This window comes from Variovorax sp. GW822-FHT04A09, assembly GCF_058801005.1.
On the sequence record NZ_JBXAMV010000002.1, the window covers coordinates 998873 to 1114215 of the forward strand.

A 115343-nucleotide genomic window follows, 5' to 3' on the forward strand; every position below is an offset into this window, starting at 1 on the left:
CGTTGACGTTGGCAATACCGCCATCGATGTCCTGCTCCGTCAGGATCTGGTCGTAAGTGCTCATGCCCCACTGGATGTGCACCGTATCGCCGGCCTTCGCGCCTGTGCCTTCCAGCGACACCTGGACTTGCGAGCCGCCTTGCGCCTTCGCAGCGGTGTAGACGCCTTCCGCTTCTGGAATGCGCACGATGGACGGTGCCTCGGGGGCGTCAACCAACGTGACCTCGCGCTCAACCACCGCACCGCTGTGGCCCTGAGCGTCGCAGACGCGGACCTGAACGCTCCAGTCGCTGCCGTGCGCCTGGGTGTCCACGAAGGCCCAGTTCTTGCCGTTGACCACGGCGTCCTGCCAGGTCTTGCCGCCGTCGACAGACACCTGCACCTTCATGCCGCTGGCCAGTGCGCCGCTCAGGCTGCCAGTGACCACGCGCCCTGCACCGCTGTCGGCGGTGACGAAGTCGGTGGCGACGCCGCTGTCCTTGCCCAGTTCATCGATCGTGACCGACGTGCCGATGCCGAGCTTCATCTCAATGCCTTGCTGGACGAGCACTTCTGCCATTAGGCCCGAATGCTGGTAGACGTCGTAAGCAACGCCGCTCAGGGTGAGCTGCCCGCTCTTGCTCCAGTAGCCCAGGTGGTCGTTGCTCAGGAGGTCGCCCAGGTCGACGAGGTCGCCGCTGTTGCCCAGCACCTTCATCTGTACGCGACCGTCTTCAACGAACAGATTTTTGCCGCCGTTCTCCAGCACCTCGGCCAGCGACAGCTTGAGGGTGTTGTTGCCCGTGCCGGTGAGGTCGATCACTTCGATCGAACTGACCTTGTGGCCGAGTGTCGTCAGGTCCAACGTCTGGCCGGTGCCGGTCAGCTTGAGCGTATCCACTCCAGCATTCCCTGATACTGCGGAATCGACGAAAGAACTGATGTTGGCAACGGTGAACTCGGTGGGATCTGATCCGCCATGCAGTGTTCCGGCAGAGCTCGAACCAAGGACTTGTACTTGATCTGGATTGGTCAGTTGGCCGGATGTACCGAGGTACTGCGACACGTTACCGGCAGGATCAACGATCGCAGCAACGGCCTGAGTCACCGCCTTGCCGAGAGCCACATTGTCGATAACATGGCCGTTGCCATCGCCAGGTGATGACGACACGGTGAAATGCCCCACGATCACTCCAGCCGGAGGGGTGAAGGTGATTGCCTGAGTGTGCGTTCCAGAAATGTATTGATTCCCAAGCCATTTCCCGTCGAGTCCGAAGAATGCAACGGTGCCCATGCCCTCATGCGCACCGACACTGAACGAGACAAAGTCGGTACCACCGTCGATGGTGTAGGTCGTAAGGCTGTGTGTGATGCCGGCCCCAATCCAAAGAGATGCGCCGCTTCCGCCATACGTTGAGCCGAACCGTGTTGTCCACTGTATCCCCTCGGCGGACTCCACGGTGAGTGCACCAAAGGTCATCTTGGTCGCCCAAGTGGTTGCCGGCTCATTTTCGAACTGCTCGATCATTGGTGGTTTTGGGTCGGCAATGAACGCTTTTCCTATCGCGATATCAGTGGCCGTTAGGGTGTAGTCAAGGTAGTCACCACGCACGATCAAGCTGATCTTGTGGCCTACGGCCACTTCCGCCGGGTTGAATCGAACTTCCACGCCGCCGGCGACCGCCGCCACCTCGGTCGGCGTCGCAGGGGCGACGGTGTCCAGCGCCATCGCCTGCGATTGCACCGGGCCTGCATTGCCGACCTCGTTCACGGTGCGCATCTGTACGGTCCAGTTGTCGGCATGGCTGTTGTCATCCTGGGCGCTCCACCGGTCGCCGATTACGAAGGCAACCTTCCAGGTTGTACCGCCGTCCGTCGACACCTGGAGGGTGTCGCCGGTGCCCAGCGGCCCTGACAGCTTGCCCTGCAAAAGCCGCCCGGCGCTGCCATCGTTGGTCAGGTAGTCGTCGGCGTCGAAGCCGCTGTCCTTGCCGATGTTGGTGACGGTGGCGGTCTGCGTCGGGGCGGAGGCGTTGACCACGAAGTTCCAGGCGCTGCTGGCCTCGCTGGTCTGGCCCACGGGGTTGGTGGAGGTGGCGGTGAGGCCGTGCGCGCCATCAGCCAGGTTGGCTTGCGGCGTGAAACTCCAGTGGCCGCTTTCATCGGCCACGGCTTCGCCGAGGTAGGTGGAACCGTCGTAGAACTTGACGGTGTGATTGGCTTGCGCAGTGCCCGCAAGCGTCGGCCGCGCGTCGTTCGTGGCTTCACCCGGCTGCAGCATGTGCGCCTCGCCCACGTCGTCGAACACGCTGTCGATGACAGGCGCGTTCGGCTTGTCGGTGTTGACGGTCACCTTGTAGCGCCCGGTCGGCATGGTCTCGTTGCCGGCGGCATCGCGCTCCACGAGCATGAAGGTGTTCAGGCCTGCGGCCAGCGGGGTGTCGACCTGGAAGGTCCACCGGCCGTTCTCGCCGATGATGGCCTGGCCCAGCTCATGGGTGCCGGTGGCGTCTTTCACCATCACGGTGACGGTGTGGCCGGGCGTACCGTTGCTGATGCCGCTGAGCAGCGGGCGCGTTTCATCGGTGGTGCCGCCCGAGATCACGTTGCCCGTGACCCCGCCCACGTTGTCCGTGAAGCCGCTGACGTTCAGCCGGCTGGCGTCGGGCGGGGTGACGTCGATCTCGAAGTTGAAGGCGGGGGAGGGCGTACCTTCGTTACCGCTGCTGTCGCGCGCAACGACAGTGATGGCGTGCTGGCCTTCGAGCAGGTCGGTCGACGGCGTGAAGGTCCACGTGCCGTCTTCGCTGACTTCGGTGGTTCCGATCTCGGTGCCGTTGTCGCGGATGACGATGGTGTCGCCCGGCGTGCCCTGGCCGTGGAAGCCGGGCTGGCGGTCGTCGGTCATACCGCCGGGGGCGATGGGGCTCTGGATATCGCCGGCGTCGTCGAGGGCGCCGCCCACGATGGCGGGAGGGGCTGCGAAGGTGCTGCTCGGGTGGTCGATGGTGACCTGAGTTTTCTCGGAGGGCATGGAATTCTCTGTTCTGAAAAGGAAAGAAAAGACCGCATCGGCGCGCAAATGAACGCAGCGCAATCAAACGGTCTGGGGGAATGGAGCACTCTAGGAAGAACGGCTCTGCGAGACCATCGGACGAGTCCGAAACCTAAGCTCGAAGGAATAAGTCGGTGCTCAAAGCGCGCACAAAGTCGTGCGGGAAGGCACATCACGGCGTGGTCGCTCACAACTGGGCATCGCGACGCAGCAGAAACAAAAAACGCGACAGTCGCTGATGGCGGCTGTCGCGTTGTCGGCTGCACCGGCGCGGGTTGCGCCGGTGAGTGGGGTGGCTTACATGAGGGTCACGTGGACCTTGTCTTCAACCAGCAGTTCTGCGGTGCCGGCGAGGTTGGTGTAGACGCTGTAGGTCACGCCGCCGACGGCGGTGTTGCCACCCTGGCTCCAGCCATCGTCACCCGCGCTGCCGCCCAGCAGGTCGACCTCGCCGTTGGCACCGTTGACCAGCATCTGCACCTTGTCGTCGGCCGTGACCATGTCACGCATGCCACCGGCCAGCAGGTCGCTGGTGTGCAGGGCCAGCGTGTTGCCACCCGCACCCAGGTCGAACTTCTCGAAGCCTTGCAGCTTCAGGCCGAAGGCGGCCAGGTCGATGCGCATGGCGGTGCCGTCCATGACGAGGGTGTCGATGCCCAGGCCGCCGTCGGCGCGCTCGAAGTCGCCGCTGAGCACGTGGATGACGTCGTCGCCCGCACCGCCATGCACCACGTCGCCCGTGCCGACCTTCGTGAAGGTGTCGTTGCCGGTGCCGCCTTCGAGGCGGTCGGCAAAGCCGAGCCTGGCGATGAGCGTGTCGTCGCCTTGGGTCCAGGCCTGCGTCGCGTGGTCGAGTGCATCGTCCGTTACGAGATCGAGGCTGAAGGCCTTGAGCGCGACGTTGCTGAGCTTGACGGTCACGCCTTGCTGCACCAGCAGCTCGGCGGCGAGCGACGAATGCTGGTAGCCGTCGTACACCACACCGCCCAGCGTGACGACGCCGACCTTCTTCACCCAGTCGCCCTGATCGACGCCGGGCGCCAGCAGGTCGCTCAGGTTCACGGTGTCGCCGGCATTGCCCTTGACCATCATCTGCACGCGGCTCTTGTCGCCCGTGTAGAACAGGTCGACGCCGCCGTTGTTCAGCACCTCGGCCAGCGACAGGGTCAGCGTGTTGTAGTTGGTGCCCGTGATGTCGATGATTTCCATCGAGCTCAGCTTGGTGCCGACCTTGGTCAGGTCGAGCACGTGCGCGTAGCCCATGAGCTTGAGCGTGTCGATGCCGCGGCCGCCGTGGATGGCCGCGGTGGCCTGGTTGAAGTAGCTCGCGGCGCTCACCTGCAGCGACACCACGTCGTCTGCGGCGCTGCCGTAGAAGGTCTCGGGTGCGTAGTCGATCAGGGTCGGGTCGCGCGTTTCCGCCACGTGGTTCACCACCTTCTGGCTGAATGCATCCAGCGTGACGCTCGTGCTCAGCGAGATCACCTTGAACGAGCCGATGTCCACCAGCTCCGCCGAGGTGTAGGCGAACACCTTGGTGTGGCGCGCATCGGTGCCGCCGATGAAGTTCTCGGTATGAATCAGGTTGCCCTTGACGTCGAACACCTGGATCTGCGCGCCCATGGCATTGTCGATGCCGGTCAGGCGCAGCGTGAAGTAGTTCGCCGGCTTGTCCAGGGTGAACAGGGCATTGGCCTGCGTGGTGTCGTTCAGCGTGAGGCCGGCCAGTGCCTTCGTGTTCACGACCGTCTTGGCCAGGGTGCCGGTGGTCGTGACCTTGAAGCCGGTGCCGGTGTACACGTCGCCCACCGGCGCCTTCTGCAAGGTGTCGCCCACGGCCGTCAGGGTGGCCGTGCCCACCACCTCGTAGGGCTTGGACACTGCGCCGAGCGCGCCGTCCTTGCCGACGATCTGCGCGGTGACCGCGAAGTCCTTGGCCGCACCCTGGTAGGAGTACGTGACTGTCGAGGGCAGGTTGATCGTGGCCAGGCCGGTGTTGATGTCCAGCTGCGTCAGCATCTGGTCGTAGGTACTCATGCCCCACTGGATGTGCACGGTGTCGCCGGCCTTGGCGCCCGTGCCGGTGAGCGACAGCACCACCTGCGAGCCGTCCTGGGCCTTCGCCGTGGTGTAGGTGCCTTCGGCGTCCGCAATGCGCAGGATGGCGGGCGCCGCCGCCGGGGCCGTCCACGTCATGTCCTGGCTGGTCAGCACGCCGCTGGTGCGGCCCTTGTCGTCGACGATGCGGGTCTGGATCTTCCAGTCGCCCGCGTGCGCCTGCATGTCGACGAAAGCCCAGTGGCCGCCGTTCAGCGTCGCGTTGTGCCAGCTGGCGCCACCGTCGGTCGACACCTGCAGCGACAGGCCGCTGCCCAGCGGGGCCTTGAGGGTGCCGGCAATGAGGCGGCCGGCGCTGTCGTCCGCGGTGACGTGGTTGCCGGCCACCCCTTCGTCCTTGCCGACCAGGGTCACGGTGACCGCGTCGGCGCCGAGCGCCGGCGCCTTGTCGGTGATGTACAGCTTCGACGTCTGGCTCTCGCCCTTGCTGTTGACGGCGGTGTAGCCATAGACGTACTCGATGTCGTCCACGAGCTGCAGCGTGTCGGTGGTGGCGTACTTGCGGAAGATGTATTCGCCCGCGGCATGGCCACTTGCTGTCTTCATGTACACGGTGAGTTGCCCTGCCTCGGTGCGCAGCGTCAGCACACCGGACGCCGCGTCGTAGAGCGCGGTGACCTTGCCGCTGGGGTTGTCCACCACCAGCTTGTCCGCGGCGGTGATGCGGAACACCTCGTTGCCGATGGTGAACTGGCTGATTTTCGACTGGGCATCCATGACCACCTGCGTGTCGTTCTCCAGCAGGCTGCCGTAGGCCCAGGCCACGAACATCTGGTCGATCACCGTGTCCTTCAGCTTGGCCGGATCGGCGACGGCCACCGTCGTTCCGCTGGTCGACACCTGGTTCAGGGCGGCCAGGCCGGCGTCCGAGCCGATGGCCACGGTGGTGACGGCGATCTGGTTCGCAGTGGCCGTCTTTCCGTCCGGGTCGCTCATCAAGGCCTGCCATTGCTTCAGCGTTGCGGCGCTGGTGGCGTAGGGGTAGGGGTGGCCGTCCGACAGGAAGAACACCTGTTTCGTCTTGAACGGGTTGTTGCCCGCAGCCGCGTACTCCGCCTTGATGACTTGGCTTGCCAGGGTCAGCGCAGCATCGAAGTTGGTGGATTCGTTGCGCGATACCGTCGAGTCGATGGCTGCGAGCAGCTTGATGTAGTTCGGGTCTTTCTCGCCGGTGAAGGTGAAGGTTCCCTTGTGGGTCGCGCTGGTCCCGAACGCGATCAGGCTGAACGTGGCCGGCACGTTCATCTTGGCATACGCCTCGGCCAGCGCGCGCATGGACTGGACCTGGTTCGCGCTCTTGGCCCCCGCCATGCTGCCGGAAACGTCCGCAACGAAGGTCACGCTGATCGACTTCTTGCTTTCGAGCAGGCTGGCGTAGTCGTCGCCGCTGTTGTCCACGCTGAAATCGATCGCCTTGGAGGGCGCGCTGCTGTTGCCCGCCGCGTCGACGACCGTGTGGCTGAAGCTGTGTGGGCCGATGTCCAGCGGCACGGAAGGCGTGAATGTCCAGTCGCCTGTGTCGTTGGTCTGCGTGTGGCCGATTTCCTTGCCGTGGTCGTAGATGAAGACGGTGGTGTTCGGCTCGGCCTTGCCCGAATACGTCGGCGTGATGTCATCGGTGACGGAGCCATGGGAAATGGGGCCTTGAATCGCCCCGGCGTCGTCAGTCAGTACAGCGTCCGACGCTGAAGGCGCCGTGTAGTCGGTGCTCAGCACGAACTCGCTGGAAGGCGCGCTCACGTTGCCTGCCTTGTCGGTGGCCGTGACCGTGAACTTGTGTTCACCCTCGGCCTGCGGCGACGTCGGCGTGTAGTTCCAGTTGCCGCTGCCGTCGGCCACCACCGTGCCGAGCTTGGCAGCACCGTCGTACACCGTCACGGTGCTGCCGGGCTCGGCCTTGCCCGCCAGCGTGGGCGAGGGGTCGTCGGTCACGCCGCCGTTGGGCAGCAGGCCCTGCTTGCTGCCCACGTCGTCGACCGCCGTGTCGATGGTCGGCGTGTTCGGTGCCACGGTGTCGATCGTGAAGCCGAAGACCGGGGTCGGGTTGCTCACGTTGCCCGCCAGGTCGGTGGCCGTGGCGGTGATGTTGTGCCGGCCCTGGGCCATGTCGGCAGAAGGCGTGAAGCTCCAGGTGCCATCGGGCTGCACGATGGTGCTGCCCAGGAAGTACCCGCTGGCATACACCTTGATGGTGGTGCCGGCCTTGCCTGATCCCTGGATCTCGGGGCGCGGGTCGTCGGTCAGGCCGTCGGCCGCGATCGGGCCCTTGACGCTGCCCTGATCGTCCATGACCCGGTCGATCGACACCGGCACACCCTTGGTGTCGATGACGATGTTCAGGGACTCGCCCTGGCCGCTGCTGTTGCCTGCAGGGTCCACCACCTCGGTGGTCAGCGCGTGCGGGCCGTCCGCCAGCGGCGTGATGGGCGTGAACGTCCAGTCGCCGTGGGCGTCGACCGGTGCCTCGCCGATCTTCACGCCGTTGTCGTACACGTTGACCGTCGCACCAGGCTCCGCCTTGCCGTTGAGGGTGGGCTTGTTGTCGTCGGTGGTGTCGCCGTTCGAAAGGGGGCCGGTCTTGCTGCCCACGTCGTCGATCACCTCCAGGCCCGTGACCTGGCCGGGGGGCTGCGTGTCCACCGAGAAGTTCCAGATGCCGGTCGCATCGCTGGTCTGGCCCAGCGCGTTGGTCGCGGTGGCGGTGATGTCGTGCGGGCCATCGGCCAGCGGGACGTCGGGCGTGAAGTGCCAGGTGCCGGTGGGGTCGGTCACGGTCTCGCCCAGGTAGGTGCCGTGGTCGTAGACCTTGACCGTGGTGCCGGCCTGCGCCGTGCCGATGATGGTGGGCCTGGCGTCGTCGGTCACTTCGCCCTTTTGCAGCATGTGCACCTCGCCCACGTCGTCCTTGACGTTCTGGATCGACGGAACCTCCGGACGCCCTGTCTCCACATTCACCTGGTAGCGCCCGGTGGGCGCGGTCTCGTTGCCGGCGGCGTCGCGTTCCACGAGCATGAAGGTGTTCCGGCCGGCAGCCAGAGGGGCCTCGACCTGGAAGGTCCACTGGCCGTTCTCGCCGATGGTGGCCTGGCCCAGTTCACGGGTGCCGGTGGCGTCCCGGACCATCACGGTGACGGTGTGGCCGGGCACGCCGGTGCTGATGCCGCTGAGCAGCGGGCGTGCATCGTCGGTGGTGCCGCCCGAGGCCACGTTGCCGGTGACGCCACCCACGGCGTCGGCGACGCCGGTGACGGCCAGCCGGCTGGCGTCGGGCGGGGTCACGTCGATCTCGAAGTTGAACGCGGCGGAGGGCTCGCTCTCTTCGCCGGCCGCGTTGCGTGCGACAACGGTGATGGCGTGGTGGCCTTCGAGCAGGTCGGTCGACGGCGTGAACTCCCACAGGCCGTTCTCGGCGACCGTGGTCCTGCCGATTTCGAAGCCGTTGTCGCGGATGACGATGGTGTCGCCCGGCGTGCCCTGGCCGCGGAAGTCGGGCTGGCGGTCGTCGGTGATGCCGCCGTGGGCGATGGTGCCCTGGATATCGCCTGCGTTGTCGGCGGTGTTGCCGAGGGTGGGAGGTGCCAGTGCGAAGGTCGATGCGTCGGTGCCAGTTGCGGGACCGATGTTCTGGTGAGGCATGAAATTCCTGTGTTCTGAGATGGAAAAAAACGGATCGGCGCGCGAACACATGCGGCGCGATCAACGCGGATTGGGGGAGCGAGCACTCTAGGAACAGCCCCCGTGCGCGGCCATCGGACGAATCTGAAAGCCAGGCGCCAAGGAATCAGTCGATGCTGAAAATGCGGGCAACGCTGTCAGCCAATGGCTCAACGCTGAGAGACAGAAATGAAAAACGCGACAGCCGCACGGGGCAGCTGTCGCGTTGAAGGCGGCGCCGATGTGGCACCGCATGGCCTGTCTGCGGGCTTAGAGGAGGGTCACATGGACCTTGTCCTCGACCAGCAGCTCGGCGGTACCTGCGAGGTTGGTATAGACGCTGTAGGTCACGCCGCCGACGGTGGTATTGCCGCCCTGGCTCCAGCCATCATCCCCCGCGCTGCCGCCCAGCAGGTTCACATCGCCATTGGCGCCGTTGACCAGCATCTGCACCTTGCCGTCGGCCGTGACCATGTCACGCATGCCACCGGCCAGCAGGTCGCTGGTGTGCAGGGCCAGCGTGTTGCCGCCAGCGCCCAGGTCGAACTGCTCGAAGCCTTGCAGCTTCAGGCCGAAGGCCGCCAGGTCGATGCGCATGGCGGTGCCGTCCATGACGAGGGTGTCGATGCCCAGGCCGCCGTCGGCGCGTTCGAAGTCGCCGCTGAGCACGTGGATGACGTCGTTGCCCGCGCCGCCATGCACCACATCGCCCGTGCCGACGTTGGTGAAGGTGTCGTTGCCGGCGCCGCCTTCGAGGCGGTCGGCAAAGCCGAGCCTGGCGATGAGCGTGTCGTCGCCTTGGGTCCAGGCCTGCGTCGCGTGATCGAGCGCATCGTCCGATGCGAGGTCGAGGCTGAAGGCCTTGAGCGCGACGTTGCTGAGCTTGACGGTCACGCCTTGCTGCACCAGCAACTCGGCGGCGAGCGTGGAGAACTGGTACACGTCGTACGCCACGCCCTGCACGGTGACGCTGCCCTTCTTGATCCAGTCGCCCTGGTCGTTCTTGTTGGGCAGCAGGTCGCTCAGGTTCACGGTGTCGCCGGCATTGCCCTTGACCATCATCTGCACGCGGCTCTTGTCGCCCTGGTGGAACAGGTCGACGCCGCCGTTGTTCAGCACCTCGGCCAGCGACAGGGTCAGCGTGTTGTAGTTGGTGCCCGTGATGTCGATGATTTCCATCGAGCTCAACTTGGTGCCGACCTTGGTCAGGTCGAGCACGTGTGCGTAGCCCATGAGCTTGAGCGTGTCGATGCCGCTGCCGCCGTGGATGGCCGCGGTGGCCTGGTTGAAGTAGCTCGCGGCGCTCACCTGCAGCGACACCACGTCGTCTCCCGCGCTGCCGTAGAAGGTCTCGGGTGCGTACTCGATCAGGTTCGGGTCGCGCGTTTCTGCCACGTGGTTCACCACGCGCTGGCTGAACGCGTCGAGCGTCACGCTCGGGCTGAGCGCCGTGACCTGGAACGAGCCGATGTCCACCAGCGCGGCCGAGGTGTAGGCGAACACCTTGGTGTGACGGGCATCCGTGCCGCCGATGAAGTTCTCGGTATGGATGAGATTGCCCTTCACGTCGAACACCTGGATCTGCGCACCCGTGGCGTTGTCGATGCCGGTCAGGCGCAGCGTGAAGTAGTTCGCCGGCTTGTCCAGGGTGAACAGGGCATTGGCCTGCGTGGTGTCGTTCAGCGTGAGGCCGGCCAGTGCCTTCGTGTTCACGACCGTCTTGGCCAGGGTGCCGGTGGTCGTGACCTTGAAGCCGGTGCCGGTGTACACGTCGCCCACCGGCGCCTTCTGCAAGGTGTCGCCCACCACCGTCAGCGCGGCCGTGCCCACCACCTCGTAGGGCTGGGACACCGCGCCCAGCGCGCCGTCCTTGCCGACGATCTGCACGGTGACCGCGAAGTCCTTCGCCGCGCCCTGGTACGAGTAGGTCACGGTCGCCGGCACCTTGAGGGTGGCGGTGCCGTTGGTGATGTCGGCCTGGGTCAGCACCTGGTCGTAGGTGCTCATGCCCCACTGCACATGCACCTTGTCGCCGGCCTTGGCGCCGGTGCCGGCGAGCGACACGTTCACCAGCGAGCCGTCTTGCGCCTTCGTCGTGGTGTAGATGCCTTCGGCTTCCGCAATGCGCGTGATGACGGGAGCCCCGGGCGCATCGAGCAGCGTGACCTCGCGCTCGACCACCGGGCTGCTGTGGCCCTGGCCGTCGCTCACGCGGGCCTGCACGCGCCAGTCGCCGCCGTGCGCCTGGGTGTCCACGAAGGCCCAGGCCTTGCCGTTGACTGCGGCGTCGTGCCAGGTCTGGCCGCCGTCGACCGACACCTGGACCTTCAGGCCGTAGGGCAGGGCGCCGCTGAGACTGCCCGTGACCACGCGACCCGCGCTGCCGTCGGCCGTCACGAAGTCGGTGGTGGTGGTGCCGCTGTCCTTGCCCAGGCTGTCGATGGTGAGCGTCGTGCCCACGCCCAGCGTGACCGTCACGCCCTGCTGCACCAGCAGGTCGGCGCCGAAGACCGAGTGCGCGTACACGGTGTAGACCACGCCGTCGAGGGTGACGGTGCCGTTCTCGACCCAGTCGCCCGGGAAGGTGCCGTCGGGCAGCAGGCCGCTCAGCGCGACCGCGTCGCCGGCATTGCCCTTGACCAGCATCTGCACGCGGCCGTTGGCCACGAATTGGTCGACCGCGCCGTTCTCCATCACGTTCGCCAGCGACAGGTTGAGCGTGTTGTTGCCCGTGCCGGTGAGGTCGACGACCTCGACCGAGCTGAGCTTCGCGCCGAGCGCGACCAGGTCCAGCGTCTGGTTGGCGCCGGTCAGGTTCAGGGTGTCGAGCCCGCCGTTGCCGGCAATGCCCGAGTCGCTGAAGTCGGCCACGGCCCCTACCTTGAAGACGTTGTTGCCCGCATCGCCGTTCAGCACGGCTGCGCTGTCGGCCGTGAGCGTGAACACGCCCGTCGTGGCGACCTTGCCGCTGCTGGAGATCTGGATGTTGTCGATCCACAGCTGGTCGTTGCCCCGCTGCCCCGCGTTGTAGTAAGTGACGATCTCGAACCTGGAGAACGACTTGCCGGTCGACGCGACATCGATGTTGATGGTGCCGTTCAGGGGCGCCATGCTGGCGCTGTGCAGCAGGCTGCCGTCCTTGGCGTACAGCCGGATGGTGGCGTAGTTGTTGTTGTCGCCGATGTAGAAGCTGAGCTTGTCGCCCACCAGGCCGCCGTCGAGCGACACGCGGATGCTGCCGGCGACCCAGAGCGCGTTCGAGTACGGCTTCTGGTGCATGTAGGGGGTGTAGTAGCTGGAATACAGGCCTTGCGGATAGGTCATGCCGTTGACCGAGCCGCCGCTGGAGGACAGGCTGTAGAAAGTCAGGCTTCCGAGCTTGTAGGAGGCACCCGTCGGCAGGCTGATCGCGCCGGTGACGGCGTTGAAGTTCTCCAGGTACACCGATTCGCGCAGCGACTCGGCCGACACGTTGCCGGCCTTGTCCACCAGGCCGGCGGTGGTCTGGCTGCCCAGTGCGAAGGGCGCGTTGATGACGACGCGCCCGGCCGCCACGTCCGCGGCCGTCAGCACGTGGTCGTAGCGCTTGTCGCCTTGGGTCAGGGTGATGCGGCCACCGACTTCCGCGTTGGCCTTGTCGAACGCCACCGTGGCCTGCGAGCCGTTGATCGTCATCGCGGTCGGGGCTGCGGGTGCGGTGGTGTCCAGGGCCACGGTGTGCGAGTTCGTGGCGCCGGTGTTGCCCGCCGCGTCGACCACGCGTGTGTGCACCGTCCACCCGCTGGTGTGGGCGTGGTCGTCCTGCGCGCTCCACTTGTCGCCGGTGACGATGGCCGGCTTCCAGGTGGTGCCGCCGTCGGTCGACACCTGCAGGGTCTCGCCCGCGCCCAGGGGCGCCGACAGGCTGCCGCGCATCAGGCGGCCCGCGCTGCCGTCGTTGGTGAGGAAGTCGCTGTCGCTCGTGCCGCTGTCCTTGCCGAGGGCGGTGAGCGTGGCGGTCTGCGTCGGCGCCGTCGTGTCCACGGTGATGCCGAACGGGTCGGACGGTGCGCTGGTGTTGCCCGCCCGGTCGATGGCGGCCACCGTGATGCGGTGCGGGCCTTCGTTCAGCGCCGTGGTCGGCGTGAACGTCCAGTGGCCCGAGGCGTCGGCCGGCACGCGGCCGATCTCCACGCCGTCGTCGTACACGACGACGGTGCTGTTCGCCTCGGCCGTGCCGGTGAAGGCGGGGCGTGTGTCGTCGGTGGTCGCGCCGTCGGCCATGTTCGGGGTGACGATGCTGCCCACGTCGTCGGCCACCGACACGATGACCGGCGCCTGCGGCGCGGTGGTGTCGACCACGAAGTCCCAGGCGTTGCTGGCGTCGCTGGTCTGGCCCAGCGGGCTGGTCGAGGTGGCGGTGATGTGGCGCGGCCCGTCGGGCAGCGCGGCCGTGGGCGTGAACGTCCAGCGGCCGTTGGCGTCGGCCACCACTTCGCCCAGGAAGGTCGCACCGTCGTAGAGCCTGACCGTGTGGTGGGCCTGCGCCGTGCCGGCCAGGGCCGGCCGCGCGTCGTCGGTCACTTCGCCCTGCTGGAGCATGTGCGGCGTGCCCACGTCGTCGTACACGCTCTCGATCACGGGCGGCGAGGGCGCGTCGGTGTTGACCGTCACGCGGTACGGCGCCGTGAGTGCGGTCTCGTTGCCCGCCGCGTCCTTCTCGTAGACACGGATCACGTTCAGGCCCGGAGCCAGCGGCGGGTCGACCTGCAGCGTCCAGCGGCCACCTTCGCCGATGGTGGCGTGGCCCAGCTCGCGCTCGCCATTCGCGTCCTTCACCATCACGATGACGGTGTGGCCGGGTACGCCGGAGCTGGCGCCGCTGATCACCGGGCGGGCGTCGTCGGTGGTGCCGCCCGAGGCCACGTTGCCGGTGACGCTGCCCACGGCGTCCATGACACCGGTGATGGCCAGCTGGCTGGCGTCGGGCGGGGTCACGTCGATCTCGAAGTTGAAAGCAGCGGAGGGCTCGCTCTCTTCGCCGGCCGCGTTGCGTGCGACGACCGTGATGGCGTGCAGGCCTTCGAGCAGGTCGGTCGACGGCGTGAATTCCCACTGGCCGTTCTCGGCGACTTCGGTGATGCCGATCAGCACGCCGTTGTCGCGGATGAGGATGGTGTCGCCCGGCGTGCCCTGGCCGTGAAAGTCGGGCTGGCGGTCGTCGGTGACGCCGCCGTGGGCAATCGGGTCCTGGATGTCGCCTGCGTTGTCGAGGGCGCCGTCGATCACGGGACGGGTCGGCGCGCTGCGGCTGGTGTCGGCTTCGAATGGTGCGCGTTCGTCAGCGGGCATCGGCGACGAGGCCGTGGTCCATCCGTCTGCACTCACCGTGCGGTCGATGTTCTTGTTGGTGTCGTCGAGGGCGACGTTTGTTCTCGGGGAGGCCATGCAGTTCCTGTGTTCTCAAAGGGGGGCGACCAGATCGGCGTGCTCATGCGCGCGCTTTGATCACGGTCTGGGGGAGCGGGCACTCTAGGGAGGCGCAGCGGGCAAGGCCATGGGACGAGTCTGAAAGACAGGCACGAAGGCATAGGCCGGCGCCGAAGCGCGAACAAAGTCGCGGGCGAAGGCACAAGGGCGAACGGGGCTGCTGTCCGGAAAGAAAAAACGCGACAGTCGCACGGGGCAACTGTCGCGTCGGGGGCGGCGCCGATGGGGCGCCGCGTGGCCTTTCTGCAGGCTTAGAGGATGGTCACGTGGACCTTGTCCTCGACCAGCAGTTCGGCGGTGCCAGCGAGGTTGGTGTAGACGCTGTAGGTCACGTCGCCCACTGTGGTGTTGCCGCCTTGGGTCCAGCTGTCGTTGCCGCCGAGCAGGTTCACATCACCGTTGGCGCCGTTGACCAACATCTGCACCTTGCCATCGGCCATGACCATGTCGCGCATGCCACCGGCGAGCACGTCGCTGGCGTGCAGTGCCAGCGTGTTGCCGCCGGCGCCCAGGTCGAACTTCTCGAAGCCCTGGATCTTCAGGCCGAAGGCCGTCAGGTCGATGTGCATGGCCTTGCCGTCCATCACCAGGGTATCGATGCCCAGGCCGCCTTCAACGCGCGCGAAGTCGCCGCTGTTGATGCGGATGGTGTCGTCGCCTGCGCCGCCGTGCACCACGTCGCCCGTACCGACGTTGGTGAAGGTGTCGTTGCCGGCGCCGCCGCTCAGGCGGTCCGCGAAGCCGAGCTTGGCGATGAGCGTGTCGTCGCCATGGGTGTAGCCCTGGGTTGAGTGACTCAGCACCTCGTCATCGGGGAGGGCGTCCGGCATGGCATCCGACGGTGCTTCGAACGTGCCGACCACGCCGACCAGCGTCGAGTTGGTGACCTTGACGGTCACGCCTTGCTGCACCAGCAGCTCGGCGGCGAGCGACGAGTGCTGATAGCCGTCGTACACCACACCGCCCAGCGTGATCACGCCGACCTTCTTTACCCAGTCGCCCTGGTCGATGCCGCCGGAGAGCAGGTCGCTCAGGTTCACGATGTCGTCGGAACTGCCCTTGATCATCATCTGCACGCGGCTCTTGTCGCCCTTGTAGAACAGGTCGACGCCGCCGTTGTTCAGCACCTCGGCCAGCGACAGCGTCAGCGTGTTGTAGTAGCTGCCCGTGATGTCGATGACCTCGATGGAGCTGAGTTTGCCTCCCACCTTGGTCAGGTCGAGCACGTGTCCGTAGTTCTCGAGCTTCAGCGTGTCGATGCCGCTGCCGCCGTGGATACCCGCCGTGGCCTGGTTGAAGTAGGTCGTCGCGCTGACCGACAGCGACACCACGTCATCTCCAGTGCCGCCGTAGAAGGTCTCGGGGGCGTACTCGATCAGGTTCGGGTCGCGCGTTTCCGCCACGTGGTTCACCACCTGCTGGCTGAACGCGTCCAGCGTCACGCTCGGGCTCAGCGAGATGACCTTGAACGAGCCGATGTCCACCAGTTCCGCCGAGGTGTAGGTGAACACCTTGGTGTGGCGCGCATCCGTGCCACCGATGAAGTTCTCGGTGTGGATGAGGTTGCCCTTCACGTCGAACACCTGGATCTGTGCGCCCATGGCGTTGTCGATGCCGGTCAGGCGCAGCGTGAAGTAGTTGGCTGGCTTGTCCAGGGTGAACAGCGCGTTGGCCTGCGTGGCGTCGTTCAGCGTGAGGCCGGCCAGCGTCGTTGCCGTAGCGGCCTTGTAGCTGAGGCTGCCGGTGGTTGTGACCTTGAAGCCGGTGCCGGTGTACACGTCGCCCACCGGTGTCTTCTGCAGGGTGTCGCTCAACCCCGTCAGTGCGGCCGTGACCACCACCTCGTAGGGCTTGGACACCGCGCCCAGCGCGCCGTTCTTGCTGATGATCTGCGCGGTGACCGCGAAGTCCTTGGCATAGCCCTGGTACGAGTAGGTCGCAGTCGAAGGCACGTTGACGGTGGCGATGCCGCTGTTGATGTCCAGCTGTGTCAGCACCTGGTCGTAGGTGGTCGAGCCCCACTGGATGTGCACCGTGTCGCCGGCCTTGGCACCCGTGCCGGCGAGCGACAGCAGCACCTGCGAGCCGTCGGATGCCTTGGTGTATGTGTAGAAGCCTTCGGCGTCCGGAATGCGCATGATGGCCGGTGCCTCTGGCACATCAACCAGAGTGACTTCCTGGGACAACACATCGGCCCCATGCTTGACCCCATCGCTGATGCGCACCTGGTACGCCCAGTCGCTGGTGTGCGCCGAAAGGTCTACGAAGGCCCAGGCCTTTCCGTTGACCACGGCGTCTTGCCAGGTCGTGCCGCCATCGACGGACACCTGAACCTTGAGGCCCGCAGCCAGAGGCACCGACAGCGTGCCGGTGATCGCGCGCCCGGCAGAACCGTCAGCCGTGACCGAGTCGCCCGCGACGCCCGTGTCCTTGCCCAGGCTCGAGATCTTCAACAGCTCGCTGGGGGAAGGCTGCTGGATGCCGATATGCAGCTTGGACGTTTGCGAGGTCTCTTTGCCGTCGACCACGGTGTAGCCGTAGACCTCCTTCACCGAGCTTTCCAGGTTGTAGAGGGTGGCGAACTTGGCTGCGTACGAGTAGTCCCCGGCCTTTTGACCGGTGGAGTTCTGCATGTAGACCTTCAGCCAGCCGTTGGCGGTGGCGATGGTCAGCAGGCCGCTGCTGGCGTCGTAGGCCGCGGAAATGACCTTGCCACTGGCGTTTTCCACGACCAGCTTGTTGTCGCTGGTGACGCGGAACACACCGCCCTCGAACGTGATCTGGCTCAGGCGTTCCTTGCCGTCCACCGTGATCTTCACGTCGTTGCCCAGCAGGTTTCCTGAGATGCTGTCTGCAACTGCGGAGCCCAGCAAGATTTCGGGCAGCATCTCGGGCGTCGGCATGCCGATCGCCTTGTCGCTGGCCAGCCACTCGAACGAATAGACGTAGTAGCCGCCCAGTGGGACGAAGGATATCGGTGTCGACACGATGGGCGTCGTCAACGGGTTGCCGTCACCATCGGGGTCTTTCAGCATGGCTTGCCACTTGTCAGCTGTCTCACGCGAAAGAGAGTTCGCTGTATCGCCAAGGATGAAAACCTGGCTCGGCCCCTTCCCCGCAAGATGGTCGGCCTTGATGCTGTTCATGGCCGCCAGTACGGTTGCCTCGTAAGAAATCATGCCGCTGGGTCCCAGCGCGTTCACTGCAGTGATGTACTTCAAATAATCTGCATCGGCTGCGCTGGTGAAGGTGTACTTCACTGGTGTGTTCGAAGTCATGCTCAGAAGCGTCAAGGTCACGGACTCCCCGACTTCGAGGTAGGCCGTTGCCAGATCCTTCAGGGTCTGCTGGACCGATGCGAGCGGTGCGCCACTCATGCTGCCCGACGTATCAACCAGCAGGGTGGCGTTGAAGCTTCCTTTGCCTTCAAGCAACTGGCGCGGATGGTCGTCGCCCGTGCTCAGGTCCTTGTCCAGCACGAGGTTGAAGTCATTGGACGGCACGCTGATGTTGCCCGCTGCATCGACGGCCTTCGCGGTCAGCTTGTAGGCACCGTTTTCCAAGGGCGGGTTGGGCTCGAAGGTCCACCGGCCTGCGCCGTCGACCGGGGCACGGCCCAGTTCCACGCCGTTGCCATAGACGATGACCGTGCTGTTCGGTTCGGCCCTGCCGCTGATCGCAGGCGTGGCGTCGTCGGTGACGCTGCCAGAAACCACGGTGCCGTGGTCCGGGCCCTCGTTGTCGAAGACGCTTTCGATGGAGGGCGCGAGCGGTGCCTTGGCGTCCACCGTGAAATCGAACGCTTCGGAAGGCGCGCCGGCAATGCCATCCTTGCCCACGGCGGTGGCGGTCAGGCTGTGAGCACCGTCCGCCAGAAGCATCGGTGACTTGAACGTCCAGTGGCCCGATGCGTCAGCCTCTGTCTGGCCGATCACCACGCCGTGGTCCTTGATGAGGACGGTGCTGTTGGCCTCGGACGTGCCGCTGATGTCGGGCTGGTTGTCGTCCGTCACGGCGCCCGGAAGCAGGTCGCCCGTGATGCTGCCTTGGTCGTCGTACACCTTGTCGATGGTCGTGCCGGCGGTCGGCGTGCGTGCCGGCGAGACGTTGCCTGCGGGATCGATGATCACCGCTTTCGATGGCTGCCCTGCGTCGGCCAGGGAAACCTTGCCGGCGGTGATGTCGGCCCCGGTCAGCACGTGATCGACTTGCCTGTCGCCGAAGAACACGCGCACCGTGTCGCCGGCCTTCGCGTCGGTGGCGTCGAAGTACACATCCACATTGGCACCGTCGGCGAGAAGCTTGATCGGCGTCTTGGGGGCAACGGTGTCCACCACGAAATTCCAGGTGTTGCTCGCGCCGCTGGTCTGGCCCTTGGGGCTGGTGGACGTGGCGGTGATGCCGTGCATGCCATCGGTCAGACCGACCGTGGGCGTGAAGCTCCAGTTGCCCGAAGCGTCGGCGACGGCCTGGCCCAGATACGTAGAACCGTCGTAGAACTTGACGGTGTGGTCGGCCTGGGCCGTGCCCGCCAGCGTCGGCCTGGCGTCGTTGGTGGCTTCACCTTGCTGCAGCATGTGAGGCTCGCCCACGTCGTCGAACACGCTGTCGATCACAGGCGCGTTCGGCTTGTCGGTGTTGACGGTGACCTTGTAGCGCCCGGTCGGCATCGTTTCATTGCCGGCGGCGTCGCGCTCCACGAGCATGAAGGTGTTCAGGCCTGCGGCCAGCGGGGTGTCGACCTGGAAGGTCCACCGGCCGTTTTCTCCAATCGTGGCCAGGCCCAGCTCATGGGTGCCGGTGGTGTCTTTCACCATCACGGTGACGGTGTGGCCGGGCGTGCCGTTGCTGATGCCGCTGAGCAGCGGGCGCGTTTCATCGGTGGTGCCGCCCGAGATCACGTTGCCCGTGACCCCGCCCACGTTGTCCGTGAAGCCGCTGACGTTCAGCCGGCTGGCGTCGGGCGGGGTGACGTCGATCTCGAAGTTGAAGGCGGGGGAGGGCGTACCTTCGTTACCGCTGCTGTCGCGCGCAACGACAGTGATGGCGTGCTGGCCTTCGAGCAGGTCGGTCGACGGCGTGAAGGTCCACGTGCCGTCTTCGCTGACTTCGGTGGTTCCGATCTCGGTGCCGTTGTCGCGGATGACGATGGTGTCGCCCGGTGTGCCCCGGCCGCCAAATTCGGGCTGGCGGTCGTCGGTGACGCCGCCGTGGGCGATGCTGCCCAGGATGTCGCCGGCGTCGTCGGCGGCGCTGCCCACATGAAGAGGCGGGGGCGCAAAGGTCGATGCGAGGTCGGTGTTCTGGGAAAGGGCGACGCTGTTCGTCTGCTCGGAGGCCATGGAATTCCTGTGCTCTGAAATGAAGAAACCAGACCGCATCGGCATGCGAGCGAACGCAATCCGATCGTGGGGTCTGGTGGGGTAGGGCACTCTAGAAAGAAGCCCTGTGCAAGGCCATCGGACGAATCTGAAAGCCGAGCGCAAAGGAATAAGCCGGTCCCGAAAGCGCGCACAAAGTCGTGCAGGACGGCACAAGGCGATGTGTTGCCAGGCAGAAATGAAAAAACGCGACAGCTGCACGGGGCGGCTGTCGCGTTGTCGGCTGCACGCGGCGCGGGGTGCGCCAGCGAGTGGGGGGCCTACAGGATCGTCACGTGGACCTTGTCCTCGACCAGCAGCGCGGCGCCGGCGAGGTTGGAGTAGATGTGGTCGGCGGTGCCGCTCACCGTGGCATCGCTGCCCTGGACCCCGCCGCCGTCGCCGGGCAGGTCGACCTCGCCGTGGGTGCCGGTGGCCTGCATCTGCACCGTGCCGTCGGAGGACACCGGGTTCTCCGTGCCCTGCGCCGTCTTCAGGTCGAGGGCCGACAGGTCGATGTGCATGGCCTTGCCGTCCATCACGAGGGTGCCGACGCCCAGGCCGCCAGCGACACGCCCGAAGTCGCCTTCGCCATGGAGGCGGACGGTGCCGTCACCCGCGCCGTCCTCCAACCGGTCTGCATAACCGAACCGGGCGATGTGTGTTTCGTCGCTGTCGGTGAGCGTTGGTGTTGCCCCGGGTCCGGCATCGCTGAACGTGTCGGAGGTGTTTTGCAGGCTGACCGTCACGCCCTGCTGCACCAGCAGTGCGGCATCGAAGCCCGAGTGTGCGTACTCCTCGTAGACCACGCCGTCGATGGTCACGTTGGCGCCCTTCACCCAGTCGCCGGGGTCGGTGCCGTTGGGCAGCGCGTCCGACAGCGTCACCGCGTCGCCGGCGTCGCCCTTGACCAGCATCTGCACGCGGCCGTTGGCAACGAACTGATCGACCGCGCCGTTCTCCAACACGTCGGCCAGCGAGAGCTTCAAGGTGTTGTCGCCCGTGCCGGTGAGGTCGATGACTTCGACGCCGCTGAGCTTGCCCGTGACCGTGGTCAGGTCGAGTGTCTGGTCCGCGCCGGTCAGGGTGAGGGTGTCCAGGCCCTGGTTGCCGATGACCTTCGCATGGCTGCCTTTGAAGTACGACACGTCGGGGACCAGGAACACGTCGTCTCCCGCTCCGCCGTAGTGGACGTCGGAGCCCGCCTGGATTTCCTGCAGGGTGGGGACGTCCACCAGTTCAGGGTGCGGGTACAGCACGGCGAGGGACAGGTTGTCGACCTCGATCCAGTCGGTTTCGATGCCATCGACGAGCCCGGTCCGGATGTCGAAGGAGGCAAAGGAAAGCCCGTCGGGCATGATGAATTTCGCGTGTCCGTCGGCCGGAAGGCTGTGACTTTCTCCGAAGCTGCCTTCGAAGATGACCTTGCCCGATGCATCGTAGAAGGTGACCGACTGCGTGGCTTGGGAGTGCCGCCAGTCGAACTCGATGGCGTTGTAGTGGTTGCCCTTCAGTGAAGCGTTGGTCGTGCCGCTGATGTGCCATGCCTGCCCGTGGTCGGGCGAGGCGCTGTCGAAAACGCCGTTGTTCGAAGAAGCGTCGGCCGCCGCGTCTTTTCTTGTCAGGAGCAGCATGCCGGCATCGGCTGTTTGCCCCGGCGCAAGTTCGACGGTCTCACCGGCATCGAAATCTTCCTGTTCGGTGTTCGACCGGATCACCAGGTAGAGGGAATGATTGCCCGTTGCGCTGACCACCGACGCGGCCAGGTTCAGCGAGACGTCGGTCACCGCAACGGTGGCCTGGCCTGCCGCCATGTCTGCCGCCGTCAGCACGTAGTCCACGTTCTGCTTGCCGTTGAGCAGGTGAATCCGGTCGCCCGGCGACACCGCGGCCTTGTCGAAGCTCACGGTCACTTGCCCGTTGCCCAGCACGACCGCAGTGGGCGCGTGGGGCGTGGTGGTGTCCAGGGTCACCGTCTGCGAGTTCACCGGTCCCACATTGCCGGCCGGGTCCACCACGCGCGTCTGCACCGTCCAGTCGCCCGCATGGCTGTGGTCGTCCTGGGCGCTCCATTCGGTGCCGCTCACGAAGGCGGTCTTCCAGGTCTGGCCGCCGTCGGTGGACACCTGCAAGGTCTCGCCGGCGGCGAGCGATGCGCTCAGGCGGCCCGTCATCAGGCGCCCCGCGCTGCCGTCGTTGGTGGCGTGGTCGTCGGCGTTCATGCCGCTGTCCTTGCCGATGCCCGAGACGGTGGGGGTCTGCGTGGGCGCCAGGGTGTCGACCTCGAAGTGCCAGCCGTTGCTCGCGTCGCCGGTCTGGCCCACCGGGCCGGTGGCCGTGGCGGTGATGTGGTGCGCACCCTCGCTCAGGTTGTCTTTGGGCGTGAACGCCCAGGTGCCGTCGGCGCCGGTCTGGGTGCTGCCCAGGAAGGTGGTGCCGTCGTGGAACGACACGGTATGGCCGGGCTGGGCCGTGCCGTGCAGGGTCGGCCGGGCGTCGTTGGTGACCTCGCCGGGGGCCAGCATGTGGGGCACGCCCACGTCGTCGTAGACGTGCTCGATCACCGGGGGCGTCGGCTTGCTGGTGTCGATGGTCACCTGGTAGCGCCCCGTCGGCGCTGTCTCGTTGCCCGCCGCGTCCTTCTCCACGAGCGTGAAGGTGTTCAGGCCCGCGGCCAGTGGCGCCATGACCTGCAGCGACCACTGGCCGTCGTCGCCGACGACGGCGTCGCCCAGCGCGTGGGTGCCGGTGCTGTCCCTGACCATCACCGTGACGGTGTGGCCGGGCTGTCCGGTGCTCGTGCCGGTGAGCAGCGGGCGGGTGTCGTCGGTGGTCTTGCCGGCGGCCACGTTGCCGGTGATGCCGCCTGCGGTGTCGAGGACGCCGGTGATGGACAGCTTGCTGGCGTTGGGTGGCGTGACGTCGATCTCGAAATTGAACGGGCCCGAAGGCTCGCTCTCGTTGCCGGCGGGGTCGCGCGCCACGATGGTGATGGCGTGATGGCCTTCAGCCATGTCGGTCGATGGCGTGAAGGCCCATTGGCCGTCTTCGTCCACGACGGTCTGGCCGATCTCGACGCCGTGGTTCCTGATGAGGATGGTGTCGCCCGGCGTGCCCTGGCCCTGGAACTCGGGTTGGCGGTCGTCGGTGACGCCGCCGGAGGCGAGGGTGCCCATGATGTCGCCTGCGTCGTCGATGACGCTGTCCATGGAGGGCGGCTGTGGTGCGAAGACCCGTGCGCTTGCTGTCTGATCGACGCTCTGGTTGTCGATGAAGACGTTTGCCTTTTTGGATGCCATGCAGTTCCTGTGCTCTGAAAGGGGAAGAAAGATCGGATCGGGCAGCGAATTCACGCTGTTCGATCCGGCGGCCCGGGCGTCAGGAACTCTAGGAAGAACAGGGGAGCGGAACCATCGGACGGGTCCGATAAAAACCAGGGCGCGCGATGCGGACGCGAGCGCGCCCCTCGCGCATCGGCGAAGCGGTAGGTCTTTGGTGGTGAATGCCGCCGCGCGAGAACCGGCGGCGGAGGGGCTCAGCGCGCGGCGCGGATCGCCGACTTGGGCCGGAAGGCCTTGCAGACCGTGTCGTCGGTCTCGAGGTAGGGCCCGCCGATCAGGTCGATGCAGTAGGGCACGGCGGCGAAGATGCCGGGCACGAGCTGCGTGCCGTCGGCGTCCTTCAGCCCTTCGAGCGTCTCGGCGATCGACTTGGGCTGGCCCGGCAGGTTGATGACGAGACTCTGGTCGCGGATGACAGCCACCTGCCGCGAGAGGATGGCGGTCGGCACGAAGCGCAGGCTGATCTGGCGCATCTGTTCGCCGAAGCCGGGCATTTCCTTGTGGGCCACGGCCAGCGTGGCCTCGGGCGTCACGTCGCGCAGCGCGGGGCCGGTGCCGCCGGTGGTGAGCACGAGCGAGCAGCCGGCATCGACCAGCTCGATGAGCGTGGCGCTGATGCGCGCAGTCTCGTCGGGGATCAGGCGGGCTTCGAATTCGAGGGGGTTCTTCAGCGCGCGGCCCAGCCATTCCTTGAGCGCGGGCAGGCCCTTGTCTTCGTAGGTGCCGCTGGAGGCGCGGTCGCTGATGGAGACGATGCCGATGCGGACCGAATCGAAGCCTTCGCTCATGCGTCTTCTTCCCGGTCTTGCGCCGCAGCCGCTTCGGCGTGGTCGTCGCCGCCGTGCACCGCGAGTTGCGCGCGCACGAGCTGGAAAATCTCGCGGTAGGCCTTGCCCTGGCGCGGTGCTTCGCCGGCGGGGCCGGACTTCAGGTCCTTGCGGGCCTGGCGCACGAGGGCGCGCAGCTGCTGGGAGTCGGTGGCGGGGTGGGTTTCGATCCAGCCGCCGAGGGCGTCGTCGTCGGCGATCAGGCGTTCGCGCCAGCGTTCGGCCTCGTGCAGCGCAGCGGCTTCGGCGGCCGGCACGGTGTTCTGCTCGGTCAGCGCCTGCTTCACGGCCTCGAGCACCTCGGGGTCGAGGGCGCGCATGAGCTTGCCGATGAACTGCATCTGGCGGCGCTTGCCCTCGAAATTGGTGATGCGCTTCGCCTCGGCGATGGCATCGACCAGTTTCTCGCTCAGCGGGAGGGCGTCGAACAGGCCGGCACGCAGGGTGAGCAATTCTTCGCCCAGTTTCTGCAGTTCGGCGCTCTCGCGCTTGAGTTCGGTGCGGCTGGCTTCGTCGGTGCCGCCCTTGAGCTCGCGCTTGAGCTCCAGGTCGAGTTCGCTGCCTTCGGCAACGAAGTGGCCACGGACGAAATAGCCTTTTTTGGGTTTGCGGGACATGGGGTGGATTCTGGGCCGCGCCGTGCGGCGCTGCAACGCGCACAGGGGGCGCGGAAGGGAAAACGTGAAACAGGGGGCGCAAGTATCATAGCCACCACATGACGACATCCTCCTCGCGCGCCGATTCTGGCTTCGCCTACAGCCGTTCCTTCTTCGAAAACCTGGTCGATTCGGCCCTGGCCCACGCCAAAAAGCTCGGGGCCACCGACGCCGGCGCCGAGGCCTCCGAGGGCTGCGGCCTGAGCGTCTCGGTGCGCAAGGGCGAACTCGAGAACGTCGAGCGCAACCGCGACAAGTCGCTGGGCATCACGGTCTACGTGGGCCACCGCCGCGGCAACGCCAGCACCTCCGACTTTTCCGAGGCGGCCATCGCCCGCACGGTGCAGGCGGCCTACGACATCGCCCGCTTCACGGCCGAAGACCCGGTGAGCGGCCTGCCCGACGAGGAAGACATCGCCAAGGTGCAGCCCGAGCTCGACCTGTTCCACCCCTGGGACGTGACGAGCGAGCAGGCCGCCAAGCTGGCGCTGGAGTGCGAGGCGGCGGCGCTGTCGACCGACAAGCGCATCACCAACAGCGAAGGCGCGGGCGTCTCGGCGCAGCAGAGCCACTTCTTCAGCGCCCACACGCACGGCTTTCGCGGCGGCTATGCCAGCTCGCGGCACTCGATTTCGGTGGCGCCCATCGCCGGCAAGGGCGACGACATGCAGCGCGACGCCTGGTACAGCTCGATGCGCTCGGCCGACGAACTGGCCAGCCCGCAGGCCGTGGGCCGCTACGCCGCCGAGCGTGCGCTCAGCCGCCTGAAGTCGCGCAAGATCAAGACCACCGAATGCCCGGTGCTGTTCGAGTCGCCGCTGGCCGTGGGCCTGCTGGGCGGGCTGGTGCAGGCCGTGAGCGGCGGGGCGCTGTACCGCAAGAGCACCTTCCTGCTCGACTCGCTGGGCAAGCCGGTGCTGCCCAAGCACGTCGACGTGGCCGAAGACCCGCACGTGCTGCGCGGCAAGGGCAGCTCGCCCTTCGACGACGAAGGCGTGATCACCCGCGCCCGCAAGGTGGTCGATGCCGGCCGCCTCGAAGGCTACTTTCTCTCGACCTACTCGGCGCGCAAGCTGGGCATGAAGACCACCGGCAACGCCGGCGGCTCGCACAACCTGACGCTGAGCTCGCGCCTCACGAAGCACGGCGACGACCTCGACGCCATGCTCGCCAAGCTCGGCACCGGCCTGTTCGTGATCGAGCTGATGGGCCAGGGCGTCAACTACGTGACGGGCGACTATTCGCGCGGCGCCAGCGGTTTCTGGGTGGAAAACGGCCGCATCGCCTATCCGGTGCAGGAAATCACGATTGCCGGCAATTTGCGTCAGATGTTGATGGGAATTGAAGCGATTGGCGCAGATGCTTACACTTTCGGCGCAAAAACCACGGGGTCGATCCTGGTCAACCGCATGAAGGTGGCGGGCGCCTGACAGGCGCTGCCGCTCGCAACGGCGCTGGCTCGACGACCCCTCCATTCAAGGACAGGGGGACAGGACATGAGCAAACACAGCGCCGTACGCAAGCCGGCCCTCGAACACGAGCTGCTGCGTGACCCGCGCCTGGGCTTCGAGCCGGCGGGCAGCAGCTCGGTGCGCTGCCTGCAGCACGGCGTGCCCTGGCCCTTCGACTGCTGGCACTACCACGACGAGTACGAGCTGCAGTGCATCAACCGCACCAGCGGCGACGCCTTCGTCGGCAACCACATCGGCCGCTTCGAGCCCGGCTATGTCGCCCTGGTGGGCGCGCGGCTGCCCCACACCTGGATCTCGCACGACGTGCCGCCCGAGGGCGTGGCCGACCGCAGCATGGTGATCCACTTCCGCGACGCCCCCCTGCGCCAGGGCGTCGACCTGTTCCCCGAGCTGGAAACCGTGCTGCCGATGCTCGACCGCGCCAAGCTGGGCATCGAGTTCTTCGGCATCGGCGACCTCGTGCGCGAGCGCTTCGTGCGCGTGCAGAAGCAAAAGGGCATGGCCCGGCTGTCGGAGTTCATCGGCCTGCTGCACGAGCTCGCGAGCTGGAGCGACTGGCGCCAGATCTCGAGCAACGCCGACCCGAGCGACGAAGACCCCACGGCCAACACCCGCATGCGCCGCGTGCTCGACTACCTGCACGCGCACCTGGCCGAAGAGCTCTCGCTGCCCACCGTGTGCGGCGTCGCCAACATGGCCGAGAGCAGCTTCTCGCGCTACTTCCACAAGCACATGGGCAGCACCTTCACCGACTTCGTCACGCGGCTGCGCATCACCAAGGCCTGCGAGATGCTGCAGGTGTCCGACCGGCTGGTGAGCGACATCTGCTACGAGGTCGGCTTCTCGAACCTCGCGAACTTCAACCGCCGCTTCCTGCAGCTCAAGGGCATGACGCCCTCGGCCTACCGGCAGCAGGCGCAGGAGCGTTTCGGCCTGCGCAGCGCGCAGCACACGCCCCTGGCTGCCTGATTGCCGACTGATACGTACTTGCCTCTTGGGCTAAACCCCGAGACGGCTTGGCAGCAAAGTATCAGGTGCCCGGTGGGCGTGTAGGAGGCCCCGCGGATCGGCCTCCTAACCTTCGTCTCGTTGCATTTGCCGACATTTCGCCGGCAATTTGCACGAACAACGAAGGAGACAAGCATGCCGATTCCGCATTCCCACCGTCTGGCCGGCCTCGCGCTCGCGCTGGCCACGCTGGCGCCCACCGCGCTGGCGCAGGTCTGCAAGGAGGACGTGCGCGTCCTGTCGCAGCCGCGCGAAGGCCTGACGTTGCTCGAAAAATCCAAGGACGAGTTCAAGCGCCTCAGCGGCGCCTCGTTCAGCATCGACAACCTCAACGAGAACGACCGCCGCGCCAAGTCGCGCGCCGATGCGTCCACGGTCGGCAAGTACCACGTGTACTACGTCGACGAGGCCAACGTCGCCCAGTTCGTGCAGTCCAAGTGGATCGTGCCGCTCACGCCGTACTACCCGGCCAGCTACGACTACGCCGACTTCGACGCCGGTCGCCAGAAGGTCGCGACCTTCGCCGGCCAGACCTGGTTTGCGCCGCTGACCGGCGGCGGCGACCTCATGGTCTACCGCAAGGACCTGCTCGAGAAGGCGGGCATCAAGCCGCCGGCCACGCTCGACGAGTTCGTGGCGGCCGTGAAGAAGCTCAACGACCCGGCCAACGGCGTCTACGGCGTGGCGCTGCGCGGCCAGCGCGGCTCGGGCGCCAACGTGTGGCGCTGGATGCCGTTCTTCCGCGGCTACGGCGGCCAGTGGTTCGACGGCGACAAGCCGGTCTTCAACTCGCCCGCCGCCGTGAAGGCGACCCAGACCTACCTCGATCTCTTCAAGTACTCCGCGCCCGGCACCAAGACGGGGGGGTGGGACGAATCCACCGGCGCCTTCCTGGCCGGCAAGGTCGCGATCCTGGTCGAGTCGACGCCGCTGGCCGGCAACGCGCTCGACCCGAAGATGTCGACCGTGGTCGGAAAGATCGCCTACGCCGTGCCGCCCACGCCGCTCACCGGCGGCGGCTACGGCCACGGCCTGGCCATCGGCGCGCGCGCCAACAAGACCGAAGAGGCGAAGAAGTGCGCGGGCCTGTTCATCGCCTGGGCCACCTCCAAGGAGAACGAGCAGCGCCGCCTCGCGCAAGGCCAGTTCGGCGAGCTCAACCGCACCAGCGTGCTCGGCAGCCCCGAGTTCGCCAAGCGCTACGGCGCCGACCTGGGCAAGGCGCTGGCCGACACCGGCAAGGTCACGACCGTGAACTTCTGGCAAGACCCGGCCTGGCCCGACCTGGGCGACCGTTGGGGGATCATTCTCGAAGAGCTGATCACCGGTTCGCGCACCGACATCCAGGGCGGGCTCGACGAACTCGACGCCTACGCCAAGCAGCTGATCGCGCGTCGCAAGAAGTGAGCATGCGTTCCCACACCACACGGCTGCCGGCCGTGTTCATCGGGCCGGGGCTGCTCGTATTGGCGGTACTGGCGCTGGTGCCGACGGTGTTCGCCATCGCCATCTCGCTGCAGGACCGCGAGCTGGGCCAGGCCGACACCGGCTGGGTCTGGTTCAGCAACTACGTGCAGCTGTTCTCCGACCGGCGCTTCCTGAACTCGGTGCGCGTGTCGCTGGTGTGGGAGGTGCTGACCGTCAGCGCCACCATGGCCCTGGCCGTGCTCATGGGCACGCTGATGCACCGCTGCGCCACGCCGCGCTGGCGCCAAGTGCTGTCGATGCTGTTCATCGTGCCGGTGCTGCTGCCGCGCGTGTCGGCGGCCTTCGTCTGGAAGTTCGCCTTCCATCCGCTGTTCGGCCTCATCACGTGGCCGTACAAGGCGATCACCGGCGAGCCGCTGGACCTGTTCGCCGACCCGGTGCTCGCGTTGCTCACGGTGGCCTTCGTCGACGTGTGGCAGTGGGGGCTGTTCTTCGGCGTCATCGTGCTGAAGCTGCTCGAAACCCTGCCGCCGCAGCCCTTCGAGGCCGCGCGTCTCGATCACGCGAAGACCTGGGAGGTGTATGCCTACGTGGCATTGCCGATGCTGAAGGCGCCGCTCATCAGTCTGGCCTTCGTGAAGATGGTGGAGTCGCTGCGCGCCTTCGACCTCATCTACGTGATGACGCGCGGCGGCCCCGGCATCTCGACCGAGACGCTCGACATGTACGCCTTCTCGCAAGGCTTCATCGAGTCGGGCCGCATCTCGTACGCGTCGAGCATGGCGGTGCTGATGATGGTCGCCTCGACGGTCGCGTTCACCTACATCTGGAAATGGACCAGGCCATCATGAAGAAGCTTGCCATCGGAACGCTGCTGGCGCGGCTGGCGCTCATCGCGGCCGGGCTCTCGGCCCTCGTGCCCGTGCTGTGGACCTTTCTCAACTCGTTCAAGAACCGGGTCGACATCGTCTCGGCCGTGCCGAAGTTCTTCTTCACGCCCACGCTGGACAACTACCTGTACGTGCTGAACCGCGAAGCGGTGGCTGCGGGGCTGGTCAACTCGATCGTGGTGGCGGGCGCGGCGGTGATCATCGGCGCGGTGCTGGGCCTGCCGGCCGCCTATGCGCTGGCGCGCTACCCGCTGCGTTGGGGCAACGACATCCAGTTCTTCGTGCTGTCGATGCGCTTCCTGCCGCCGGTGGCGGTGGCCATTCCGCTCATGGTGATCTGGCTGCAGCTGGAGCTGTACGACTCGCGCATCGCGCTCATCGCCACCTACACGCTGCTCACGCTATCGACCGTGATCTGGCTCGCCATTCCGGCCTTCAAGGCGGTGCCGAAGGAGGTGGAAGAGGCCGGCCGCGTCGACGGCTACGGGCCCTACGCGATCTTCTTTCGCATCGCGCTGCCGATCGCCGCGCGCTCGCTGGTGGGCGCCATCGCCTTCGGCTTCGTGCTGGTGTGGAACGAGTTCCTCATCGCGCTGATGCTCACGACCTCCGAGGCCAAGACGCTGCCCATCGTGGCGTCGGAGCTCAGCCAGCTCGGGCGCGACGTGCCGTGGGGCATTTTGAATGCCTCGGTCATCCTGCTGTCGCTGCCGCCGCTGCTCATGGTGGGCGTGCTCAGCGGTTTTCTCAATGCCGCGTTCAAGCGCAAGCGGGAGGCCGCATGAGCCCCGCCGCTTCCCTTTCTCCAGAACAAAAAATGTCTGCCATCCGCTGTCATCACCTCATCAAGCGCTACGGGGAAACGCAGGTCGTCCACGCCTTCGATCTCGACGTGGCCGACAACGAGTTCGTCGTGTTCCTCGGCCCCTCGGGCTGCGGCAAGTCGACCATCCTGCGCATGCTCGCGGGCCTGGAAGACATCAGCGGCGGCGACCTGCACATCGGCGGCCAACGCGTGAACGACCTGCCGCCGCAGGAGCGCGGCATCGCGATGGTGTTCCAGAACTACGCGCTGTACCCGCACATGACGGTGCGCGACAACATCGCGTTCGGGCTCAAGCGCCTGAAGGTGCCCAAGGCCGAGATCGACAGCCGCATCAAGGAGGTGTCGGACACGCTGGGCCTGGAGCGCTACCTGCAGCGCAAGCCCACCGAGCTGTCGGGCGGCCAGCAGCAGCGCGTGGCGATTGCGCGCGCCATGATCAAGACGCCGAAGGTGTTCCTGTTCGACGAGCCGCTGTCGAACCTGGACGCCAAGCTGCGCAACCACATGCGCATCGAGATCGCGAAGCTGCACCAGACGCTGAAGACCACCACGGTGTACGTCACGCACGACCAGCACGAGGCCATGACGCTGGCCGACCGCATCGTGCTGCTGCGCGACGGGCGCATCGAGCAGGTCGGCACGCCACAGGAAATCTTCGAGCGCCCGCGCTCGGCCTTCGTGGCCGGCTTCATCGGCACGCCGCCGATGAACCTGATGGAGATGACGGTGCACGGCCTGGACGGCGGGCAGTGCGAGCTGCGCGGGGGCGGCGGCTCGGTGCGCGTCGATGCGCGCCGCTTCGCGCTCGAAGGCCGCGCGCGCGTGACGCTGGGCGTGCGCCCCGCGCACCTGCACCTCGACACCGCCAAGGCGAGCAGCGAAGGCTTTTCCGGCGAGGTCCAGCTTATCGAATACCTCGGCAATGAAGTGCTGGTGAGCGTGGGGCAGGGCGGCGAAGAGATCGCCGTGCTCCTGCCGTCCGCGGCGGGCCCCCGGCTCGGCGAGCCGTTGCGCTTCGTGGCCGATGCGCAGCAGGTGCACCTGTTCGACGTCGCGACGGGCGCTTCGCTGCTGCGTCCGGACGCCGTGCTGCACTGAGTGGCAGCCCCGTTTCACCAACCTCTCAGAAAGATTCAATGAAAGCACTGGTTCTGGAAAAGGCGCACGAGATCACGTTGCGCGATGTCGAGCTGCCGCTGCACGTCGGCCCGCGCGACGTGAAGATCCGCATGCACACCGTGGGCGTGTGCGGCAGCGATGTTCATTACTACCAGCACGGCGGCATCGGCCCCTACGTCGTCGATGCGCCCATGATCCTCGGCCACGAGGCTTCGGGCGTGGTGGCCGAGGTGGGCGCCGAAGTCACCCACCTGAAGCCCGGCGACCGCGTCTGCATGGAGCCCGGCATTCCCGACATGGACTCGCGCGCCGTGCGCGAAGGCTTCTACAACCTCGACCCTGCCGTGCGCTTCTGGGCCACGCCGCCGATCCACGGCTGCCTCACGCCCTACGTGGTGCACCCGGCGGCCTTCACTTTCCGCCTGCCCGACAACGTGAGCTTCGGCGAAGGCGCCATCGTCGAGCCGCTGGCCATCGGCCTGCAGGCCGCGAAGAAGGCGGCGCTGAAGCCGGGCGACGTGGCGGTGGTCATCGGCGCCGGCACCATCGGTGCGATGACGGCGCTGGCCGCGCTCGCGGGCGGCGCGGCGCGCGTGATCCTGGCCGACCTCGTGCCCGAGAAGCTGGCGCTGTTCGCCCACAACCCGGCGGTGACGACGGTCGACGTGCGCAGCACGAGCCTCGCCGACACCGTGCAGGCCCTCACCGACGGCTGGGGCGCGAACGTGGTCTTCGAAGCCAGCGGCAGCGCGCGCGCTTTCGACAACGTGTTCGACCTGCTGTGCCCCGGCGGCTGCCTCGTGCTGGTGGGCATACCCGCCGCGAAGGTGCCTTTCGACATCGTCGCAATCCAGGCGAAAGAAGCGCGCATCGAGTCGGTGTTCCGCTACGCCAACATCTTCCCGCGTGCGCTGGCGCTCATCGCCTCGGGGCAGGTCGACGTGAAGCCCTTCATCTCGCGCACCTTCGCGTTCGAAGACGGCATCGCCGCCTTCGAGGAGGCCGCGGCCGGGCGCGTCACGGATGTGAAGATCCAGATCGAATTCCCTGCCGCCGAAGCCGCCTGAACGCCCCGCAAGGGCGCGGGACAAGGGGAAACGCTGGGGAGTGCGCTGGCAGGGCGCGGCTACAGTGGCTGCGTTTTGCCACTCGCCGCCCTGCGCGCTTCCCTGCCCATGCTCTTGCCGTTTCGCAATGTCGTTCTTACCGGTGCCTGCGGCGGCCTCGGGCAGGCGCTGGCGCGTGCGCTGATCGATGGCGGTGCGCGCGTGGCGCTGGTGGGGCTCGACACCGAACGCCTCGCCGCGCTCGCTGCCCAAGGTGACGGGCGCTGCAAGGCCTACACGCCCGACGTGTCCGACAGCTCCGCCATGCAGGCGATGGCGGCCGACTGGATGCAGCGCTTCGGCCCGCCTGACCTCGTGATCGCCAACGCGGGCGTGGCCGGCGGCTTCGACACCGCCGAGGCCGACGACCTGGCCGTGTTCCGCCGCATGCTCGAGATCAACCTGCTCGGCGCGGCCACCACCTTCCAGCCCTTCGTGCAGCCGATGCGCGCAGAGGGCCGCGGCGCGCTCGTCGGCGTGGCCAGCATCGCGGGCTGGCACGGCATGCCGGGCAACGGCGCCTACTGTGCAAGCAAAGGCGGCCTGATCCGCTATCTCGAAAGCCTGCGCGCCGAGCTGCGCGGCACGGGGCTCACGGTGCACACGGTGAGCCCGGGCTACATCCGCACCGCGCTCACGGCCGGCAACCGCTTCGCGATGCCGGGGCTGCTCGAAGCCGACGCGGCGGCGCGCCAGCTGCTGGCGGGCCTGGCGGCCCGGCGCGAAAAGATCGTGCTGCCGCGGCGCATCGGCTGGCTGTCGAAAGCACTGGGCCTGTTGCCCGCGCCGCTGCACGACCGCCTGCTGCGCGGCCAGCCGCGCAAGCCGCGCGTGGGCGAGGCGGGCGCCACCGCCATCCCCGGCCTGAACTCTCCGAAGGAACCTCCTCGCCGATGACGTCTTCCGCTGCCGCCGCCACCGTTCCCACGCACGAACAGATCGCCCTCATCGGCGCCGGCCCCTCGGGCCTGGCGGGCGCCCGCAATCTGCAGAAGCTCGGCGTTCCGTTCCAGGGCTTCGAAGCACACAGCGACGTGGGCGGCCTCTGGGACATCGACAACCCGCGCTCCACGGTCTACCACTCGGCGCACCTGATCTCGAGCAAGCGCACCACCGAGTTCGCCGAGTTCCCGATGGCCGACACCGTGGCCGACTACCCGAGTCACCGCGAGCTGCGCCGCTACTTCAGCGACTTTGCCGACCGCTTCGGCCTGCGCGCGCACTTCCGCTTCGGCACGCGCGTGCTGCGCGTGGAGCCGGTGAGCGACGCGCCCGACACGCGCTGGCGCGTGAGCGTCGAGGCGCCCGATGGCACCGTGGAAACCGACGAATACAAGGGCGTGGTGATCGCCAACGGCACGTTGTCGGAGCCCAAGCACCCGCAGTTCGAAGGCCACTTCGACGGCGAGCTGCTGCACACCAGCCGCTACAAGCACGCGGAACTTTTCAAGGACAAGCGCGTGCTGATCGTCGGCGCCGGCAACTCGGGCTGCGACATCGCTGTCGATGCGGTGCACTACGCGCAGAGCGTCGACATCTCGGTGCGGCGCGGCTACTACTTCGTGCCCAAGTACGTGTTCGGCAAGCCGGCCGACACGCTGGGCGGCAAGCGCCCGCTGCCGCCGTGGCTCAAGCAGAAGGTCGACGCCACCGTGCTGCAGTGGTTCACGGGCGACCCGGTGCGCTTCGGCTTTCCCAAGCCCGACTACAAGATGTACGAGTCGCACCCGGTGGTGAACTCGCTGGTGCTGCACCACGTGGGCCACGGCGACATCGGCGTGCGCGCCGACATCGCGCGGCTCGCCGGGCGCACCGTGCATTTCAAGGACGGCAGCGCGCGCGACTACGACCTGATCCTCACGGCCACGGGCTATGCGCTGCACTACCCGTTCATCGACCGCGAGCTGCTCAACTGGCAGGGCATGGCGCCGCGCCTGTACCTGAACATCTTCTCGCCGCGCTTCGAGACGCTGGGCGTGCTCGGCATGATCGAGGCCAGCGGCATCGGCTGGCAGGGACGCTACGAGCAGGCCGAGCTGCTGGCGCGCTACTTCCGCGCGCAAGCCGCGGGCTCGCCCAAGGCAACGGCGCTGCGCACGGCAGTGCAGGGGCCGCCGCCCGACCTGTCGGGCGGCTTCAAATACCTGCAGCTGGAGCGCATGGCCTACTACGTGCACAAGGACACCTACCGCGCGGCCGTGCGCCAGGCCGCTGCCGCACTGGCTGACTGACCGACCGATCCCTTCTTCACAAGGTTCCGCGCATGCTGCCTGTCGACGAGATCCGCCTGCACTTCAATCCGGCCTCGCTGGTGCTGCTCAACGTGGTGCTGGGCTTCCTGATGTTCGGCATTGCGCTGGACACGCGTATCGACGACTTCAGGCGCGTGGCGCGCATGCCCGGCGCGATGGCGGTGGGCATCGGCGCGCAGTTCGTGGTGCTGCCGGCCGTGACCTTCGTGCTCACGCTGATCCTGCAGCCGGGCCCGAGCATCGCGCTGGGCATGATCCTCGTGGCCTGCTGCCCGCCGGGCAACATCTCGCAGATCCTCACGCACCGCGCGGGCGGCAACGTGGCGCTGTCGGTGTCGATGACGGCCATCTCGAACGCGCTGTCGATCGTGGTGATGCCGCTGAACTTCGCGTTCTGGGGCGGCCTGCATCCCACGGCCTCGGTGCTGCTCAAGACCATCGCGCTCGACCCCTTCGACATGCTGGGCCACATCGTGATGATCATCGGCATTCCCTTCGTGCTGGGCGTGGCCTGTGCGCACAAGCTGCCGGGGCTCACGGCGCGCATCAAGAAGCCGGCGCGCATCCTGAGCTTCCTGGCGCTGATCGCCTTCATCGTCGGCGCCATCGCGGGCAACTGGCGCTACTTCCTCGACTACGTGGGGCTGGTGCTGATGGCCGTGGTGATCCACGACGCGCTGGCCTTCGGCACCGGCTACCTGTGCGCGCGGCTCTCGGGGCTGGGCGACTACGACCGGCGCGCGGTGTCCATCGAGGTGGGCATCCGCAACGCGGGGCTCGGGCTGGTGCTGATCTTCAGCTTCTTCGGCGGGCTCGGCGGCATGGCCGTGGTGGCCGGCGTGTGGGGCTTCTGGGACATCATCGCGGGCCTGGCACTGGCGAGCTGGTGGGGGCGCAAGCCTGCGACGCCATGAGCGAAGCCTGGAAGGCGTCCGCGCGGCGCGTGCTGGTGACGGGCGGTGACGGATTCCTGGGGCGCAGCGTGCTCGCGGCATTGACCGCACAGGGCACCTTTGAAACGCTGGTGGCGCTCGACGTGCGCGAGGTGCCCGCCGAGCGGCGGCTGCCCGGCGTGATCTACCTGCAGCAGGACGTGCGCGACGACGGCATCGCCGACGTGCTCGCCGAACACGCGATCGACACGGTGGTGCACCTCGCGTCGATCGTCACACCCGGCAGGGACTCGAACCGCGCCTTCGAGCATTCGGTCGACGTGGGCGGCACGCGCAACGTGCTCGACGCCTGCGTGGCACGTGGCGTGGGGCACATCGTGGTGTCGTCGAGTGGCGCGGCCTACGGCTACCACGCGGACAACCCGGCCTGGATCACCGAGTCGCAGCCGCTGCGCGGCAACCCGGTGTTCGCCTACGCCGACCACAAGCGGCAGGTGGAAGAGATGCTGGCCGACTGCCGCGTGCAGCATCCCGCGCTGGCGCAGACGGTGCTGCGCATCGGCACCATCCTCGGCGAGCGCGTCGACAACCAGATCACCGCGCTGTTCGAGAAAAAGAGGCTGATCGCCATCCGCGGCAGCGACAGCCCCTTCGTGTTCGTGTGGGACGAGGACGTGACCGGCGCCATCGCCCACGCGCTCGGCGGTGCGCCGCCCGGCTGCTACAACCTCGCGGGCGACGGCGCGCTCACCATCCACGAGATCGCCGCGCGCCTGGGCAAGCGCGCCATCGCCTGGCCGGCCGGCGTGCTGCAGGCGGCGTTGGCCGCGGGCTCGGCATTGGGCGTGAGCCGCTACGGGCCCGAGCAGCTCGACTTCCTGCGCTACCGGCCGGTGCTGTTGAACACCGCGCTGAAGACCCAGTTCGGCTATGTGCCGCGCAAGACCAGCCGCGAAGCCTTCGAGGCCTTCATCGCGGCGCGTGCGCAGCAGGCGCGGCCGGTCACTTGCGCGTAGCCTCCGCCGCCGGCGGCGGCGCGGTCAGGTAGTCGAGCATGCGCCGCGCATTGAGCGGCAGGTCCTGCGACGAGCGCACGCAGGCCATCAGCGTGCGCTCGGCCCACGGATCGGCCAGCGAGGCGCGCGCGATCTTCATCGAGCGGGCGCAGCGCTCGGCCGCGGTCTGCGGCACGATGCCCACGCCGATGCCGTACTCGACCATGCGGCACACGGCCTCGAAGTTGCGCACGCGCACGCGGTAGGCCAGGTGCCTGGCGAGCGCGCGCACATGCCCGGTGATCAGCTGCTGCAGCGCGCTGTCGGCGGGCAGGCCGACGAACTCGCTGTCGACCACCTCGGCCAAGTGCACGCGGCGCCGGCTGGCCAGCGCGTGGCCGCGCGGCATCACCAGCACGAGGTCGTCGCGGCGGAAGGGGTGGCATTCGAGGCCGTCGCTGTCGATGGCGTCGGAGACGATGCCGATGTCGCACAGGCCGCTGCGCAGGGCCTCCACGGTGTCGGGGCTGGCGCGCTCCTCGAGGTCGACCGAGATGCGCGGATGCTCGGCCAGGAAGCGGCTCAGCACCTCGGGCAGGTGCTCGGTGAGCGCCGAGGTGCCGCACATGAAGCGCACGTGGCCCTTGAGGCCCTGGCCGTACTCGCCGAGTTCGCCGCGCAGCCGCTCCATCTGCTGCAGCACGACGCGCGCATGGTGCAGCAGCGTGCGGCCGGCCTCGGTGGGGCGCACGCCTTGCGCGTGGCGCGTGAGCAGCGGGGTGCCGAGCGCGTCTTCCATGCCGCGTACACGCTGGCTGGCCGAGGCCAGCGTCATGTGCGAGCGGCCGGCGCCGGCCGTGAGGCTGCCGGCTTCGACGACGTGGAGAAAGAGCCGCAGGTCGGTCAGATCGAATCGCATGATGGGCCGCAAGGTAGCACGCCAGCCTCAGCCTGTGCCTGAGGCTGGCTGCGCGAAAGCCGCATTTCCAGCCGGTGCGCCGGTCGGCAGACTCCGCGGCGATGACGATCTCCAACGAAGCGATGGGCCTGTGGGCCGCAGCGGCCGCTGTGTTCCTGCTGGCCGGCCTGATCAAGGGCGTGATCGGCCTGGGGCTGCCGACCGTGGCGATGGCGCTGCTCGCGCTGTGGATGTCGCCCGCACAGGCGGCGGCGCTGCTGATCGTGCCCTCGCTGGTCACCAACCTCTGGCAGACCGGGCCGCGCGCGAGCTTCGGCGCCGTGTTCCGCCGCATCGGTCGCATGCAGGCCGGCGTCGTGGTGGGCACGCTCGCCGGGGCGTGGTGGCTGGGCGTACCGGCCGGGGCCTGGGCTTCGCTGGCGCTCGGCGTGGCGTTGGTGATCTATGCGCTGTGGGGACTGACGGGGCGGCAGCTGCACGTGAGCGACGCACAGGCGCGCTGGCTGGGGCCCGTGGTGGGCGCCGCGACGGGGCTGGTGACGTCCGTGACCGGCGTGTTCGCGGTGCCGGCCGTGCCGTACCTGCAGGCGCTGGGCTTCCAGCGCGATGCGCTGATCCAGGCCATGGGCATCTCGTTCACTACCTCGACCGTGGTGCTGGCCCTGGGGCTGGCGGCCAACGGAAGCTACCCGGCGGCGGTGCTGGGCGGGTCGTTGGCGATGCTGGTGCCGGCGGTCGGCGGCATGGTGCTGGGCACCTGGCTGCGGCAGCGGTTGCCGGTGGCCGTGTTCCGGCGCTGCTTCTTGATCGGGCTGGCGCTGCTGGGGGCGTACATGGCGCTGCGCGCCGTCATGTCCGCCTGATCCCGTGATCGGTCAGCTGGCGGCCAGCAGGGCCGCGCGCACGCGCTCGATGGTCTGGCGGTAGGGCAGGGCGAAGTCCTCGATGGGGGCGTCGGCCTCGAGCCAGTAGAACGAGAACACCAGGCCTTCTTCTTCCGGGCTGCCCGTGGCCATGTGCTCGAAGGTCTCGGGCAGGGCGCGGTGGTCGCGCATCAGGAAGATGTGCCAGCGCTGCGGATGGCGGTGCGTGTTGCCTTCGACGCCGGCTTCGCATTCGCGCTCCAGCGTGCCCAGCGATTCGAGCCGGCCGGCGAACACCAGGCCCGACTCTTCGAGCAGCTCGCGCCGCACGGCCGCCTCGGGCGACTCGCCGGGCTCGATGGTGCCCTTGGGCAGCTGCATGTTGCCGTCTTCGGGATGACGGAACACCAGCAGCCGGCCCTGCGCATCGACCAGGCAGGCGCAGGCCTTCGGGATCGTTGCGACGGGCGCGGCGCCGAGCGGGCTGCTGCTGCCGTTCTTCATGGCGGTGGCCGCCTCAGGCGCCCGTGAGGGCGGCCTTGACCGCGGCGCTGACCTGGCCCATGTCGGCCTTGCCGGCCAGGCGCGTCTTGACCACGCCCATCACCTTGCCCATGTCGCCGGGGCCCGAGGCGCCCAGTTCGGCCACGATGGCCTTCACCGCGGCGGCCGTTTCGTCGGCGCTCATGCGCTGGGGCAGGTAGACCTCGAGCACCTTGATCTCGGCGGCTTCCTTGTCGGCCAGGTCGGCGCGGCCACCCGTGGTGAACGCGGCGATCGAGTCCTTGCGCTGCTTGACCATCTTGTCGACGATGGCCACGACCATGGCGTCGTCGAGCTCCACGCGCTCGTCGACTTCCTTTTGCTTCATGGCGGCGAGCAGCAGGCGGATGGTGGCCAGGCGCTCCGAGTCCTTGGCGCGCATCGCCGTCTTCATGTCTTCGGTGATTTGTTCTTTGAGAGTCATTCTTCGCAACCTTTCGGAAAAAACAAAAGCCGCGGCAGGTTTCCCTGGCGCGGCTGGTGCAACGGGGCGCTGGCGGGGACTTTCGTCGGGGCCAGCTGCCCTGGGCGTTGCTTAGTACAGCTTCTTGGGGAGCTGCATGCTGCGCACGCGCTTGTAGTGGCGCTTGACCGCAGCTGCCTTCTTGCGCTTGCGCTCGGCCGTCGGCTTCTCGTAGAACTCGCGGGCGCGCAGGTCGGTCAGCAGGCCGAGCTTTTCGATGGTGCGCTTGAAGCGGCGCAGGGCGACGTCGAAGGGCTCGTTTTCTTTAACGCGGATGGTGGTCATTGATGAATCGTTGAAATGGATTTGGCCGGGGGAGATCGAGGCCCCAAGCCGGGGTTCCTCAACTGAACAATTTTGTGGCCGTTGAGGGAAGGCCAAAAGTTAGCCCGCGATTATAGCGCGGTTGCACATGCGTGTGCGCTCGCCCACGCCCATTGGAAGTTGTATCCGCCCAACCAGCCGGTCACGTCGACCACTTCGCCGATGAAATACAGGCCCGGCTGCTTCGATTCCATGGTCTGGGACGACAAATCGCGGGTGTCGACGCCGCCTGCCGTCACCTCGGCCTTCTTGTAGCCCTCGGTGCCGCTGGGGGTGATCTGCCAGCGGGTGATGCGCTCGGACAGCGCCGCCAGCGCCTTGTCGGTCGCTTCGTTGACCGGGCGCTGCAGGGCCGGGTCTTCGCCGACCCAGGCGTCGGCCAGCCGCGAGGGCACCAGCGCGGCCAGTTCGTTGGCGATGCGCTTCTTCGAGCGCCGCTTGGCGTCGGACAGCGACTCGGCCACGTCCATGCCGGGTGCGAAGTCGAGCGTCAGCGGGGCGCCGGGCTTCCAGTAGCTCGAGATCTGCAGCACCGCCGGGCCCGACAAGCCGCGGTGGGTGAACAGCAGGTCTTCCAGGAAGGCCATCTTGTCCTTCTTGCCGCCGGTCTCGATGCGCACCGGCAGCGCCAGCCCGGCCAGGCCGGCGTAGGGCGCCCAGGCGTCGCCGCCGAAGGTCAGCGGCACCAGCGCCGGGCGGGGCGCGACCAGCCGCAGGCCGAACTGCTCGGCGAGCCGGTAGCCGAAGTCGCTTGCACCAATCTGGGGAATCGACAGGCCGCCGGTGGCCACCACGAGCTTGGGCGCGTCGATCGGGCCGCGCGTGCTACTGATTTGGTAGCGACCGTCGACAAAGGCGATGTCGCCGAGCTTGCACGGCTGCCAGCGCTCGACGTTGCCGGCGGCGCACTCGGCCAGCAGCATGTCGACGATCTGCTGCGAGGAGCCGTCGCAGAACAGCTGGCCCTTGTGCTTCTCGTGGTACGCGATGCCGTGGCGCTGCACCATGTCGATGAACTGCTGCGGCGCGTAGCGCGAGAGCGCCGAGCGGCAGAAATTCGGGTTGTCGCCGACGAAATGGCGCTGCGGGGCGCGCACGTCGAGGTCGCGGTTGGTGAAATTGGCGCGGCCGCCACCCGAGATGCGGATCTTTTCGCCGACCTTCTCGCTGTGGTCGACCAGCAGCACGCGCAGGCCGCGCTGGCCCGCCAGTGCGGCGCAAAAGAGACCTGCTGCGCCGGCGCCGACGACAACGACGTCAAAGGAAGAAGAGGGAGAGGAAGAAGAAGGAGAGCTCAAGCGGGTCCGTCCGCCGCCAGCACCGGCGGCGGGTTGTATTTGAGGTGGCCCACGTAGCGCAGCGGCTGCGTGGCGGCGATCGAGGGCACGTCGCCCTCGCGCATGTGGAGCAGGTCGGCGGGGCTCACCCAGCGCGGGTCGGCGTCGGTGATCGGCACGCCGGCCTGGCGGTAGGCCTCCAGCACGAACTGGGAGCAGAAGAACTGGTCGTTGCGGCTGGCGCCCAGCTGCACCGTGGCCAGGCCGCTGATGCAGTACGCGCTGACGGCCGAGGGAATCAGCGGCAGCTCGCACAGCCGGCGGTTGAGCACGAAGGGCGCGTTCAGTAGCACGCCGGCGGTGTTGTAGCGCGTGCCGACCTGCGAATGCGCCCACTCGCGCATCTTCTCGACGTCGGCCTCGACGAGGCCCGGCACGCGAAAGGCGACGACCATCTGCTCTTCGTCGACCACCTCGGCCAGCGGCCGCGCGCGCACGCCGGTGCCCACGGCCTCGGCGATCTGGCCGTCGCCCAGGTAGAGCACGGCATGGCTCACGGGCGAGAAGGTGCCCAGGCGGATGCCGAAGGAGTTCACCGTGGCGATCGAGGTCAGCAGGATGTCGCCGGGCGCCAGCACCTCGGCGCCGATCAGCTCGCCGCCGTTGCCGGGGGCGATCACCGAGCTCTGCACGCGCAGGCGCAGGCCGGAGGTTTCGGAGGGTAGGTCGATGCGCGTGGCGCAGGCCGAGAGCAAGAGCGGCAGCGCCGCGGCGAGCGCAACCGCGCGAAGAAGGGAGGCCATGCTCATCCCTTCCAGACGAACGGGAACTTCAGCTGCTTGAAGAAGCCGTTGGGCACGTAGTCGCCCAGCACGCCGTATTTTTCGGGCCAGAGCTTGGTGCTCTTCACGGCCGTGCCGAAGAGGTAGTCGAGGAAGGCGTAGTGCGCCGCGTAGTTCTTGTCGAGCGCCTCGATGTCCTGGCTGTGGTGCCAGTGGTGGAAGTTGGGCGTCACGATCAGGTAGCGCAGCGGCCCCAGGCGCACGCTCACGTTGCAGTGGTTGAACACCGCCTGGAAGCCGACCACCACGATGTAGGCGTCGATCACGTCCTTGCTGAAACCCAGCACGTAGATGGGCGCGAGCACCAGCGTGCGCGTGATCAGCAGCTCGAGGATGTGCTGGCGCGAGCCCGCCATCCAGTCCATGCTCTTCACGCTGTGGTGCACCGCGTGCAGGCGCCACAGCACCGGCACCTCGTGGTACGCGCGGTGCGTCCAGTACTGCACGAGGTCGGCCACGAGGATGATCAGCAGGATGCCTGCCCAGAACGGCAGGTTGCTCACCCAGCCGCGGATGCCGTCGTTGGCGGCCCAGCCGAAGAGCTTGTGCACCATGAGGTTGGTGGCCAGCAGCACGAAGCCCACGATCATGTGGTTCACCACGAAGTGGTGGAAGTCGGTCTGCCACTCTTCGCGGAACACCGGCTGGTCCTTGCGCAGCGCAAAGAGCTTCTCGATGAAGATGAAGATCAGCGACGAGCCCAGCAGGTCGAGGATGAACCAATCGAGCCCGATGTACGGCGTGTGGTCCGCGAAGTCGTGCACCGGCACCTTGTGCCCGCCCAGCAGGGCCGACACCGCCACCAGCAGGAACGCGGCCGACGAGAGCCAGCGCGAGCGGTTGAAGATGATGTTGACCAGCGAGAGCCCGCCCGCGATGACCAGCGCGGTGAGCAGGATGACGCGCATCACATCGACGTTGTAGCTCTTGCGCAGCTCGGGCGTCGTCAGGTACTGCGGAAAGTGGAAGGCCAGCACGCCCAGAAAGCACAGGGCGGCGAGGCTGAAGGCGATGGTGCCTGTGACCAGCCCGCGCCCGCGGCGCAGCTCGCCGTGGCTTTCGGTGAATTCGTTGAGTTTGTCGAGCATCCCTGCCTCTTCCTTCTTGTTCGTTGGGCCGAGCGGGATTTTAGGCGGCGCCCGGACGGCGGCGCTACACTGCGCCTCCTCATGGCCCGCCGCTCTCTCCGTCGCTGCACGACCGCGATTTTCGTGGTCCTGTCGCTGCTGTTCTCGCAGCTGGCGCTGGCAGGCTATGTCTGCCCCGGCGCGTCGGACAGCCCGGGTTCGATGGCCGAGAGGATGGCGTCGGGCGAGCCCTGCGAAGGCATGGACATGGCCCAGCCGGTGCTGTGCTTCCAGCATGCCGCCGACCTGTCGCTGTCCTTCGAGCCGGTGAAGCTGACCACGCCTTCGCTGCCGGCCATCGTGCAGCTCGTGGTGATGCCCCTGGTGCTGGTGTCGGAAGGCCATGTCCTTCCGCCGCAGGCCGTGCCGGAGCGGCAGCATCCACCGCCCGATCCCGTTTTTCTTGCCACGCGCCGACTGCGCGTCTGACATCTCCGTCGACTGACCGGTGCTGGTGCGGCGCATGCGCCTGCCAGCGATTCGCTCGTTCGTTTGCGGAGTTTTCATGTTCATTTCCTTTTCGCGCGCGGCCGCATGGGCTGCCGCGCTGCTGCCGTACCTGGCGACGGCGGCGCCCCTGTCCCTGGAGGACGCGCTTCAGCGGGCGACGCAGCGCTCCGAAGCCACCCGCGCCGCCCGTGCCGGCGTCGCCAGCGCCACGGCGGCCGCATCCGCAGCCCCGCAGCTTCCCGACCCCACGCTGCGCATCGGTGTCGACAACCTGCCCGCGACCGGCGCGGATCGTTTCCACACCACGCGCGATGCGATGACGATGAAGCGCATCGGCATCAGCCAGGAATGGCTGTCCGCCGATAAGCGCGCCGCGCGGCAGGCCGCCGCCGAGGCGTCGGTCGGGCTGGAGGCGGTGCGGGTGCAGGCCGCCGTGGCCGACACCCGCAGGCAGGCCGCGCTCGCCTACGTGGACGCCTTTTACGCTGGCGAGAGCATCAAGCTCGCACGGCGCATGGAGCACCACGCGCACGAAGAACTGGAGGCCTCGCGCGCACGCCTGTCATCGGCCGGGGGAAGCAGCCAGGATGTGCTGGCGCTGGCCGGCGCCAGGGGCATCGCGGAAGACGAGACGGCCGACCTCCTGCAGCAGCTGGAAGCCGCCAGCGTCGCCTTCCAGCGCTGGGTTGGCGTACCGCCCGACGAACTGCGGTCTCCGGGCGCCATCGCCGTGCCGTCCGAAGCGGCCTATGTGGCCGCGCACCCCACGGTCGCAGCCATGCAGCGCGATGTCGACGTGGCCAGGCAGACGGCGGCCGTCACTGCGTCCAATCGCAAGCCGAACTGGACCTGGGAGGTCGCCTATGGCCAGCGCACCGGCTACGCCGACATGGTGTCGGTGGGCCTGAGCATTCCCCTGCCCGTGGCGCCCGGCGAGCGGCAGGACCGGGACACCGCCGCCAAGCTCGCCTTGGTCGAGAAAGCCGAGGCCGACCTGGCCGAAGCCACCCGGGCCGCGACCGCCGAGTACCAGGCGCTGCGCAGCGATGCGCAACGCCTGCAGCAACGCATCGACCGCTACCGCTCGGGCGTGGTCGTTCCGGCCGGCCAGAGAACGGCGGCCGCGACCGCGGCCTACCGCTCCAACCAGGGCAGCCTCGTCACGCTGTTCGAGGCGCGGCATGCCGAAGTCGAAGCGCAGCGCAAGCTGCTGACGCTGCAGCGCGACCTGGCCAGAACCCACATCCAACTGGCCTTCCGGCCGCTCACCACCGAGGGGGCCCCATGAACCGCACACGCACGATCGGCGCAGCGCTGCTGGCCGCCCTGTTGCTCGCCGCAGGCGCCTTTTACCTGGGGCGCACGACCGCCCCGTCCACGGAGGCGTCGGCGACCACGCCGCCCACCGCCGACAGCCGCAAGGTCCTCTACTGGCACGACCCCATGGTGCCCGGCCCGCGCTTCGACAAACCCGGCAAGTCGCCCTTCATGGACATGCAGCTGGTGCCCATGTACGCCGACAGCGCCACCGGCAAGGGCAACGAAGGCGGCGTGCAGGTGAGCCCCACGGTCCAGCAGAACCTCGGCATCCGGTATGCCGGCGTGCGGCGGGTGGAAACCGCCGCGGCCTTCGATGCGGTCGGTGCCGTGCAGTTCGACGAGCGGCTCAACGTCGTCGTGCAGACGCGCGTGGCGGGCTACGTCGAGCGCCTGTCGGTCCGCGCGCCGATGGAGCGCGTGCGCAAGGGGCAGGCGTTGGCGACGGTTTTCGCGCCTGAATGGCTGGGCCCGCAGAACGAGTGGCTGGCCCTCAAACGATCGGGTGTTTCCGCCGACCTCGTCGCTGCGGCGCGTGATCGCATGCGGGCCCTGTCCATCCCCGCCGAGCTCATCCGCCGCAGCGAGGAAACCGGCACGGCGCAGGCGCGCTACGTGCTCACCGCACCGTCCGACGGCGTGGTGGCCGAGCTGGGCGTGCGCGAAGGCGTCGCCGTCACGCCCGGCATGACGCTGTTCCGCATCGCGGGCCTGGAGAAGGTCTGGGCGGTGGCCGAGATTCCGGAAGCGCAAGCCGTGCGGCTCGCGCGCGGCCAGAAGGTCAGGGCGGTCCTCCAGGCCGACGCCGCCCAGTCGTTCGACGGCACGCTCGACGAGATCCTTCCCGAGGTCAGCGCAACCACCCGCACACTGAAAGCCCGCTTCGAAGTCGACAACAAGAACGGGAAGCTCACGCCCGGCATGCTGCTGCGCCTGCAGGTGACGGGGCCCGCCAGCACCCGGTTGGTCGTGCCGTCCGAAGCCGTCATCCGCACCGGCAAGCGCGCGGTCGTCATCGTGCGCAAGGCCGATGGCGCGTTCGAGCCGCGCGACGTGTCGACTGGCGCGGACCTGGGCGACGACACCGAGATCGTCTCGGGCCTGAATGAAGGCGACCAGGTGGTGGCCAGCGGCCAGTTCCTCATCGACTCGGAGGCCCGGCTGCGTTCGGTGCTGGGCAGCATGGCATCGCCCGCGGTCACGACCGCACCGCCGGCTGCCGTGCTGCACCAGGCCGAAGGCAAGGTCGAGAGCGTGGCGCCCGACGGCCTCACGATCTCGCACGGCCCTGTCGCCACGCTCAAGTGGCCGTCGATGACGATGGGCTTTGCGAAGGCATCGTCCGAGGCGTTCCCGGACATCCGGCCCGGCGACCTGGTCCGCTTCGAGTTCAAGGAAGGCGGTCCCACGGGCTACGAGCTGGTCTCCGTGCAGCGCATGCCACAGGGCGCCAAGCGATGATCGCCGCCGTCATCCGCTGGTCGATCGGCAACCGCTTCCTGGTGCTGATCGCGACCTTGTTCCTGGTGGCCGCGGGGTGGTGGTCGGTGGTGCGCACGCCGCTCGATGCGCTGCCCGACCTGTCCGACACGCAGGTCATCATCCGCACGCCTTTTCCCGGCAAGGCGCCCCAGGTGGTCGAAGACCTCGTCACCTACCCGCTGACGACCACCATGCTCAGCGTGCCCGGCGCGAAGACCGTGCGCGGCTACTCGTTCTTCGGCGACTCCTTCGTCTACGTGCTGTTCGACGACAAGACCGACCCCTACTGGGCGCGCTCGCGCGTCGTCGAGTACCTGAACCAGGTGCAGGGCAGGCTCCCCGCGGGCGCGAACGCCTCGCTGGGCCCCGATGCCACGGGCGTGGGCTGGGTCTACGAGTACGCGCTGGTCGACCGCACGGGCACGCGCGACATCGGGCAGCTGCGCGCACTGAACGACTGGTTCCTCAAGTTCGAACTGAAGACCGTGCCCGACGTGGCCGAGGTCGCCAGCATCGGCGGCATGGTGCGCCAGTACCAGGTGGTGCTCGACCCCGACCGCATGCGCGCGCTGGGCATCACGCAGCAGGCGGTCGTGGCGGCGCTGCAGAAGGCCAACCAGGCCTCGGGCGGCTCGGTCGTCGAACTCGCCGAGGCCGAGTACATGGTGCGTTCGCGCGGCTACCTGCGTTCGCTGGACGACTTCCGCACCATCCCGCTGACTGCGACGGGCGCCACGCCGGTGCTGCTGCGCGATGTGGCCACCGTGCAGATCGGCCCCGAGATGCGCCGCGGCATCGCCGAACTCGACGGCGAAGGCGAAGTGGCCGGCGGCGTGATCGTCATGCGCTCGGGCAAGAATGCGCGCTCGACCATCGAGGCCGTCAAGGCCAGGCTCGATGCGCTCCAACCCGGCCTGCCGTCGGGCGTCGAGATCGTGCCGACCTACGACCGATCGCTGCTGATCGACCGCGCCGTCGACAACCTGCGCGGCAAGCTGGTCGAGGAGTTCATCGTGGTGGCGCTGGTCTGCGCGGTCTTCCTGTTCCACCTGCGCTCGGCGCTGGTGGCGGTGGTGGCCTTGCCGATCGGCGTGTTGGCGGCCTTCGTCGTGATGCACTGGCAGGGCGTCAACGCCAACATCATGTCGCTGGGCGGCATCGCGATCGCCATCGGCGCGATGGTGGACGGCGCCATCGTGATGGTCGAGAACGTGCACAAGCACATCGAGGCCTTCGAGACGGCGCAGGGCCGGCAACCGACGGTGATGGAGCGATGGGGGCTCGTTGCCGACGCGTCGGTGGAGGTCGGGCCGGCGCTGTTCTTCTCGCTGCTGGTGATCACGCTGTCCTTCGTGCCCGTGTTCTCGCTCGAGGCGCAGGAAGGGCGGCTGTTCTCGCCGCTGGCCTTCACCAAGACCTATGCGATGGCCGCAGCGGCGGGCCTGTCGGTCACGTTGATCCCGGTGCTCATGGGCTACCTGGTGCGCGGGCGCATTCCGCACGAAGGCACCAATCCCGTGAACCGCTTCCTGATGGCCGTGTACCGGCCCGCGCTGGAGCTGGTGCTGCGCTTTCCCAAGGGGACGCTGGCCGTCGCCGCGGTGCTGCTGGCGCTGACCGTGGTGCCGCTGATGCGGCTGGGCGGCGAGTTCATGCCGCCGCTGGACGAGGGCGACCTGCTCTACATGCCGTCGGCGCTGCCCGGGCTGTCGGTGTCGAAGGCCGCCGAGCTGCTGCAGCAGACCGACCGCCTCATCAAGACCGTGCCCGAGGTCGCGCGCGTGTTCGGCAAGGCCGGCCGCGCGGACACCGCGACCGACCCCGCGCCGCTCGAGATGTTCGAGACCACCGTCCAGTTCAAGCCGAAGCGCGAGTGGCGCGCCGGCATGACGCCCGACCGGCTGGTCGAGGAGCTGGACCGCGCCGTCAAGGTGCCGGGCCTGACCAACGTGTGGGTGCCGCCCATCCGCAACCGCATCGACATGCTGGCGACCGGCATCAAGAGCCCGGTCGGCATCAAGGTGGCGGGGGCGGACCTGGCCACCATCGATGCGCTGACCACGCAGATCGAGGCGGCGGTCAAGAAGGTTCCCGGCGTGTCGTCGGCATTGGCGGAGCGATTGACGGGCGGGCGCTACATCGACGTCGATGTCGACCGGCTCGCCGCCGCGCGCTACGGCCTCTCGGTGGCCGATGTGCAGGCCGTGGTGTCCACGGCCATCGGCGGCGAGAACGTGGGCGAAGTGATCCAGGGGCGCGAGCGTTATCCGATCAATGTGCGCTACCCCCGCGAGATACGCGATTCGCTGGAACGGCTGCGGCAGCTGCCCTTCGTGACGGAAAAGGGCGCGCAACTGCTGCTCGGCGATGTCGCGCGCATCACCATCGAAGACGGCCCGCCGATGCTGCGCAGCGAGAACGCGCGGCTGTCGGGTTGGGTCTACGTCGACGTGCGCGGGCGCGACCTGCGCTCCGCCGTCCACGACATGCAGGCGGCGGTCGACCGGGCCGTGAAGATGCCCGCGGGCTACGCGGTGTCATGGTCCGGCCAGTTCGAGTACCTGGCGCGCGCGACCGAACGGCTGAAGCTGGTCGTGCCGGCCACGCTGGCGGTGATCTTCGTGCTGCTGTACCTGCTGTTCCGCTCGTTCACCGATGCGGCGCTCGTGATGGCGGCCGTGCCGTTCTCGCTCGTCGGCGGCTTCTGGCTCATCTGGGCGCTGGGCCATTCGATCTCGGTGGCCACGGCGGTCGGCTTCATCGCGCTGGCCGGCGTGGCGGCCGAGTTCGGCGTGGTGATGCTGGTCTATCTGAAGAACGCGCTGGCGCGGCGCCTCGATGCCGGCGAGCCGATGAACGACGAGACGCTCCTGGCCGCGATCCGCGAAGGCGCCGTGCTGCGCGTGCGGCCCAAGGCCATGACCGTGGCCGTCGTGATGGCCGGCCTGCTGCCCATTTTGTGGGGCAGCGGCACCGGCTCGGAGGTGATGACCCGCATTGCCGCGCCCATGGTGGGCGGCATGGTCACCGCGCCGCTGCTGAGCATGCTGGTCGTGCCCGCGGCCTGGTATCTGCTGCGCCGCCGCGCCCCTTTGTCGTCTGCTGTTTCCAACCCCTCATCTCATCAAGGAGCCACTTCATGAACTTTCTCCATCCCCTTGCCTTCGCGCTGCTCGCCGGCCTGGCTGGTGTCGCCCAGGCCCAGGCGCCGAAGAGCGAGCTACCGCCCGTGAAGGCGTCCGCGCCGGGCATGCTGACCGATGCCGTGGTCCAGAAGATCGACCCGGCCCGCGGCCTGATCGTGTTGAAGCACGGCGACATTCCCAACCTGGCGATGCCGCCGATGACGATGGGTTTCGATGTGGCCGAGAAGCAGATGCTCGAACAGGTCAAGCCCGGCGACAAGGTCCGGTTTCATGTCGAGGTGGTGAAGGGCAAGCCGACCGTCACGCACCTCGAGGCTGCGCGCTAGGTGCCGAACCGGCCGGCGTCGCCCGGCTGCAGCGCCGCTGCGGCCAGCCCCTGCAGCACGTCGCCCACCACGATCACCGCCGGGCTGGCCAGCCCGGCGTCGGCGATGCGGGCCTGCAGGCCCTGCAGCGTGGTCACGAGGTGGCGCTGGTGCGGCAGGCTTGCGTGCTGCACCACGGCCACGGGCGTGTCGCCCGGCAGGCCGTGCAGCAGCTCGCGCTCGATGTGGCCGGCGCCCGAGACGCCCATGTAGATCACCAGCGTCAGGCGCGCGTTGTGCGCCGTGGCGGCCAGTGCGCGCCAGTCGGTCGGGTCTTCGGCCGCGCCCGCGCCGGTCTTGGCGTGGCCGGTGACGAAGACCACGCCCTGTGCGTGGTCGCGGTGGGTGAGTGGTACGCCCAGCGAGGTCACGGCGGCCAGGCCGGCGGTGATGCCGTTGACCACCGTGCATTCGATGCCGGCCTCGCGCAGGTGTTCCACCTCTTCGCCGCCGCGCCCGAAGATGAAAGGGTCACCGCCCTTCAGGCGCACCACGGTCTCGCCTTCGCGCACGGCCGTGATCATGAGCCGCTCGATGAAGGCCTGCGGCGTGCTCTTGCAGCCGCCGCGCTTGCCCACGTGCACGATGCGCGCGCCGGGCCGGGCGTAGGCCTGGAGCACGGCGTCGTTCACGAGGTCGTCGACCAGCAGCACCGTGGCGGCCTGGATCGCCTTGACGGCCTTGACGGTCAGCAGCTCGGGGTCGCCGGGGCCGGCGCCCACCAGCGTGCAGCGGCCGGTGATGAGGGTGGAGGGGGTGTTCATGCGTGGGAGGCCAGTTCGGTGATGTGCCTGACTTGCGTCGCGATGGCTTCGGGCACGGGAAGCTCGCCGGCCAGCACGCGCCGCGTGTAGTCGGCCGTGGTGGCGACGTCGATTTCTTTCGGCAACCCGGGCACGTCGGCGGCGGTGCCGGCGGCCTGGGCCTGGAGTTCGCTGCGCACGCCGCGCACGAAGCCGTCGATCTGCGCGGTGCGGCGCGGGTCGGAGACCACCTCGCCTTCGAGGCCGCGCGAGAGCAGGGCGGTCATGCCCGTGAGCTCGAAGGTCTCGCCCATGGTGCGGGCGTATTCGGGGTGCGTGTAGCTGGCCACCACCACGCAGGGGCCGGTGGTCGGGCGCATCAGCTTGACCACGCTGTGGCCGGGGTTGCGCAGGCCCACCACGCGGCGCACGTCGAGCAGGCGCTTGAGCGCGGGGTTCAGCAGCTCGGTCGGGGCAAAGCCCACCTGGCCGGCGGCCAAGGGGGTGAGCGTGGTCATCGGGGGCATGTCCAGGGCTGAAAGCACGTTCGATGCCAGTACGCGCGAGGTTTCGCTCGCGCTGCCGTGCACCAGCACCGCCAGGCCTTCGCGCGCCAGCAGCAGCGCCAGGAGCGGCGTGAGCACCGGCAGCTTGCGCGCGCCGTTGTAGCTGGGCAGCACGATCAGCGGGCCGCTGCGGGTCGTCACGGGGTTCAGGCGCGCATGCGTGGCGTCGAGAAAGCCGGCCATCTCCTCGGGCGTCTCGCCCTTGATGCGCATCGCGAGGCAGAAGCCGCCGATTTCCAGGTCGGTGACCGTGCCGTCCAGCACCTGGCCGAACAGGTCGCAGGCCTGCTCGCGCGTGAGCGGACGGGCGCCCCGCGCGCCGCGGCCGATTTCCTTGATGTAGTGGCTGATTCCCATGGGTAGGCGGATTGTCCCGCAACGCTTATGCCGGAATGTGAGTCGGCTTATGCCCCCACGGCCAGTGCTTCGGCCGGGGTGGCCCGCACCATGCGCTTGAGTTCCGGCACGCACGACCCGCAGTTGGTGCCGCACTTCAGTGCCCCCTGCAGCGCGGCCAGCCGTTCGTCGGCGCTGCCGGTGCAGCGCACCAGCTCGGCCTCGATGGCGCGGTCGGTCACGTTGAAGCAGGCGCACACCGGCTTGCCGCGCGACTGCACGGCCACCGGCGCGCGGGCGCCCGGCGACAGCAGCAGGCGGCCGTAGCTCTGGGCCGGCAGTTCCTCGCGCAGCAGGGTGGCGATCCAGGCTTCGGCGCTGGTGTCGCCGCCCAGCAAAAAGGCCTCAAGCCCGGCGCTGCCGTCGGCGCGGCGCACCAGCCGCGCGGCGCGGCGCTGGCCGCGGCGGTGGTCGGCGTAGCGCAGGGTGTCGGCGGTCTGCAGGCCCAGCAGGGCTTCGATTTTGTCGACCAGCGCGGCGTCGGGCGCGTCGTGCGCGGCGGCGCGAAAGAGCACGCCGCTGCGTTCTTCTTCGCCGGGCGCATTGCCCGCGAACGGCACGCAGGTGGCGAAGGGGAACAGCGCCATCAGCGGCTGCAGTGCGCGCTGCGCCGTGAGCGCGTCGCCGGCGGGCAGCCAGGCCATCGCCAGCAGCGACCACGGCAGTTCGGCCTTGAGGATCTTCACGGGCGTGTGCTTGAGCTCGGGCTGCTTCGAGGTCGGGCAGTAGGCCGGCGTGGTGAGCGCGTTGATGCCCGCGAGCCGCACGCCGGTCGACGAGCAGCCGCTCAGGTACTCCTCGCCCCAGTGCATGGCGACGAAGGCCTGGCTCAGGCCGATCTCGGCGCTGGCGCGCGCCGGCAGCAGGATCGAGCCGCGTTTGGACGTGAGGTGCACCAGGTCGCCCTCGGCGATCTGGCGGCGCGCCATGTCCTGCGCGTTCATCTGCACCACGGGCTCGGCCACGTGGCCGAACAGCTTGCCGACCGTGCCGGTGCGGCTCATGCCGTGCCACTGGTCGCGCAGCCGGCCGGTGTTCAGCGAGAAGGGAAAGCGCGCCTCGCGCGCCTCGGCCACGGGCTTGTAGGGCGTGTCGACGAAGCGGGCGCGGCCGTCGGGCGTGGGGAACACGCCGTCTTCGTACAGGCGCACGCGGCCGGTGCGCTCGCCTTCCTTCAGCGGCCATTGCTGCGGGCCGGCGTTCTCGAGCATCGCGTAGCTCAGGCCGGTGATGTCCAGGTCGCGCCCGCGCGTGGATTCGCGGTGCTCGTTCCAGACCGATTCGGCGCTCTCGTACGGGAACAGCGTGAAGGTGCGGCCCAGCTGCTGTTCGAGCCGGCGCGCGAAGGCCACGCCGATCGACCAGTCGTTGCGCGCCTGGCCCGGTGCGGGCACGGCCGGGCGCACGCGCGAGATGCGGCGCTCGCTGTTGGTCACGGTGCCTTCCTTCTCGCCCCAGGTGGTGGCGGGCAGCAGCAGGTCGGCGAAGGCGCAGGTGGCGGTGGTGGCGAAGGCTTCCTGCACCACGACGAACTCGGCGCGTTCGAGCGCGCGGCGCACCGTGGCCTGGTCGGGCATCGATTGCGCGGGGTTGGTGCAGGCGATCCACAGCGCGCGGATCTCGCCGTCGGCCGCGGCCTGGAACATCTCGACGGCCGTCTTGCCGGGCTTGTCGGGCACCGAGGGCACGCCCCACAGCGCGGCCACTTCGGCGCGGTGCTCGGGGTTGGCCAGGTCGCGGTGCGCGCTCAGCAGGTTGGCCAGGCCGCCCACCTCGCGCCCGCCCATCGCATTGGGCTGGCCGGTGAGCGAGAACGGGCCCGCGCCAGGCTTGCCGATCTGGCCCGTGGCCAGGTGCAGGTTGATGAGCGCGGCATTCTTCGCCGTGCCGCTGGACGACTGGTTCAGGCCCTGGCAATACAGGCTCAGCGTGGCGGGCGAGGTGGCGAACATCCGCGCCGCCGCGAGCAGGTCGTCCTTGGGAATGCCGCACACCTGCGCCACGGTGTCGGGCGTGCAGTCGCGCACCGTGGCCTTCAGCGCGTCGAAGCCGTTGGTGCGGGCCGCGATGTAGGCGGTGTCGGTCCAGCCTTCCCACAGCATCAGGTGCAGCATGCCGTGGAACAGCATGACGTCGGTGCCGGGCTGGATCGGCAGGAAAAGGTCGGCGATCTCGACCGTGTCGGTGCGGCGCGGGTCGGCCACGACGATCTTCAGCGCCGGGTTCGCGGCCTTCGCGTCCTCGATGCGGCGAAACAGGATGGGGTGCGCCCACGCCGTGTTGCTGCCCACGATGAACAGGCACTCGGCATGCTTCAGGTCGTCGTAGCAGGCCGGCGGCGCATCGGCGCCCAGCGTCTGCTTGTAGCCGGCCACCGCGCTGCTCATGCACAGGCGCGAGTTGGTGTCGATGTTGTTGGTGCCGACCAGGCCCTTGGCGAGCTTGTTGAAGACGTAGTAGTCCTCGGTGAGCAGCTGGCCCGACACGTAGAAGCCGACCGCGTCGGGGCCGTGGTCGCGCACCACCTGCGCGAACTTGCCGGCGGCGAGGTCGAGCGCGTGGTCCCACGTCACGGGCGCGGGCGCCTCCTTGCGCGCGAGGCGCTGCAGGGGCTGCAGCAGCCGCGTCTGGCGCGTGACGGTCGCGCTGGCCGTGAGGTGCAAGGTCGAGCCCTTGGTGCACAGGCGGCCGAAGTTCGCCGGGTGGTCGGGGTCGCCGCGCACGCCGGTGATCTGGTCGCCCTGCGATTCGATGATGACGCCGCAGCCGACGCCGCAGTACGGGCAGGTGGAGCGCGTCTCCTGGGTCATGCGGGCCTCAACCTTCTTCCGGGGACAGGACCGTCACGGCGGCCAGGCGCTGCGGCCCGGCGACCGGGCGCTCCAGGTCGAGCGCGTGCGTGGCCAGCTCGCCGGCGTCCAGGTGCACCACGCCGTCTTCGAGCTTCACCGCGAACTTGGGCGTGCAGCCTTCGTCGGGTGAGCGGGCGCAGCCGTCGTCCAGGCCGATGGCCCAGTTGTGCAGCGGGCAGGCCACGCTGGTGCCGAACACGATGCCCTGGCTCAGCGGGCCGCCCTTGTGCGGGCAGCGGTCGAGCAGGGCGAAGACCTGGTCCTCGGCATTGCGGAACACGGCCACGTCCAGGCCGGCGGGCCGCATCACGCGGCGGGCGCCGAGCACGGGGATGTCGTCGAGGCGGCAGATGGCTTTCCAATCGCTCATGGTGGGGCTCTCTTGTCTTTGGGGTCGGGCGCGGGTCAGGTCTTGATCTCGGCGTACAGGCCGGTCACGCGGTCCATGATCGCGAGCAGGTTCTCGCTGCTCACGAACACGTCGGACATCAGCGCGGGCGAGGCGCCCGCTCCGTCCAGGCGCTGCAGGCCGCGGTTGAAGAACATCCATTGCGCGTCGGCCAGCACCAGCTCCTGGCGGATCTGCGCGGTGGCCTCGGGCGCGTTGCGCAACAGCTCGAGCGCGGCCAGGAATTCGGTGCGCGCCTTGGCGATCTCGGCGGTGCTGCCGGCCGGGTCGATCTGCATCGCCGCGGCCAGGTAGCACTTGGCCATGCGCTGCGACAGCATGCGCTGGCGCCCCGCGATGTTGACCAGCCGCCCGACCGGCTTGCCCGAGGCGGCCTCGTACTGCGCCGTGCCCTGGTGGGCCAGCGCGAGCACAGCGGCGTCGAGGGCCACCACCCGCGCGGCGGCGTCCCGGCCGGGCGCTGCGTCGGCCAGCTCGGTGCGGAACGCGCGCCAGGCGCCGTCCAGGCCGTCGTAGGTGGCGCGCAGCGTTGGCGTCGGGGCGAAGGCCTTGAGCTCGCCGAGCTGGCGCTCGAACAGCGCCACCGAGCGGTCGAGCACCTGCTGCGCGCTGCGCGGCTCCACCTTCTGCACCAGCGCCAGGTAGGCCTTGCTCGCGCGCTGCGACAGCATGCGCTGGCGGCCGGCCTTGTTGATGGCGTCGTTGAGGTCGGCCACCTGCGCGCGGGCGCCCGCCGGGGCGAGCGCGGCGAGGGCGGAAGAAGCGATGAAAAGTCGTCGTTTCAAGCGGTCGCTCCGATCACACGCTCAGCGGCGCAAACTGCCGCACATCCACCGAGGCCTGCGCCGATTCGAACCACGGGTCGGGCTCGCCGTCGAGCGCGAACTGCAGCCGTTCCCACAGCGCTTTGCGGCCCTCGGCGTCTTCGAGGACCTTCTTCTTCACGTAGTCCAGCCCGACGCGGCCGATGTAGTGCACGGTGCGCTCCAGGTACCAGCCTTCCTCGCGATACAGCTGCAGGAAGGCACCGGCGTGTTCCATCACTTCCTCGCTGGTCTTCACCTTCACGAGGAACTGCGCCACCTCGGTCTTGATGCCGCCGTTGCCGCCCACGTACAGCTCCCAGCCCGAGTCGACGCCGATCACGCCCACGTCCTTGATGCCGGCCTCGGCGCAGTTGCGCGGGCAGCCCGACACGGCCAGCTTGACCTTGTGCGGCGAGTACATGGCCCACAGCGCGCGCTCCAGGTCCTTGCCCATCTGCGTGGAGTCCTGCGTGCCGAAGCGGCACCACTCGCTGCCCACGCAGGTCTTCACCGTGCGCAGCGACTTGGCGTACGCAAAGCCGCTGGGCATGCCGATGTCCTTCCACACGCCCTCGAGGTCTTCCTTCTTCACGCCCAGCAGGTCGATGCGCTGGCCGCCCGTGACCTTGACGGTCGGGATCTTGTACTTGTCCGCCGCATCGGCGATGCGCCGCAGCTCGTCGGGCGTGGTGTGGCCGCCCCACATGCGCGGAATGACGGAGTAGGTGCCGTCCTTCTGGATGTTGGCGTGGCTGCGCTCGTTGATGAAGCGGCTCTGCGGATCGTCCTTCGCCTCCTTCGGCCAGGTGCTGATCAGGTAGTAGTTGACGGCCGGGCGGCAGGTGGCGCAGCCGTTGGGCGTGCGCCAGCCCATGCCGCGGTAGACCGCGTCGTGCGTGAGCCAGTGCTCCTTGCGGATCGCGTCGCGCACGTCCTGGTGGCTCATGTCGGTGCAGCCGCAGATCGCCTTCTTCTTCGGCGTGGCCGAGTAGTCGCCGCCCGCGGTGAACATCAGGATCTGTTCGACCAGCCCGGTGCACGAGCCGCAGCTGGCGCTGGCCTTGGTGTGCTTCTTCACCTCGTCGAGCGTGAACAGGCCCTTCTCCTTGATGGCCTTGCAGATGGTGCCCTTGTTCACGCCGTTGCAGCCGCACACCTCGGCATCGTCGGGCATGCTCGCGGCCTTGCTGTGGCCCTCGTGGCCGGTGTCGCCGATGTTCGATTCGCCGAACATCAGCTTGTCGCGGATGTCGTGCACGCTGCGGCCGTCGCGCAGCAGCTTGAAGTACCAGCTGCCGTCCACCGTGTCGCCGTACAGGCAGGCGCCGATCAGCTTGTCGTCTTTCAGCACCAGCTTCTTGTAGACGCCGCCGAAGGGGTCGCTCATCACGATCTCTTCGGTGCCTTCGCCGCCCATGAACTCGCCGGCGCTGAACAGGTCGATGCCCGTGACCTTGAGCTTGGTGGACGTGAGCGAGCCGAGGTAGCGGCCGATGCCGAACAGCGCCAGGTGGTTGGCCGCCACCTTGGCCTGCTCGAACAGCGGCGCGACCAGGCCGTAGGCGATGCCGCGGTGCGCCGCGCATTCGCCCACCGAGTAGATGCGAGCGTCGGTCACGGTCTGCATCGTGTCGGTCACCACGATGCCGCGGTTGCAGTGCAGGCGCATCTTCTCGGCCAGCTCCACATTGGGGCGGATGCCCACGGCCATGACCACGAGGTCGGCCGCGACCTCGGTGCCGTCCTTGAAGCGGATGGCCTTCACGCGGCCGTCGTCGCCACCGACCAGGTCCTGCGTCTGCGCGCCCATGAGGAACTTCAGGCCGCGGTCTTCGAGCGACTTCTGCAGCAGCTTGCCCGCCACGTCGTCCAGCTGGCGCTCCATGAGCCAGGGCATCACGTGCACCACCGTCACGGTCATACCGCGCAGCATCAGGCCATTGGCCGCTTCGAGGCCCAGCAGGCCGCCGCCGATGACCACCGCGTTCTTGTGCGTGCGCGCGGTCTCGATCATGTAGTCGGTGTCGGCGATGTCGCGGTAGGCGATCACGCCCTTCAAGTCCTTGCCGGGCACGGGCAGCATGAAGGGGTTGGAGCCGGTGCACATCAGCAGGCGGTCGTAGGGCGCCTCGGTGCCGTCTTCCGCGCGCACGATGCGGTTCACGCGGTCGACCTCCACCACCTTCTTGCCGGCGTGCAGCGTGATGTGGTTGTCGCTGTACCACTCCCAGCTGTTGAGCACGATCTCGTCCACCGTCTGTTCGCCCGCGAGCACGGGCGACAGCAGGATGCGGTTGTAGTTGGGGTGCGGCTCGGCGCCGAAGACGGTGATGTCGTACAGGTCGGGTGCGATCTTCAGCAGCTCTTCGAGCGTGCGCACGCCGGCCATGCCGTTGCCGACCATCACGAGTTTCATTTTCTTCATGGGGCGGGACCTTTCAGGGAAATCAACCGAACGACGGCCCGCGGCGCGCGGTCAGAATCGCGCCATGAGCTTTGAAGTGGACATCGGCTACAGCAGCCAGCGCGGGCCGCGCGACGCGAACGAAGACTTCGCCGGCACGGTGCATGCGCCGGCCGGCGACGAGGCCCGCGGGCTCATCGCGGCCATTGCCGACGGGGTCTCCAGCGGCGGACGCGGCCGCGAGGCGGCGCAGACCACGGTGATGGGTTTGCTGGCCGACTACTTCGCCACGCCCGCGACCTGGGAGCCGACCGCCGCGCTCGACCGCCTGATCGGCGCGCAGAACGGCTGGCTGGCCGACCACAACCGCCGGCGCCAGGGCAAGCAGGAGGGCGCCGGCACGGCGCTCACCACGCTCACCGCGCTGGTGCTGCACGGCCAGAGCTACACGCTGGCCCACGTGGGCGACACGCGCGCCTGGCGCGTGCGCGCCGACGGCGAGCCCGCGCAGCTGCTCACGCAGGACCACGCCTTCGACCACCCCGACATGCGCAGCCGGCTCACGCGCGCCATCGGCCTGGACGACCAGGTGCGTGTCGACTACCTGCAGGGCGACGTGCGCGTGGGCGACTGCTTCGTGCTCAGCACCGACGGCGTGCACGGCGTGCTCAAGCCGCAGCAGGTGGCCGCGCTCGCGCTGCAGGGCGACGCCGAGGCCGCGAGCGAAGCGCTGGTGCAGGCCGCGCTGGACGCCGGCACGCGCGACAACGCGACCGCGCTGGTGATCCGCGTGGTGGGGCTGGACGCGCGCCAGCTCGACGACGAACTCGGCGACGGCCGCCGCCTGGCGCCGCCGCCGTGGCTCAAGGTGGGCGACGCGCTCGACGGCTATGTCGTCACCGGCCTGGTGGCCGACACCGGCGTACACCTGCTGTACCAGGCGCGCCATCCGGTCACGCGCGAACTGGTCGCGCTCAAGACCCTGCACCCCTCGCGTGCCGGCGACCCGCAGGAGCGCGCGATGCTGGCGCACGAGGCCTGGCTGGGGCAGCGCGTGGGGCAGGGCGGCGGCTTCGTGCGCGTGCACGAGCGCGCACCGGACGCCAGCGCGCTGTACATCGTGTTCGACTGGCACGGCGGGCGCACGCTCGAGCAGATGCGCAAGGACGGCACGCGCGGCACCGTGGCCGAGGTGGTCGCCGCGGCCATCGAGGTGAGCCGTGCGCTCGGGCGACTGCACCGCCACGGCGTGGTCCACCGCGACATCAAGCCCGGCAATCTGCACCGGGGCGACGACGGGCGCTGGCGCATCCTCGACCTGGGCGTGGCGATCTCGGGCCGCGAGGGCGCGGCGCAGCGCGAGCTGCATGCGGGCACGCCGAGCTACATCAACCCCGAGCAGTGGGAGGAAGGCGGCGTGGCCGATGCGGGCAGCGACCTGTTCGCGCTCGGCGCCACGCTCTACCAGTGGCTGGGCGGGCACCTGCCTTACGGCGAGATCGAGCCCTACCAGGTGGCGCGCTACCGGCGCGATCCGGTCGCGCTCTCGCGCCTGCGGCCCGACGTGCCCGTGTGGCTCGACCACCTCGTGCGCAAGGCCGTGGCCCGCGATCCGCGCGAACGCTTCGAGACCGCCGAGGAGATGCTGCTCGCGCTGGAGCGCGGTGCTTCGCGCCCCGTGAACGCGCCCGCCGCCACGCCGTTGATCCGCCGTGATCCGCTCGCGCTGTACCAGCTCGCGCTCGGCGTGTCGGTGCTGTTCAACGTGCTGCTCATCGTGTGGCTTCTCTTCCTGCCACGTTGAGCGGGGGCGGGCGAAGAGGCTCATGAACGGGCGGCCTTGCGAACGGGCGAGGGCTTGGCAACCGCTGGCGCCGGCGTGACGCGCGCGCGTCCGCCTTTTTCGGCCCAGGTGCGCGTCCAGCGGATCTGCATTACGCGCATCACGCCCAGCATCGCCAGCGAGAGCGCACCGAAGAACACGAAGCCCCAGGCATAGCTGCCCAGGTATTGCTTCGACAGGCCCATGGCGTTGGGCACCAGGCCGCCGCCGAGGGCGCCGATCTCGCCGATCATCGAGCCGGCCACCGCCGTGCTCGTGGGCCAGCGCAGCGGCACCAGCTGGAACAGCGCGCCGTTGCCCGCGCCCAGCGCGGCGAAGCACACGATCAGCAGCAGCGTGGTGAGCGCCAGCGAGCTCGACGAGAAGCCCACCAGCACGAGGCCCACGGCCACCACCAGCAGCACCACCGTGAGCGTGTTCACGCCGCCCCAGCGGTCGGACAGCCAGCCGCCCACGATGCGCACCGCCGCGCCCATGAAGGCCGCGAGCATCGTCAGCTGGCCGGCCTGCACCTTGCTCACGCCGAACTGGTCGTAGTAGTACGAGGGCAGGAAGGTCGTGAGGCCGATGAAGCCGCCGAAGGTCACGCCGTAGATCAGGCTGAAGACCCAGCCGTCTTTCTCGAACAGGCAGGCGATGTGGGCGCGGAAGCTGCCGTGCGGGTCCACGTCCGGCGGCTCCTTGGCGAAGAACACCATCACGACCATCGGGATGAGGATGGCGACCGCGGCCACGCCGTACACCGCCTGCCAGCCCAGCCAGTTGGCCAGCGGCGGCGCCACCAGCACCGACACGGCCGTGCCCACGTTGCCCGCGCCCACCAGGCCCATGGCCAGGCCCTTGTGCTGCGGCGGGAACCAGCCCGAGCCCAGCGACAGCGCCACGCCGAAGCTCGCGCCGGCGATGCCCAGCAGCACGCCCATGGCGAGCAGGTCGTTGAAGCTCTTCACGAAGAAGAAGCCGAACAGCATCGCCACGGCGATGAGGCCCATCTCGACCAGCGTGGCCTTCTTGCGGCCGATGTACTGCGACAGCAGGCCCAGCGGAAAGCGCATGAGCGCGCCCGCGATGATCGGCACCGACAGCATCAGGCCCTTCTGCGCGGGCGAGAGGTTGAAGGTCTCGCCGATGAAGGGCGCCATGGCGCCGTTGAGCACCCAGATGCAGCAGGAGAACGAGAAGTACAGGAAGGCCGCGAACAGGGTCGGACTGTGGCCTGACTGCAAGAAATTCCTGAAACCGGACATGGTGTTCAAAGGTGCAAAAAGCCGCGGCGCGACCGGGCAGCGGTCGTGTCGACGGACAGGGGTGGAGTCGGGGTACCGCCGGCGAACGCCGTCGGCATGGGGGTGGGCCCAGCCTGGAGGCGGCCGGGGCGGATGCAGGGGGAACCTGCAGCCTCACCAAAGCGGTGCTTCGTTACACCGTGCCCCCTTCGATGCAAGAGGCGTGCCTGCGAATGCAGGCTGGCGTGGCCTATGCTTCCCGGGCCTTGCCACACCTTGCCGCCATGTCCCTTCTTGTCGTCCTTTCCCCTGAACCCGCTGAAGGCGAGCCCTTGCCGGCGCCGCTGCAGCAGTCGATCGATGCCGCGGGCGTCGCGGTGCTCGGGCGTGCGGGCTGCCACACGCTGGTGCAGCGCACGCAGGCGCTTGCACCGTCGATGGTCCTGGTGCATCTGGATGCAACAGAGCCGCAGCTCGACGCGCTGCTCGAAGCACTGGCGCCCTGGGGAGGCGCACCGCCATGCGCACTGGGCGTGATGAGTGCGCCGCTGGACGGCGCGCAGCACGCGGCGCTCGTGGCCGCGGGCGTGCACGGGTGGGTACCCATCGAGAGCGCCGATGCGCTCGCCGCATTGATCGCGCAGGCACGGGCCCGCTGGACCCGCGAGGCCGCGCTGCGCACCGAACTCGACGCCCTGCGCACGCGCATGGACGAGCGCAAGTGGGTCGATCGCGCCAAGGGCCTGCTGATGTCCGCGCGCGGCATCGGCGAAGACGAGGCCTTTGGCCTGCTGCGCGGCGCCGCGATGCACGCCAACCTGCGGCTGGGCGAGGTGTCGCGCTCGGTCATCGAGGCCGCACAGTGGGCCGAGGCGATCAACCGCGCGGGGCAGCTGCGCATGCTCTCGCAGCGGCTGGTGCGCGTGGCGGCGCAGCTCGCGGCCGGCATCGACGCGCAGCGTGCGCGCGTGCTGCGCACGCAGTCGACCGAGCGGGTGCAGCAGACGCTGGATCATCTGACGGCCCTCGAACTGGGCCCGGCAGGCGTGCAGGCGCTCGGCGAGGTGCAGGCCGCGTGGCTCGCGCTGGCCGCGCTGCTGGTTGCCAAGCCCGCGTCGCAAGGGCTGGCCGCGATCGATGCGCGCGGCGAGGCCTTGCTGTCGGCGGCCGAGTCGCTGACGGACGCGCTGGAGGCCTCGGGTGCGCGGCGCGCGCTGCGCATCGTCAACATCTGCGGGCGGCAGCGCATGCGCGCGCAGCGGCTGGCCAAGGACGCCTTGCTGGCCTCGACGCTCGCGGCCGGCGCCTCGCGCGAGCGGCTGTTGCCGACCATGAACGAATTCGAAGCTGCGCTGCTGGAGCTGGAGCGTGCGCCGCTCAGCTCGCCCGAGATCCGCGCCGGGCTGGCGAGCGCGCGCGACGAGTGGCTGCGCCTCGTCGGCGGTGTGCAGGCGCTCGACAGCGCCGAGGGGCGCGCCACGCTGGTGCGTTCCAGCGAGGCGCTCGTGGACACCTTCGAGCGCCTGACCGGTTGGTACGAGCACAGCCTGCAGGTCATCATGTCCTGACGCCGGTTGTGCGGCACCTCCTGGGTCAGGCCGCAGCCTTCTCCACATGCGCCTGGCGCGTGTAGAGGAAATCGATCACCGCCTTGCGCGCATGCACATAGGCCGGGTCTTCAGCCAGCGCCACGCGGTTGCGCGGGCGGGCGATGTCCACCGCCAGCACGTCGCCGATGGTGGCGGCCGGGCCGTTGGTGAGCATCACGATGCGGTCGCTGAGCAGCACGGCTTCGTCGACGTCGTGCGTGACCATGACGACGGTGCTGTGCGTCTTCTGCACGATGGCGAGCAGCTCGTCCTGCAGCTTGGCGCGGGTGAGGGCGTCGAGCGCGCCGAAGGGCTCGTCCATCAGCAGCACCTTGGGTTCCATCGACAGCGCCCGCGCGATGCCCACGCGCTGCTTCATGCCGCCCGAGATTTCGCCGGGGCGCTTCTGCGCCGCGGGCGTGAGGCCCACCAGCGCGAGCGCCGCGTCGGTGCGCTCGCGCAGCTGCGCCTTGTTCTCGGTGGCCGCGAACACGCGCTCGACCGCGAGGTACACGTTCTCGAAGCAGGTGAGCCAGGGCAGCAGCGAGTGGTTCTGGAACACCACGGCGCGCTCGGGGCCCGGGCCCTTGATCTCCTTGTTGGCGCACAGCAGCACGCCCTGCGTGGGCGTGGTCAGGCCGGCGATGAGGTTCAGCAGCGTCGACTTGCCGCAGCCCGAGTGGCCGATGAGCGTGACGAACTCGCCCTTGGCCACGTTCAGGTTCACGTCGCGCAGCGCGACGAAGCGGCCCTTGGGCGTCTTGAAGGCTTGCTCGACGCCGTGGATCTCGATGTACTTCGAATCGTCGTTCATGACTTCACCTCTTCGAACGTGAATGCGGTAGCGAGCTTGATGAGCGCGAACTCCAGCACCAGGCCGACGATGCCGATCACGAAGATCGCGATGATGATGTTGGCGACGTTGAGGTTGTTCCACTCGTCCCACACCCAGAAGCCGATGCCGACGCCGCCCGTGAGCATCTCGGCCGCGACGATCACCAGCCACGCGGTGCCCACCGCCAGGCGCACGCCGGTGAGCATGTAGGGCAGCACGGCGGGAAAGAGGATCTTGGTGAGGATCTTCCATTCGCTGAGGTTGAGCACCTTGGCCACGTTCATGTAGTCGCTGGGCACGCGCTGCACGCCCACGGCGGTGTTGATGACCATCGGCCAGATCGAGCAGATGAAGATGGTCCAGATCGCGGCCGGGTTGGCGCCCTTGAACACCAAGAGGCCGATGGGCAGCCACGCGAGCGGCGACACCGGACGCAACAAGCTGATCAGCGGGTTGAACATGCGCGAGAGGAACTCGAAGCGCCCGATGGCGAAGCCGGCCGGAATGCCGACCGCCGCCGCCAGGCCGAAGCCCAGCGCCACGCGCTGCAGCGACGACAGCACGTTCCAGCCCACGCCCTGGTCGTTCGGGCCCTTGCTGTAGAACGGATCGCTGAACACTGTGAGCGCCTGCTGCCAGGTGGCCAGCGGCGAGGGAAAGCCGGTGGTGCTCTTCATGGCCACGATCTCCCACACCAGCACCAGCAGGCCGAAGCCCAGGAACGGCGGGAGCACGCGCATCCAGAAGGCGCGCAGGTCCAGGGGCGTGCGGGTGCGGGGCACGGGTGCCGCCGCCGCAACGGCCGCAGCGGGGGCGGGTGCCAGGGGCCTGGACACCACGGGCGCGGCGACCTGCGAGGTCACGGCGTCGAGCGGGGAATGGAAGACAGCGCTGACCATGGTGCGTTTCTCCTCAGACATGGAGCTTGAAAGACTCGGCGTACTTCTTCGGGTCCTTGCCGTCCCAGACGGTGCCGTCGAAGAGCTTGCTGGTGCGCAGCACGTCCTTGGGCACGGGCGTCTGCGTGGCGGCGGCGGCCTGCTTGTAGATGTCGATGCGGTTGATCTCGGTGGCCACCTTCAGGTAGTCGGGGTGCTCCTTCAGCAGGCCCCAGCGCTTGTGCTGCGTGAGGAACCACATGCCGTCCGAGAGGTACGGGAAGTTCACGGCGCCGCCGTTGTAGAACTTCATGTGGTTGGGGTCGTCCCAGCTCTTGCCCAGGCCGTTGGTGTAGCGGCCCAGGATGCGCTGGTTGATCGCGTCCACGCTGGTGTTGACGTAGCTCTTGTCAGCAATGGTTTCGGCCATCTTGTTCTTGTTCTGCAGGCCGGTGTCGATCCACTTGCCGGCCTCGAGGATCGCGGCCGTGACGGCGCGCGCGGTGTTCGGGTACTTCTTCGTGAACTCCGCGGTGCAGCCCAGCACCTTCTCGGGGTGGTCCTTCCAGATGTCCTGGGTGGTGATGCCGGTGAAGCCGATGCCGTCCATGATCGCGCGCTGGCCCCAGGGCTCGCCCACGCAGTAGCCGTCCATGTTGCCCACGCGCATGTTGGCCACCATCTGCGGGGGCGGCACGGTGATGTTCTTCACGTCCTTGAACGGGTCGATGCCGGCCGAGGCGAGCCAGTAGTAGAGCCACATGGCGTGCGTGCCGGTGGGGAAGGTGTGGGCGAAGGTGTATTCGCCCTTTTCCTTGGCGATGAGCTTGGCGAGCGAGGCGGCATCGACCGCGCCCTTGTCGGCCAGCTTCTTCGACAGCGTGATGGCCTGGCCGTTGTTGTTCAGGGTCATGAGCACGGCCATGTCCTTCTTCGGGCCGCTCACGCCCAGGTGCATGCCGTACACCAGGCCGTAGAGCACGTGCGCCATGTCGAGGTCGCCGTTCACGAGCTTGTCGCGCACGCCGGCCCAGCTGGCTTCCTTGCTGGGCACGATCTTCACGCCGTACTTCTTGTCGATGCCCAGCACCGAGGCCATCACCACGCTGGCGCAGTCGGTCAGCGGGATGAAGCCGATCTTCACTTCTTCCTTCTCGGGCTTGTCCGAGCCCTGGGCCCAGACGGCGGCGCGCAGCGCGGGGTCGATGCCCACGGCGCCGAGGGCGGCGGCCTGCAGCACGCGGCGCCGGCTCAGTTTGGTTTTCAGCAGCAGATCGGACATGGGCGAGGCTCCAGAAGTGAAAGACAAAAACGAAAAGGCGTCCGCACCGCGCAGGGGCTGCTCGTGAACGAGCCCTTGCGGGATGGGGACGCCTTTGTCCGGTTCGGTGGGCCGCACCCGCCGTTGGGTGCAACCTGCCTGAAGACCTTGCGGTCTGTGACAAGCTCCATGCAAGCGGTGTGCCAGCCCGAAGCCGCCAGTGGGAGCTATGGAAAAGATAGCTGACAGGGCGCGCCGGCGCAGGGGAAAGTTCCTGCTGGTTCGCTAACCCGGGCGACGCACAGTTGTTGTGCGCTGCACCAATCCAAGCGGCCCGGGTCAGCGCCGCGGTGCAGGCTCGAGCGGCAGGTAGTCGGCCATGGCCAGCATCGACTCGGCCACGTCGACGAGGCGGCGCTTCTGGTTCATGGCGGTCTGGCGCAGCATCTTGTGCGCCTCGGCCTCGCTCAGGCGCCGGTGCGCCATCAGCAGGCCCTTGGCGCGCTCGACGATCTTGCGTTCGTTGAGCGAGGCGCGCACGGTGTCGAGTTCGTCGCTCATGGCCTGCAGGCGCTGCGACTGCTCCTGGACCATGTCGAGCACCGAGCGTTCGAGGTGGCGCCCGAGCTGCGCCGGCGTGGCGTCCTGCGCCTGCTGGGCATCGTCGAAGAACAGCGCGCCGCCGGCCTGCGGGGCCAGCGTGCCGAGCAGTTGCCGGTACGCGGCCAGCTCGCTGCGGGCCTGGGCGGTCTTGTGGTCGCACAGCGCGCGCAGGTCGGCCGAGAGGCGGTTCTCGACCGTCTGCATGGCGTCGATGCGCCGGGTGCAGCAGTCGAACCAGGCTTGGCTCAGCAGCGCGTCGGCCGGCACCGAGGTGGCGCCCTTGCGGCGCAGGCGCTCGAGTTCGGCCAGCACGGCGTCCGACTGGCTGTCGTGCCACAGCGTGCGCACCGCGTCGCCCGAGAAATCGATGAACACCTGGAAGCAGCGCTCCTGCGACTCGATGAGGTGGCGCCACTGCTGGCGCTGCGCGTCGTCGCCCCGGCCCAGCGCGAGCGCGGCGGCGCCGAAGGCACGTTCCTGGCCGGCGAACTCCTTGCCCTGCATGAAGTTGAACATCGCCACCAGCAGGCGCGAGATCTCGGGGTCGGTGGCGCCATCGGCCGCCTCGAACACCACCGCCAGCAGGCCGGCCACCAGCTTGGCGAAGGCGGCCACGGCCTGGGCGGGCTGGAGTTCGAGCGCGTCGATGCGCCGGCGCAGCGCGGGCAGGGCGTCCAGGCCGGGCAGCACCCAGGCGATGCGGCTGAACAGGCGCGCGCCGTGGCCGGCGCCCACCGCGCGGTGGTGCTCGGCCTCGAGCCGGTCGAAGCCGGCGCGCACCTGCTGCTCGAGCGCCAGGCATTCGGCGATCTGCGGGCCGCGCTGTTCGGCAAAGCGCCCGCCGTGCGAGGCCAGGAACACGTTCGACATGCCGCGCTCGCGCTGCAGCGCATGCACGAGCCGACCGATGGCGCCGACCAGCTCGCTGGTGCGCGCGAGCTGGTCCAGCGCGTCGATCTCGCATCGGCGCGCGGCAATCAGGAAGCTCAGGCCGGAAGTCATTCGTGGGGGCGCAGAAGGAGCGCATTCCGCTCGTGCAACTTCCGTGCCTCGCTTGTCCCTTCGCGGGCGCCGCCGGCGGGCGGCCCCTACACTCGGCGCCATGCTCTTGTTGGGAATCGAATCATCCTGCGACGAGACCGGCGTGGCGCTGGTCGAATCGCACGGCGACGCGCTGCCGCTGCTGCGTTCGCACGCGCTGCACAGCCAGATCGCCATGCACCAGGCCTACGGCGGCGTGGTGCCCGAGCTGGCCAGCCGCGACCACATCCGCCGCGTGCTGCCGCTCACCGAAGCCGTCATGGCCGAAGCCGGACGCTCGCTGGCCGAGATCGACGTGGTGGCCTATACACGCGGGCCCGGCCTGGCCGGCGCGCTGCTCGTGGGCGCGGGCGTGGCCTGCGCACTGGGTGTGGCGCTGGGCAAGCCGGTGCTGGGGGTGCATCACCTCGAAGGGCATCTGCTGTCGCCGTTCCTGAGCGCCGATCCGCCCGAATTCCCGTTCGTGGCGCTGCTGGTGTCGGGTGGTCACACGCAGCTGATGCGGGTCGACGGCGTGGGCCGCTATGAACTGCTCGGCGAGACCATCGACGACGCGGCCGGCGAGGCCTTCGACAAGAGCGCCAAGCTCATGGGCCTGCCGTACCCCGGCGGCCCCTGGCTCGCGAAGCTGGCCGAAGGCGGCGACGCCGCGGCCTTCAAGCTGCCACGCCCGCTGCTGCACAGCGGCGACCTCGACTTTTCGTTCGCCGGCCTGAAGACGGCCGTGCTCACGCAGGCCAAGAAGCTCGGCGACCAGCTCGAGGCGCGCAAGGCCGACCTGGCCGCTTCCACGCAGGCTGCGATCGTCGAGGTGCTGCTGAAGAAGTCGCTCGCGGCGCTGGACCAGACCGGCCTGAAGCGGCTGGTGGTGGCGGGCGGCGTGGGGGCCAACAAGAACCTGCGCGAGCAGCTGAACGCGGCCTGCGCCAAGCGCAAGGTGCGCGTGCACTACCCCGAGTTGCATCTGTGCACCGACAACGGCGCCATGATCGCCATGGCCGCCGCGATGCGTCTGCAATCAGGCCTGTCGCAGGCCTCGGAGCGCTATGCCTTCGACGTCAAGCCGCGATGGCCGATGGCATCGCTGATGACGCCCGAGACGCCGCTGCCGGAAACCGCGTAGCCGGCTGCTGCCGTGCGCGCCCCAGCGAGGGCAGCGGCAGCACGTCGAGCACGTTGCGCCAGAGCTGGCGCCACTCGGGCCAGTCGTGGCCGCCTTCGGTCGTGAACACGCGCCCCGGGGGCAGGGCGTCGGCCAGCAGCTTGTGGTTGCTGGCAAAGCGGTCGGCCAGGCCGAACCCCAGGTACAGCGGCGGCAGGTCCTGGGAAGGCTTCGGCGCCAGGTACTGCTGGAAGAAGGGCCAGAGCTTGCGGTCGGGTTCCTCGTCGGGCTGCGGCCCGGTGGGCGCCTGCCAGGCGCGCAGGCCGCCGGCCTTCTTGATCTCCGCGCCGAGCACGCGGCGCCCCAGATAGGGCGCCAGCGCCACGATGCCGTCCACCGAGCCCGGCCGCGCCAGTTCGTGGATCAGCGCGCCGAAACCGCCGATGGAAATGCCGACCAGCCAGATCGAGGTGTAGCCCTTGGCCCGCTGGGGCTCGATGACGTCGGCATGCAGCCGCTCGCTGAGGGTCTGGTCGTAGTAGTAGGAGACGTCCGCATCGACCAGCAGTGCGTCGGCTGCGAGGTGCCGCTCGCGCACGGCGCTGATGAAGCCCTCGCGCTCGAACTCTTCGGGCTTGAGGTAGGCCCCTGGCAGGAAGATCAGGAGCGTGTCGGACCGTTCGTTGTCATTGGCTGACTGCAGGTGCGTTTTCATGGTGCCTTGAGGCACACCCGCTGTCCGCACCGCCCGGGAACTCGATGCGTTTACGAGATGCCCACGAAGAAGAAAGTACTAATAAATCGTCACATCATGTGACGTTATCCGGCACTATTGTGAATACGGCGCTTGTTTAAAGTCAAAACAAGCTGTCACTAACATTTTCTTCGTGGGGGCATCGCCGGGACTAGTTGATCTGCAAGTGCGAAACCTGGCTTGCGGGCACCAGCTTGCCGAGCTTCAGGGTCAGCACGCCGTTCTCCAGCTTGGCTTCGCTGGTGGCCAGGTCGATGGCTTGCGGCAGTTCGTAGGCGAGCTTGATCTGGCGCTTGGCTTCGGCCTTGCTTTCGATGCGGACCACGGCGCCTTCGATGGCCACCGACAGGTCTTCACGCGACAGGCCGGGCACGTCCAGCGACAGGGTCCAGCTCTTGTCGTCCTGCTCGACCAGGGGCGAGCGGCGGGCGCCGGCAAAAGCCTCGTTCACGAAGCGCTCGAAAGCGCGGTCGTGGGCACGGGGAGCGAAATGCGCGCGGTGGGTGGGGGTGAAGAACATGGCGAAAACTCCTGGGTGAATGAACACAATGGGGACATGGAATGTGTGTCCCTTACACTGCGCGGCCTTTCCATCGTGAGTGCCGCTTGACACCTCATCTAGGCGCATCGGCACGCGTTTCAAGACAATGAAAACCCCCTTTATTTGGCGCCGCCAGGCCTTGAAATTCGCAGCGGCGGCGCTATGCGCGACCCCGTTCGCCGGCCTGGCCCAGGCCCCGCAACCCGCCCCCATCCGGCTGGCGCTCATCGAGAGCATGAGCGGCCCGTTTGCCAACACCGGCGAGGCCGTGTTCCGCAACCTGCTGTGGGCCGTGGAGCGTGTGAATGCACGCGGCGGCGTGAAGCTGCCGGGCGGCGCGCGGCCGCTGCAGCTCGATCGCTACGACAGCAAGGGCCAGAACGAAGAGGCGCTGTCGGCGCTGCGCGCGGCCATGGACGACGGCACCCGCATCGTGCTGCAGGGCAACTCGTCGGTGACGGCCGCGGCGCTGATCGATGCCATCGACAAGAACAACGAGCGCGACCCCTCGCGGCGCGCGATCTTCCTGAACTATTCGGCCGTCGATCCGGTGCTGACCAATGAGCGCTGCAGCTTCTGGCACTTCCGTTTCGACGCCCATGCCGACATGCGCGTGGCCGCGCTGATGGACGTGGTCAAGGACGACGCGGCGCTCAAGCGCGTCTACCTGATCGGCCAGGACTACAGCTTCGGCCAGGCCGTGCTGCGCGAATCGCGCCGCCAGCTGGGCGTGCAGCGCCCCGACGTGGAAATCGTCGGCGACGAACTGCACCCCATGGGCAAGGTGAAGGACTTCGCGCCTTACGCCACCAAGATCCTCGCCAGCGGCGCGCAGGCCGTGGTCACCGGCAACTGGGGCAACGACCTCACGCTGCTCGTGAAGGCCGCGCGTGAGGCCGGTTTCAACGGCAGCTTCTACACCTTCTACGGCAATGCGCTGGGTGCGCCCGCCGCCATCGGCGACGCGGGCATCGGCCGCGTGGTCGCCGTGGCCGACTGGCTGCCGAATGTGCAGACGCCGCAGTCCGAGGCCTTCTACCGCGCCTTCCGCACGCGCTTTCCGCGGCCGGCCGACGACTACGTGCACATGCGCATGCAGCTCTTGGTCGAGTCGCTCGCGCAAGCGCTGGAGCGCGCGGGCAGCACCGAGGCCGTGCCGCTGGCGCGCGCGCTGGAGCAGGCCGACGTGAGCCTGTACGGCCAGCGCGGGCGCATGCGCGCGGCCGACCACCAGTTCCAGCAGCAGCTCGTGGTGGGCGTGATGGACAAGCAGGGCAAGCCCGGCGTGCAGTTCGACGTCGAGGGCTCGGGCTACGGCTTTCGCGTGATCAAGACGATCGCGCCCGAACGCGCCGAGCAGCCCACCTCTTGCAAGATGAAGCGCCCCTGAGGCGCATGACCCCGACAGCACAGGAACTCCCAGACATGCGTGAAGCCATCCACCACCTCGAAGCCTCGAAGATCCGCGAAGTCGCCAATGCCGGCATGGGCCGCGACGACGTGCTCGCCTTCTGGTTCGGCGAGAGCGACGAGGTCACTCCCGAGGTGATCCGCCAGGCGGCCATCGAGTCGCTGCAGCGCGGCGAAACCTTCTACGCCCACAACCTCGGCCTGCCCGAACTGCGCGAAGCCATCGCGCGCTACACCAGCCGCCTGCACCCGACGGTCGACGCCTCGCGCATCGCCGTCACCTCGGGTGGCGTGAGCGCGCTGATGCTCGCGGTGCAGGCGCTGGTCGATACGGGCGACGACGTGGTCGCCGTCACGCCCGTGTGGCCCAACCTCACGGCGCAGCCGGCGATCATGGGCGCGCAGGTGCGCACCGTGCCGCTGGTGCCAGTGAACGGCCAGTGGACGCTCGACCTGCCCGCGTTGCGCACGGCGGTCACGCCGAAGACGAAGCTGCTGATCGTCAACGCGCCGAACAACCCCACGGGCTGGACGATGACGCGCGATGAGCAGCAGGCCGTGCTCGACCATTGCCGTCAGACCGGCACCTGGATCCTGGCCGACGAGGTGTACGAGCGTCTGTACTTCGAGCCCACGCCGAACGGCTGTGCGCCGAGCTTTCTCGACATCTCGACGCCGGACGACCGCCTCGTCGTCACGCACAGCTTCTCGAAGAGCTTCCTCATGACCGGCTGGCGCCTCGGCTGGCTGGTGCTGCCGCCGGCGATGGTCGACGGCATCGGCAAGCTGATCGAGTTCAACACCTCGTGCGCCAGCGTGTTCACGCAGCGTGCCGCCATCGCGGCGCTGGAGCACACAGCCGACATCACGCCGCGCGTCGTCGCACACCTGAAGCAGTGCCGCGACACGCTGGTGCCACTGCTGGCGGCGGTGCCGGGCGTGCAGGTGGCACCGGCCAAGGGCGGCATGTACGCCTTCTTCAGGCTCGAAGGCTTTGGCGATTCGCTCGAGCTCGCCAAGCGCCTGGTCGCCGAAGCCGGCCTGGGGCTCGCGCCGGGCAACGCCTTCGCGCCCGAGGCGCAGGGCTGGCTGCGCTGGTGCTTCGCGTCGAAAGACCCGCAGCGGCTGGTGCAGGGCGTGGAGCGGCTGCGCGGCTGGCTGGCCAAGCAGCAAGGCTGAGGCTTTCCGGCATGGCCTCGAGGTCTGCGCCCGTCGATGCCGTGCGCATCCGCGGATCGGCGCTGCCGGGCCTGCAGGCGATTGCGGCCGAATCGAGCCGCAGTTTTCCGCGCCACATGCACGACGTGTTCGGCATCGGCGTGATGGACCGCGGCGGGCAGCGCTCGGCCAGCGGACGCGGTGCGGTCGAGGCGGTGCGCGGCGATGTCATCACGGTGAATCCGGGCGAGGTGCACGACGGTGTCGCGATGCGCGGTGAAGCGCGGGCCTGGCGGATGCTGCATCTGGCGCCTGCGCTGCTGTCGGACGGTGTGCCGCCGGGGTTCGAACTGACGCGGCCGGTACTGAGTGATCCGGCGCTGCGGCTGGGCTTCGACCGGCTGTTCGCGGCCGTCGTCGAAGGTGACGACGCGTTGGCGCTGGAGCAGGGTGTGCTGCAGCTGCTGCGCGATGCACCCGGCGCGCGGGCTCCGGAGGCGCCGAAGCGCGTGGCGCCGGCAGCGATGGAGCGCGCACGTGCGCGCATCGCCGACGACTGCCTCCACGCGCCCACGCTCGCCGAACTGGCGCGCGAAGCGGGCCTGAGCCGCTACCAGCTGCTGCGCGGCTTCGCGGCCGCCTTCGGGCTGCCGCCGCATGCCTGGCTGCAGCAATGCCGGCTGTCGCGCGCCCGCCGGCTGATCGCGCAGGGCAGGGCGCTGGCCGATGCCGCGGCCGGCGCGGGCTTCTCTGACCAGAGCCACATGACGCGGGCCTTCGTGCGCTTCCTGGGGTTCACGCCCGGGGCGTACGCGGCGGCGCGCTAGCTCGATTCCTGCAATTTCGTTCAAGACCGCCGCGCCCGTGGCGGGAGACGCTCGCGCTTTCTGCAAAACGGAAGGCGATCAGCATGTCGGAACGAAGCAAGGGAATGTGGCTGTGCGCGCTCGCGATGGTCACGGTCGGCAGCACGGTGGTCGCGAGCAAGCTCATCGCCAGCGGCCTGCCGCCGTTCACGGCGACCGCGCTGCGCTTTGCGCTTGCGCTGCCCGTGTTCGTGGCGCTGATGGGGTTCATGCGCGTGCGCTGGCCGCGCCCGGACCGCCACGACGCCGTGCTGCTGCTGTGCCAAGCGGCGGCGGGCAGCGTCGGCTACACGGTGCTGCTGATCCTGGGCGTGCGCTGGGCGTCGGCCGCCGACGCGGGCGTGGTGACCGGCACGCTGCCGGCCATGGCCGCGCTGGTGGCTGTGCTGGCGCTGCGCGAGCGGCCGGGGCGTTACCTGGTGGGCGGGATCGTGCTCGCGAGCCTGGGTGTGCTGGCGATCACGCTGCGTCCGGGCGACGGAGGTGGCGAGCGCACGTCGACCGCGCTGCTCGGCAACCTGCTGGTGCTGGGGGCGGTGGCGCTCGAGTCGCTGTTCATCCTGCTCAACAAGCGGCTGCGCGTGCCGTTGGCGCCGCTCGTGCAGTCGACGGCGATGGTCGCGCTGGGGCTGCTGCTGTCCGTGGTTCCGGCGCTGCTGGAGCGCGCGTGGCTCCGGCCGGTGCCGGCCGAGGCGCTGGCCGGGGTGGCCTACTACGCGCTGGTGCCGACGGTGGCGGGTTTCCTGCTCTGGTACGCGGGCGCCGCCCGGCTGCGGGGTGCCGAGGCGGCGCTGTTCACGGCGCTGATGCCGGTGTCGGCGCTGGTCCTGGCCGCGTGGTGGCTGGGGGAGGCCGTGGGGTGGGCCCAGGTCGCCGGCGCCGCCTGCGTGCTGGGGGCCGTGGGGCTGGTTTCGCTTGACGGAAGGCGGCGGGAGGGAGCGGTCAAGCCGGCCGATGTATACTCCCAAAGCTTTGCATGCCGCAAGGCGCACGGTGAGGGCAGTTCCAGTGCTCACCGCAAGTCAAACATCCCGGAACAAGGAAATTCAACATGATCGCAGCCTCCATCAAGGCCGAAGTTGTCAAGGACAACGCCCGTGCAGCCAACGACACCGGCAGCCCCGAAGTGCAAGTCGCACTGCTGACCGCCCGTATCAACGAGCTGACCCCCCACTTCAAGACGCACGCCAAGGACCACCACGGTCGTCGCGGCCTGCTGCGCATGGTCAGCCGCCGTCGCAAGCTGCTCGACTACCTCAAGTCCAAGGACGCCGAGCGTTACACCGCGCTGATCGCCAAGCTGGGTCTGCGCAAGTAATTCGAATCGCATGAAAAAACGCCTGGGTTAGTCCGCTAGCTCAGGCGTTTTTTACTTCGCGATCCACTTTCGGAGTGCCCAACAGAGCGAAGCTGTGTCATTCCAATGAAGTTCGCCCCGAGCTTCGCTGGAATGGCATCGTGTTCTGAGCAGCCTCCGCCCCTTGCGAATCCTGTGTGATTCGCTATCAAAATAGGAGCAATAATGAGCCTCTTCAACAAAATCACCAAGTCCTTCCAATGGGGCGACAAGACCGTCGTCATGGAAACGGGTGAAATCGCCCGCCAGGCGACCGGCGCCGTGCTGGTCGACATCGACGGCACCGTGATCCTGGCGACCGTGGTCGCCTCCAAGACCGCCAAGCCCGGCCAGGATTTCTTCCCGCTGACCGTCGACTACATCGAGAAGACCTACGCCGCCGGCAAGATCCCTGGCAGCTTCTTCAAGCGCGAAGCCAAGCCCAGCGAGCACGAAACCCTGACCAGCCGCCTGATCGACCGCCCGATCCGCCCGCTGTTCCCCGAAGGTTTCCTGAACGAAGTGCACGTGGTGATCCACACCGTGTCGCTGAACCCTGAAGTCGACGCCGACATCGCCGCCATGATCGGCGTGAGCGCCGCCCTGTCGATCTCCGGCATCCCGTTCAGCGGCCCGATCGGTGCCGCCCGCGTGGGCTACATCAACGGCCAGTACGTGCTGAATCCGGGTCCCACGGCCCGCAAGGATTCGCAGATGGACCTCGTCGTCGCCGGCACGCAAGCCGCCGTGCTGATGGTCGAATCCGAAGCCCAGCAACTCAGCGAAGAAATCATGCTGGGTGGCGTGGTGTTCGGTCACGAGCAGGCCAACATCGCGATCAACGCGATCCACGACCTCGTGCGTGACGCCGGCAAGCCGGAATGGCTCAAGGAAGGCACCTGGGTGCCTGAAGCCAAGGACGAAGACTTCATCGCCAAGATCAACGGCCTGGCCGAAGAAAAGCTGCGCGCCGTCTACCAGATCCGCAGCAAGCAAGCTCGCACGCAAGCCCTGCGCGAAGCCAATGCCAGCGTCTTCACGGCCCTGAAGGCCGAAGGCGCCGAGTTCGACGCCGGCAAGGTCAGCGACCTGCTGTTCGCGATCGAGTCGCGCATCGTGCGCGGCCAGATCCTGCAGGGCGAGCCGCGCATCGACGGCCGCGACACGCGCACCGTGCGCCCCATCGAAATCCGCAACTCGGTGCTGCCCCGCACCCACGGCTCGGCGCTGTTCACGCGCGGCGAGACGCAGGGCCTGGTCGTCACCACGCTCGGTACCGAGCGCGACGCACAGCGCATCGATGCGCTGGCCGGTGAGTACGAAGACCGCTTCCTGTTCCACTACAACATGCCTCCCTTCGCCACCGGTGAAGTGGGCCGCATGGGCTCCACCAAGCGCCGCGAAGTGGGCCACGGCCGCCTGGCCAAGCGCGCGCTCGTCGCCGTGCTGCCGACCAAGGAAGAATTCCCGTACACCATCCGCGTGGTGTCGGAAATCACCGAGTCGAACGGCTCCTCGTCGATGGCTTCGGTCTGCGGCGGCTGCCTCTCGATGATGGACGCCGGCGTGCCCATGAAGGCGCACGTGGCCGGTATCGCCATGGGCCTGATCAAGGAAGACAACCGCTTCGCGGTGCTGACCGACATCCTGGGTGACGAAGATCACCTGGGCGACATGGACTTCAAGGTGGCCGGTACGACCAACGGCATCACCGCGCTGCAGATGGACATCAAGATCCAGGGCATCACCAAGGAAATCATGCAGGTCGCACTGGCACAGGCCAAGGAAGCGCGCATGCACATCCTGGGCAAGATGCAGGAAGCGATGGGCGAGGCCAAGGCCGACGTGTCGCAGTTCGCCCCGCGCCTGACCACACTGAAGATCAACCCCGAGAAGATCCGCGACGTGATCGGCAAGGGCGGCGCGGTCATCCGTGGCCTGCAGGAAGAAACCGGCACGACGATCAACATCGACGAAGACGGCACCATCACCATCGCCTCGACCGATCCGGAAAAGGCCGAATTCGCCAAGAAGCGCATCGAGCAGATCACCGCCGAAGTCGAAATCGGCAAGGTCTACGAAGGCCCGATCACCAAGATCCTGGACTTCGGCGCACTGGTCAACCTGCTGCCCGGCAAGGACGGCCTGCTGCACATCAGCCAGATCGCGCACGAGCGCGTCGAGAAGGTGACCGACTACCTGAGCGAAGGCCAGATCGTGAAGGTCAAGGTTCTCGAGACCGACGAAAAGGGCCGCGTCAAGCTGTCCATGAAGGCCCTGACCGAGCGTCCGGCCGGCATGGAATACAGCGAGCGCCCGCCGCGCGAAGACCGTGGCGATCGCGGCGACCGTGGCGGCGACCGCCGCGAGCGTTCGGACCGTGGCGACCGCGGTGACCGCGGCGGCGATCGTGGCGAGCGCGCACCGCGTTTCAACGACCAGCAGCAACAGCCCCGCGGCGAGCAGCAACAGCAGCCCGCCGGCGAGTCGCAGCAGCAAGCGCCGCGCGAACCGCAGGAGTAAGCAGTGAGGTGCGACGGCTTGTGCCGTCGCCTCTCGCGTGGACAGTGGTGATGCCCGCCCCGTGCGGGCATCCGAGCCTCGGAGACCCCCATGAAAGCCATTGAGATCACTTCGTACGGCGCCCCCGAGGTGCTGCGCGTCGCTGCGCGTCCCGACCCGGTGGCGGGCGAGGGTGAGCTGCTGATCCGCGTGGCGGCCAGCGGCGTGAATCGCCCGGACGTGCTGCAGCGGATGGGGCACTACCCCGTGCCGCCCGGCGCCTCCGACCTGCCGGGCCTCGAAGTGGCCGGCGAGATCGTGTCGGGCGACGCCAAGGCGTTGGCCGACGCGGGCTTCAAGGTCGGCGACCGCGTGTGCGCGCTGGTGGCCGGTGGCGGCTATGCCGAGCTGTGCGTGGCGCCCGTGGCGCAATGCCTGCCGGTGCCCAAGGGCTGGAGCGACATCGAGGCGGCCTCGCTGCCCGAGACCTTCTTCACCGTCTGGAGCAATGTGTTCGAGCGCGGCCGCCTGCAGAAGGGCGAGACCCTGCTGATCCAGGGTGGCTCGAGCGGCATCGGCGTCACGGCGATCCAGATCGCCAAGGCGCTCGGCGCGACCGTGATCGTCACGGCCGGCAGCGACGACAAGTGCGAGGCCTGCCTGAAACTCGGCGCCGACCACGCGATCAACTACCGCACGAGCGATTTCGTCGAAGTGGCGAAGCTGCTCACGGGCGGCAAGGGCGTGGACGTGGTGCTCGACATGGTGGCGGGCGACTACGTGGCGCGCGAGGTCGAGTGCCTGGCCGAAGACGGCCGGCTGGTGATCATTGCGGTGCAGGGCGGTGTGAAGAGCGAGATCAACGCGGGCCTCGTGCTGCGTCGTCGGCTCACGATCACCGGCTCGACGCTGCGTCCGCGGCCGGTGGCGTTCAAGGGCGCCATCGCCAAGGCGCTGCGCGAAAAGGTCTGGCCGCTGCTCGAAAGCGGCGCGGTCAAGCCCGTGATCCACAGCACCTATGCGGCAGCAGGTGAGCCCAGCGGCGCGGCCCAGGCGCACACGCTGATGGAATCGAACCAGCACATCGGCAAGATCGTGCTGACTTGGTGAGACGAACAACGCGATGACAAGCTTCAAGAAACTGATTGCCGGCAACTGGAAGATGAATGGCGGCCTGGCCGCCAACGAGGCGCTGGTGAAGGCCCTGCAGCAAGGGCTGGCTGCCAGCCCCGCGGCTTGCGGCATTGCACTGTGCGCGCCTGCGCCGTACTTCGCCCAGCTGCAATCGCTGCTGGCGGACACGCCGTCGCTGGCCCTCGGTGCGCAGGACATTTCGGCGCACCCGCAAGGTGCGTTCACCGGCGAGCAGTCGGCGGCGATGCTGAAGGACTTCGGCGTGCGCTATGCCATCGTGGGCCATTCGGAGCGTCGCCAGTACCACGGCGAGACCGACGATGCCGTGGCCGCGAAGACGGCGGCGGCACTGGCGAACGGCATCACACCGATCGTCTGCGTCGGCGAGACGCTGGCACAGCGCGAAGCAGGGCAGACCGAAGAGGTCGTCAAGCGCCAGCTGGCTGCGGTGATCCATGTGAATGGCCACTGCATCAGCGAGATCGTCGTGGCCTACGAGCCGGTCTGGGCCATCGGCACGGGCAAGACGGCTTCGCCCGAACAGGCGCAGGCGGTGCATGCCGTGCTGCGTGCGCAACTGCACCATGCCGCGAGCGAACATGCCGCGGGCATCAAGATTCTGTACGGCGGCAGCATGAACGCGGCGAATGCTGCCGAACTGCTGGCGCAGGCCGACATCGACGGCGGCCTCATCGGCGGCGCCTCGCTCAAGGCGCCCGACTTTCTGCAGATCATTTCTGCCGCTGCGCGCTGATCGCGGCAACGGCAGCCATCACTTAGGAGTAAGAACGAATGAACGTGGTCCTCAATCTTCTGGTCGGCGTGCAAATGCTGGCGGCGCTGGCAATGATCGGCCTGATCCTGATCCAGCACGGCAAGGGTGCCGACATGGGCGCGGCCTTCGGCAGCGGCAGTGCGGGCAGCCTGTTCGGTGCCAGCGGCAGTGCCAACTTCCTCTCGCGCACCACGGCCGTGCTGGCGGCGGTGTTCTTCGCCTGCACGCTGCTGCTGGCCTACTTCAGCCACGCACGTCCTGCGGGCGGTGGCAGCCTTCTGGAGCGCGCAGCCGTGGGTGCGCCTGCTGCACCGGCCGCGCCTGCGACTGGCGCTGCGGGCGAAATCCCCGCTGCAGCAGCACCTGCCAAGGCCGCTTCGGCGCCTGCTGCACCCGTTTCGGGCACCGGCCAGATTCCGGCCAAGTAATCAGGTTGTTTTCATGCAGCCGTTCGTGAGAAACGGCTTCATTTCAGGGTAAACTCTAAATCTGTTCAGAAAGCCAAATGCCTCAACGGCACCTCATGCCATCTGGACAGTTAAAAACCGCGGTCGTGGTGAAATTGGTAGACACGCTATCTTGAGGGGGTAGTGGCGAAAGCTGTGCGAGTTCGAGTCTCGCCGACCGCACCAAATCTCACCGGCAGAAGAACTCTCTCCAGAGGCTCTTCTGTCGGTGGCAAGCGGTGAAAATTTCTCGATGAACCTCGATTCCTACCTTCCCGTCCTTTTGTTCATTTTGGTCGGGGTCGGCGTAGGCGTCGCCCCGCAAGTCATCGGATACATCCTCGGGCCCAATCGGCCCGACGCTGCGAAGAACGCGCCCTACGAGTGCGGCTTCGAAGCCTTCGAGGATGCGCGCATGAAATTCGATGTGCGCTATTACCTCGTTGCGATTCTCTTCATCCTCTTCGATCTCGAGATTGCCTTTCTCTTTCCGTGGGCCATTGCGCTCAAGGAAATCGGCGCTGTTGGCTTCTGGGCCATGATGATCTTTCTCGCCATCCTCGTCGTGGGCTTCGTCTACGAGTGGAAAAAAGGCGCGCTCGACTGGGAATGACAAGGAAGCTACACGATGGCCATTGAAGGCGTTCTCAAAGAAGGCTTCGTCACCACGACCTACGACTCGGTCGTGAACTGGGCGAAGACCGGATCTCTCTGGCCGATGACGTTCGGCCTCGCATGCTGTGCGGTTGAAATGATGCACGCGGGCGCGGCCCGCTACGACATCGACCGTTTCGGCATGCTGTTCCGTCCCAGCCCGCGCCAGTCCGATCTGATGATCGTGGCCGGCACGCTGTGCAACAAGATGGCGCCGGCGCTGCGCAAGGTCTACGACCAGATGCCCGAGCCGCGCTGGGTGCTCTCGATGGGCTCCTGCGCGAACGGCGGCGGTTACTACCACTACAGCTATTCCGTGGTGCGTGGCTGCGACCGCATTGTGCCGGTCGACGTCTATGTGCCAGGTTGCCCGCCCACCGCTGAAGCACTGCTGTACGGCGTGATCCAGCTGCAGCAGAAGATTCGCCGCACCAACACCATTGCCCGCGCCTGAGAGATTGCCGACGATGACTGACTTTGCAATTTCGCCGGAGGTGCTGCGCGCCACCATCGCCGAGGCGCTCGGCGCCAAGGCCAAGAGCGTGACGATCGCGCTTGAAGAAGTGACCGTCGTGGTCAGCGCCGCCGACTACATCGACGCGGCGTTGCTGCTGCGCGATGCGCCCGGCTGCCGTTTCGAACAGCTGATCGACCTGTGCGGCATGGACTATTCCGACTACCGCGAAGGCGAGTGGCAGGGCGAACGCTACGGCGTCGTCTCGCACCTGCTCTCCGTGAGCCTCAATCAGCGTGTGCGCCTGAAGGTGTTCGCGACCAGCGAAGATCTGCCCGTGATCGACTCGCTCCAGCCCGTCTGGAGCGCCGCCACGTGGTTCGAGCGCGAAGCCTTCGACCTGTACGGCATCGTGTTCGACGGCCACGACGACCTGCGTCGCATCCTGACCGACTACGGCTTCATCGGCCACCCGTTCCGCAAGGACTTCCCGGTGTCGGGTCACGTCGAAATGCGCTACGACGAAGAGCAGAAGCGCGTGGTCTACCAGCCGGTCTCGATCGAGCCGCGCGAAATCACGCCGCGCGTGATCCGCGAAGACAACTACGGCGGCGGTTTGCACTGACAGATATGGCCGAAATCAAGAACTACACACTCAACTTCGGTCCCCAGCACCCCGCAGCACACGGCGTGCTGCGCCTGGTGCTCGAGCTGGACGGCGAAGTGATCCAGCGTGCCGACCCCCACATCGGCCTGCTGCACCGTGCGACCGAGAAGCTCGCCGAATCGCGCACCTTCATCCAGTCGCTGCCCTACATGGACCGCCTCGACTACGTGTCGATGATGTCCAACGAGCACGCCTACTGCCTCGCCATCGAGCGGATGATGGGCCTGGATGTGCCGATCCGCGCGCAGTACATCCGCGTGATGTTCGCCGAGATCACCCGCCTGCTGAACCACCTGCTGTGGCTCGGCGCGCACGGTCTCGATTGCGGCGCGATGAACATGCTCATCTACTGCTTCCGCGAGCGTGAAGATCTGTTCGACATGTACGAAGCCGTGTCCGGCGCGCGCATGCACGCGGCGTACTTCCGTCCGGGCGGTGTCTATCGTGACCTGCCGGATTCGATGCCGCAGTACAAGGTCAGCAAGATCAAGAATGCGAAGGCCATCGAGAAGCTCAACGAGAACCGTCAGGGCTCGCTGCTGGACTTCATCGACGACTTCTGCAAGCGCTTCCCGAAGATGGTCGACGAGTACGAGACGCTGCTCACCGACAACCGCATCTGGAAGCAGCGCACCGTGGGCATCGGCGTGGTCACGCCGGAGCGCGCGCTGAACCTGGGCTTCACCGGCCCGATGCTGCGCGGCTCGGGCGTCGAATGGGACCTGCGCAAGAAGCAGCCCTACGACGTCTACGACCAGATGCAGTTCGACGTGCCCGTGGGCAAGACCGGCGACTGCTACGACCGCTACCTGGTTCGCGTGGAAGAAATGCGCCAGGCCAACAAGATCATCCAGCAGTGCTCGGCCTGGCTGCGCGCCAACCCTGGCCCGGTGATCACCAGCAACCACAAGGTTGCCGCGCCCGCGCGCGAATCGATGAAGGCGAACATGGAGGAGCTGATCCACCATTTCAAGCTCTTCACCGAAGGCTTCCACGTGCCCGAAGGCGAAGCGTATGCCGCCGTCGAGCACCCCAAGGGCGAGTTCGGCATCTACCTCGTGAGCGACGGTGCCAACAAGCCGTACCGCCTGAAGATCCGCGCCCCGGGCTTCCCGCACCTCGCTGCCCTCGACGAAATGTCGCGCGGCCACATGATCGCCGACGCTGTCGCGGTGATCGGCACGATGGACATCGTGTTCGGCGAAATCGACAGGTGAGAAAGAGCGAATGACGACTTCCTCAACCCATCACCATGACGCGGCGCCCTCGGCGCCGTTGAAGGCTGCCATCCTCGAGCGTTTTGCGCGCGAGGTCGCGAAGTACCCCGAAGCCGGCAAGCAGTCGGCCGTGATGGCCTGCCTGGCCATCGTCCAGCAGGACGAAGGCTTCGTGAGCGTGCAGCGCGAGCGCGAGATCGCCGCCTACCTCGGCATGGCGCCCATCGCCGTGCACGAAGTGACGACCTTCTACAACATGTACAACCAGCATCCGGTGGGCAAGTTCAAGCTCAACGTGTGCACCAACCTGCCGTGCCAGCTGCGCGACGGCGTCACCGCGCTCGTGCACCTCGAGAAGAAGCTCGGCATCAAGATGGGCGAGACCACGGCCGACGGCCTGTTCACGCTGCAGCAGAGCGAATGCCTGGGCGCCTGCGCCGATTCGCCCGTGATGCTGGTCAACGACCGCACCATGTGCAGCTTCATGAGCAACGACAAGCTCGACCAGCTCATCGACGGTTTGCGCAGTGCCAAGCCAGGGGAGGCTTCGTGATGACGCCCGAACAGGTTCTCTCGCAATTCCAGGCCACCGGTGTCCAGACCTGCTTCCATGACCGCCACATCGGCGCTCAGATCTATGCAGGCCTGGACGGCACCAACTGGCACCTGGCCGACTACGAAGCGCGCGGCGGCTACCAGGCGCTGCGCAAGATCCTCACCGAGGGCCTGACGCCCGACCAGGTGATCGCCGAAGTGAAGGCCTCGGGCCTGCGCGGCCGTGGCGGCGCGGGTTTCCCGACCGGCCTGAAGTGGAGCTTCATGCCCCGCCAGTTCCCGGGCCAGAAGTACCTCGTCTGCAATTCGGACGAAGGCGAGCCCGGTACGTGCAAGGACCGCGACATCCTGCAGTTCAACCCGCACATCGTGATCGAAGGCATGGCCATCGCCGCGTATGCGATGGGCATCAGTGTGGGCTACAACTACATCCACGGCGAGATCTTCCAGAGCTACGACCGCTTCGAGGCCGCCCTCGAAGAGGCACGTGCCGCCGGCTATCTCGGCGACAAGATCATGGGCAGCACGTACAACTTCCAGTTGCACGCGGCCCACGGCTTCGGTGCCTACATCTGCGGCGAAGAAACCGCGCTGCTCGAATCGCTCGAAGGCAAGAAGGGCCAGCCGCGCTTCAAGCCGCCGTTCCCGGCCAGCTTCGGCCTGTACGGCAAGCCGACCACCATCAACAACACCGAGACCTTCGCGGCGGTGCCCTGGATCATCCGCAACGGCGGCCAGGCCTACCTCGAGTGCGGCAAGCCGAACAACGGCGGCACCAAGATCTACTCGGTGAGCGGCGACGTCGAGCTGCCCGGCAACTACGAAGTGCCGATGGGCACGCCGTTCTCCAAGCTGCTCGAACTGGCCGGCGGCGTGCGCAAGGGCCGCACGCTCAAGGCCGTGATCCCCGGCGGCTCGTCGTCGCCGGTGCTGCCGGCCGACATCATGATGGCCTGCACCATGGACTACGACTCCATCGCCAAGGCCGGCTCCATGCTCGGTTCGGGCGCCGTGATCGTGATGGACGACACGCGTTCGATGGTCGAGTCGCTCAAGCGCCTCTCGTACTTCTACATGCACGAGTCCTGCGGCCAGTGCACCCCCTGCCGCGAAGGCACGGGCTGGCTCTACCGCGTGGTGGACCGCATCCACAACGGCCAGGGCAAGCCCAGCGACATGCAGCTGCTGGACTCCGTGGCCGGCGACATCATGGGCCGCACCATCTGTGCGCTCGGCGATGCGGCAGCGATGCCCGTGCGCGCCATGATCAAGCACTTCCGCCATGAGTTCGAGGCCCTGATCCCGGGTCACGTCCCGACGGCGCCCGTCAAGGCCTGAGTGCGAGAAGAAACACAGACATGATCGAAATCGAACTCGACGGCAAGAAGGTCGAAGTGACCGAAGGCAGCATGGTGATGCATGCGGCCGAAAAGGCGGGCACCTACATTCCGCACTTCTGCTATCACAAGAAACTCAGCATCGCGGCCAACTGCCGCATGTGCCTGGTCGACGTGGAAAAGGCGCCCAAGCCGATGCCGGCCTGCGCCACGCCCGTCACGCAGGGCATGATCGTTCGCACCAAGAGCGACAAGGCCATCAAGGCGCAGCAGTCCGTCATGGAGTTCCTGCTGATCAACCACCCGCTGGATTGCCCCATCTGCGACCAGGGCGGCGAATGCCAGCTGCAGGACCTGGCCGTCGGCTACGGCGGTTCTTCTTCGCGCTACGAAGAAGAAAAGCGCGTCGTGTTCCACAAGGACGTCGGCCCGCTGATCAGCATGGAAGAAATGAGCCGTTGCATTCACTGCACGCGCTGCGTCCGTTTCGGCCAGGAAGTGGCCGGCGTGATGGAGCTGGGCATGTCGCACCGCGGCGAGCACTCCGAAATCGAAACCTTCCTCGGCGACTCGGTCGACTCCGAGCTGTCGGGCAACATGATCGACATCTGCCCGGTCGGCGCGCTCACGAGCAAGCCGTTCCGCTACAGCGCCCGCACCTGGGAACTGTCGCGCCGCAAGTCGGTGAGCCCGCACGATTCCACCGGTGCCAACCTGATCGTCCAGGTCAAGAACAACCGCGTCATGCGCGTGGTGCCGCTCGAGAACGAAGACGTCAACGAATGCTGGATCGCCGACCGCGACCGCTTCTCGTACGAAGCGCTCAACGGCACGGAACGTCTGACGCAGCCCATGCTGAAGCAGGGCGGCCAATGGCAGCAGGTCGACTGGCAGACGGCGCTCGAGTACGTCGCCAACGGCCTCAAGCAGATCAAGACCGACCACGGTGCGCAAAGCATCGGCACGCTGGTCAGCCCGCACAGCACGCTCGAAGAGCTGCAGCTCGCCGCCATGCTCACGCGTGAACTCGGCAGCGACAACATCGACTACCGCCTGCGCAACGCCGAATTCACGACCTTCGAAGGCGTGCGTTGGCTCGGCACTTCGATCGCTTCGCTCACGCAAGTGCAGCGCGCGCTGGTCGTCGGTTCGAACCTGCGCAAGGAACATCCTCTGTTCGCACAACGCATCCGCCAGGCCGTGCGCAAGGGCGCCGCGCTGTCGGTGATCACCTCGTCCAGCCTCATGGCCGACCGCGCTGCCTGGGCTATCGACGTGGCGCAAGCGGCCATCGTCGAAGCCGACCAGTGGGTCGAGGCGCTGGCCGCAGTGGCCGCTGCCATCGCCCAGACCAACGGCGCCGCCGCACCGCTGGCACCGAAGAACGCGCCCGACGCTGCCGCGCAAGCCATCGCAGCCTCGCTGCTGAGTGGCGAGCGCAAGGCGATCCTGCTCGGCAATGCCGCCGCGCACCACGCGCAAGCCAGCAGCCTGCTGGCCCTCGCGAACTGGATCGGCGCACAGACCGGCGCCACCGTCGGCTACCTGACCGAAGCGGGCAACACCGTGGGCGCACAGCTCGTGGGCGCCTTCCCGCAGAACGGCGGCCTCGATGCCGGCCGCATGCTCGCCGCCGGCTCCGGCCTCAAGGCCGTGCTGCTGCTGAACACCGAGCCGGTGTTCGATTCGGCCGCCGGCGCTGCCGCCGCCGATGTCATCGGCAATGCGCAGATGGTGGTCACGCTGAGCCCCTTCAAGGCCAACCTCGAATTCAGCGACGTGCTGCTGCCCATCGCCCCGTTCACCGAAACGCCCGGCACCTTCGTCAATGCCGAAGGCCGCGTGCAAGGTTTCCATGCCGTCGTGAAGCCGCAAGGCGAAACGCGTCCGGCCTGGAAGGTGCTGCGCGTGCTGGCGAACCTGCTCGGCCTGCCGGGCTTCGCCTTCGAATCGACCGCCGAGGTGCTGGCCACTGTCGGTGACAAGGGCACCGTGCCGGCGAACGCGTTGAGCAACGCCACCTCCGCCAAGGCCGTCGCGGCCAGCGGCGCCGTGGCAGCGCCCGTGGTCGCGAGCATCTACCAGCTCGACTCGATCGTGCGCCGCGCACCGTCGCTGCAGCTGACCGCCGACGCGCGCAATAGCGCACAGGCCGCACCCGCTCGTGCCGAGGAGGCCCTGGCATGATCGACGCAATTCATGGCTTCGGCCAGGGGCTGGTCGCCGCAGGCTGGTGGACGTCCGTCGTCTGGCCCGTGGTCTGGACGCTGATCAAGATCATCGTCGTCGTGATCCCGCTGATGCTGGCCGTGGCGTACCTCACGCTGTGGGAACGCAAGGCCATCGGCTTCACGCAGATCCGCGTGGGCCCGAACCGCATCGGGCCGCTGGGCCTGCTGCAGCCGATCGCCGACGCGCTCAAGCTGATGACCAAGGAAATCATCCTTCCGACGGTCGCCAACAAGGGCCTGTTCCTGCTCGGTCCCATCATGACCATCATGCCGGCGCTGGCCGCATGGGCCGTGATTCCCTTCGGCCCCGACGTGGCGCTGGCCAACATCAATGCCGGCCTGCTGTTCGTGATGGCCATCACCTCGCTCGAGGTGTACGGCGTGATCATCGCCGGCTGGGCCTCGAACTCGAAGTACGCCTTCCTGGGCGCGCTGCGCGCCTCGGCACAGATGGTGAGCTACGAAATCGCGATGGGCTTCTGCTTCGTCGTGGTGCTGATGGTCACGGGCAGCCTGAACATGTCCGACATCGTGACGGTGCAGGGCAAGGGCATGTTCCATGACATGGGGCTGGGCTTCCTGTCGTGGAACTGGCTGCCGCTGCTGCCGATCTTCGTCGTGTACTTCATCTCGGGCCTGGCCGAAACCAACCGCCACCCGTTCGACGTGGTGGAAGGCGAATCGGAAATCGTGGCCGGCCACATGATCGAGTACTCGGGCATGAGCTTCGCGATGTTCTTCCTGGCCGAGTACGCCAACATGTGGCTCGTCTCGATCCTGACCGTGGTGCTGTTCCTCGGCGGATGGCTGCCGCCGTTCGAGTTCCTGAGCTTCATTCCGGGCTGGATCTGGCTGGGCCTGAAGACCTTCTGCGTGGTCACCATGTTCCTGTGGGTGCGCTCGACGTTCCCGCGCTTCCGCTACGACCAGATCATGCGTCTGGGCTGGAAGATCTTCATTCCCGTCACCCTGGTGTGGCTGGTCGTGGTCGGTGGCTGGATGCAGACGCCGTTCAACATCTGGAAATAAGCAGGAAGCGACGACATCATGACTGCTTCACACACCGCCGGAGGGCTCGGACGCACCTCCAAGCTGGCCTCCGCACCGTTCTCGCTCAAGGACTTCCTGGGCAGCTTCATGCTGTTCGAACTGTTCAAGGGCCTGGCCATCACGGGCAAGTACGCCTTCGCGCGCAAGATCACCGTCCAGTTCCCCGAAGAGAAGACGCCGCTGTCGCCGCGCTTTCGCGGCCTGCACGCGCTGCGCCGCTACGAGAACGGCGAAGAGCGCTGCATCGCCTGCAAGCTGTGCGAGGCCGTGTGCCCCGCACTGGCCATCACCATCGAATCCGACGTGCGTGACGACGGCTCGCGCCGCACCACGCGCTACGACATCGACCTGACCAAGTGCATCTTCTGCGGCTTCTGCGAAGAGAGCTGCCCGGTCGACTCGATCGTCGAGACGCACATCTTCGAATACCACGGCGAAAAGCGCGGCGACCTGTACTTCACCAAGGACATGCTGCTGGCTGTGGGCGACCGCTACGAAAAAGAAATCGCGGCGAACAAGGCGGCCGACGCCAAGTACCGCTGAGCCGGCTCCGCTCGAAACCCGTACCAATCGAATCCCAATGGACGTCAAGACCGGTCTGTTCTATCTGTTTGCCGCGGTGCTGCTGTTTGCAGCCTTCCGCGTCATCACCTCCCGCAATCCCGTGTACGCCGCGCTGTACCTGGTGCTGGCATTCTTCCAGGCCTCGGCCATCTGGCTGCTGCTGCGCGCCGAGTTCCTGGCGATCTCGCTCGTGCTGGTGTACGTCGGCGCCGTGATGGTGCTGTTCCTGTTCGTCGTGATGATGCTGGACATCGACGTCGACGGCCTGCGAGAGGGCTTCTGGAAGCACTTCCCGCTGGCCGCAGGCATCGGCGCGCTCATCGCGCTCGAAATGGCCGCTGTGCTCATGGGCGGCTTCCGCCTGGGCGAAGGCCCGCGCGCCATGGCGACGACCTCGCCCAACAGCTCGAACACGCTCGAGCTGGGCAAGCTGCTGTATTCCGAATACCTCTACCCGCTGGAAATCGCCGCGGTCATCCTGCTGGTGGCCATCATTGCCGCCATTGCACTGACGCTGCGCACCCGCAAGGACAGCAAGTACGTCAACCCGTCGGACCAGGTGCGCGTGAAGGCGCGCGACCGTGTGCGCATCGTGCAGATGCCTGTCACGCGTGCGGCCGAGCCGGTGGTTGAGGCCCCGGCAGCGGATGCCGCTGCAAAGGAAAACAAGGCATGACGCTCACGCTCGGACACTTTCTCTCGCTCGGCGCGATGCTCTTCGCGCTGTCGGTGATCGGCATCTTCCTGAACCGCAAGAACCTGATCGTGCTGCTGATGGCCATCGAACTGATGCTGCTGGCGGTCAACATGAACTTCGTGGCCTTCTCGCACTACCTGGGCGACATGCACGGCCAGATCTTCGTGTTCTTCATCCTGACGGTGGCGGCGGCCGAATCGGCCATCGGCCTGGCGCTGCTGGTCCTGTTGTTCCGCAACAAGTCCAACATCAACGTCGACGAACTCAACTCGCTCAAGGGTTGACAGCAGTATGAGCGCAACCCTTTCCGCATCCACCTTGCTGGCCGTGCCGCTGGCACCCCTGGTCGGCGCCGCACTTGCCGGCCTGTTCGGCACGAAGTTCGGCGGCAACCACATCGGCCGCAAGGTCACGCATTCGCTGACCATCCTGGGCGTGTTCGTCGCCTTCGTGATCTCGGCGATGACGCTGAAGTCGGTCATCGTCGACGGTGCCCGCTTCAACCAGACCATCTACGAATGGATGATGGTCGGCGGCCTGAAGATGGAAGTCGGCTTCCTGGTCGACGGCCTCACGGCCATGATGATGTGCGTCGTGACCTTCGTGTCGCTGATGGTTCACATCTACACCATCGGCTACATGGAAGAAGACGACGGCTACAACCGTTTCTTCTCGTACATCTCGCTCTTTACCTTCTCGATGCTGATGCTCGTCATGAGCAACAACATGCTCCAGCTGTTCTTCGGCTGGGAGGCGGTGGGCCTGGTGTCGTACCTGCTGATCGGCTTCTGGTTCAACAAGCCCACGGCCATCTTCGCGAACATGAAGGCCTTCCTGGTCAACCGCGTGGGTGACTTCGGCTTCATCCTGGGCATCGGCCTGATCGCCGCCTACGCCGGCACGCTGAACTACGGCGAAGCCTTCGCCAAGGCGCACACGCTGGCCGGCATCACCTTCCCGGGCACCGAGTGGATGCTCATCACGGTGATCTGCATCTGCCTGTTCATCGGCGCGATGGGCAAGAGCGCTCAGTTCCCGCTGCACGTGTGGCTGCCCGACTCGATGGAAGGCCCGACCCCCATCTCGGCGCTGATCCACGCGGCGACCATGGTGACGGCCGGCATCTTCATGGTGGCGCGCATGTCGCCGCTGTTCGAGCTGAGCGACACGGCCCTGAGCTTCATCCTCGTGATCGGTGCCATCACCGCGCTGTTCATGGGCTTCCTGGGCATCATCCAGAACGACATCAAGCGCGTGGTCGCGTACTCGACGCTGTCGCAGCTGGGCTACATGACGGTGGCGCTCGGTGCCTCGGCCTACTCGGTCGCGGTGTTCCACCTGATGACGCACGCGTTCTTCAAGGCGCTGCTGTTCCTTGGCGCGGGCTCGGTGATCATCGGCATGCACCACAACCAGGACATCCGCTGGATGGGTGGCGTGCGCAAGTACATGCCCATCACCTGGATCACCTCGCTGCTGGGTTCGCTCGCGCTGATCGGCACGCCGCTGTTCTCGGGCTTCTACTCGAAGGACAGCATCATCGAGGCCGTGCACGAAAGCCACCTGTGGGGCGCGCAGTTCGCCTACTACGCGGTGCTGGCCGGCGTGTTCGTGACGGCGTTCTACTCGTTCCGCATGTACTTCCTGGTCTTCCACGGCAAGGAACGCTACGACCAGAACCCCGACGCACACCACGACGACCATGCGCACGACGCGCACGGACACGACGACCACGGCCATGGCCACGACGCCCACAAGCCGCACGAATCGCCGATGGTGGTCTGGCTGCCGCTGGTGCTGCTGGCGATCCCCTCGGTGGTGATCGGCTTCATGACCATCGACCCGATGCTGTTCGGCGGCTTCTTCAAGGACGCGATCTTCGTCGACGGTGCCAAGCACCACGCGATGGGCGAACTGAAGGAAGCCTTCCACGGCCCGGTCGCCATGGCGATCCACGGCCTGCAGACCGCACCGTTCTGGCTGGCGCTGGCCGGCGTGGCGCTGTCGTACTACATGTACATGATGAACCCGGCACTGCCGGCCGCCATCAAGCGCGCCTTCAGCCCGATCTACAACCTGCTCGAGAACAAGTACTACCTCGACTGGATCAACGAGAACATCCTTGCCCGCGGTGCGCGCCTGCTCGGCACGGGCCTGTGGAAGGGCGGCGACCAGGCGCTGATCGACGGCGCGCTCGTCAACGGTTCCTGGAAGGTGGTGGGTCGCGTGGCCGGCGTCGTGCGCTGGCTGCAGTCGGGCTTCATCTACCACTACGCCTTCGCGATGCTGCTGGGCATCTTCATCCTGATGACGTACTTCGTCTGGTTCAAACGTTGAGCCCGAACGCTGGAGAAAAAGAAAAATGGGTTTGTTGAGCCTTGCCATCTGGGTGCCGATCGCATTCGGCGCCGTGCTGCTGGCGTTTGGCCGCGACGAGCACGCCAAGGGCGTGCGCTGGGTCGCGCTCGTCGGTGCCATCGTGAGCTTCCTGGTCACGGTGCCGCTGTTCACGCGCTTCCAGAACGGAACCGCCGCGATGCAGTTCGTCGAGAAGACGAGCTGGATCTCGCGCTTCAACGTCAACTACCACCTGGGCATCGACGGCATGTCGCTGTGGCTGGTGCTGCTGACCTCGTTCATCACGGTCGTGGTCGTGATCTCGGCCTGGGAAGTGATCACCGAGCGCGTGAACCAGTACATGGGCGCGTTCCTGATCCTGTCGGGCTTCATGATCGGCGTGTTCTCGGCGCTCGACGGCATCCTGTTCTACGTGTTCTTCGAAGCCACGCTGATCCCGATGTACCTGATCATCGGCATCTGGGGCGGCCCGAACAAGATCTACGCGGCGTTCAAGTTCTTCCTGTATACGCTGCTCGGCTCGCTGCTGATGCTGGTCGCGCTGATCTTCCTGTACAACAAGTCGGGCGGCAGCTTCAACATCCTGAGCTGGCACAAGCTGCCGCTGGGTTCGACCGCACAGACCTTCCTGTTCTTCGCCTTCTTCGCGGCCTTCGCCGTCAAGGTGCCGATGTGGCCGGTCCACACCTGGCTGCCCGACGTGCACGTCGAGGCCCCCACGGGCGGTTCGGCCGTGCTGGCCGCAATCATGCTGAAGCTGGGTGCCTACGGTTTCCTGCGCTTCTCGATGCCCATCGCGCCTGACGCTTCGCACGAGTGGGCGTGGCTCATGATCGCGCTGTCGCTCATCGCCGTGATCTACGTGGGCCTGGTTGCGCTGGTGCAGCAGGACATGAAGAAGCTGGTGGCGTACTCGTCGGTCGCCCACATGGGCTTCGTGACGCTGGGCTTCTTCATCTTCAACGAGCTCGGCGTGTCCGGCGGCATCGTGCAGATGATTGCCCACGGCTTCGTGTCGGGCGCCATGTTCCTGGGCATCGGCGTGCTGTACGACCGCGTGCACTCGCGCCAGATCGCCGACTACGGCGGCGTGGTCAACACCATGCCCAAGTTCGCCGCGTTCGCGCTGCTGTTCGCCATGGCCAACTGTGGCCTGCCGGGCACGGCCGGTTTCGTGGGCGAGTGGATGGTGATTCTGGGCGCCGTCAAGGCCAACTTCTGGGTCGGCCTGGGCGCCGCCACCGCACTGATCTTCGGCGCCGCCTACACCCTGTGGATGTACAAGCGCGTGTACCTGGGCCCGGTCGGCAACGACCACGTCAAGGAACTGAAGGACATCAACGCCCGCGAATTCCTGATGCTCTCGCTGCTGGCGATCGCCGTGCTGTGGATGGGCCTGTATCCGAAGCCTTTCACCGACGCGATGGATGCCTCCGTCGTCGAGCTTCTGCGCCATGTGGCGATTTCGAAGCTGCCCGTCTGATGCCACGCTGAAGAAGAGAACGAGATGATTGACAAACTCAGCTGGGTGACGATCTACCCCGAAATCGTGTTGCTGGTCATGGCCTGCATCATTGCGCTGGTCGACCTGTCGGACACGAGCCCGCGCCGCACCCGCACCTACATCCTGACGCTGCTCACGCTGGCGGCGGTGGCCGTGCTGACCGGCCTGGCCGCTGTCGGCGGCAAGACCTCCTACGGCTTCGGCGGCATGGTGGTGAGCGACACGATGGGCAACTGGCTCAAGTGCTTTGCCTCGCTGGCCCTGATGGTGACGCTGGTCTACGGCCGTCCCTACGCGGCCGACCGCGAGATGCTGCGCGGCGGCGAGATGTTCACGATCAGCATGCTGGCCCTGCTGGGCATGTTCGTGATGATCGGCGGCAGCAACTTCCTGCTGATCTACCTCGGCCTGGAACTGCTCACGCTGTCGAGCTACGCGCTCGTGGCGCTGCGCCGCGACAACGCGGTGGCCAGCGAAGCCGCCATGAAGTACTTCGTGCTCGGCGCCATGGCCAGCGGGTTCCTGCTGTACGGCCTGTCGATGATGTACGGCGCCACCGGCTCGCTCGACCTGAACGAAGTGTTCAAGGCGATCTCGACTGGCAAGGTGAACCATCAGGTGCTGGTGTTCGGCCTGGTCTTCATCGTGGCCGGCCTGGCGTTCAAGGTCGGTGCCGCACCGTTCCACATGTGGGTGCCCGACGTCTACCAGGGCGCGCCGACGGCGATCACGTTGCTGATCGGCGCCGCGCCCGAGCTGGCTGCCTTCGGCATCATCATCCGCCTCCTGGTCGACGGCCTGCAGCCGCTGGCCATCGACTGGCAGCAGATGCTCGCCGTGCTGGCGGTGGCGTCGCTGGTGATCGGCAACCTGGCCGCCATCGCGCAGAGCAACCTCAAGCGCATGCTGGCCTACTCGACCATCGCGCAGATGGGCTTCATGCTGCTGGGCCTGGTGGCGGGTTCCGACCTGCAGGGCACGCAGAACGCGCAGGCCGCCTACAGCGCCGCGATGTTCTATGTCGTGACCTACGTGCTGACCACGCTGGCGAGCTTCGGCATCATCCTGCTGCTGGCGCGCGAAGGCTTCGAAAGCGAAGAGATCACCGACCTGGCCGGCCTGAACCAGCGCAGCCCGCTGTACGCCGGCGTGATGGCCATCGCGATGTTCTCGCTGGCCGGCCTGCCGCCACTCGTTGGCTTCTACGCCAAGCTGGCCGTGCTGCAGGCGCTGATCGCCTCGGGCGCCGCCATCTACATCGGCCTGGCCGTGTTCGCCGTGATCACTTCGCTGATCGGTGCGTTCTACTACCTGCGCGTGGTCAAGGTCATGTACTTCGACGCGCCCGTCACGGCGACCACCGTGTCGGCCTCGTTCGACGTGCGCACCGTGCTCACGATCAACGGCGCGCTGATCCTGATTCTTGGCGTGCTGCCCGGCGGTCTGATGACGCTGTGCTACGACGCCATCGCGGCCACGCTGGCCCACTGACGCGGTCCGCAACACGGTGTCGCAAACCGCGTCGGTCTGGGTGGTGCTGCTGGTGGCCCTGGTGGCCGCCAACCTGCCGTTCCTGAATGAGCGCCTGTTCGGGGCGGTGCCGCTGTCGACCGCGCACAAGTCGCTCGCCATCCGCTTCGGCGAACTGGTGGTGCTGTACTTCATTGCCGGCGGCATCGGCCTGCTGTTCGAACGCAGGGCAGGGCAGATCGCGGCGCAGGGCTGGGAGTTCTACGCGGTGACGGCCTCGCTGTTCGTCGTGCTGGCCTTTCCGGGGTTCACCTGGCGCTACCTGATGAAGCACAGGCACTGACATGACTTCTCCCATTGCCGATTCGCACCTGAAGGAAGAGCTCGTCAGCAGCGAAGAGCTCTTCAAGGGCAAGTTCCTGCACGCCAAGCGCGACACCATCCGCCTGCCCGACGGCCACAGCGCCACGCGCGAGTACGTGGTGCATCCCGGCGCGGTGGTGGTGATTCCGCTGCTCGACGACGGCCGCGTGGTGCTGGAGCGCCAGTTTCGCTACCCGGTGGACCGGGTGATCGTCGAGTTTCCCGCGGGCAAGCTCGACGCCGGCGAAGATCCGCTGCTGTGCGGCCAGCGCGAACTGCTCGAGGAAACCGGCTACTCCGCGCGCGAATGGGCGCATGCGGGCGCCACGCACCTGGCGGTGGCGTACTCGACCGAGATCATCCACATCTACTTCGCACGCGGCCTTTCGCTGGGCGAGCGCCAGCTCGACCACGGCGAGTTTCTCGACGTGTTCACCGCCACGCCGCAGGAACTCATCGGCTGGTGCCGCGACGGCACCGTGACCGACGCGAAGACGCTCACCTGTGCCCTGTGGCTGCAGAACGTCCTGTCGGGCGCATGGGCACTGGATTGGCAGGCCGCAGCCTCGCAAGGCGGCGCGGGATAATCCGCGCATGAAGGTCCTCGATCTCCGCTGCACGCACGGCCACGGCTTCGAGGGCTGGTTTGCGTCCAATGAAGCGTTTGACAGCCAGCTCGCCAGCGGCCTCGTCGAGTGCCCGGTCTGCGGCGACACAGCGATCGTCAAGCTGCTGAGCGCGCCCCGCCTGAACCTGAGCAACGCCAAGGCGCCGAAGGAAGAAGGGCGCGGCGACGCGGCCCACGCGCCGTCGGCGCCGGCATCGCCTCCCACGCAAGTATCCGCAAGCGCGACTTCACCCGAAGCCCGCTGGATGCGCGCCGTGCGCGAAGTGCTGGCCAAGACCGAAGACGTCGGCGACCGCTTCGCTGACGAGGCCCGCAAGATGCACTACGGCGAAACCGCCGAGCGCGGCATCCGCGGCCAGGCCACGCCGGAGCAGACCGAGGCGTTGCTCGACGAAGGCATTCCGGTGATGGCGCTGCCGATTCCGGCGGCGCTCAAGGAAACCCTGCAGTAACCGACGACTGACCCGATCGATCGGGTCAGGCCGTGAACTGCAGCGCGGCCAGCCGCGCGTACACACCGCCTTGCGCCACCAGCGCCGCGTGCGTTCCCTGTTCGACGATGCCGCCGTGGTCCAGCACGATGATGCGGTCGGCCTTCTGCACGGTCGCCAGGCGGTGGGCGATCACGAGCGTGGTGCGGTTTTCCATCGCCGATTCCAGCGCGGCCTGCACCATGCGTTCGCTCTCGGCGTCGAGCGCGCTGGTGGCTTCGTCCAGCAGCAGCAGCGGCGGGTTCTTCAGGATGGCCCGCGCAATGGCGATGCGCTGGCGCTGGCCGCCCGACAGCCGCACGCCGCGTTCGCCCAGGAAGGTGTCGTAGCCCTCGGGCAGGGCCTGCAGGAAGTCGTGCGCGAAGGCGGCGCGCGCCGCGGCGTGCACCTCCTCGGCGCTGGCGTCGGGCCGGCCGTAGCGGATGTTCTCGAAGGCGCTGGCCGAGAAGATCACCGCGTCCTGCGGCACGAGGCCGATGCGGGTGCGCAGGTCGTGCAGCGCGAGCGCGTCGAGCGACGCACCGTCGAGCACGATGCGCCCCGACTGTGGGTCGTAGTAGCGCAGCAGCAGCTGGAACACCGTGCTCTTGCCCGCGCCGCTCGATCCCACCAGCGCCACGGTCTCGCCCGGCGCGATGTCCAGGCTGAAGTCGCGCAGCGCCGGCGTGCCCGGCCGCGAAGGGTAGTGGAAGGTGATCGCGTCGAAGCGGATCGCGCTGCCCGCGGCGGGAACGGGGGCGACTGCCGGCCGTGCGGGGGAGGCGATGGCCGTCGGCGCGTGCAGCAGTTCCATCAGGCGCTCGGTGGCACCGGCGGCGCGCAGCAGGTCGCCGTACACCTCGCCGAGCACGGCCGTGGCGCTCGCCAGGATCGCTACGTAGACCACGGTCTGGCCCAGGTGGCCGGCCGTGATGTCGCCGCGGAGCACGGCCTGCGTGCCTTCGTACAGGCCCCAGAGCAGGGCGGCCGAGGTGGCAATGATGATGAAGGCCACGAGCACCGAGCGCGCGCGCGTGCGGCGCACGGCGGTATGAAAGGCGTTCTCGGTCGAGCCCTTGAAGCGGTCGGCCTCGCGGCCTTCGGCCGTGTAGCTCTGCACCACGGGAATCGCGTTCAGCACCTCGGCCGCGATGGCGCTCGAGTCGGCCACGCGGTCCTGGCTGGCGCGCGACAGCTTGCGCACGCGGCGGCCGAACCACATGCTCGGCAGCACCACCAGCACCAGGATGCCCAGCACCTGCACCATCACATAAGGGTTGGTCCAGACCAGCACCGCCAGCGCGCCCACGCCCATGACGGCATTGCGCAGGCCCATGCTCAGCGACGAGCCGACCACCGTCTGCACGAGCGTGGTGTCGGCCGTGAGGCGCGACAGCACCTCGCCGGTCTGCGTGGTCTCGAAGAAGGCCGGGCTCTGCTGCAGCACATGGCCGTAGACCGCATTGCGCAGGTCGGCCGTGACGCGCTCGCCGAGCCAGCTCACCGTATAGAAGCGCGCCGCTGAAAACAGGCCCAGCGCCACGGCCACCGCGAAGAGGGCGCCGAAGTGCTCGCGCAGCGCCATGGTCTGGGCGCCCTTGTCGGCGCTGACCAGGCCGCCGTCAATCAGGCTGCGCAGGGCGATAGGAAAAGCCAGCGTCGTGACGGCCGCCATCACCAGGAAGACCCCCGCCAGCACGATCTGCACGCGGTAGGGGCGAAGGAAGGGGCGCAACCCCGACAGCGAGCGGGGCGAACCCTTGGCTGCGGAGGACGACGGAGGGGAAGAAGCCATGGGCGCGGATTCTACCGAGCCCTTGCCCCCACAAAGGTCGCCTTGACAGTAATTGCCATGACAACTAATATTTCGGCCATGAGCGATGCCCCCATTTCCCCGGTCCCTCCGACGCCCGACGAGGCCGTGCGCCCGCCGGCCGACTTCTATCGCGCCGAGGACTACCGCGCCGAAGAGAGCATCGGCTACCTGATGCGCCGCATCGTTACGTCCGTCGGCCAGACCGTCGGCACGCGCATGTGCGAGCCCGGCAGCCCCACCTACCCGCAGTGGGTGCCGCTGTACAAGCTGCACGTCGGCGCCGCGACCACCGTGGCCGAACTGGCCCGCGCCTGCGAGCTCGACACCGGCGCCATGACGCGCCTGCTCGACCGCCTCGAGGCCAAGGGCCTGTGCCGGCGCGTGCGCTCGCTCGAAGACCGCCGCGTGGTCAACATCGAACTCACCGACGAAGGCCGTGCGGCCGCGAAGGAAGTGCCCTATGTGCTGAGCCGGGTGCAGAACGAGTACCTGGCCGGCTTCAGCCTCGAAGAATGGGAGCAGCTCAAGGACTACTTGCGCCGCATCCTCGACAACGCACAGGGCCTCGCGGCCCGTGGAGAGAAGAATGACTGAGTCTTTCGCCGTGCGCGCGCTGCGCCGCACGCCCGTCGTGGCTGCCGCGCTGGCGGTGGTCGCGCTCGCCGGTTGCGCCGACATGGCCGGCATCGGCTCGCACGCCACGCTGCGCGATGCGACCACGCTCGGCATCGCGGCCGACCCCGCGCGCGCCAATGTGCCCAGCATGGACAGCCAGTGGTGGCAGGCCTTCGGCGACAGCCAGCTCAATGCGCTGGTCGACCAGGCCGTGGCCGGCAACCCGAACCTGCAGGTCGCGCGTGCGCGCCTCGTGCGCGCCCAGGCCTCGGCGGACATCGCCGGCGCGGCGCTGCTGCCCAAGGTCGGTGCCGACCTGAACCTGAACCGCCAGAAGTTCAACAGCAACTACATCTACCCGGCGCCGCTGGGCGGCTCGACGCAGAACATCGGCCTGCTGCAGCTCGGCGCGAGCTGGGAGCTCGACTTCTTCGGCAAGAACCGCAGCGCGCTCGACACCGCCCTCGGCGCAGCCAACGCCGCAGCGGCCGACGCCGATGCCGCCCGCGTGCTGCTCGCGAGCAACGTGGCGCGCAGCTACTTCCAGTGGGCGCGCCTGAACGAGCAGGTCGAAGTGGCCAAGCGCACGCTGGCCCAGCGCGACGAGACCTTCAAGCTGGTGCGCGACCGCGTCTCGGCCGGCCTCGACACCCGCCTCGAACTGCGCCAGAGCGAAGGCGGCCTGCCCGAAGCCCGTCAGCAGATCGAAGCGCTCAACGAGCAGATCGCGCTGCAGCAGCATGCGCTCGATGCGCTCGTGGGCCAGCCCAACGTGTCGGCCTCGCTCAAGCCGCCGGTGCTCGCGGGCGTGAAGCCGATGGCGCTGCAGGCGAACATCCCCGCCGACCTGTTGGGCCGCCGCGCCGACATCGCCGCCGCGCGCTGGCGCGTCGAAGCGGCCACCAGCGACGTGGCCAACGCCAAGACCCAGTTCTATCCCAACGTGAACCTCACGGCCTTTGCCGGCTTCCAGAGCCTGGGTTTCGGCAAGCTGCTCAAGTCGGGCAGCGAGCAGTGGGGCGTGGGCCCGGCCATCCACCTGCCGATCTTCGAAGGCGGGCGCCTGCGCGCCAACCTGCGCGGCAAGTCGGCCGATCTCGACGTGGCCATCGAAAGCTACAACGCCACCGTGCTCGATGCCGTGCGCGACGCGGCCGATCAGGTCTCGAGCGCACAGTCGATCGTGCGCCAGCAGACCGAGCAGCGCGCCGCGCAGACGGCCGCCGAAGGCGCCTACGACATTGCCGTGCAGCGCTACCGCGCCGGCCTGGGCAACTACCTCAATGTGCTGACCGCCGAAACCGCCGTGCTGGCCCAGCGCCGCCTCGCGGTCGACCTGGCGGCCCGCGCGCTCGACACGCAGGTGGGCCTGGCGCGCGCCCTGGGCGGCGGCTGGCAGCCGCCGGCCACCGCCACGGCCGCGGCCCCGGCGGCCGCCGCACTGAACTGATTTGCTGATCCGCCTTCTTCGGAAAGAACTCCATCATGAGCGATAACAACACTCCGACATCCGCTTCCCCCGTGCCCGCGACCGCAGCGCCAGACGCGCCTCAAGCGCCCGCGGGCAATGGCAAGCGCCGCCGCGCACTCACCGTTCTCACCGCCGTGGTGCTGGTCGCCGGCGGCGGCTGGGGCCTGTACGAATGGCTGGTCGCCAGCCACTACGAGAACACCGACAACGCCTACGTGCAGGGCAACGTCATCCAGATCACGCCGCAGATCGGCGGCACCGTCATGGCCATCGGCGCCGACGACACCGACTTCGTGAAGGCCGGCCAGCCGCTGGTGCAGCTCGACCCGGCCGATGCCAAGGTCGCGCTCGAGCAGGCCGAGGCCGCGCTCGCACAGGCCGTGCGCCAGGTGCGCACGCTGTATGCCAACAACGGCTCGCTGGCCGCGCAGGTCACGCTGCGCCAGTCGGACATCGCCAAGGCCCAGAGCGACATCGCCAAGGCGCAGGACGACCTGCAGCGCCGCCGCGCGCTGTCGGGCAACGGCGCCGTGTCGAAGGAAGAACTCAACCACGCCGAGACGCAACTGGCCAACGCCAGGAGCGCACTGGCCGCCGCACAGGCCGGCGTGGTCGCCGCGCGCGAGGCGCTGGCCAGCAACCAGTCGCTGACCGAAGGCACCAGCGTGGCCCAGCACCCGAGCGTGCTGGCCGCCGCCGCCAAGGTGCGCGAGGCCTACCTCGCCACGCAGCGCGTGGCCATGCCCGCGCCGGTCGACGGCTACGTGGCCAAGCGCACCGTGCAGCTGGGCCAGCGCGTGGCCGCCGGCACGCCGATGATGTCCATCGTGCCGCTGCACCAGCTGTGGGTCGACGCCAACTTCAAGGAAGTGCAGCTGCGCAACATCCGCATCGACCAGCCCGTGAAGCTCACGGCCGACGTGTACGGCAAGAAGGTCGAGTACACCGGCAAGGTCGCCGGCCTGGGCGTGGGCACCGGCGCCGCCTTTGCGCTGCTGCCGGCGCAGAACGCCACCGGCAACTGGATCAAGGTGGTGCAGCGCGTGCCCGTGCGCATCGCGCTCGACCCCGAGCAGCTCAAGGCCAACCCGCTGCGCATCGGCCTGTCGATGGACGCCGAGATCGACATCACGCAGAAGACCGGCAAGATGCTGGCCGACGCGCCGCGCAGCACCGCCTTCGCGCAGACGCAGGTCTACAGCCAGCTCGACCGCGGCGCCGACGCCGAGGTGGACCGCATCGTGGCCGCCAATCTCGGCCGCGGTACGCCCACGGCGGCGGTGAGCCGTCCGGCGGCCTCCAACGCTGCGCCGGCCGCGCACGTCGCCACGCAGGGCCAGCCGGGCTGATCGCCGCCGGCTGCTGAACCCTCACAGCTCGCGCCATGGCCACTGCTGCTCCCGCTTACATCGCGCACCCCCCGCTCGAGGGCTCCGCCCGCGTCTGGGGCACGGTCGCGCTGTCCGCCGCCACCTTCATGAACGTGCTCGACTCGTCGATCGCCAACGTGTCGCTGCCGGCCATCTCGGGCGACCTTGGCGTGAGCACCACGCAAGGCACCTGGGTCATCACCAGCTTCGCGGTGGCCAACGCCATCGCGGTGCCGCTCACGGGTTTCATGACCCAGCGTTTCGGCCAGGTGCGCCTGTTCATGGCCAGCGTGATCCTGTTCATGGTCGCTTCGCTGCTGTGCGGCCTGGCGCCCAACATGACCACGCTCATCCTGTTCCGTGCGCTGCAGGGCTTCGTGGCGGGGCCGATGATCCCGCTGTCGCAGACGCTGCTGCTGTCGAGCTACCCGAAGGCCAAGGCCGGCCTGGCCATGGCGATGTGGTCGATGACGACGCTGGTCGCGCCCGTGATGGGACCGCTGCTCGGCGGCTGGATCACCGACAACATCTCGTGGCCGTGGATCTTCTACATCAACATCCCGGTCGGCATCGTGGCCGCGGCCATCACCTGGACGCTGTACCACAAGCGCGAGAGCAAGACGCACAAGGTGCCGATCGACGCCATCGGCCTGGCGCTGCTGGTGCTGTGGGTGGGCTCGCTGCAGCTCATGCTCGACAAGGGCAAGGAGCTCGACTGGTTCCACTCGGCCGAGATCGTCACGATGGCCGTGGTGGCCGTGGTCGGCTTCGCCTTCTTCCTGGTCTGGGAGCTGACCGACAAGCACCCGGTGGTCGACCTGTCGCTGTTCAAGCGCCGCAACTTCTGGTCGGGCGCGGTGGCCACGGCCATCGCCTACGGCCTGTTCTTCGGCAACGTGGTGCTGCTGCCGCTGTGGCTGCAGCAGTGGATGGGCTACACCGCCACGCAGGCGGGGATGATCATGGCGCCCGTGGGGCTGCTGGCGATCTTCTTCTCGCCGGTGGTGGGCCTCACCGTGTCCAAGATCGACCCGCGCCGCTACGCGACCTTCTCGTTCCTCGTGTTCGCGCTGGTGCTGTGGATGCGCTCGAACTTCAACACGCAGGCCGACTTCGTGACGATCATCATCCCGACGATCATCCAGGGCATCGCGATGGCGTTCTTCTTCATTCCGCTCGTGACCATCACGCTGTCGGGCCTCACGCCCGACCGCATTCCGGCCGCGTCGGGGCTGTCGAACTTCCTGCGGATCACGGCGGGCGCCATGGGCACCTCGATCGCCACCACGCTGTGGGACAGCCGCGCGGCGCTGCACCACGCGCAGCTGGTGGAGTCGGTGAACCCGGGCAACAGCGCGGCCACCAGCGCCATCTCGGGGCTGACCGGCAGCGGCTTCAGTTCCGAGCAGGTGCTCGGGCAGATCAACCGGCTGGTCGACCAGCAGTCGTTCATGCTCGCGACGAACGACATCTTCTATGCCTCGGCGGTGCTGTTCCTGCTGCTGATTCCGCTGGTGTGGCTGGCGCGGCCGCAAAAGGGCGGCGCGGGCGGCGACGCGGCCGCCGGCGCGCACTGACAACCGGCAGCGCTCGCGCATGGACCAGTTCGCGGCCATGAAGGCGTTCCGCGCCGTCGTGGAGGCCGGCGGCTTCACCGCCGCGGCCGACGCGATGGACGTGTCGCACACGGTGGTCTCGCGCCACGTCAAGCAGCTGGAAACGGCGCTGGGCGTGCAGCTGCTCAATCGCACCACGCGCCGCTTCGCGCTCACGCAGGCGGGCCAGACCTACTACGAGCACGCGCGGCAGATCCTCGACCAGGTCGAGACCGCGGCGCTGGTCGTGGCGCAGCACCAGGTCGAGCCCACGGGCCTGCTGCGCATCAACGCGCCGATGTCCTTCGGGCTGGAGGAACTGGCGCAGTGGCTGCCGGCTTTTCTCGACGCGCACCCGCAGGTCAAGGCCGACCTCGTGTGCAACGACCGCTTCGTCGACCTGATCGAAGAGGGCTTCGACGTGGGATTGCGACTGGCATATGCACTCTCGGACTCGACGCTGATCGTCAAGCGCCTCGCGAGCTTCGAGGAATGGTGGGTGGCATCGCCCGCCTACCTGCAGCGGCGCGGCACGCCGCGCACGCCCGCCGACCTGGCGGCGCACGACTGCCTCAACTATTCATTGGCCGCGAAGGCCGCACAGCCCAGCTTCACCGCGCCGGACGGCAGCGTCCACACAGTCGATGTCGGCGGGCGGCTGCAGGCCAACAGCGGGCTCGTGCTGCGCAGCGCCGCGCTGGCGGGCACGGGGCTGGCGGCGTCACCCGCGTTCCTCGTGCGCGCACAGGTGACGCGCGGCGACCTGGTGCGCGTGCTGCCCGAATTCCGCCAGCAGCCGCTGAACCTGTACGCGCTGTATCCGCAGAACCGGCACCTGTCGCCGAAGGTGCGGGCGTTTGTCGACTTTGCCGCTGCGCGCTACCTGCCCGCGGACGGGCAGGGCGACTGAGCGCAGCAGACGCGTCTTACTTCGACGCGGTGGGCACCAGGTCGAAGCGGTCGCTCTGGTACTGGAACAGCAGGCAGTTCGCGCCCGGTTCGCAGCCGCTGCGGTGCGGCAGCCGCGCCGGCAGCAGGTAGTACGAGCCGGCCGGGTACAGCACCTTCTTGTCGTCATCGAAGATCGCATAGAACACACCCGAGAGCACGACGGACGGGAGCGCCTGCGTGTGGCGATGGTGCGGGTTGTCGAAGCCGGCCGGGAATTCGACGAAGGCTTCGTAGGGGCCGTTGCCCGTCAAGTTGCCGCGCACGTTGGCGTAGCGGATGCCGCCCGCGAGGGCGTTCCATTGCAACGTGTCGGCCGGTGCCGAGATCGGCGTGCGGGGTGCCGGCGTGGCGGCAGTGGCGAGGCCCGACGCGCTCAGGGCGCAGGACAGGGCGAGGAACAAGGCAGAAGAGCGCTTCATGGTCATGGATCGAAGAGGTTGGATTCGTGGGTGCATGCGAAGGGCAGGGCGTCAGCGGCCCGCTTCCAGCAGCCGCAACACCTCCTCGGTCGAGCGCACTTCGGCCACCACGTCCGACACGCCGCGCAGCGCCGCGCGATGCAGTTCACGGTGGCCCAGCACGCCGCCTTCCTCCAGGTCGAGGTCGCGCGTCGCGCAGGCGTCGCCCACGATGAGGCTCTGGTAGCCGCGCGGTGCGGCGTCGAAGGCCGTGGCCGACACGCACATGTGCGTCATGAGGCCCGTGAGGATCAGCGTCGTGATGCCGCGCGCCTGCAGCTCGGCCTCGAGCGCGGTGCCCGCGAAGGCGCTCGGCGTCGCCTTGCGCAGCACCGTGTGCTGCGGGGCAGGGCGCAGTTCGTCGTGGATGCCGAAGGCGTGGCTGCCGTCCGCGAAGATCGGGCTGTCGGCGGGCGCCACGTGCTGCACATGGAACACCGGCACCGCCTGCCGGTCGGCGGCATCGATCAGGCGCCGCGCCTGGCGCAGGGCGGCGAGGCCATCGGGAATGGGCATGCGCCCGTCGAAGTACTCGTTCTGGAAATCGATCGCGATCAGCGCCGTGCTGGCGGGATCGATGCGGCTCGTCGGCACGGCGCCGGTGAGGCTGCGGATGCTGGGGTGCTTCATGCGTTTCTCTGCGTGAGTGAAAGAAGGCCTGAAGCGTAGGCAGCCCGCGCGCTGCGGGGTAGATGCGTGGCCGCACAAGATTTGTGCGGATCGTGGCGCGGTTGCTGGCGCGCACTGGTTGACTTGACCCGCGACGGCCGATCACTCGGCAACCGAATCCATGTGTGTCCCTGGCGTTCACGGGCTCGGGCCCGCTAGCTCCTGTCGAATACGCGTCGATAGCGCACGTGGCCGCCCAGTTCTCGCCGCGTCTTGTTGGTCACGAGGCGCACTGCGCCGCTGGTCACGATGTCCTCCATTGCTAGCAACTGTTCGCGGTCGGCGTCGGTGAGTTCCGGGAACTCGCCAGGGTGCGTTTTCTGGTACTCCCACACACGCCGTTCCAGCTCGGAGAGTGATCGTGTTTCGTCCATGGGCGGCGGAGGCTGCCGCTCCTGTCCAGGGGGCAAGATGAGCGTCGCGCTCGTGTGCTTGACCCAGGCGATATGTCGCCGGGTGACCTCCATCTTCTGATTGATCTGCTTGATCTTCTCTTCGCGATCAAAGGCCGTCACCGGCCCCACCATGTAGAACGACGCATGAGAGTCGTGCACCATCTCGTCGAAAAATCGATCGACGGCTGCGGGCAGCTTGGTGGTGGACGCGTTTGTTGAGAACTCGGCGTAGATGCGGAGGAAGTCTTTCTGTGCGGCAGAGAGGCCCGACTTCCCCGCAGACAACGGAGCGAGATCGGACTCCCTTTTTTCTCGCAAGAGGGCCGCAGCGGTGTCTGATGCAAAGTCGGAGTCGCTTTCGCGGATGTCGATGCGATCCTGCGCATTGGCACGCTGGTAGCTTGGAAGTTTGGCCATCTGGCCCATGTGCATGAGTCGCCAGCGCCAGTACAGCTGCATATGCCCGTGCTGTGCGGCTTCAATGCCTCCACCCACCCCGCTGCGGGCCGACCACACCCGATAGGCGTTGAACAGGTCGATGCTTTCGGCGTCCATCTCCAGATCGCCGGCAACCGCAGCGCCAGCAGCACCAAGGGACTTCAGTTTTTCGGTGCTCAACAATGGGACTGCACTCATGCGCGCCTCGTGATACATGTCCAGCAACGGCATCTGAGAAAGCAGTTTGGTTCGTGAGCCTGCGGCCTTCCCTTGGCAGCCGGGGTCATACCCGCCGCCCACATTCGAGTGGGCGCCCGGGTATACCTTCTCGATGCAGTTGGGCGGATATCTGTTGTTGCTCATTCGCCCGGTCGAGAGTGGGAAGTTGATGCGTATCTCGTGGGCCGCACACAAATGCACCGTACGCTCCACGCTGGGTACGATGTCCAGTGTGCCGTTGGCCCACCCGCCAAGACCTCGCCAGAAAGGCGAACTGTCGGCCAAACCGACGGATGCGACCGAATCGAAAAGTCCCAGGAACTGAAGGCGAAACGGAACCTCCGCCAGCGTGTAGCTGCCGTTCTTCTCTTTCAGGAGCAGGTGGTGCAAGAAGTGGCAGAACGCTCGCGCCTGAGCGGCGCCGCGCGAGAACCCGAATACCGAGAGATTGACCTGCAGCAGCTTCTTCGGAGGCTTGCTTTGCAGGGCTTTTTGCAGTTCCCCGAGCTTGCCACCTGGAACCGCATTCAAACCGGTTGCACGGCCGACGAAGTAGAGCCGTTTGCCGGGCATGTTGGGGCTGGTGCTTCCATCGACGTGCAGTGGTTGGTGGGCGGCCGAATGCCCTGTGTCTGTATTGCTCACAAGCGGGTCGCCCACGACGGATCGATGCATTGCATTGAGCAGTTGAATCAACGCCCAATTGATTCGCGCGTCGCCGCCTGTAGCCTTGGCTTTTCCGTCCGGCGTTTCTGTTTTTTCTCCAATCTCATCGAAGGGCGTGCCCACGCCTGGGATGTAGAACCGGTAGTAGCCATTCGTCGGGTCTTCCCTGAAGGCGTCGTGCAAAACGACCACGTTGCTGTGGCTGCACTTGTTGTGGGCCTCGGGGTCCTTGGCCAGCACGTCCAATTGGTCGCGCCTCTTGTTGTTGTTGGTGCCGTCAAAGAAAATGCCGACGTGGATCATGGACCCGCAGAGTGACGCCTTGTCATTGCGTTCGAGGCAGCCAGCGGCTGCGGCGCGCTGCACCTGTTCCTTGAGGTTCAGATGGCGTTCACCGGGCAATGGGGCGGGAATGGGGTGGACTGACATGATGTATCTCCCTGTTTTCGTTCTGCTTATTCGGTGCTGTACGGCTTTTCCGGGTAGGCCATACCCGAGGGGTGTTGCTCGTGCCCCAGGTCATAGTCGGTGACGTACACCTTGATTGCGTCGTTCGGCAAGAAAAAAACCTGAACTCCACCACCTTTCTCTCCGTAGCGCTGAAGCGGTACGACTCTTCTCGATGAACGACGTTCCAGGCAACAGTTGATCGCTTCTTTGATGTTCATTTCCTGAATCTTTTCAACGGGAACGGTCCAATGCCCTGTAGTCCAACTTACTTCGACGGTGAAATCTGGGCGCCATTGGGAGGGCAGTGATACGCAGCACGAAAGGGAGCCGCCTCCACCGTAGGGCGGAAGATTGGAGCCGGGGTGGCCGTTCACGCTATACCCCTGCACCCCTTCACTGGTGAAGTTGTAGCCTGTGATGCCCACGATCATGGGCTCTGGCGGCTTTGGCTGTTGGGGCCCGCAGCCGCCCGCTCCTGCAAGTAGCAAGCAGATCGCGGCTGTGCGTAGCAGCCATCTCGCAAACAGTCGAACAGGCATGGTTCTACTACCCTCTGGCTTCGTCATTTTTCGATCTCCGGTTTTTCCGGGTAGGCCATGCCCGAGGGGTGTTTCTCGTGCCCCAGGTCGTAGTCGGTGACGTACACCTTGATGGCGTCGTTCGGCAAGAAGAACACTTGAACTCGCCCCCCTTTCTTGCCGTAGCGCTCAAGAGGAACGGGCTTGTATAGCGTGCGTTCCGTGGAGCAACACTCGATCTGCTGTCGGATAGTCAAATGTTTGCGGGTCTCGTAGGGTGTCGTCCATCGCCCCATCGTCCAGTGAACGGTAACCACGAGATTCGGGCTCCACTCAGCAGGCAGCGATACGCAGCACGAAACGGAACCACCGCCACCGTATGGCGGGAGGTTGGAGCCGGGGTGGTCGTTCACGCTGTACCCCTGTACCCCTTCACTGGTGAAGTTGTAGCCGGTGATGCCTACGATCATGGGCTTTGGCGGCCTTGGCTGTTGGGGCTCGCACCCGCTTGCGCCAAGTAGCAGCAGGCAAGCCGCGGCCAGACGCAGCCACCCGGCGACTCGCGATAGCTTGGAAAGGAAATTCGTCATGCGGATCTCGGTGAGAGGTTGTGCATCACCCTCTTCGAACGCCCGCGACGAGAGGCTTGGCCTGACGTGCTGTAACACTTCGCCGGAAATTTTCGATCGCACGCCACTCGCTGTCGTCCCAGCGTTCGATGCGCTGGCCCAGGCTGGGGGCGCCGGAGCGCATGTCGAGCCATGTTTGCCCGAGTTCGTTCAGCATCTCAAAACCATCGGGCAAATCCAGGGCGAGCGCAGCAAAAACCACTTGATCCGGTAAACGCTGGAGCCCCAACGCTTCGGCACGCTCAATGATCTTTTCCAGCCAAGAGTGGAGTTCACTCGAACGCCGATGGTTGTGAGATTCTGGAAGTGCGCGGCGCAGTTCTGCATGCAGAAGATCGGCTTCGGCGGCTTCCAGCAACGCAGCATATTGCGCATCATCGATGCGGCAATTCTCAGCAGGAACGGGAGAGGCGGGCCCGCCGTCCGAGCGCACCACGCGAAGCTCGCACGCCCGGTCGAACCATACCCACTCCTTGACCGTCCCCTGCAGGATGGCATGTTGCTCGGGACGCAGATGATGGATCACACTGGGCAGCACGCGGGTATCGCCGATGCGCAGATAGAGCGGCAATTCGTCCTCCGTAACCACGGCAGTCAACCAGGTCAGTGTGTGTGTCAAGAGCGCGAGTGAGTCTCTTGCCCGGACGAAGCTCAGCCCAGGCTTGCCCGACAGGGCAAGGCGCAAGGACTCCGCGGAATCCTTCTCGATCAGGCGAGGCAGCGGCCACAGCAAGAGGCCCAGTTCTTCATAGTCCGCCAATGCCGTGTTATCGAAGGCGCGAATGGGATTGCCGTAGATGGCCTGCAAACGCGTCGAGCCCTCCGCGCCAAGAATGGCGCCGTCTACGATGACCCAAATGGCGTCCCTCGGCGCCTCGGAGGCGCATCGCCGATGCCATTCGGCGAGGGATTGAATTTGTTCGACCGGCAGGGGGTCTTGCAGGTACGTGCGTTCCATCAGCGGCGCCCCATCGGCGAAGCCGCGGCCAAGGCTTTGAGCAAGCACTCCTTGCAGACCGCTTCGGCGAATTTGAACTCCGGCAAGGGGAGGCTTCGAGGCCCGATCAGCGAATGCGTGGTGGCATGCTCGATCCATGAACCGTTGGTTCCGTGAGTGATGCCTTGCGCCTTCCAATGACTGAAACTGCCGCCGCCATTGACGATGACTTCTTCCTTTGCGGTGATTTCGATGCGGTTGGCGGTGAGCGTGATATCCAGTTTTGCGAGCAGTTTGAGATTCTTCTCCAGTGCCTGAATGTCGATGTCAGCCTGGGCCGCGACCAGGCGCATGCCGGCCTTGTAGGCAAACAACCGCATCGCCCCCTTCACGCTTGCGAACAAGCTGGCACCTGCACTCAGACTGGTATGCCCGGCGCTGGTCAGTGCGATATGTTCTCCGCTGGCCACATGCGTGCTGCCCGGCGTACTGGTTTCGATGCCGGCGGGGCTGGCCAGTACCAGATGCGGTGCTCCCAGTTCGGGGAAGCCAGTCTCGTTGCCTGCGCCTGACCTGAGTCCGGCAATGTCTTCGTTCTGCGACTTCAGAACAGCGGCGACATCGCTCTGGTCACTGCCCGTGTCTTGTGCTCTGGCTTGTTGCGCGGCATCTGCAAGGCTCTCGTGCTGCTCGCGGGCCCGCGTGAGACGAGTGATCGTCTCGCCGAGATCCTTGGCATGCCTCATGGCGTTGTTTCGTGCCTCGGTCGTAATGAGCAGTCCATCCTTGGCGCGAATCGCCCCATGTCCATCGGTGCGGAGCTCAAAGCCCTCGCCTCTGGCATCTTTGCGGCCGGCGTTGTCTTCGACCCGAGTGATGTGACCCAGGCTCAACGAACTGTGCTGGTGATCACTCTTGAGTTGCGCCTGGATCTTTCCATGGGTGTCGTCCAGCACCATGTGGTTGCTGCGCCCGGCCGCGCTGTTGCCACCGCCCTCGGTGAGTTCGCGGCTCCTGAAGCCCGACAGTGCACTTTGCTCCGGCAACCGCCAGGGCGGTGTGTTCATCTGGTTGGACACACGTCCGGTGCAGATTGGGAGATCGGGGTCGCCACCGTAGAACTCCACAATCACTTCCTGCCCGATGCGTGGTAAGTGGATACCACCCAACTGATTGCCGGCCCAAGGCGAGCTGACACGCAACCAACAACTGCTGTGCTGGTTCTTTTGGCCGATTCGATCCCAGGGGAACTGAACCTTGATGCGGCCGAGATCATCGGTCCACAGGTTCTCGCCTTCGGGGCCAACCACCAGTGCGGGTTGCGGGCCACCAGTCTTTGGCTTGGCGCGTACTGGGATCGGTCGCAAAGGCTGACTTGTCGGATGGGCCGTGAAGTCGACGTGCACCCGCCATTGCTGCCGTCGCTCTGGCACGGCGTCCCGGTTCTGGCTGTCTTGTCCAACGTCTTCGATGACGAAATGGGTATCGAGGACGAGATGCTCGGTGTTGACCCTCTCGCGTGGGTGCCTGCGCAACAGGAACGTGCGGCCTGGCACGATGCTGCGCAGATTGCCGCTGGCCTGTGCGCGCTCGCCATGCGTGCGCAGGGTCTGCATCCGAAGCAGGGCGATCAGCCGGCCTTCGTCTTGAGGATCGTTGGATTCGGCAACGCCGGCGCGAGGTTGGGCATAGTGACTCCCGGCGTGGTCGGCGTGCCACTCGTAGACCTCGCCGTCGGCCTGCCCGGTTGGCCGGGGGGCTTTCCGTCCCGCGCTCAAGTCGGCCCGTGGCCGGGCGTAGTCATAGTCGCGGGTGGCGTATTGGCCGCTTGTGAGATGGCTGTGGGGGACAAAGCTGCTGATGTACTCGGCATCGGTCTTCCAGCCGGGCGCGTGGTACTCGATCTCATGGTAGGCCTCGCTGTCGGCCTGCCGGTAGGCGCCCATGGCGTCGCTCAGGACCAGCCGATGCTTGCCGTCGGAATGCTCGAAGTGATAGCTCAGACCCCATTCCTCGCACAGACGGCTGAAGAAATCGAAGTCTGTTTCGTTGAATTGCGTCTGAAAATCACGGGCTGGATAGGTCTCGAACAGGCGCTTTTCAACGGGGAACGGGTAGTCGGCCAACAGTTCATCGAGGATCTGGACAACTGTCTTGTCCTGGAAGATCTTGCAGTTCGTCGTCAGGGTTGCCAAATGCAGCCAGGGCCGAAGCGTGAGCTTGTACTGGACGTGTCGGCCTTCCTCGCCCCAAACGGAGGCATCGGTGATCAGGGCATTGATCTGCCGCACGCCGGATCCGATGGGATCGGTGTCCGAGCCTGTGGCGCCGAAAGAGCGAGTCCCGGAACCGTCGAGTTCGATCATGCAGTTGATCTCGTGGCCGATCAACGCATCGAGATCGAAGTCGGCCGCCTCGCTGGTGCCAAGATTCAAGGCATCGGGTGTCTTGAGAAGCAAGTCATAGGCGAACAGGCTGTTCATGCCTTCCTGGCCCGCGAGCCGCATGGGTGTCAGCGCCGGAGCGCCTTCAAACAATGGAATGGCGGTGCTGGAAATGGAGAGGGTGTGAGGCACGAGCGGCAGGCCGGAGGGTGAGGGGTCCGGGGAGTCTGCTTCTCGCGCCGTTTCGGTTCTGCAAACAATGGTGAAACACCCGGCCTGTCAGGAACTTGGCTCGACGGATTGCGAAAAATTCACGCGACTCGGCGCTCGTGGGGGCCACGAAAGGCCCAACGCGAGGTCGGTCAGCAGAAGCTACAGTGACTGGAGAGCGGTTTACGCCACGCCGTGCCCCAGCGCCTTCAGCACGTCATGGCACGCACCCATCGTGTGGTAATCGGTCTTGCCGGCCGGGCTCTTCTCGTCGCTGATCTTCCCGTTCTGCGGCGTGAGGATGCGATACCACGCCCCGTGCGCGTGGTCGACGAAGTGGTCCCAGCTGTAGGCCCAGATCCGGTCGTACCAGTCCCAGTAGCCGGCATCGCCCGTGCGCACCGCGAGCAGGGCGGCGGCGGCGAAGCTTTCGGCCTGCACCCAGAAGTACTTGTCGCCGTCGCACACCGCGCCGTCGGGCCCGAAGCCGTAGACCAGCCCGCCGTGCGCGGCGTCCCAGCCGCGCTGCATCGCGGTGTCGAAGAAGTGGCGCGCACGCGGCACGATCCACTCGGTGCCGGGCGCGCCGGGTCCGAGGTGGCTCTCGAGCTGCAACAGCAGCTTGGCCCATTCCGTGAGGTGGCCGGTCTGGAAGCCCCAGGGCCGGAAGATGTTGGTCTTGTCGCCGCGGTTGTAGTCCCAGTCGACCGACCAGTCCTCGCGGTAGTGCTCCCACACCAGCCCGTCGGCGAGCGCGGCCTGCCGACCCGTGATGCTTTCGGCCAGCGTGCGTGCGCGCTGAAGGTAGAAGGGCTCGCGCGTGGCGTCGTAGGCCGCGAGCATCGCCTCGCAGGCGTGCATGTTGGCGTTCTGGCCGCGGTACGGGCCGACCTGCCAGCCGGGCGTGGCCTCGTCGGCGTACAGCTGGTGCTGCGGTTCCCAGAAATGCCGTTCCATCAGGTCGCGGGTGTGCGCGAGGCCGGCGCGCGCCTCCTCGACGCCGGCCATCAGCGCATGCGCGTGCGCCAGCAGCACGAAGGCCAGGCCGTAGCAGTGCTGCGTGCCGTCCTGCACGGTGGCTTGATGGCCATCCCAGTCGATCTGCCATGCATAGCCACCATTCGGCTGCGCATGCGCGGTCTGCAGGAACGCCAGGCCGTGGCGCACCGCCGCAAGATCGTCAGGCCGGCCGAAGCGGCGCCAAGCCATCGCGTGGTTGAACACGAAGCGCGTGCTGCTCACGAGGTGGCGCGTGCAGCGGTCGTACACCGTGCCATCGTCCTTGAAGAAATGGAAGAAGCCGCCCGAGGCATCGCGGCTGCGTGGCGCGTAGAACGCCAGCGTGTGGGCGATGTGGTCGGCAAGGAATTCGGGGGAGCGGAAGTTCGGCATGGCGGTGATGGATTCAATCCGGGTGAAAGCGCATCGTGGCAGCGCAGCGGGCACGTAAGTTTTTCACGAAGCGTGCAGGCATGTTTGACGGCCTCATGACGGTGCGCGTGCATGCATCGCGCGTTCGCAGGTGTGCGTGCTGCGGTGCGCAATGTCGTCGGGACGACAGTCGCTCGCACAGAGGGGGCGCACTCTGTGAATGGTTGCAGTGCAGCATAGGCATTTGCCCCAGTATGCAATTGCATAGCAGCCACCAACAATCGGTCCGCGCTCGATGGTGGCGCATTGAGATGGACCGCATGACCGATTTCTTTTTTCCGCACACGGACGACGCCGCGAGATGAGCGACGTCATTCTTGAAACACGCCAGCTCACCAAGGAATTCAAGGGATTCACCGCGGTCAGCAAGGTCGACCTCTCGGTGAAGCGCGGTTCGATCCACGCGCTCATCGGCCCCAACGGTGCCGGCAAGACGACCTGCTTCAACCTGCTCACCAAATTCCTCGAACCCACGGCCGGCACGATCCTGTTCAACGGCCACGACATCACGGGCGAACGCCCGGCGCAGATCGCGCGGCGCGGCGTGATCCGCTCGTTCCAGATCTCCGCCGTGTTCCCGCACCTCACGCTGCTCGAGAACGTGCGCCTGGGCCTGCAGCGCAAGCTCGGCACCTCGTACCACTTCTGGAAGAGCGAGAAGTCGCTCAAGCCGCTCGATGCGCGCGCCCGCGAGCTGCTCGCCGAGGTGGGCCTCGAAGAACTGGCCGACGAACAGACCGTCAACCTGCCCTACGGCCGCAAGCGTGCGCTCGAGATCGCCACCACGCTGGCCATGGAGCCCGAGCTGATGCTGCTGGACGAACCCACGCAGGGCATGGGCCACGAAGACGTGCACCGCGTGGCCGAGCTCATCAAGCGCGTGTCGGCCGGACGCACCATCCTGATGGTCGAACACAACATGAGCGTGGTCTCGACCATCGCCGACACCATCACGGTGCTGCAGCGCGGCGCCGTGCTGGCCGAAGGCCCGTACGCCGAAGTTTCGAAGAACCCGCAGGTGATGGAAGCCTACATGGGCACCACCGACGGCGAAATGCAGGGGGCTCACTGATGACCGCTGCACTCGAAATCAAGGGCCTGCAGGCCTGGTACGGCGAATCGCACGTGCTGCACGGCGTCGACATGGTCGTGCAGCCGGGCGAAGTCGTCACGCTGCTGGGCCGCAATGGCGCGGGCCGCACGACGACCATGCGCGCCGTGATGGGGCTCACCGGCGCCCGCAAGGGCAGCATCAAGGTCAACGGCGTCGAGACCGTCTCGATGGCGACGCACCGCATCGCGCACCTGGGCATCGGCTACTGTCCCGAAGAGCGCGGCATCTTCGCCAGCCTCTCGTGCGAAGAAAACCTGATGCTGCCGCCCGAACTGAAGGGCGCGGGGCAGGGCATGTCGGTCGACGAGATCTACGCCATGTTCCCCAACCTCGCCGAGCGCCGCCACAGCCAGGGCACGCGCCTGTCGGGCGGCGAGCAGCAGATGCTGGCCGTGGCGCGCATCCTGCGCACCGGCGCCAAGCTGCTGCTGCTCGACGAAATCTCCGAAGGCCTGGCGCCCGTCATCGTGCAGGCGCTGGCCCGCATGATCACCACGCTGCGCGCCAAGGGCTACACCATCGTCATGGTCGAGCAGAACTTCCGCTTCGCCGCGCCGCTGGCCGACCGTTTCTACGTGATGGAGCACGGCCGCATCGTCGAGAAGTTCGGCGCCGCCGAGCTCGAAGCCAAGATGCCCGTGCTGACCGAGTTGCTCGGCGTCTGAGTTCTTTCACCCCTTCTTGCTACTGCTGGAGACACCCATGAAAAATCGGCTCACCGCTTTCGCCCTGGCTTTCAGCGCACTGGCGCTCGCAGCGTCCGCCCAGGCGCAAGGCCAGGACAAGGTCAAGATCGGCTTCATCACCGACATGTCCAGCCTGTACGCCGACCTCGAAGGCAAGAACGGCGCGCTGGCGATCCAGATGGCCATCGACGACTTCGGCGGCAAGGCGGCCGGCAAGCCGGTCGAGCTGCTCACCGTCGACCACCAGAACAAGCCCGACATCGCCGCCTCGAAGGCGCGCGAGTGGATCGACACGCAAGGCCTGAGCATGGTCTTCGGCGGCACCAACTCGGGCGTGGGCCTGGCGCTGGCCAAGGTCGCGGCCGAGAAGAAGCGCGTGTATTTCAACAACGGCGCGGCCTCCTCGGCGCTCACCAACGAACAGTGCTCGCCCTACACCGTGCACTACGCCTACGACACCGTCGCGCTCGCCAAGGGCACCGGCGCCGCGGTGGTCGACGGCGGCGGCAAGACCTGGTTCTTCCTGACGGCCGACTACGCCTTCGGCCACGCGCTCGAAGCCGACACCTCCACCGTCGTGAAGGCCAAGGGCGGCACGATCGTCGGCGCGGTGCGCCATCCGCTCAACGCGTCCGACTTCTCGTCGTTCCTGCTGCAGGCGCAGAACTCCAAGGCGCAGATCCTGGGCCTGGCCAACGCAGGCGGCGACACCGTCAACAGCATCAAGGCCGCCAAGGAATTCGGCATCGGCAAGTCGATGAAGCTGGCCGGCCTGCTGATCTTCCTGAGCGACGTGCACAGCCTGGGCCTGAAGAACACCGAAGGCCTGCAGTTCACCACCAGCTGGTACTGGGACCTGAACGACGAGACCCGCAAGTTCGCCAAGCGCTTCTTCGACAAGACCAAGCGCATGCCCACCGAAATCCAGGCCGCCGACTACTCGGCCACCATGACCTACCTCAAGGCCGTGGACGCCGCCAAGACCGACGATGCCGACAAGGTCATGGCCGAGCTCAAGAAGATGAAGCTCAACGACTTCTTCGGCACCGGCCAGATCCGC

At 67.3% G+C, this 115343-nt stretch carries 90 protein-coding genes and 1 tRNA gene (2 of these 91 running past the window's edge); 55 read left to right on the plus strand and 36 right to left on the minus strand.

All coding sequences use genetic code 11. From position 1 onward, the window contains the following. The 7 genes from AC1RLW_RS15740 to yjgA form a co-directional block, all read right to left on the minus strand. A protein-coding gene (locus AC1RLW_RS15740) for an Ig-like domain-containing protein (RefSeq protein WP_493193822.1) crosses the window boundary here: on the minus strand, positions 1-3013 show its 5' portion. The gene continues 1703 nt to the left of window position 1, outside the view; 3013 of the gene's 4716 nt are visible here — the first part of the coding sequence; its start codon is at positions 3011-3013; its stop codon lies off the left edge, out of view. A 318-nt stretch (positions 3014-3331) separates the two neighbouring features. Beyond that, positions 3332-8788, minus strand: coding sequence for an Ig-like domain-containing protein (locus AC1RLW_RS15745; protein WP_493193824.1), 5457 nt, complete (start codon positions 8786-8788; stop codon positions 3332-3334). Between the two features lie 288 nt (positions 8789-9076). Continuing rightward, a complete protein-coding gene (locus tag AC1RLW_RS15750) occupies positions 9077-14233 on the minus strand; it encodes an Ig-like domain-containing protein (protein WP_493193825.1) in 5157 nt (1718 codons plus the stop codon). 293 nt (positions 14234-14526) lie between these two features. Next, positions 14527-19617 carry an Ig-like domain-containing protein gene (locus tag AC1RLW_RS15755; protein WP_493193826.1) on the minus strand — a complete coding sequence of 1697 codons (5091 nt, stop codon included), beginning with the start codon at positions 19615-19617 and terminating at the stop codon, positions 14527-14529. Positions 19618-19916: 299 nt separating this feature from the next. Further along, positions 19917-22844 (minus strand): Ig-like domain-containing protein, encoded by a 2928-nt coding sequence (locus tag AC1RLW_RS15760; protein ID WP_493193827.1) that lies wholly within the window; start codon positions 22842-22844, stop codon positions 19917-19919. Between the two features lie 326 nt (positions 22845-23170). Then, positions 23171-23764 carry a molybdopterin adenylyltransferase gene (mog, locus tag AC1RLW_RS15765; RefSeq protein WP_447745883.1) on the minus strand — a complete coding sequence of 198 codons (594 nt, stop codon included), beginning with the start codon at positions 23762-23764 and terminating at the stop codon, positions 23171-23173. Beyond that, positions 23761-24420, minus strand: a complete 660-nt coding sequence (gene yjgA / locus AC1RLW_RS15770; RefSeq protein ID WP_062476481.1) for a ribosome biogenesis factor YjgA — start codon at positions 24418-24420, stop codon at positions 23761-23763. The genes mog and yjgA overlap by 4 nt, the downstream gene beginning before the upstream one ends. A 98-nt stretch (positions 24421-24518) precedes the next feature. On the opposite strand from yjgA, the gene pmbA reads away from it, so the two are divergent. The 11 genes from pmbA (at position 24519) to AC1RLW_RS15825 (ending at position 36469) form a co-directional block, all read left to right on the plus strand. Further along, on the plus strand, positions 24519-25889 hold the full coding sequence (pmbA, locus tag AC1RLW_RS15775; protein WP_062476484.1) for a metalloprotease PmbA: 1371 nt from the start codon (positions 24519-24521) through the stop codon (positions 25887-25889). A gap of 66 nt (positions 25890-25955) precedes the next feature. Then, positions 25956-26900: a helix-turn-helix domain-containing protein gene (locus tag AC1RLW_RS15780; protein ID WP_062476487.1), complete on the plus strand. Its 945-nt coding sequence runs from the start codon at positions 25956-25958 to the stop codon at positions 26898-26900. Between the two features lie 174 nt (positions 26901-27074). Continuing rightward, positions 27075-28346, plus strand: a complete 1272-nt coding sequence (locus AC1RLW_RS15785) for an ABC transporter substrate-binding protein (protein WP_493193830.1) — start codon at positions 27075-27077, stop codon at positions 28344-28346. 2 nt (positions 28347-28348) lie between these two features. Then, a complete protein-coding gene (locus AC1RLW_RS15790) occupies positions 28349-29218 on the plus strand; it encodes a carbohydrate ABC transporter permease (protein WP_493193832.1) in 870 nt (289 codons plus the stop codon). 11 nt (positions 29219-29229) lie between these two features. Next, positions 29230-30042, plus strand: a complete 813-nt coding sequence (locus AC1RLW_RS15795) for a carbohydrate ABC transporter permease (RefSeq protein WP_307638643.1) — start codon at positions 29230-29232, stop codon at positions 30040-30042. A gap of 32 nt (positions 30043-30074) precedes the next feature. After that, positions 30075-31181, plus strand: a complete 1107-nt coding sequence (locus tag AC1RLW_RS15800; protein WP_493193834.1) for an ABC transporter ATP-binding protein — start codon at positions 30075-30077, stop codon at positions 31179-31181. A gap of 38 nt (positions 31182-31219) precedes the next feature. After that, the gene (locus AC1RLW_RS15805) at positions 31220-32269 is read left to right on the plus strand and encodes an NAD(P)-dependent alcohol dehydrogenase (protein WP_493193836.1); all 1050 of its coding nucleotides are present in this window, start codon (positions 31220-31222) and stop codon (positions 32267-32269) included. A 108-nt stretch (positions 32270-32377) separates the two neighbouring features. Further along, positions 32378-33205, plus strand: coding sequence for an SDR family oxidoreductase (locus AC1RLW_RS15810; protein WP_493193837.1), 828 nt, complete (start codon positions 32378-32380; stop codon positions 33203-33205). Then, on the plus strand, positions 33202-34539 hold the full coding sequence (locus tag AC1RLW_RS15815) for a flavin-containing monooxygenase (RefSeq protein WP_493193838.1): 1338 nt from the start codon (positions 33202-33204) through the stop codon (positions 34537-34539). The genes AC1RLW_RS15810 and AC1RLW_RS15815 overlap by 4 nt, the downstream gene beginning before the upstream one ends. Positions 34540-34571: 32 nt before the next feature. Next, entirely contained in the window at positions 34572-35474 is a 903-nt protein-coding gene (locus AC1RLW_RS15820; protein ID WP_493193840.1) for a bile acid:sodium symporter family protein, read from the plus strand. After that, positions 35471-36469 (plus strand): SDR family oxidoreductase, encoded by a 999-nt coding sequence (locus AC1RLW_RS15825; protein WP_493193842.1) that lies wholly within the window; start codon positions 35471-35473, stop codon positions 36467-36469. Before AC1RLW_RS15820 ends, AC1RLW_RS15825 begins: the two co-directional genes overlap by 4 nt. Here the strand turns inward: AC1RLW_RS15825 and AC1RLW_RS15830 are convergent. Then, positions 36456-37367, minus strand: a complete 912-nt coding sequence (locus tag AC1RLW_RS15830; protein WP_493193844.1) for a LysR family transcriptional regulator — start codon at positions 37365-37367, stop codon at positions 36456-36458. The two genes, AC1RLW_RS15825 and AC1RLW_RS15830, sit on opposite strands and share 14 nt — an antisense overlap. A 101-nt stretch (positions 37368-37468) precedes the next feature. Here AC1RLW_RS15830 and AC1RLW_RS15835 point away from each other — a divergent pair, with 101 nt between their 5' ends. Further along, positions 37469-38230, plus strand: coding sequence for a sulfite exporter TauE/SafE family protein (locus tag AC1RLW_RS15835; RefSeq protein WP_447745861.1), 762 nt, complete (start codon positions 37469-37471; stop codon positions 38228-38230). A gap of 12 nt (positions 38231-38242) precedes the next feature. Here the strand turns inward: AC1RLW_RS15835 and AC1RLW_RS15840 are convergent, their stop codons facing one another. From AC1RLW_RS15840 to AC1RLW_RS15865, 6 genes are all read right to left on the minus strand, one after another. Further along, positions 38243-38734, minus strand: coding sequence for an NUDIX domain-containing protein (locus tag AC1RLW_RS15840; RefSeq protein WP_095949101.1), 492 nt, complete (start codon positions 38732-38734; stop codon positions 38243-38245). A 13-nt stretch (positions 38735-38747) separates the two neighbouring features. Next, positions 38748-39197, minus strand: coding sequence for a GatB/YqeY domain-containing protein (locus AC1RLW_RS15845; protein WP_062476513.1), 450 nt, complete (start codon positions 39195-39197; stop codon positions 38748-38750). Positions 39198-39308: 111 nt separating this feature from the next. Beyond that, the gene (gene rpsU / locus AC1RLW_RS15850) at positions 39309-39521 is read right to left on the minus strand and encodes a 30S ribosomal protein S21 (protein WP_007833691.1); all 213 of its coding nucleotides are present in this window, start codon (positions 39519-39521) and stop codon (positions 39309-39311) included. Positions 39522-39631: 110 nt separating this feature from the next. After that, on the minus strand, positions 39632-40858 hold the full coding sequence (locus tag AC1RLW_RS15855) for a BaiN/RdsA family NAD(P)/FAD-dependent oxidoreductase (RefSeq protein WP_062476516.1): 1227 nt from the start codon (positions 40856-40858) through the stop codon (positions 39632-39634). Then, on the minus strand, positions 40855-41640 hold the full coding sequence (locus AC1RLW_RS15860) for a YaeF family permuted papain-like enzyme (RefSeq protein WP_307638601.1): 786 nt from the start codon (positions 41638-41640) through the stop codon (positions 40855-40857). Before AC1RLW_RS15860 ends, AC1RLW_RS15855 begins: the two co-directional genes overlap by 4 nt. Before the next feature lie 2 nt (positions 41641-41642). Further along, on the minus strand, positions 41643-42767 hold the full coding sequence (locus AC1RLW_RS15865; RefSeq protein ID WP_070063138.1) for a sterol desaturase family protein: 1125 nt from the start codon (positions 42765-42767) through the stop codon (positions 41643-41645). Between the two features lie 81 nt (positions 42768-42848). On the opposite strand from AC1RLW_RS15865, the gene AC1RLW_RS15870 reads away from it, so the two are divergent. From AC1RLW_RS15870 to AC1RLW_RS15890, 5 genes are all read left to right on the plus strand, one after another. Next, a complete protein-coding gene (locus tag AC1RLW_RS15870) occupies positions 42849-43235 on the plus strand; it encodes a hypothetical protein (protein WP_159271031.1) in 387 nt (128 codons plus the stop codon). Between the two features lie 76 nt (positions 43236-43311). Next, complete coding sequence (locus tag AC1RLW_RS15875) at positions 43312-44544, plus strand: TolC family protein (protein WP_493193847.1); 1233 nt, start codon at positions 43312-43314, stop codon at positions 44542-44544. Continuing rightward, the gene (locus AC1RLW_RS15880; protein ID WP_493193849.1) at positions 44541-46034 is read left to right on the plus strand and encodes an efflux RND transporter periplasmic adaptor subunit; all 1494 of its coding nucleotides are present in this window, start codon (positions 44541-44543) and stop codon (positions 46032-46034) included. Before AC1RLW_RS15875 ends, AC1RLW_RS15880 begins: the two co-directional genes overlap by 4 nt. Further along, on the plus strand, positions 46031-49198 hold the full coding sequence (locus tag AC1RLW_RS15885) for an efflux RND transporter permease subunit (protein WP_493193850.1): 3168 nt from the start codon (positions 46031-46033) through the stop codon (positions 49196-49198). The genes AC1RLW_RS15880 and AC1RLW_RS15885 overlap by 4 nt, the downstream gene beginning before the upstream one ends. Further along, positions 49195-49527, plus strand: a complete 333-nt coding sequence (locus AC1RLW_RS15890; protein ID WP_493193852.1) for a copper-binding protein — start codon at positions 49195-49197, stop codon at positions 49525-49527. The genes AC1RLW_RS15885 and AC1RLW_RS15890 overlap by 4 nt, the downstream gene beginning before the upstream one ends. Here the strand turns inward: AC1RLW_RS15890 and cobA are convergent. Genes cobA through nirB form a run of 6 tightly spaced genes read right to left on the minus strand, consistent with a single transcriptional unit; the run spans position 49524 to position 57763 of the window. After that, positions 49524-50330, minus strand: coding sequence for a uroporphyrinogen-III C-methyltransferase (gene cobA / locus AC1RLW_RS15895; RefSeq protein ID WP_493193853.1), 807 nt, complete (start codon positions 50328-50330; stop codon positions 49524-49526). The two genes, AC1RLW_RS15890 and cobA, sit on opposite strands and share 4 nt — an antisense overlap. Then, complete coding sequence (gene ybiB, locus AC1RLW_RS15900) at positions 50327-51232, minus strand: DNA-binding protein YbiB (RefSeq protein ID WP_493193855.1); 906 nt, start codon at positions 51230-51232, stop codon at positions 50327-50329. The genes cobA and ybiB overlap by 4 nt, the downstream gene beginning before the upstream one ends. Before the next feature lie 47 nt (positions 51233-51279). Beyond that, positions 51280-54081 carry a nitrate reductase gene (locus AC1RLW_RS15905; RefSeq protein WP_493193857.1) on the minus strand — a complete coding sequence of 934 codons (2802 nt, stop codon included), beginning with the start codon at positions 54079-54081 and terminating at the stop codon, positions 51280-51282. 7 nt (positions 54082-54088) lie between these two features. After that, positions 54089-54493, minus strand: coding sequence for a nitrite reductase small subunit NirD (gene nirD, locus AC1RLW_RS15910; protein ID WP_062475470.1), 405 nt, complete (start codon positions 54491-54493; stop codon positions 54089-54091). A gap of 35 nt (positions 54494-54528) precedes the next feature. Beyond that, entirely contained in the window at positions 54529-55317 is a 789-nt protein-coding gene (locus tag AC1RLW_RS15915) for a type IV pili methyl-accepting chemotaxis transducer N-terminal domain-containing protein (RefSeq protein ID WP_493193859.1), read from the minus strand. 13 nt (positions 55318-55330) lie between these two features. Beyond that, positions 55331-57763 carry a nitrite reductase large subunit NirB gene (gene nirB, locus AC1RLW_RS15920; RefSeq protein WP_493193860.1) on the minus strand — a complete coding sequence of 811 codons (2433 nt, stop codon included), beginning with the start codon at positions 57761-57763 and terminating at the stop codon, positions 55331-55333. 64 nt (positions 57764-57827) lie between these two features. On the opposite strand from nirB, the gene AC1RLW_RS15925 reads away from it, so the two are divergent. After that, positions 57828-59546 (plus strand): bifunctional protein-serine/threonine kinase/phosphatase, encoded by a 1719-nt coding sequence (locus tag AC1RLW_RS15925; RefSeq protein ID WP_493193862.1) that lies wholly within the window; start codon positions 57828-57830, stop codon positions 59544-59546. Between the two features lie 20 nt (positions 59547-59566). Here AC1RLW_RS15925 and AC1RLW_RS15930 read toward each other — a convergent pair whose 3' ends face one another. Beyond that, a complete protein-coding gene (locus tag AC1RLW_RS15930; protein ID WP_493193864.1) occupies positions 59567-60832 on the minus strand; it encodes an MFS transporter in 1266 nt (421 codons plus the stop codon). A gap of 263 nt (positions 60833-61095) precedes the next feature. Here AC1RLW_RS15930 and AC1RLW_RS15935 point away from each other — a divergent pair, with 263 nt between their 5' ends. Continuing rightward, complete coding sequence (locus AC1RLW_RS15935; protein WP_493193865.1) at positions 61096-62379, plus strand: ANTAR domain-containing protein; 1284 nt, start codon at positions 61096-61098, stop codon at positions 62377-62379. 25 nt (positions 62380-62404) lie between these two features. Here the strand turns inward: AC1RLW_RS15935 and AC1RLW_RS15940 are convergent, their stop codons facing one another. From AC1RLW_RS15940 to AC1RLW_RS15955, 4 genes are all read right to left on the minus strand, one after another. Continuing rightward, positions 62405-63214 carry an ABC transporter ATP-binding protein gene (locus AC1RLW_RS15940; protein WP_493193867.1) on the minus strand — a complete coding sequence of 270 codons (810 nt, stop codon included), beginning with the start codon at positions 63212-63214 and terminating at the stop codon, positions 62405-62407. Next, positions 63211-64134, minus strand: a complete 924-nt coding sequence (gene ntrB / locus AC1RLW_RS15945) for a nitrate ABC transporter permease (protein ID WP_492684303.1) — start codon at positions 64132-64134, stop codon at positions 63211-63213. Before ntrB ends, AC1RLW_RS15940 begins: the two co-directional genes overlap by 4 nt. 13 nt (positions 64135-64147) lie before the next feature. Next, positions 64148-65395, minus strand: a complete 1248-nt coding sequence (locus tag AC1RLW_RS15950; protein ID WP_062475451.1) for a CmpA/NrtA family ABC transporter substrate-binding protein — start codon at positions 65393-65395, stop codon at positions 64148-64150. A 318-nt stretch (positions 65396-65713) separates the two neighbouring features. Continuing rightward, positions 65714-66979 (minus strand): nitrate- and nitrite sensing domain-containing protein, encoded by a 1266-nt coding sequence (locus AC1RLW_RS15955; RefSeq protein WP_489058759.1) that lies wholly within the window; start codon positions 66977-66979, stop codon positions 65714-65716. 100 nt (positions 66980-67079) lie between these two features. Between AC1RLW_RS15955 and tsaD the strand changes: the two genes are divergently transcribed. Beyond that, on the plus strand, positions 67080-68141 hold the full coding sequence (gene tsaD / locus AC1RLW_RS15960; RefSeq protein WP_159271055.1) for a tRNA (adenosine(37)-N6)-threonylcarbamoyltransferase complex transferase subunit TsaD: 1062 nt from the start codon (positions 67080-67082) through the stop codon (positions 68139-68141). Here the strand turns inward: tsaD and AC1RLW_RS15965 are convergent. Both AC1RLW_RS15965 and AC1RLW_RS15970 read right to left on the minus strand, forming a co-directional pair. Then, positions 68077-68835, minus strand: a complete 759-nt coding sequence (locus AC1RLW_RS15965; protein ID WP_062475441.1) for an alpha/beta hydrolase — start codon at positions 68833-68835, stop codon at positions 68077-68079. The genes tsaD and AC1RLW_RS15965 overlap by 65 nt on opposite strands. Positions 68836-69025: 190 nt before the next feature. Next, positions 69026-69394 carry an Hsp20/alpha crystallin family protein gene (locus AC1RLW_RS15970; RefSeq protein ID WP_139702817.1) on the minus strand — a complete coding sequence of 123 codons (369 nt, stop codon included), beginning with the start codon at positions 69392-69394 and terminating at the stop codon, positions 69026-69028. A 127-nt stretch (positions 69395-69521) separates the two neighbouring features. Between AC1RLW_RS15970 and AC1RLW_RS15975 the strand changes: the two genes are divergently transcribed. The 27 genes from AC1RLW_RS15975 (at position 69522) to AC1RLW_RS16105 (ending at position 95243) form a co-directional block, all read left to right on the plus strand. Then, complete coding sequence (locus tag AC1RLW_RS15975; protein ID WP_493193871.1) at positions 69522-70805, plus strand: branched-chain amino acid ABC transporter substrate-binding protein; 1284 nt, start codon at positions 69522-69524, stop codon at positions 70803-70805. 5 nt (positions 70806-70810) lie between these two features. After that, positions 70811-72004, plus strand: a complete 1194-nt coding sequence (locus tag AC1RLW_RS15980; RefSeq protein ID WP_493193873.1) for a pyridoxal phosphate-dependent aminotransferase — start codon at positions 70811-70813, stop codon at positions 72002-72004. 11 nt (positions 72005-72015) lie between these two features. Next, on the plus strand, positions 72016-72810 hold the full coding sequence (locus AC1RLW_RS15985) for a helix-turn-helix transcriptional regulator (RefSeq protein WP_493193875.1): 795 nt from the start codon (positions 72016-72018) through the stop codon (positions 72808-72810). Between the two features lie 83 nt (positions 72811-72893). Next, positions 72894-73904, plus strand: a complete 1011-nt coding sequence (locus tag AC1RLW_RS15990; protein ID WP_493193877.1) for a DMT family transporter — start codon at positions 72894-72896, stop codon at positions 73902-73904. Continuing rightward, the gene (gene rpsO, locus AC1RLW_RS15995) at positions 73901-74167 is read left to right on the plus strand and encodes a 30S ribosomal protein S15 (protein ID WP_056579564.1); all 267 of its coding nucleotides are present in this window, start codon (positions 73901-73903) and stop codon (positions 74165-74167) included. The genes AC1RLW_RS15990 and rpsO overlap by 4 nt, the downstream gene beginning before the upstream one ends. Positions 74168-74371: 204 nt before the next feature. Then, the gene (pnp, locus tag AC1RLW_RS16000; protein ID WP_307635449.1) at positions 74372-76708 is read left to right on the plus strand and encodes a polyribonucleotide nucleotidyltransferase; all 2337 of its coding nucleotides are present in this window, start codon (positions 74372-74374) and stop codon (positions 76706-76708) included. Between the two features lie 90 nt (positions 76709-76798). Beyond that, complete coding sequence (locus AC1RLW_RS16005; RefSeq protein ID WP_493193878.1) at positions 76799-77797, plus strand: NAD(P)H-quinone oxidoreductase; 999 nt, start codon at positions 76799-76801, stop codon at positions 77795-77797. 13 nt (positions 77798-77810) lie between these two features. Further along, complete coding sequence (gene tpiA / locus AC1RLW_RS16010) at positions 77811-78575, plus strand: triose-phosphate isomerase (RefSeq protein WP_493193880.1); 765 nt, start codon at positions 77811-77813, stop codon at positions 78573-78575. 38 nt (positions 78576-78613) lie between these two features. After that, positions 78614-79024, plus strand: a complete 411-nt coding sequence (gene secG / locus AC1RLW_RS16015; protein ID WP_056579571.1) for a preprotein translocase subunit SecG — start codon at positions 78614-78616, stop codon at positions 79022-79024. Positions 79025-79143: 119 nt separating this feature from the next. Further along, positions 79144-79228: transfer RNA gene (locus AC1RLW_RS16020), tRNA-Leu, on the plus strand. A 67-nt stretch (positions 79229-79295) separates the two neighbouring features. Further along, the gene (locus AC1RLW_RS16025) at positions 79296-79655 is read left to right on the plus strand and encodes an NADH-quinone oxidoreductase subunit A (RefSeq protein WP_055805154.1); all 360 of its coding nucleotides are present in this window, start codon (positions 79296-79298) and stop codon (positions 79653-79655) included. A gap of 15 nt (positions 79656-79670) precedes the next feature. Further along, positions 79671-80150, plus strand: a complete 480-nt coding sequence (locus AC1RLW_RS16030) for a NuoB/complex I 20 kDa subunit family protein (RefSeq protein WP_007837763.1) — start codon at positions 79671-79673, stop codon at positions 80148-80150. A 13-nt stretch (positions 80151-80163) separates the two neighbouring features. Beyond that, positions 80164-80775, plus strand: a complete 612-nt coding sequence (locus tag AC1RLW_RS16035; RefSeq protein ID WP_070063114.1) for an NADH-quinone oxidoreductase subunit C — start codon at positions 80164-80166, stop codon at positions 80773-80775. A gap of 5 nt (positions 80776-80780) precedes the next feature. Beyond that, positions 80781-82034, plus strand: a complete 1254-nt coding sequence (locus AC1RLW_RS16040; RefSeq protein ID WP_070063113.1) for an NADH-quinone oxidoreductase subunit D — start codon at positions 80781-80783, stop codon at positions 82032-82034. Positions 82035-82044: 10 nt separating this feature from the next. Then, entirely contained in the window at positions 82045-82587 is a 543-nt protein-coding gene (locus AC1RLW_RS16045; protein WP_062475406.1) for an NADH-quinone oxidoreductase subunit NuoE family protein, read from the plus strand. Next, positions 82587-83927: an NADH-quinone oxidoreductase subunit NuoF gene (gene nuoF, locus AC1RLW_RS16050; RefSeq protein WP_070063112.1), complete on the plus strand. Its 1341-nt coding sequence runs from the start codon at positions 82587-82589 to the stop codon at positions 83925-83927. The genes AC1RLW_RS16045 and nuoF overlap by 1 nt, the downstream gene beginning before the upstream one ends. Positions 83928-83947: 20 nt before the next feature. Then, positions 83948-86113, plus strand: coding sequence for an NADH-quinone oxidoreductase subunit NuoG (gene nuoG, locus AC1RLW_RS16055; RefSeq protein WP_493193883.1), 2166 nt, complete (start codon positions 83948-83950; stop codon positions 86111-86113). Then, a complete protein-coding gene (gene nuoH / locus AC1RLW_RS16060; protein ID WP_070063110.1) occupies positions 86110-87186 on the plus strand; it encodes an NADH-quinone oxidoreductase subunit NuoH in 1077 nt (358 codons plus the stop codon). The genes nuoG and nuoH overlap by 4 nt, the downstream gene beginning before the upstream one ends. Positions 87187-87204: 18 nt before the next feature. Then, the gene (gene nuoI / locus AC1RLW_RS16065; RefSeq protein ID WP_062475395.1) at positions 87205-87750 is read left to right on the plus strand and encodes an NADH-quinone oxidoreductase subunit NuoI; all 546 of its coding nucleotides are present in this window, start codon (positions 87205-87207) and stop codon (positions 87748-87750) included. Positions 87751-87787: 37 nt separating this feature from the next. Next, positions 87788-88447 (plus strand): NADH-quinone oxidoreductase subunit J, encoded by a 660-nt coding sequence (locus tag AC1RLW_RS16070; protein WP_062475392.1) that lies wholly within the window; start codon positions 87788-87790, stop codon positions 88445-88447. Beyond that, positions 88444-88752 carry an NADH-quinone oxidoreductase subunit NuoK gene (nuoK, locus tag AC1RLW_RS16075; RefSeq protein ID WP_007837741.1) on the plus strand — a complete coding sequence of 103 codons (309 nt, stop codon included), beginning with the start codon at positions 88444-88446 and terminating at the stop codon, positions 88750-88752. Before AC1RLW_RS16070 ends, nuoK begins: the two co-directional genes overlap by 4 nt. Before the next feature lie 7 nt (positions 88753-88759). After that, positions 88760-90805, plus strand: a complete 2046-nt coding sequence (gene nuoL, locus AC1RLW_RS16080; RefSeq protein ID WP_493193885.1) for an NADH-quinone oxidoreductase subunit L — start codon at positions 88760-88762, stop codon at positions 90803-90805. Between the two features lie 25 nt (positions 90806-90830). Next, on the plus strand, positions 90831-92309 hold the full coding sequence (locus AC1RLW_RS16085) for an NADH-quinone oxidoreductase subunit M (RefSeq protein WP_493193886.1): 1479 nt from the start codon (positions 90831-90833) through the stop codon (positions 92307-92309). A 24-nt stretch (positions 92310-92333) separates the two neighbouring features. Continuing rightward, complete coding sequence (nuoN, locus tag AC1RLW_RS16090; RefSeq protein WP_062475383.1) at positions 92334-93821, plus strand: NADH-quinone oxidoreductase subunit NuoN; 1488 nt, start codon at positions 92334-92336, stop codon at positions 93819-93821. Between the two features lie 16 nt (positions 93822-93837). Beyond that, positions 93838-94143 (plus strand): DUF2818 family protein, encoded by a 306-nt coding sequence (locus tag AC1RLW_RS16095; RefSeq protein ID WP_062475381.1) that lies wholly within the window; start codon positions 93838-93840, stop codon positions 94141-94143. A 1-nt stretch (position 94144) separates the two neighbouring features. Further along, positions 94145-94750, plus strand: a complete 606-nt coding sequence (locus AC1RLW_RS16100; RefSeq protein ID WP_493193888.1) for an NUDIX domain-containing protein — start codon at positions 94145-94147, stop codon at positions 94748-94750. Positions 94751-94757: 7 nt separating this feature from the next. Next, positions 94758-95243: a DUF1178 family protein gene (locus AC1RLW_RS16105; protein WP_390342735.1), complete on the plus strand. Its 486-nt coding sequence runs from the start codon at positions 94758-94760 to the stop codon at positions 95241-95243. Between the two features lie 25 nt (positions 95244-95268). Here the strand turns inward: AC1RLW_RS16105 and AC1RLW_RS16110 are convergent, their stop codons facing one another. Then, positions 95269-97056, minus strand: coding sequence for an ABC transporter transmembrane domain-containing protein (locus AC1RLW_RS16110; protein WP_492736333.1), 1788 nt, complete (start codon positions 97054-97056; stop codon positions 95269-95271). 78 nt (positions 97057-97134) lie between these two features. On the opposite strand from AC1RLW_RS16110, the gene AC1RLW_RS16115 reads away from it, so the two are divergent. From AC1RLW_RS16115 to AC1RLW_RS16135, 5 genes are read left to right on the plus strand one after another with little or no spacing between them, the layout of a single operon-like run. Then, positions 97135-97671, plus strand: a complete 537-nt coding sequence (locus tag AC1RLW_RS16115; protein ID WP_159271080.1) for a MarR family winged helix-turn-helix transcriptional regulator — start codon at positions 97135-97137, stop codon at positions 97669-97671. Beyond that, complete coding sequence (locus AC1RLW_RS16120; RefSeq protein WP_493193890.1) at positions 97664-99142, plus strand: efflux transporter outer membrane subunit; 1479 nt, start codon at positions 97664-97666, stop codon at positions 99140-99142. Before AC1RLW_RS16115 ends, AC1RLW_RS16120 begins: the two co-directional genes overlap by 8 nt. 35 nt (positions 99143-99177) lie before the next feature. Then, positions 99178-100512 carry an HlyD family secretion protein gene (locus AC1RLW_RS16125; RefSeq protein ID WP_493193891.1) on the plus strand — a complete coding sequence of 445 codons (1335 nt, stop codon included), beginning with the start codon at positions 99178-99180 and terminating at the stop codon, positions 100510-100512. 35 nt (positions 100513-100547) lie between these two features. Beyond that, positions 100548-102110: a DHA2 family efflux MFS transporter permease subunit gene (locus tag AC1RLW_RS16130; RefSeq protein ID WP_062474087.1), complete on the plus strand. Its 1563-nt coding sequence runs from the start codon at positions 100548-100550 to the stop codon at positions 102108-102110. A gap of 19 nt (positions 102111-102129) precedes the next feature. Beyond that, positions 102130-103038 carry a LysR family transcriptional regulator gene (locus AC1RLW_RS16135; protein WP_493193893.1) on the plus strand — a complete coding sequence of 303 codons (909 nt, stop codon included), beginning with the start codon at positions 102130-102132 and terminating at the stop codon, positions 103036-103038. A gap of 16 nt (positions 103039-103054) precedes the next feature. Here the strand turns inward: AC1RLW_RS16135 and AC1RLW_RS16140 are convergent, their stop codons facing one another. The 8 genes from AC1RLW_RS16140 to AC1RLW_RS16175 form a co-directional block, all read right to left on the minus strand. Next, the gene (locus AC1RLW_RS16140; RefSeq protein ID WP_493193894.1) at positions 103055-103498 is read right to left on the minus strand and encodes a cupin domain-containing protein; all 444 of its coding nucleotides are present in this window, start codon (positions 103496-103498) and stop codon (positions 103055-103057) included. Positions 103499-103549: 51 nt separating this feature from the next. Next, complete coding sequence (locus tag AC1RLW_RS16145; protein WP_493193895.1) at positions 103550-104167, minus strand: cysteine hydrolase family protein; 618 nt, start codon at positions 104165-104167, stop codon at positions 103550-103552. A 194-nt stretch (positions 104168-104361) separates the two neighbouring features. After that, positions 104362-106353 (minus strand): T6SS phospholipase effector Tle1-like catalytic domain-containing protein, encoded by a 1992-nt coding sequence (locus AC1RLW_RS16150; RefSeq protein WP_493193897.1) that lies wholly within the window; start codon positions 106351-106353, stop codon positions 104362-104364. Positions 106354-106379: 26 nt separating this feature from the next. Beyond that, on the minus strand, positions 106380-106940 hold the full coding sequence (gene tli1a / locus AC1RLW_RS16155; protein ID WP_493193899.1) for a Tli1a family immunity protein: 561 nt from the start codon (positions 106938-106940) through the stop codon (positions 106380-106382). Next, positions 106937-107362 (minus strand): DUF3304 domain-containing protein, encoded by a 426-nt coding sequence (locus AC1RLW_RS16160; protein WP_493193900.1) that lies wholly within the window; start codon positions 107360-107362, stop codon positions 106937-106939. Before AC1RLW_RS16160 ends, tli1a begins: the two co-directional genes overlap by 4 nt. A 145-nt stretch (positions 107363-107507) precedes the next feature. After that, the gene (locus AC1RLW_RS16165; RefSeq protein WP_493193902.1) at positions 107508-108479 is read right to left on the minus strand and encodes a DUF4123 domain-containing protein; all 972 of its coding nucleotides are present in this window, start codon (positions 108477-108479) and stop codon (positions 107508-107510) included. Beyond that, entirely contained in the window at positions 108479-111034 is a 2556-nt protein-coding gene (locus AC1RLW_RS16170) for a type VI secretion system Vgr family protein (RefSeq protein ID WP_493193903.1), read from the minus strand. The genes AC1RLW_RS16165 and AC1RLW_RS16170 overlap by 1 nt, the downstream gene beginning before the upstream one ends. A 201-nt stretch (positions 111035-111235) precedes the next feature. Next, a complete protein-coding gene (locus AC1RLW_RS16175; RefSeq protein WP_493193905.1) occupies positions 111236-112444 on the minus strand; it encodes an AGE family epimerase/isomerase in 1209 nt (402 codons plus the stop codon). A gap of 340 nt (positions 112445-112784) precedes the next feature. Here AC1RLW_RS16175 and AC1RLW_RS16180 point away from each other — a divergent pair, with 340 nt between their 5' ends. The 3 genes in view from AC1RLW_RS16180 to AC1RLW_RS16190 are tightly spaced (at most 37 nt apart) and all read left to right on the plus strand, a layout consistent with a single transcriptional unit that may run on beyond the window. Further along, on the plus strand, positions 112785-113555 hold the full coding sequence (locus AC1RLW_RS16180) for an ABC transporter ATP-binding protein (RefSeq protein WP_062474077.1): 771 nt from the start codon (positions 112785-112787) through the stop codon (positions 113553-113555). Next, entirely contained in the window at positions 113555-114262 is a 708-nt protein-coding gene (locus AC1RLW_RS16185; RefSeq protein WP_062474075.1) for an ABC transporter ATP-binding protein, read from the plus strand. Before AC1RLW_RS16180 ends, AC1RLW_RS16185 begins: the two co-directional genes overlap by 1 nt. Before the next feature lie 37 nt (positions 114263-114299). Then, positions 114300-115343: the 5' portion of an ABC transporter substrate-binding protein gene (locus AC1RLW_RS16190; protein WP_307693421.1), read on the plus strand. The gene runs 156 nt beyond the window's last position; the window shows 1044 of its 1200 coding nt (coding positions 1-1044); it begins with the start codon at positions 114300-114302; the stop codon falls past the right edge of the window.

What these genes read in the sequence shown, in the direction of transcription:
- AC1RLW_RS15745 (WP_493193824.1), bottom strand. Translation starts at nt 8,788, where the DNA reads ATGCCTCACCAGAACATCGGTCCCGCAACTGGCACCGACGCATCGACC.
- AC1RLW_RS15750 (WP_493193825.1), bottom strand. Translation starts at nt 14,233, where the DNA reads ATGGCCTCCCCGAGAACAAACGTCGCCCTCGACGACACCAACAAGAAC.
- AC1RLW_RS15755 (WP_493193826.1), bottom strand. Translation starts at nt 19,617, where the DNA reads ATGGCCTCCGAGCAGACGAACAGCGTCGCCCTTTCCCAGAACACCGAC.
- AC1RLW_RS15760 (WP_493193827.1), bottom strand. Translation starts at nt 22,844, where the DNA reads ATGGACAGCGTCATCGACGACGCAGGCGACATCATGGGCACCCTCGCC.
- mog (WP_447745883.1), bottom strand. Translation starts at nt 23,764, where the DNA reads ATGAGCGAAGGCTTCGATTCGGTCCGCATCGGCATCGTCTCCATCAGC.
- yjgA (WP_062476481.1), bottom strand. Translation starts at nt 24,420, where the DNA reads ATGTCCCGCAAACCCAAAAAAGGCTATTTCGTCCGTGGCCACTTCGTT.
- pmbA (WP_062476484.1), top strand. Translation starts at nt 24,519, where the DNA reads ATGACGACATCCTCCTCGCGCGCCGATTCTGGCTTCGCCTACAGCCGT.
- AC1RLW_RS15780 (WP_062476487.1), top strand. Translation starts at nt 25,956, where the DNA reads ATGAGCAAACACAGCGCCGTACGCAAGCCGGCCCTCGAACACGAGCTG.
- AC1RLW_RS15785 (WP_493193830.1), top strand. Translation starts at nt 27,075, where the DNA reads ATGCCGATTCCGCATTCCCACCGTCTGGCCGGCCTCGCGCTCGCGCTG.
- AC1RLW_RS15790 (WP_493193832.1), top strand. Translation starts at nt 28,349, where the DNA reads ATGCGTTCCCACACCACACGGCTGCCGGCCGTGTTCATCGGGCCGGGG.
- AC1RLW_RS15800 (WP_493193834.1), top strand. Translation starts at nt 30,075, where the DNA reads ATGTCTGCCATCCGCTGTCATCACCTCATCAAGCGCTACGGGGAAACG.
- AC1RLW_RS15805 (WP_493193836.1), top strand. Translation starts at nt 31,220, where the DNA reads ATGAAAGCACTGGTTCTGGAAAAGGCGCACGAGATCACGTTGCGCGAT.
- AC1RLW_RS15810 (WP_493193837.1), top strand. Translation starts at nt 32,378, where the DNA reads ATGCTCTTGCCGTTTCGCAATGTCGTTCTTACCGGTGCCTGCGGCGGC.
- AC1RLW_RS15815 (WP_493193838.1), top strand. Translation starts at nt 33,202, where the DNA reads ATGACGTCTTCCGCTGCCGCCGCCACCGTTCCCACGCACGAACAGATC.
- AC1RLW_RS15820 (WP_493193840.1), top strand. Translation starts at nt 34,572, where the DNA reads ATGCTGCCTGTCGACGAGATCCGCCTGCACTTCAATCCGGCCTCGCTG.
- AC1RLW_RS15825 (WP_493193842.1), top strand. Translation starts at nt 35,471, where the DNA reads ATGAGCGAAGCCTGGAAGGCGTCCGCGCGGCGCGTGCTGGTGACGGGC.
- AC1RLW_RS15830 (WP_493193844.1), bottom strand. Translation starts at nt 37,367, where the DNA reads ATGCGATTCGATCTGACCGACCTGCGGCTCTTTCTCCACGTCGTCGAA.
- AC1RLW_RS15835 (WP_447745861.1), top strand. Translation starts at nt 37,469, where the DNA reads ATGACGATCTCCAACGAAGCGATGGGCCTGTGGGCCGCAGCGGCCGCT.
- AC1RLW_RS15840 (WP_095949101.1), bottom strand. Translation starts at nt 38,734, where the DNA reads ATGAAGAACGGCAGCAGCAGCCCGCTCGGCGCCGCGCCCGTCGCAACG.
- AC1RLW_RS15845 (WP_062476513.1), bottom strand. Translation starts at nt 39,197, where the DNA reads ATGACTCTCAAAGAACAAATCACCGAAGACATGAAGACGGCGATGCGC.
- rpsU (WP_007833691.1), bottom strand. Translation starts at nt 39,521, where the DNA reads ATGACCACCATCCGCGTTAAAGAAAACGAGCCCTTCGACGTCGCCCTG.
- AC1RLW_RS15860 (WP_307638601.1), bottom strand. Translation starts at nt 41,640, where the DNA reads ATGGCCTCCCTTCTTCGCGCGGTTGCGCTCGCCGCGGCGCTGCCGCTC.
- AC1RLW_RS15865 (WP_070063138.1), bottom strand. Translation starts at nt 42,767, where the DNA reads ATGCTCGACAAACTCAACGAATTCACCGAAAGCCACGGCGAGCTGCGC.
- AC1RLW_RS15870 (WP_159271031.1), top strand. Translation starts at nt 42,849, where the DNA reads ATGGCCCGCCGCTCTCTCCGTCGCTGCACGACCGCGATTTTCGTGGTC.
- AC1RLW_RS15875 (WP_493193847.1), top strand. Translation starts at nt 43,312, where the DNA reads ATGTTCATTTCCTTTTCGCGCGCGGCCGCATGGGCTGCCGCGCTGCTG.
- AC1RLW_RS15880 (WP_493193849.1), top strand. Translation starts at nt 44,541, where the DNA reads ATGAACCGCACACGCACGATCGGCGCAGCGCTGCTGGCCGCCCTGTTG.
- AC1RLW_RS15885 (WP_493193850.1), top strand. Translation starts at nt 46,031, where the DNA reads ATGATCGCCGCCGTCATCCGCTGGTCGATCGGCAACCGCTTCCTGGTG.
- AC1RLW_RS15890 (WP_493193852.1), top strand. Translation starts at nt 49,195, where the DNA reads ATGAACTTTCTCCATCCCCTTGCCTTCGCGCTGCTCGCCGGCCTGGCT.
- cobA (WP_493193853.1), bottom strand. Translation starts at nt 50,330, where the DNA reads ATGAACACCCCCTCCACCCTCATCACCGGCCGCTGCACGCTGGTGGGC.
- ybiB (WP_493193855.1), bottom strand. Translation starts at nt 51,232, where the DNA reads ATGGGAATCAGCCACTACATCAAGGAAATCGGCCGCGGCGCGCGGGGC.
- AC1RLW_RS15905 (WP_493193857.1), bottom strand. Translation starts at nt 54,081, where the DNA reads ATGACCCAGGAGACGCGCTCCACCTGCCCGTACTGCGGCGTCGGCTGC.
- nirD (WP_062475470.1), bottom strand. Translation starts at nt 54,493, where the DNA reads ATGAGCGATTGGAAAGCCATCTGCCGCCTCGACGACATCCCCGTGCTC.
- nirB (WP_493193860.1), bottom strand. Translation starts at nt 57,763, where the DNA reads ATGAAGAAAATGAAACTCGTGATGGTCGGCAACGGCATGGCCGGCGTG.
- AC1RLW_RS15925 (WP_493193862.1), top strand. Translation starts at nt 57,828, where the DNA reads ATGAGCTTTGAAGTGGACATCGGCTACAGCAGCCAGCGCGGGCCGCGC.
- AC1RLW_RS15930 (WP_493193864.1), bottom strand. Translation starts at nt 60,832, where the DNA reads ATGTCCGGTTTCAGGAATTTCTTGCAGTCAGGCCACAGTCCGACCCTG.
- AC1RLW_RS15935 (WP_493193865.1), top strand. Translation starts at nt 61,096, where the DNA reads ATGTCCCTTCTTGTCGTCCTTTCCCCTGAACCCGCTGAAGGCGAGCCC.
- AC1RLW_RS15940 (WP_493193867.1), bottom strand. Translation starts at nt 63,214, where the DNA reads ATGAACGACGATTCGAAGTACATCGAGATCCACGGCGTCGAGCAAGCC.
- ntrB (WP_492684303.1), bottom strand. Translation starts at nt 64,134, where the DNA reads ATGGTCAGCGCTGTCTTCCATTCCCCGCTCGACGCCGTGACCTCGCAG.
- AC1RLW_RS15950 (WP_062475451.1), bottom strand. Translation starts at nt 65,395, where the DNA reads ATGTCCGATCTGCTGCTGAAAACCAAACTGAGCCGGCGCCGCGTGCTG.
- AC1RLW_RS15955 (WP_489058759.1), bottom strand. Translation starts at nt 66,979, where the DNA reads ATGACTTCCGGCCTGAGCTTCCTGATTGCCGCGCGCCGATGCGAGATC.
- tsaD (WP_159271055.1), top strand. Translation starts at nt 67,080, where the DNA reads ATGCTCTTGTTGGGAATCGAATCATCCTGCGACGAGACCGGCGTGGCG.
- AC1RLW_RS15965 (WP_062475441.1), bottom strand. Translation starts at nt 68,835, where the DNA reads ATGAAAACGCACCTGCAGTCAGCCAATGACAACGAACGGTCCGACACG.
- AC1RLW_RS15970 (WP_139702817.1), bottom strand. Translation starts at nt 69,394, where the DNA reads ATGTTCTTCACCCCCACCCACCGCGCGCATTTCGCTCCCCGTGCCCAC.
- AC1RLW_RS15975 (WP_493193871.1), top strand. Translation starts at nt 69,522, where the DNA reads ATGAAAACCCCCTTTATTTGGCGCCGCCAGGCCTTGAAATTCGCAGCG.
- AC1RLW_RS15980 (WP_493193873.1), top strand. Translation starts at nt 70,811, where the DNA reads ATGACCCCGACAGCACAGGAACTCCCAGACATGCGTGAAGCCATCCAC.
- AC1RLW_RS15985 (WP_493193875.1), top strand. Translation starts at nt 72,016, where the DNA reads ATGGCCTCGAGGTCTGCGCCCGTCGATGCCGTGCGCATCCGCGGATCG.
- AC1RLW_RS15990 (WP_493193877.1), top strand. Translation starts at nt 72,894, where the DNA reads ATGTCGGAACGAAGCAAGGGAATGTGGCTGTGCGCGCTCGCGATGGTC.
- rpsO (WP_056579564.1), top strand. Translation starts at nt 73,901, where the DNA reads ATGATCGCAGCCTCCATCAAGGCCGAAGTTGTCAAGGACAACGCCCGT.
- pnp (WP_307635449.1), top strand. Translation starts at nt 74,372, where the DNA reads ATGAGCCTCTTCAACAAAATCACCAAGTCCTTCCAATGGGGCGACAAG.
- AC1RLW_RS16005 (WP_493193878.1), top strand. Translation starts at nt 76,799, where the DNA reads ATGAAAGCCATTGAGATCACTTCGTACGGCGCCCCCGAGGTGCTGCGC.
- tpiA (WP_493193880.1), top strand. Translation starts at nt 77,811, where the DNA reads ATGACAAGCTTCAAGAAACTGATTGCCGGCAACTGGAAGATGAATGGC.
- secG (WP_056579571.1), top strand. Translation starts at nt 78,614, where the DNA reads ATGAACGTGGTCCTCAATCTTCTGGTCGGCGTGCAAATGCTGGCGGCG.
- AC1RLW_RS16025 (WP_055805154.1), top strand. Translation starts at nt 79,296, where the DNA reads ATGAACCTCGATTCCTACCTTCCCGTCCTTTTGTTCATTTTGGTCGGG.
- AC1RLW_RS16030 (WP_007837763.1), top strand. Translation starts at nt 79,671, where the DNA reads ATGGCCATTGAAGGCGTTCTCAAAGAAGGCTTCGTCACCACGACCTAC.
- AC1RLW_RS16035 (WP_070063114.1), top strand. Translation starts at nt 80,164, where the DNA reads ATGACTGACTTTGCAATTTCGCCGGAGGTGCTGCGCGCCACCATCGCC.
- AC1RLW_RS16040 (WP_070063113.1), top strand. Translation starts at nt 80,781, where the DNA reads ATGGCCGAAATCAAGAACTACACACTCAACTTCGGTCCCCAGCACCCC.
- AC1RLW_RS16045 (WP_062475406.1), top strand. Translation starts at nt 82,045, where the DNA reads ATGACGACTTCCTCAACCCATCACCATGACGCGGCGCCCTCGGCGCCG.
- nuoF (WP_070063112.1), top strand. Translation starts at nt 82,587, where the DNA reads ATGACGCCCGAACAGGTTCTCTCGCAATTCCAGGCCACCGGTGTCCAG.
- nuoG (WP_493193883.1), top strand. Translation starts at nt 83,948, where the DNA reads ATGATCGAAATCGAACTCGACGGCAAGAAGGTCGAAGTGACCGAAGGC.
- nuoH (WP_070063110.1), top strand. Translation starts at nt 86,110, where the DNA reads ATGATCGACGCAATTCATGGCTTCGGCCAGGGGCTGGTCGCCGCAGGC.
- nuoI (WP_062475395.1), top strand. Translation starts at nt 87,205, where the DNA reads ATGACTGCTTCACACACCGCCGGAGGGCTCGGACGCACCTCCAAGCTG.
- AC1RLW_RS16070 (WP_062475392.1), top strand. Translation starts at nt 87,788, where the DNA reads ATGGACGTCAAGACCGGTCTGTTCTATCTGTTTGCCGCGGTGCTGCTG.
- nuoK (WP_007837741.1), top strand. Translation starts at nt 88,444, where the DNA reads ATGACGCTCACGCTCGGACACTTTCTCTCGCTCGGCGCGATGCTCTTC.
- nuoL (WP_493193885.1), top strand. Translation starts at nt 88,760, where the DNA reads ATGAGCGCAACCCTTTCCGCATCCACCTTGCTGGCCGTGCCGCTGGCA.
- AC1RLW_RS16085 (WP_493193886.1), top strand. Translation starts at nt 90,831, where the DNA reads ATGGGTTTGTTGAGCCTTGCCATCTGGGTGCCGATCGCATTCGGCGCC.
- nuoN (WP_062475383.1), top strand. Translation starts at nt 92,334, where the DNA reads ATGATTGACAAACTCAGCTGGGTGACGATCTACCCCGAAATCGTGTTG.
- AC1RLW_RS16100 (WP_493193888.1), top strand. Translation starts at nt 94,145, where the DNA reads ATGACTTCTCCCATTGCCGATTCGCACCTGAAGGAAGAGCTCGTCAGC.
- AC1RLW_RS16105 (WP_390342735.1), top strand. Translation starts at nt 94,758, where the DNA reads ATGAAGGTCCTCGATCTCCGCTGCACGCACGGCCACGGCTTCGAGGGC.
- AC1RLW_RS16110 (WP_492736333.1), bottom strand. Translation starts at nt 97,056, where the DNA reads ATGGCTTCTTCCCCTCCGTCGTCCTCCGCAGCCAAGGGTTCGCCCCGC.
- AC1RLW_RS16115 (WP_159271080.1), top strand. Translation starts at nt 97,135, where the DNA reads ATGAGCGATGCCCCCATTTCCCCGGTCCCTCCGACGCCCGACGAGGCC.
- AC1RLW_RS16120 (WP_493193890.1), top strand. Translation starts at nt 97,664, where the DNA reads ATGACTGAGTCTTTCGCCGTGCGCGCGCTGCGCCGCACGCCCGTCGTG.
- AC1RLW_RS16125 (WP_493193891.1), top strand. Translation starts at nt 99,178, where the DNA reads ATGAGCGATAACAACACTCCGACATCCGCTTCCCCCGTGCCCGCGACC.
- AC1RLW_RS16130 (WP_062474087.1), top strand. Translation starts at nt 100,548, where the DNA reads ATGGCCACTGCTGCTCCCGCTTACATCGCGCACCCCCCGCTCGAGGGC.
- AC1RLW_RS16135 (WP_493193893.1), top strand. Translation starts at nt 102,130, where the DNA reads ATGGACCAGTTCGCGGCCATGAAGGCGTTCCGCGCCGTCGTGGAGGCC.
- AC1RLW_RS16140 (WP_493193894.1), bottom strand. Translation starts at nt 103,498, where the DNA reads ATGAAGCGCTCTTCTGCCTTGTTCCTCGCCCTGTCCTGCGCCCTGAGC.
- AC1RLW_RS16145 (WP_493193895.1), bottom strand. Translation starts at nt 104,167, where the DNA reads ATGAAGCACCCCAGCATCCGCAGCCTCACCGGCGCCGTGCCGACGAGC.
- AC1RLW_RS16150 (WP_493193897.1), bottom strand. Translation starts at nt 106,353, where the DNA reads ATGTCAGTCCACCCCATTCCCGCCCCATTGCCCGGTGAACGCCATCTG.
- tli1a (WP_493193899.1), bottom strand. Translation starts at nt 106,940, where the DNA reads ATGACGAAGCCAGAGGGTAGTAGAACCATGCCTGTTCGACTGTTTGCG.
- AC1RLW_RS16160 (WP_493193900.1), bottom strand. Translation starts at nt 107,362, where the DNA reads ATGATCGTAGGCATCACCGGCTACAACTTCACCAGTGAAGGGGTACAG.
- AC1RLW_RS16165 (WP_493193902.1), bottom strand. Translation starts at nt 108,479, where the DNA reads ATGGAACGCACGTACCTGCAAGACCCCCTGCCGGTCGAACAAATTCAA.
- AC1RLW_RS16175 (WP_493193905.1), bottom strand. Translation starts at nt 112,444, where the DNA reads ATGCCGAACTTCCGCTCCCCCGAATTCCTTGCCGACCACATCGCCCAC.
- AC1RLW_RS16180 (WP_062474077.1), top strand. Translation starts at nt 112,785, where the DNA reads ATGAGCGACGTCATTCTTGAAACACGCCAGCTCACCAAGGAATTCAAG.
- AC1RLW_RS16185 (WP_062474075.1), top strand. Translation starts at nt 113,555, where the DNA reads ATGACCGCTGCACTCGAAATCAAGGGCCTGCAGGCCTGGTACGGCGAA.